General features: G+C 66.2%; 102 protein-coding genes and 2 tRNA genes (2 of these 104 cut by a window edge). 45 read left to right on the top strand and 59 right to left on the bottom strand.

The genetic code is table 11. From position 1 onward, the window contains the following. The 9 genes from nadC to GRI75_RS01200 form a co-directional block, all read right to left on the bottom strand. Positions 1–81: the 5' portion of a carboxylating nicotinate-nucleotide diphosphorylase gene (gene nadC / locus GRI75_RS01160; protein WP_202389518.1), read on the bottom strand. It extends 783 nt beyond the left edge of the window; only the first 81 of its 864 coding nucleotides appear in the window; the start codon lies at positions 79–81; its stop codon lies beyond the left edge, outside the window. 92 nt (positions 82–173) lie between these two features. Further along, complete coding sequence (locus GRI75_RS01165) at positions 174–968, bottom strand: LytR/AlgR family response regulator transcription factor (RefSeq protein ID WP_160745101.1); 795 nt, start codon at positions 966–968, stop codon at positions 174–176. Further along, the gene (locus tag GRI75_RS01170) at positions 965–2,164 is read right to left on the bottom strand and encodes a sensor histidine kinase (protein WP_160745102.1); all 1,200 of its coding nucleotides are present in this window, start codon (positions 2,162–2,164) and stop codon (positions 965–967) included. Before GRI75_RS01170 ends, GRI75_RS01165 begins: the two co-directional genes overlap by 4 nt. A 71-nt stretch (positions 2,165–2,235) precedes the next feature. Next, a complete protein-coding gene (locus tag GRI75_RS01175) occupies positions 2,236–2,928 on the bottom strand; it encodes a DsbA family protein (protein WP_160745103.1) in 693 nt (230 codons plus the stop codon). A gap of 9 nt (positions 2,929–2,937) precedes the next feature. Further along, on the bottom strand, positions 2,938–4,293 hold the full coding sequence (locus GRI75_RS01180; protein WP_160745104.1) for a M48 family metalloprotease: 1,356 nt from the start codon (positions 4,291–4,293) through the stop codon (positions 2,938–2,940). Between the two features lie 73 nt (positions 4,294–4,366). Continuing rightward, positions 4,367–5,467: an App1 family protein gene (locus GRI75_RS01185; RefSeq protein WP_160745105.1), complete on the bottom strand. Its 1,101-nt coding sequence runs from the start codon at positions 5,465–5,467 to the stop codon at positions 4,367–4,369. Between the two features lie 61 nt (positions 5,468–5,528). Next, a complete protein-coding gene (locus GRI75_RS01190; protein ID WP_160745106.1) occupies positions 5,529–7,079 on the bottom strand; it encodes a PAS domain-containing protein in 1,551 nt (516 codons plus the stop codon). 124 nt (positions 7,080–7,203) lie between these two features. After that, positions 7,204–7,698, bottom strand: a complete 495-nt coding sequence (locus GRI75_RS01195; protein WP_160745107.1) for an MmcB family DNA repair protein — start codon at positions 7,696–7,698, stop codon at positions 7,204–7,206. 60 nt (positions 7,699–7,758) lie between these two features. Continuing rightward, entirely contained in the window at positions 7,759–8,559 is an 801-nt protein-coding gene (locus GRI75_RS01200) for a hypothetical protein (protein ID WP_160745108.1), read from the bottom strand. 150 nt (positions 8,560–8,709) lie between these two features. Here GRI75_RS01200 and GRI75_RS01205 point away from each other — a divergent pair, with 150 nt between their 5' ends. The 4 genes from GRI75_RS01205 to GRI75_RS01220 all read left to right on the top strand — a co-directional run bounded on the left by GRI75_RS01205 (position 8,710) and on the right by GRI75_RS01220 (position 11,695). Then, positions 8,710–9,102 carry a DUF6152 family protein gene (locus tag GRI75_RS01205; RefSeq protein WP_160745109.1) on the top strand — a complete coding sequence of 131 codons (393 nt, stop codon included), beginning with the start codon at positions 8,710–8,712 and terminating at the stop codon, positions 9,100–9,102. A gap of 73 nt (positions 9,103–9,175) precedes the next feature. Continuing rightward, positions 9,176–9,252: transfer RNA gene (locus tag GRI75_RS01210), tRNA-Arg, on the top strand. 682 nt (positions 9,253–9,934) lie between these two features. Beyond that, positions 9,935–11,080: a DegT/DnrJ/EryC1/StrS family aminotransferase gene (locus tag GRI75_RS01215; RefSeq protein WP_160745110.1), complete on the top strand. Its 1,146-nt coding sequence runs from the start codon at positions 9,935–9,937 to the stop codon at positions 11,078–11,080. An 18-nt stretch (positions 11,081–11,098) separates the two neighbouring features. Then, on the top strand, positions 11,099–11,695 hold the full coding sequence (locus tag GRI75_RS01220; RefSeq protein WP_328597901.1) for a sugar transferase: 597 nt from the start codon (positions 11,099–11,101) through the stop codon (positions 11,693–11,695). On the opposite strand, the gene GRI75_RS01225 is transcribed toward GRI75_RS01220, so the two are convergent. Further along, positions 11,630–12,268 (bottom strand): GNAT family N-acetyltransferase, encoded by a 639-nt coding sequence (locus GRI75_RS01225; protein ID WP_160745112.1) that lies wholly within the window; start codon positions 12,266–12,268, stop codon positions 11,630–11,632. The genes GRI75_RS01220 and GRI75_RS01225 overlap by 66 nt on opposite strands. Positions 12,269–12,781: 513 nt before the next feature. On the opposite strand from GRI75_RS01225, the gene GRI75_RS01230 reads away from it, so the two are divergent. The 11 genes from GRI75_RS01230 (at position 12,782) to GRI75_RS01280 (ending at position 25,413) form a co-directional block, all read left to right on the top strand. Beyond that, entirely contained in the window at positions 12,782–14,101 is a 1,320-nt protein-coding gene (locus GRI75_RS01230; RefSeq protein ID WP_160745113.1) for a nucleotide sugar dehydrogenase, read from the top strand. Next, on the top strand, positions 14,102–15,055 hold the full coding sequence (locus GRI75_RS01235) for a Gfo/Idh/MocA family protein (RefSeq protein ID WP_235911104.1): 954 nt from the start codon (positions 14,102–14,104) through the stop codon (positions 15,053–15,055). It begins immediately after the preceding gene. Beyond that, positions 15,052–15,633, top strand: coding sequence for an acyltransferase (locus GRI75_RS01240; RefSeq protein WP_160745114.1), 582 nt, complete (start codon positions 15,052–15,054; stop codon positions 15,631–15,633). Before GRI75_RS01235 ends, GRI75_RS01240 begins: the two co-directional genes overlap by 4 nt. A 5-nt stretch (positions 15,634–15,638) precedes the next feature. Next, positions 15,639–16,766: a DegT/DnrJ/EryC1/StrS family aminotransferase gene (locus GRI75_RS01245; protein WP_160745115.1), complete on the top strand. Its 1,128-nt coding sequence runs from the start codon at positions 15,639–15,641 to the stop codon at positions 16,764–16,766. A gap of 110 nt (positions 16,767–16,876) precedes the next feature. Beyond that, positions 16,877–18,256, top strand: coding sequence for an oligosaccharide flippase family protein (locus GRI75_RS01250; protein ID WP_160745116.1), 1,380 nt, complete (start codon positions 16,877–16,879; stop codon positions 18,254–18,256). Between the two features lie 78 nt (positions 18,257–18,334). Then, positions 18,335–18,991, top strand: coding sequence for a class I SAM-dependent methyltransferase (locus GRI75_RS01255; RefSeq protein ID WP_160745117.1), 657 nt, complete (start codon positions 18,335–18,337; stop codon positions 18,989–18,991). A gap of 326 nt (positions 18,992–19,317) precedes the next feature. Next, complete coding sequence (locus tag GRI75_RS01260; protein WP_160745118.1) at positions 19,318–20,553, top strand: glycosyltransferase family 4 protein; 1,236 nt, start codon at positions 19,318–19,320, stop codon at positions 20,551–20,553. Positions 20,554–20,734: 181 nt separating this feature from the next. Beyond that, positions 20,735–21,937 carry an O-antigen ligase family protein gene (locus tag GRI75_RS01265; protein ID WP_160745119.1) on the top strand — a complete coding sequence of 401 codons (1,203 nt, stop codon included), beginning with the start codon at positions 20,735–20,737 and terminating at the stop codon, positions 21,935–21,937. A gap of 10 nt (positions 21,938–21,947) precedes the next feature. Further along, complete coding sequence (locus GRI75_RS01270; protein ID WP_160745120.1) at positions 21,948–23,072, top strand: glycosyltransferase; 1,125 nt, start codon at positions 21,948–21,950, stop codon at positions 23,070–23,072. Beyond that, positions 23,069–24,151: a non-hydrolyzing UDP-N-acetylglucosamine 2-epimerase gene (gene wecB / locus GRI75_RS01275; protein WP_160745121.1), complete on the top strand. Its 1,083-nt coding sequence runs from the start codon at positions 23,069–23,071 to the stop codon at positions 24,149–24,151. Before GRI75_RS01270 ends, wecB begins: the two co-directional genes overlap by 4 nt. Further along, the gene (locus GRI75_RS01280) at positions 24,148–25,413 is read left to right on the top strand and encodes a glycosyltransferase family 4 protein (protein WP_202389520.1); all 1,266 of its coding nucleotides are present in this window, start codon (positions 24,148–24,150) and stop codon (positions 25,411–25,413) included. Before wecB ends, GRI75_RS01280 begins: the two co-directional genes overlap by 4 nt. A 100-nt stretch (positions 25,414–25,513) precedes the next feature. Here the strand turns inward: GRI75_RS01280 and GRI75_RS01285 are convergent, their stop codons facing one another. The 5 genes from GRI75_RS01285 to GRI75_RS01305 form a co-directional block, all read right to left on the bottom strand. Continuing rightward, complete coding sequence (locus GRI75_RS01285) at positions 25,514–27,229, bottom strand: right-handed parallel beta-helix repeat-containing protein (RefSeq protein ID WP_160745122.1); 1,716 nt, start codon at positions 27,227–27,229, stop codon at positions 25,514–25,516. Positions 27,230–27,584: 355 nt separating this feature from the next. Beyond that, complete coding sequence (locus tag GRI75_RS01290; protein ID WP_160745123.1) at positions 27,585–28,775, bottom strand: hypothetical protein; 1,191 nt, start codon at positions 28,773–28,775, stop codon at positions 27,585–27,587. Positions 28,776–28,846: 71 nt separating this feature from the next. Then, on the bottom strand, positions 28,847–31,063 hold the full coding sequence (locus GRI75_RS01295; RefSeq protein WP_160745124.1) for a GumC family protein: 2,217 nt from the start codon (positions 31,061–31,063) through the stop codon (positions 28,847–28,849). Between the two features lie 24 nt (positions 31,064–31,087). Beyond that, entirely contained in the window at positions 31,088–31,807 is a 720-nt protein-coding gene (locus GRI75_RS01300) for a polysaccharide biosynthesis/export family protein (protein WP_328597902.1), read from the bottom strand. An 80-nt stretch (positions 31,808–31,887) separates the two neighbouring features. Next, a complete protein-coding gene (locus tag GRI75_RS01305) occupies positions 31,888–33,357 on the bottom strand; it encodes an O-antigen ligase family protein (RefSeq protein ID WP_160745125.1) in 1,470 nt (489 codons plus the stop codon). 38 nt (positions 33,358–33,395) lie between these two features. Between GRI75_RS01305 and GRI75_RS01310 the strand changes: the two genes are divergently transcribed. From GRI75_RS01310 to GRI75_RS01320, 3 genes are all read left to right on the top strand, one after another. Next, on the top strand, positions 33,396–33,809 hold the full coding sequence (locus tag GRI75_RS01310) for a hypothetical protein (RefSeq protein WP_160745126.1): 414 nt from the start codon (positions 33,396–33,398) through the stop codon (positions 33,807–33,809). A 491-nt stretch (positions 33,810–34,300) separates the two neighbouring features. Further along, positions 34,301–36,220, top strand: a complete 1,920-nt coding sequence (locus tag GRI75_RS01315; RefSeq protein WP_235911106.1) for a polysaccharide biosynthesis protein — start codon at positions 34,301–34,303, stop codon at positions 36,218–36,220. A 215-nt stretch (positions 36,221–36,435) separates the two neighbouring features. After that, on the top strand, positions 36,436–38,823 hold the full coding sequence (locus GRI75_RS01320; RefSeq protein ID WP_160745128.1) for a TonB-dependent receptor: 2,388 nt from the start codon (positions 36,436–36,438) through the stop codon (positions 38,821–38,823). Positions 38,824–38,832: 9 nt separating this feature from the next. On the opposite strand, the gene GRI75_RS01325 is transcribed toward GRI75_RS01320, so the two are convergent. The 5 genes from GRI75_RS01325 to GRI75_RS01345 are packed head-to-tail and all read right to left on the bottom strand — an operon-like array spanning position 38,833 to position 43,665. Beyond that, positions 38,833–39,822 carry a Gfo/Idh/MocA family protein gene (locus GRI75_RS01325; protein WP_160745129.1) on the bottom strand — a complete coding sequence of 330 codons (990 nt, stop codon included), beginning with the start codon at positions 39,820–39,822 and terminating at the stop codon, positions 38,833–38,835. Then, a complete protein-coding gene (locus GRI75_RS01330) occupies positions 39,819–40,787 on the bottom strand; it encodes an MDR/zinc-dependent alcohol dehydrogenase-like family protein (RefSeq protein ID WP_202389521.1) in 969 nt (322 codons plus the stop codon). The genes GRI75_RS01325 and GRI75_RS01330 overlap by 4 nt, the downstream gene beginning before the upstream one ends. A 5-nt stretch (positions 40,788–40,792) precedes the next feature. Further along, positions 40,793–41,899, bottom strand: coding sequence for an inositol-3-phosphate synthase (locus GRI75_RS01335; RefSeq protein ID WP_160745130.1), 1,107 nt, complete (start codon positions 41,897–41,899; stop codon positions 40,793–40,795). Positions 41,900–41,923: 24 nt separating this feature from the next. Then, positions 41,924–42,844 (bottom strand): glycoside hydrolase 5 family protein, encoded by a 921-nt coding sequence (locus tag GRI75_RS01340; RefSeq protein WP_160745131.1) that lies wholly within the window; start codon positions 42,842–42,844, stop codon positions 41,924–41,926. Beyond that, positions 42,841–43,665 carry a TIGR04290 family methyltransferase gene (locus GRI75_RS01345; RefSeq protein WP_160745132.1) on the bottom strand — a complete coding sequence of 275 codons (825 nt, stop codon included), beginning with the start codon at positions 43,663–43,665 and terminating at the stop codon, positions 42,841–42,843. The genes GRI75_RS01340 and GRI75_RS01345 overlap by 4 nt, the downstream gene beginning before the upstream one ends. Positions 43,666–44,041: 376 nt before the next feature. Between GRI75_RS01345 and GRI75_RS01350 the strand changes: the two genes are divergently transcribed. The 8 genes from GRI75_RS01350 (at position 44,042) to GRI75_RS01385 (ending at position 52,130) form a co-directional block, all read left to right on the top strand. Beyond that, on the top strand, positions 44,042–45,157 hold the full coding sequence (locus tag GRI75_RS01350; protein ID WP_160745133.1) for an NAD-dependent epimerase/dehydratase family protein: 1,116 nt from the start codon (positions 44,042–44,044) through the stop codon (positions 45,155–45,157). Further along, on the top strand, positions 45,154–46,236 hold the full coding sequence (locus tag GRI75_RS01355; protein ID WP_160745134.1) for an NAD-dependent epimerase/dehydratase family protein: 1,083 nt from the start codon (positions 45,154–45,156) through the stop codon (positions 46,234–46,236). The genes GRI75_RS01350 and GRI75_RS01355 overlap by 4 nt, the downstream gene beginning before the upstream one ends. Further along, a complete protein-coding gene (locus tag GRI75_RS01360; RefSeq protein WP_160745135.1) occupies positions 46,233–47,342 on the top strand; it encodes a glycosyltransferase family 4 protein in 1,110 nt (369 codons plus the stop codon). Before GRI75_RS01355 ends, GRI75_RS01360 begins: the two co-directional genes overlap by 4 nt. Then, positions 47,339–48,451: a CgeB family protein gene (locus tag GRI75_RS01365; protein WP_160745136.1), complete on the top strand. Its 1,113-nt coding sequence runs from the start codon at positions 47,339–47,341 to the stop codon at positions 48,449–48,451. Before GRI75_RS01360 ends, GRI75_RS01365 begins: the two co-directional genes overlap by 4 nt. Next, positions 48,448–49,539 (top strand): CgeB family protein, encoded by a 1,092-nt coding sequence (locus tag GRI75_RS01370; protein ID WP_160745137.1) that lies wholly within the window; start codon positions 48,448–48,450, stop codon positions 49,537–49,539. Before GRI75_RS01365 ends, GRI75_RS01370 begins: the two co-directional genes overlap by 4 nt. Continuing rightward, a complete protein-coding gene (locus GRI75_RS01375; protein WP_160745138.1) occupies positions 49,536–50,624 on the top strand; it encodes a CgeB family protein in 1,089 nt (362 codons plus the stop codon). The genes GRI75_RS01370 and GRI75_RS01375 overlap by 4 nt, the downstream gene beginning before the upstream one ends. After that, on the top strand, positions 50,621–51,658 hold the full coding sequence (locus GRI75_RS01380) for a UDP-glucuronic acid decarboxylase family protein (RefSeq protein WP_160745139.1): 1,038 nt from the start codon (positions 50,621–50,623) through the stop codon (positions 51,656–51,658). The genes GRI75_RS01375 and GRI75_RS01380 overlap by 4 nt, the downstream gene beginning before the upstream one ends. A 139-nt stretch (positions 51,659–51,797) precedes the next feature. Continuing rightward, on the top strand, positions 51,798–52,130 hold the full coding sequence (locus GRI75_RS01385; protein ID WP_160745140.1) for a CC_3452 family protein: 333 nt from the start codon (positions 51,798–51,800) through the stop codon (positions 52,128–52,130). A gap of 10 nt (positions 52,131–52,140) precedes the next feature. Here the strand turns inward: GRI75_RS01385 and GRI75_RS01390 are convergent, their stop codons facing one another. From GRI75_RS01390 to GRI75_RS01410, 5 genes are all read right to left on the bottom strand, one after another. Then, entirely contained in the window at positions 52,141–52,752 is a 612-nt protein-coding gene (locus GRI75_RS01390; RefSeq protein ID WP_160745141.1) for a TetR/AcrR family transcriptional regulator, read from the bottom strand. 164 nt (positions 52,753–52,916) lie between these two features. Next, positions 52,917–53,001: transfer RNA gene (locus GRI75_RS01395), tRNA-Leu, on the bottom strand. Positions 53,002–53,069: 68 nt separating this feature from the next. Further along, positions 53,070–53,597 carry a hypothetical protein gene (locus tag GRI75_RS01400; RefSeq protein WP_160745142.1) on the bottom strand — a complete coding sequence of 176 codons (528 nt, stop codon included), beginning with the start codon at positions 53,595–53,597 and terminating at the stop codon, positions 53,070–53,072. Positions 53,598–53,827: 230 nt separating this feature from the next. Next, positions 53,828–54,370, bottom strand: coding sequence for a VOC family protein (locus tag GRI75_RS01405; RefSeq protein ID WP_160745143.1), 543 nt, complete (start codon positions 54,368–54,370; stop codon positions 53,828–53,830). An 81-nt stretch (positions 54,371–54,451) separates the two neighbouring features. Then, on the bottom strand, positions 54,452–55,576 hold the full coding sequence (locus tag GRI75_RS01410; protein ID WP_160745144.1) for a CaiB/BaiF CoA transferase family protein: 1,125 nt from the start codon (positions 55,574–55,576) through the stop codon (positions 54,452–54,454). Positions 55,577–55,730: 154 nt separating this feature from the next. On the opposite strand from GRI75_RS01410, the gene GRI75_RS01415 reads away from it, so the two are divergent. From GRI75_RS01415 to GRI75_RS01440, 6 genes are all read left to right on the top strand, one after another. Continuing rightward, positions 55,731–56,516 (top strand): citryl-CoA lyase, encoded by a 786-nt coding sequence (locus tag GRI75_RS01415; protein ID WP_160745145.1) that lies wholly within the window; start codon positions 55,731–55,733, stop codon positions 56,514–56,516. Positions 56,517–56,590: 74 nt separating this feature from the next. Beyond that, positions 56,591–58,255 (top strand): GMC family oxidoreductase, encoded by a 1,665-nt coding sequence (locus tag GRI75_RS01420; protein ID WP_160745146.1) that lies wholly within the window; start codon positions 56,591–56,593, stop codon positions 58,253–58,255. 11 nt (positions 58,256–58,266) lie between these two features. After that, on the top strand, positions 58,267–59,169 hold the full coding sequence (locus GRI75_RS01425; protein WP_160745147.1) for an MBL fold metallo-hydrolase: 903 nt from the start codon (positions 58,267–58,269) through the stop codon (positions 59,167–59,169). Next, positions 59,166–60,347 (top strand): cytochrome P450, encoded by a 1,182-nt coding sequence (locus GRI75_RS14720; protein WP_160745148.1) that lies wholly within the window; start codon positions 59,166–59,168, stop codon positions 60,345–60,347. Before GRI75_RS01425 ends, GRI75_RS14720 begins: the two co-directional genes overlap by 4 nt. 111 nt (positions 60,348–60,458) lie before the next feature. After that, the gene (locus GRI75_RS01435) at positions 60,459–61,268 is read left to right on the top strand and encodes an N-acyl homoserine lactonase family protein (RefSeq protein ID WP_160745149.1); all 810 of its coding nucleotides are present in this window, start codon (positions 60,459–60,461) and stop codon (positions 61,266–61,268) included. After that, entirely contained in the window at positions 61,265–62,152 is an 888-nt protein-coding gene (locus GRI75_RS01440) for an NAD(P)-dependent oxidoreductase (protein WP_160745150.1), read from the top strand. Before GRI75_RS01435 ends, GRI75_RS01440 begins: the two co-directional genes overlap by 4 nt. Here the strand turns inward: GRI75_RS01440 and GRI75_RS01445 are convergent. Beyond that, complete coding sequence (locus GRI75_RS01445) at positions 62,149–62,400, bottom strand: hypothetical protein (RefSeq protein WP_160745151.1); 252 nt, start codon at positions 62,398–62,400, stop codon at positions 62,149–62,151. The genes GRI75_RS01440 and GRI75_RS01445 overlap by 4 nt on opposite strands. Before the next feature lie 121 nt (positions 62,401–62,521). Between GRI75_RS01445 and GRI75_RS01450 the strand changes: the two genes are divergently transcribed. Beyond that, positions 62,522–63,187: a protein-L-isoaspartate(D-aspartate) O-methyltransferase gene (locus GRI75_RS01450; protein ID WP_202389523.1), complete on the top strand. Its 666-nt coding sequence runs from the start codon at positions 62,522–62,524 to the stop codon at positions 63,185–63,187. 13 nt (positions 63,188–63,200) lie between these two features. Here GRI75_RS01450 and GRI75_RS01455 read toward each other — a convergent pair whose 3' ends face one another. From GRI75_RS01455 to GRI75_RS01500, 10 genes are all read right to left on the bottom strand, one after another. Continuing rightward, the gene (locus tag GRI75_RS01455) at positions 63,201–63,419 is read right to left on the bottom strand and encodes a hypothetical protein (RefSeq protein ID WP_160745153.1); all 219 of its coding nucleotides are present in this window, start codon (positions 63,417–63,419) and stop codon (positions 63,201–63,203) included. A gap of 63 nt (positions 63,420–63,482) precedes the next feature. Further along, a complete protein-coding gene (locus tag GRI75_RS01460; protein WP_160745154.1) occupies positions 63,483–64,268 on the bottom strand; it encodes an SDR family NAD(P)-dependent oxidoreductase in 786 nt (261 codons plus the stop codon). Continuing rightward, positions 64,265–64,480 carry a hypothetical protein gene (locus tag GRI75_RS01465; protein ID WP_160745155.1) on the bottom strand — a complete coding sequence of 72 codons (216 nt, stop codon included), beginning with the start codon at positions 64,478–64,480 and terminating at the stop codon, positions 64,265–64,267. Before GRI75_RS01465 ends, GRI75_RS01460 begins: the two co-directional genes overlap by 4 nt. A gap of 214 nt (positions 64,481–64,694) precedes the next feature. Further along, entirely contained in the window at positions 64,695–66,257 is a 1,563-nt protein-coding gene (locus GRI75_RS01470) for a phytoene desaturase family protein (RefSeq protein WP_160745156.1), read from the bottom strand. Between the two features lie 128 nt (positions 66,258–66,385). Continuing rightward, positions 66,386–67,528 (bottom strand): serine hydrolase domain-containing protein, encoded by a 1,143-nt coding sequence (locus tag GRI75_RS01475; RefSeq protein ID WP_160745157.1) that lies wholly within the window; start codon positions 67,526–67,528, stop codon positions 66,386–66,388. A gap of 139 nt (positions 67,529–67,667) precedes the next feature. After that, positions 67,668–68,417, bottom strand: a complete 750-nt coding sequence (locus tag GRI75_RS01480; RefSeq protein ID WP_160745158.1) for an SDR family NAD(P)-dependent oxidoreductase — start codon at positions 68,415–68,417, stop codon at positions 67,668–67,670. Further along, positions 68,418–68,831 carry a nuclear transport factor 2 family protein gene (locus GRI75_RS01485; protein ID WP_160745159.1) on the bottom strand — a complete coding sequence of 138 codons (414 nt, stop codon included), beginning with the start codon at positions 68,829–68,831 and terminating at the stop codon, positions 68,418–68,420. After that, positions 68,828–69,304 (bottom strand): nuclear transport factor 2 family protein, encoded by a 477-nt coding sequence (locus GRI75_RS01490; protein WP_160745160.1) that lies wholly within the window; start codon positions 69,302–69,304, stop codon positions 68,828–68,830. Before GRI75_RS01490 ends, GRI75_RS01485 begins: the two co-directional genes overlap by 4 nt. Then, positions 69,304–69,702, bottom strand: a complete 399-nt coding sequence (locus tag GRI75_RS01495) for a carboxymuconolactone decarboxylase family protein (protein WP_160745161.1) — start codon at positions 69,700–69,702, stop codon at positions 69,304–69,306. The genes GRI75_RS01490 and GRI75_RS01495 overlap by 1 nt, the downstream gene beginning before the upstream one ends. Positions 69,703–69,851: 149 nt before the next feature. Further along, on the bottom strand, positions 69,852–71,084 hold the full coding sequence (locus GRI75_RS01500) for a serine hydrolase domain-containing protein (protein ID WP_160745162.1): 1,233 nt from the start codon (positions 71,082–71,084) through the stop codon (positions 69,852–69,854). A 133-nt stretch (positions 71,085–71,217) separates the two neighbouring features. On the opposite strand from GRI75_RS01500, the gene GRI75_RS01505 reads away from it, so the two are divergent. Continuing rightward, a complete protein-coding gene (locus tag GRI75_RS01505; protein WP_160745163.1) occupies positions 71,218–72,426 on the top strand; it encodes an FAD-dependent oxidoreductase in 1,209 nt (402 codons plus the stop codon). Between the two features lie 192 nt (positions 72,427–72,618). Here GRI75_RS01505 and GRI75_RS01510 read toward each other — a convergent pair whose 3' ends face one another. Further along, a complete protein-coding gene (locus GRI75_RS01510; RefSeq protein WP_160745164.1) occupies positions 72,619–73,431 on the bottom strand; it encodes a CmcJ/NvfI family oxidoreductase in 813 nt (270 codons plus the stop codon). A 103-nt stretch (positions 73,432–73,534) separates the two neighbouring features. Here GRI75_RS01510 and GRI75_RS01515 point away from each other — a divergent pair, with 103 nt between their 5' ends. Then, a complete protein-coding gene (locus GRI75_RS01515; protein WP_160745165.1) occupies positions 73,535–74,848 on the top strand; it encodes an MFS transporter in 1,314 nt (437 codons plus the stop codon). Here GRI75_RS01515 and GRI75_RS01520 read toward each other — a convergent pair. Then, the gene (locus GRI75_RS01520) at positions 74,845–76,101 is read right to left on the bottom strand and encodes an MFS transporter (protein WP_160745166.1); all 1,257 of its coding nucleotides are present in this window, start codon (positions 76,099–76,101) and stop codon (positions 74,845–74,847) included. The two genes, GRI75_RS01515 and GRI75_RS01520, sit on opposite strands and share 4 nt — an antisense overlap. 332 nt (positions 76,102–76,433) lie before the next feature. Here GRI75_RS01520 and GRI75_RS01525 point away from each other — a divergent pair, with 332 nt between their 5' ends. Further along, positions 76,434–79,052 carry a TonB-dependent receptor gene (locus tag GRI75_RS01525; protein ID WP_160745167.1) on the top strand — a complete coding sequence of 873 codons (2,619 nt, stop codon included), beginning with the start codon at positions 76,434–76,436 and terminating at the stop codon, positions 79,050–79,052. Positions 79,053–79,346: 294 nt separating this feature from the next. On the opposite strand, the gene GRI75_RS01530 is transcribed toward GRI75_RS01525, so the two are convergent. Both GRI75_RS01530 and GRI75_RS01535 read right to left on the bottom strand, forming a co-directional pair. Continuing rightward, complete coding sequence (locus tag GRI75_RS01530; protein WP_160745168.1) at positions 79,347–79,628, bottom strand: integration host factor subunit beta; 282 nt, start codon at positions 79,626–79,628, stop codon at positions 79,347–79,349. 190 nt (positions 79,629–79,818) lie between these two features. After that, positions 79,819–80,157, bottom strand: coding sequence for a GntR family transcriptional regulator (locus tag GRI75_RS01535; RefSeq protein ID WP_160745169.1), 339 nt, complete (start codon positions 80,155–80,157; stop codon positions 79,819–79,821). 164 nt (positions 80,158–80,321) lie between these two features. Between GRI75_RS01535 and GRI75_RS01540 the strand changes: the two genes are divergently transcribed. After that, positions 80,322–81,983, top strand: coding sequence for a peptide MFS transporter (locus tag GRI75_RS01540; RefSeq protein ID WP_160745170.1), 1,662 nt, complete (start codon positions 80,322–80,324; stop codon positions 81,981–81,983). Positions 81,984–82,156: 173 nt separating this feature from the next. Beyond that, the gene (locus GRI75_RS01545; protein ID WP_160745171.1) at positions 82,157–83,941 is read left to right on the top strand and encodes a DEAD/DEAH box helicase; all 1,785 of its coding nucleotides are present in this window, start codon (positions 82,157–82,159) and stop codon (positions 83,939–83,941) included. A gap of 312 nt (positions 83,942–84,253) precedes the next feature. On the opposite strand, the gene dxs is transcribed toward GRI75_RS01545, so the two are convergent. The 6 genes from dxs to rpe all read right to left on the bottom strand — a co-directional run bounded on the left by dxs (position 84,254) and on the right by rpe (position 91,865). Continuing rightward, positions 84,254–86,176 (bottom strand): 1-deoxy-D-xylulose-5-phosphate synthase, encoded by a 1,923-nt coding sequence (gene dxs / locus GRI75_RS01550; RefSeq protein WP_160745172.1) that lies wholly within the window; start codon positions 86,174–86,176, stop codon positions 84,254–84,256. An 86-nt stretch (positions 86,177–86,262) separates the two neighbouring features. After that, positions 86,263–86,727 carry a Fur family transcriptional regulator gene (locus GRI75_RS01555; RefSeq protein WP_160745173.1) on the bottom strand — a complete coding sequence of 155 codons (465 nt, stop codon included), beginning with the start codon at positions 86,725–86,727 and terminating at the stop codon, positions 86,263–86,265. Positions 86,728–86,762: 35 nt separating this feature from the next. Then, complete coding sequence (gene msrA, locus GRI75_RS01560; RefSeq protein ID WP_160745174.1) at positions 86,763–87,437, bottom strand: peptide-methionine (S)-S-oxide reductase MsrA; 675 nt, start codon at positions 87,435–87,437, stop codon at positions 86,763–86,765. A gap of 260 nt (positions 87,438–87,697) precedes the next feature. Next, positions 87,698–89,320: a bifunctional phosphoribosylaminoimidazolecarboxamide formyltransferase/IMP cyclohydrolase gene (gene purH / locus GRI75_RS01565; RefSeq protein WP_160745175.1), complete on the bottom strand. Its 1,623-nt coding sequence runs from the start codon at positions 89,318–89,320 to the stop codon at positions 87,698–87,700. 8 nt (positions 89,321–89,328) lie between these two features. Continuing rightward, entirely contained in the window at positions 89,329–91,131 is a 1,803-nt protein-coding gene (locus tag GRI75_RS01570; RefSeq protein WP_160745507.1) for a heparinase II/III family protein, read from the bottom strand. A gap of 68 nt (positions 91,132–91,199) precedes the next feature. Beyond that, positions 91,200–91,865, bottom strand: coding sequence for a ribulose-phosphate 3-epimerase (gene rpe, locus GRI75_RS01575; RefSeq protein WP_160745176.1), 666 nt, complete (start codon positions 91,863–91,865; stop codon positions 91,200–91,202). 250 nt (positions 91,866–92,115) lie between these two features. Between rpe and GRI75_RS01580 the strand changes: the two genes are divergently transcribed. Beyond that, the gene (locus GRI75_RS01580) at positions 92,116–92,619 is read left to right on the top strand and encodes a DUF2141 domain-containing protein (RefSeq protein WP_160745177.1); all 504 of its coding nucleotides are present in this window, start codon (positions 92,116–92,118) and stop codon (positions 92,617–92,619) included. On the opposite strand, the gene GRI75_RS01585 is transcribed toward GRI75_RS01580, so the two are convergent. From GRI75_RS01585 to GRI75_RS01595, 3 genes are read right to left on the bottom strand one after another with little or no spacing between them, the layout of a single operon-like run. Then, on the bottom strand, positions 92,616–93,371 hold the full coding sequence (locus GRI75_RS01585; RefSeq protein ID WP_160745178.1) for a nucleotidyltransferase family protein: 756 nt from the start codon (positions 93,369–93,371) through the stop codon (positions 92,616–92,618). The genes GRI75_RS01580 and GRI75_RS01585 overlap by 4 nt on opposite strands. After that, positions 93,368–94,264, bottom strand: coding sequence for a hypothetical protein (locus tag GRI75_RS01590; RefSeq protein WP_328597903.1), 897 nt, complete (start codon positions 94,262–94,264; stop codon positions 93,368–93,370). The genes GRI75_RS01585 and GRI75_RS01590 overlap by 4 nt, the downstream gene beginning before the upstream one ends. Continuing rightward, positions 94,261–95,277: a diacylglycerol/lipid kinase family protein gene (locus GRI75_RS01595; protein ID WP_160745179.1), complete on the bottom strand. Its 1,017-nt coding sequence runs from the start codon at positions 95,275–95,277 to the stop codon at positions 94,261–94,263. The genes GRI75_RS01590 and GRI75_RS01595 overlap by 4 nt, the downstream gene beginning before the upstream one ends. A gap of 132 nt (positions 95,278–95,409) precedes the next feature. Between GRI75_RS01595 and GRI75_RS01600 the strand changes: the two genes are divergently transcribed. Both GRI75_RS01600 and GRI75_RS01605 read left to right on the top strand, forming a co-directional pair. After that, entirely contained in the window at positions 95,410–96,534 is a 1,125-nt protein-coding gene (locus GRI75_RS01600) for a CDP-alcohol phosphatidyltransferase family protein (RefSeq protein WP_160745180.1), read from the top strand. A 1-nt stretch (position 96,535) separates the two neighbouring features. Then, a complete protein-coding gene (locus GRI75_RS01605; protein ID WP_160745181.1) occupies positions 96,536–96,964 on the top strand; it encodes an HIT family protein in 429 nt (142 codons plus the stop codon). 12 nt (positions 96,965–96,976) lie between these two features. Here GRI75_RS01605 and GRI75_RS01610 read toward each other — a convergent pair whose 3' ends face one another. After that, the gene (locus GRI75_RS01610; RefSeq protein WP_160745182.1) at positions 96,977–97,723 is read right to left on the bottom strand and encodes a phosphocholine cytidylyltransferase family protein; all 747 of its coding nucleotides are present in this window, start codon (positions 97,721–97,723) and stop codon (positions 96,977–96,979) included. Next, positions 97,638–98,852 (bottom strand): glycosyltransferase, encoded by a 1,215-nt coding sequence (locus GRI75_RS01615; protein ID WP_160745183.1) that lies wholly within the window; start codon positions 98,850–98,852, stop codon positions 97,638–97,640. The genes GRI75_RS01610 and GRI75_RS01615 overlap by 86 nt, the downstream gene beginning before the upstream one ends. Positions 98,853–98,973: 121 nt before the next feature. Here GRI75_RS01615 and GRI75_RS01620 point away from each other — a divergent pair, with 121 nt between their 5' ends. The 3 genes from GRI75_RS01620 (at position 98,974) to GRI75_RS01630 (ending at position 102,266) form a co-directional block, all read left to right on the top strand. Beyond that, positions 98,974–100,311, top strand: coding sequence for a lipopolysaccharide biosynthesis protein (locus GRI75_RS01620; protein WP_160745184.1), 1,338 nt, complete (start codon positions 98,974–98,976; stop codon positions 100,309–100,311). Positions 100,312–100,339: 28 nt separating this feature from the next. Beyond that, the gene (locus GRI75_RS01625) at positions 100,340–101,533 is read left to right on the top strand and encodes a M20 metallopeptidase family protein (protein WP_160745185.1); all 1,194 of its coding nucleotides are present in this window, start codon (positions 100,340–100,342) and stop codon (positions 101,531–101,533) included. A gap of 109 nt (positions 101,534–101,642) precedes the next feature. Then, positions 101,643–102,266, top strand: coding sequence for a PilZ domain-containing protein (locus GRI75_RS01630; protein ID WP_160745186.1), 624 nt, complete (start codon positions 101,643–101,645; stop codon positions 102,264–102,266). Between the two features lie 19 nt (positions 102,267–102,285). Here GRI75_RS01630 and msrB read toward each other — a convergent pair whose 3' ends face one another. Genes msrB through GRI75_RS01645 form a run of 3 tightly spaced genes read right to left on the bottom strand, consistent with a single transcriptional unit; the run spans position 102,286 to position 105,064 of the window. Next, positions 102,286–102,792 carry a peptide-methionine (R)-S-oxide reductase MsrB gene (msrB, locus tag GRI75_RS01635; protein WP_160745187.1) on the bottom strand — a complete coding sequence of 169 codons (507 nt, stop codon included), beginning with the start codon at positions 102,790–102,792 and terminating at the stop codon, positions 102,286–102,288. Positions 102,793–102,803: 11 nt separating this feature from the next. Further along, positions 102,804–104,072 (bottom strand): ABC transporter permease, encoded by a 1,269-nt coding sequence (locus GRI75_RS01640; RefSeq protein ID WP_160745188.1) that lies wholly within the window; start codon positions 104,070–104,072, stop codon positions 102,804–102,806. Continuing rightward, a complete protein-coding gene (locus tag GRI75_RS01645; RefSeq protein WP_160745509.1) occupies positions 104,069–105,064 on the bottom strand; it encodes an ABC transporter ATP-binding protein in 996 nt (331 codons plus the stop codon). Before GRI75_RS01645 ends, GRI75_RS01640 begins: the two co-directional genes overlap by 4 nt. A 45-nt stretch (positions 105,065–105,109) precedes the next feature. Here GRI75_RS01645 and queG point away from each other — a divergent pair, with 45 nt between their 5' ends. Then, on the top strand, positions 105,110–106,162 hold the full coding sequence (gene queG / locus GRI75_RS01650) for a tRNA epoxyqueuosine(34) reductase QueG (RefSeq protein WP_202389524.1): 1,053 nt from the start codon (positions 105,110–105,112) through the stop codon (positions 106,160–106,162). A gap of 452 nt (positions 106,163–106,614) precedes the next feature. Here queG and GRI75_RS01655 read toward each other — a convergent pair whose 3' ends face one another. The 5 genes from GRI75_RS01655 to lptE form a co-directional block, all read right to left on the bottom strand. Next, positions 106,615–107,841 (bottom strand): NAD(P)/FAD-dependent oxidoreductase, encoded by a 1,227-nt coding sequence (locus GRI75_RS01655; protein ID WP_160745189.1) that lies wholly within the window; start codon positions 107,839–107,841, stop codon positions 106,615–106,617. A 68-nt stretch (positions 107,842–107,909) separates the two neighbouring features. Further along, positions 107,910–112,631 (bottom strand): NAD-glutamate dehydrogenase, encoded by a 4,722-nt coding sequence (locus tag GRI75_RS01660; RefSeq protein WP_160745190.1) that lies wholly within the window; start codon positions 112,629–112,631, stop codon positions 107,910–107,912. 124 nt (positions 112,632–112,755) lie between these two features. Then, positions 112,756–113,496 carry an alpha/beta fold hydrolase gene (locus GRI75_RS01665; RefSeq protein ID WP_160745191.1) on the bottom strand — a complete coding sequence of 247 codons (741 nt, stop codon included), beginning with the start codon at positions 113,494–113,496 and terminating at the stop codon, positions 112,756–112,758. A gap of 49 nt (positions 113,497–113,545) precedes the next feature. Then, complete coding sequence (gene holA / locus GRI75_RS01670; protein WP_160745192.1) at positions 113,546–114,601, bottom strand: DNA polymerase III subunit delta; 1,056 nt, start codon at positions 114,599–114,601, stop codon at positions 113,546–113,548. Continuing rightward, positions 114,598–115,083 carry the 3' portion of an LPS assembly lipoprotein LptE gene (lptE, locus tag GRI75_RS01675; RefSeq protein ID WP_160745193.1) on the bottom strand. 9 nt of this gene lie beyond the right edge of the window, so 486 of the gene's 495 nt are visible here — the last part of the coding sequence; the start codon falls outside the window, past its right edge; the stop codon is at positions 114,598–114,600. Before lptE ends, holA begins: the two co-directional genes overlap by 4 nt.

Genomic DNA, 115,083 nt, shown 5'->3' on the forward strand with positions numbered 1-115,083 from the left:
TAGCCCGACGCCGAGATCCTCGTCCAGCGTCTCGCGGACGAAGCGGTTGAGATCGAAAGCGGAGAGGGTGAAGTCCGTCATATTCCTCATCATCCCGGCGTATGCCGGGATCGCTGGCGGCCGAGCGCTCGACCTAAAGACCAGCGGTCCCGGGTCAAGCCCGGGACGACGGATCAGTGGACGAAGCGCGCAACCACGTCGCGGTAGGAGCGGCTGACTTTCACCTCGGCGCCGGAATCGAGCACCAGGAAGCATTCGCCGTTGGTATGCGGCTTGACCTGGCGGACCTGGTCGAGGTTGACGATCGTCGAGCGGTGGACGCGCTGGAACACGCGCGGGTCGAGCCGGCGCTCGAGATCTTTCATCGTCTCGCGCAGGATCAGCGAGTTGTCGCCGGTGTAGATGCACATGTAGTCGCCGGCGGCCTCGATGTGCTCGATCGTGTCGACGTCGACGCGGAAGATCTGTCCGCGGTCCTTGACGTTGATCAGCTTCTCGTAGCGGCCGGTGCTTTCCTCCTCGCCCGGCATGTTCTCCATCGCGTCGGGCGCGACTTCGGCGAGCACGTCCTTGAGCTTCTCGGCCTCCTCGGCGGAGCGCTTCTCGGCCAGGCGGGTGCGCACGCGGTCGAGCGTGTCGGCCAGCTTGTCCTCGTCCACCGGCTTCATCAGGTAGTTGATCGCATTGGCCTCGAAGGCGCGGATCGCGTGCTCCTCGTAAGCGGTCACGAACACGAACAGCGGCGGATCGATCTCCATGACGCCCTTGACGACGGAGAACCCGTCAAAGCCGGGCATCTGCACGTCCAGGAACACCAGGTCGGGCTTCTCGGTCTTGATCTTGCGGATCGCCTCGCGCCCATTGGCGCAAGTCTCGATCACCTCGACATCGGGGAATTTGTCGAGCCGCAGTTGGAGACCCTGAATGGCGAGCTTCTCGTCATCGACGATGATCGTTCGGATTTTCATGCATCAAGTCCCATGGGCCGCGGTTCGGGCGCGGAGATAACGGTTGGGCGGGCGGACGGTTTCTCGGCTTCGGACGCGGGCTCGGGAGCGGCCAGCCGCTCCTGCGGCACTTCGATCACGACGGTGAAGCCGCCTTCCGGCGGCGTGCGGATGTCGAACAGATGATCCTCGCCGTAAGCCTGAGCCAGCCGATCCCGGATGTTGGCCAGCCCCACGCCGGTCGAAGCGGTGTTGTCGGCCCCCATCATCGCTGCCGGCAATGTCGCGCGTTGCGCCTTTCCCTGCAATCCCGGGCCGGTGTCGGATACGGTCAGCCGAAGGCGCTGGCCGACCAGTTGCGCGGAAAGGCTGATCCGGGCCCCTTCCTCCTGCGGCGAGACGGCGTACTTGACCGCGTTTTCGACCAGCGGCTGGAGCAGGAACGAAGGGATCAGCGCATCGGCGGCGGCCGGATCGATGTTGAACACCGTGCGCAGCCGCTCCTCGAACCGCATCCGTTCGATGTCGAGGTAGAGCTTCAGGGTCTCCACCTCCTGCGCCACGGTCACTTTGCCGCCGGGCTGGCTCACCAGGGTGTGCCGCAGGAAGCCCGAAAGGCGGGTGAGCATGGCGTTGGCCGGTTCGGTCTGTTTCAGCAGCACGAGCGTGCTGATCGAATTCAGCGTGTTGAACAGGAAGTGCGGATTGAGTTGGTAGCGCAGCATGGCGAGTTGGGCGCTGGTCGCCTGCGCCTCCAGCCGCTCAAGCCGGTCGGCCTGCTGCTCGACCTGGAGGTAGTAGTTGATGGCGTAGTACAGCGCCGACCAAGCGGCGAGCAGCGGCATGTCCATGTAGAACACGCTGAGGATCGTCTGCGCCAGGCCCGCTTCGCTGGCCGAGCGGGTCAGCGTCAGGGTCCAGCCGTTGATCGTCGCGGAAATCGCCACCGCGATCGCCAGCGCCAGGGCGCTGAGGCCCCAGGTGACCAGGGGGCGCCGGTTGATCAACTGGCCGTAGACAACCGAGAGGATCAGGCTGATCGAGAAGCCGGTGATCGTGGCGATCACCGTCAGCACGATCTGCTCGGGCTTGCCGTTGGCGATGTTGGTCATCGCCCGCAGCAGCGCGGAGCCGCCCCAGCCGATGAACTGCAGGTTCCAGAAAGCGCGGTTCTTGTCGGCGAAGAAAGGCGTCGGGCGGAACGGCAACATCGCCATGCTCGCTGTTGCGACCGTATTCCCCTTGGGGACTTCTTCCGGCCGGCGCCGGAACCGGGAAGTGAGCGCCTTCAGGATCGCCGCGCCTCCTCGATCGCCTCGCCCAATGCCGTGCTGCCGACCGCCCCGTCGATGATCCTGTCGCCGACGACCCAGCCGGGCGTGCCGCTGATGCCCAGGCGGTTGGCCAGTTCCATGTTGGTTTGCAGGAAGGAGTCGAGTGCTCCGCTGGCGATCGTCGCCTCAGCCGCCGCCAGGTCGAGCCCGGCTTCCTTCGCCGCCTGTTCGATGGTTTCGGCGCTCGGCGGGCCGAGGCGGAACATGGCTTCGTGGAAGGCGGCGTACTTACCCTGCTGCGCCGCCGCCAGGCTCATGCGGGCAGCATCGGCGCTCTGCGGGCTGAGGATCGGGTATTCGCGGATCACCACCCGCAAGTCCGGGTTGGTGGCGATCAACTTTTGCACGTCGGCGACGCTCTGGCGGCAGTAGCCGCAGGCATAGTCGCTGAATTCGATCAGCGTCACCTTCCCTTGCGGGTTGCCCAGGACGGCGCCGGGGAAAGGTCGTTCCAGCTCGTTCCTGACCGGCTCTAGCCGCGCCAGGCGCTGCTGGGCTTGCAGCCGCTCCATCGCCTCGGGCAGGACTTCGGGGTTGGCCAGGATGTATTCCCGCGTCGCGCTGCCGCCGAGGCCGGTAAAGTCCCACGCCGCAGCACCGGCGAAACCGCCGGCGAGGGCAAGCACGATCGTGATCAGCCAGCGCATGGACAGGGCTTACTTGCGGTCTCTCTCGCGTTCAAGCTGCGCGCGCGCCTGCATGGCGATGTCCTGGGCGCGGAGCCAGTCCGGCGTACCGCGCGGGAGGGCCGCTTCAGCCGCTTCGGCGCTGCGCAGCGCTTCCGCGGGCCGGCCGCTCATGATTTGCTGTTCGGCGCTGGCGAGGCGGGCCCGGGGCATGTCGCCCTTCGAGGCGTAGACGGTGCCGAGCTGGTACCAGGCGAACGGGTTCTCCCGGTCGCGGGCGACAGCCGCGCGCAGCACCTGCTCGGCTTCCTCGAGGTGCGCCTTGTCCTCGGTCGCGACCAGCGCGTGGCCGAAGGTGCCCGCGATCAGCGGGTCGTTGCCGGTGAGGGTGGTGGCGGTGCGCAAGTGTTCCAGCGCATCGTCCGGGCGCCCGGATTCGAGCAGGACCTGGCCTTTCAGCTCAAGGAAATAGGGGTCCTGCGGATCGATTGCCAGCAGCGCGTCGGTCTCCTTCAGCGCTTCCGCGATCTTCGCCTGCTTGTGGTAGGCGTAGGCGCGCGCGTAGCGGGCAGGTTCGCCGGTCATGTGCTCGGGGAAGCGGCGCAAGGTCTCCTCCGGCTTGGCCAGGTAGCCGTAGAGCTTGCCCTTGATCCGCTGGAAACGCCGCTCGACATCCGGGTCCGGCGCTTTGTCCCAAGCGGGATCCCGCACGTAATCCTCGCGCAATGTCGCGATCCGGTCGCCGGAGAGCGGGTGCGTCCGGGCATAGGCCGCGTCGTCGTCCTGGCTGTAGCCGTAGCGGAATTCCAGGTTCTGCAGTTTCTTGAAGAACTCCAGGCTTCCTTTCCCGGAAATCCCGGCCTTGGCGAGATAGCTTGCGCCGGCCGCGTCGGCGCTCGATTCCTGCGCCCGGGTGAAGGACAGGAACGAGCCGAGCGCCGCCTGCTGGCCCATCGCCATCACGCCCATGGCGGCATCGCCCGCACCGGCGAGCGCCGCGGCGACCCCTACGAGCATCGACAGGATGGTGATGTTGGTCGCCTTCCCGATGCCCTCGCCATAGCGGATGATGTGCCCGCCGGTGATGTGGCCCAGCTCGTGCGCCAGAACGCCCTGCACCTGGTTCGCATCGTCGGCCGAATTGATCAGCCCCGAATGGACGTAGATTCGCTGCCCGCCGGCCACGAAAGCGTTGAGCGAGGGATCGTTGACCAGCACCACCTCGACCGCCCCTCGGCGCAAGCCGGCGGCTTCCGCCAGCGGGTCGACCATGTCCTGCAGCAGGGCCTCCGTCTCCGCATCGCGCAGGATGCTTTGCGCAGAAGCGGGCTGCGCGACGAAGGCGGCGGCTGCCAGGCAGGCGATCAGGCGGGCGATTAGGCGCATGGGCTTGCTTGGTAGCCTGCCAGGGGCTGAACCGCCGATGAAGGCCTTGCGCCGCCTCCGCGTCCTGCAGGGATCATGCTTTCGCCTGCTCCACGGTCTGAACGATCTGTTCCGTCTCTCCGCCGGGCGTGAAGCCGATGGCGCGGAGAAACTGCTCGCCGACGGCGTAGCTCTCGCCGAGCCACAGCGGAACGCCGGCCGCTTCGATCTCGGCCCGCGCATGGACTTCCTCCGGCCGCAGCTGCTCCCCCGCGGAAGTGCGGATGAAGACCGCCGCCACGCGGCCGCGATGGTGACGCACGGCCTCCGCATAGGCCGGCAGGTCGCCCTGGGTGTCGTCGCCGATCAGCGCGAAGCGCAAGTCCGGGTACATCGTCAGGACCTCTTCGATCGCGGCGAGCTTGTGCGCGCCGTGGCTTGAGGAGCCGAGGGTCGCCCGGTCGAAGCCCCAGTCGCGCAGCATCAGCGGGCCGAGCGGCAGGTTCTTGCTGCGCATGAACGCCACGAGATAGGAGAACAGGTTCCAGGGGGAGGAGGAGACGTAGAAGAACGGCCGGTGCGTTGCCGGAACGCGCATGCCGGGGCGGCGCTCCCCTGCAGGCAGGAGCTGTCCGCCTCCCAGCGCGCCGTAGAACGCGTCGGCTCCGGGAGCGGCGATGCGATCCTCGGGCAGTTCGGCCAGGATGCGGCGCCAGTTGCGGGCGATCGCGCGGAACCCGCCGGTGATGCCGGTCTCGATGATCGTGTCGTCGATGTCGGAGATCACCGCCAGGCGCGCGTTGCTGCCGGGCGCGAGCACATGGCCTTCGACGCACTGCGGCCCCTCCCGGTTGGCCCAGCGCAGCGCGACGACTTCCCAAGCGGGCTCTGGCGGAAGGTCCCATCCGGGGTCGAGGGGAAGGTCGAAGCGGACGTAGCCTTCGGCGTCGGTGTGTTGCTCGTGGCGTAGGAGCAGTCCGTCAGGCCCGCTGACTTCCAGCGTGACCAGCACGTCCATCGCCTCCCGCGAGGCGAACTGCGTCAGCATCGTGCGGGTCGCCTGCCAGCGCCCGCCTTTCTCGAAGCCGGGCTTGGTCGCGCGCAGCGCGCGGGCGCCGATCACCAGCCGATGGCGGCTGCGATAACCGAAATAGGGTTGGATGCGCACCGGCGGGCCAAGCAGCAGACGTTCCATGCCGCCTCGCTACACCGGGAGCGGCAGCTTGCCCAGCAAGTGTGATCGCGGATCGGCGGGCCTAGCTGGCCAGCTTCTTCGCGGCTCTTTCCAGCAGGGCGGGGTCTTCCGGCACCTCACCCAGGATCGCGATCTCGCCGCCCTGATCGCGGCGGATCATCATGAGCGCGAACTCGCTGCCGTAAGGCTCGACTTCGTCGATGGCGATCGCCGGCATTTCGCGCAGCTTGGCGGCGAGGACTTCGCGCGCGTTCTGCGCCTGACCTGCCGCCTTGCCGCTTTCCTCGCGCCGCAGTGCGCGTTCGGCCTTCACCACGCCCTTCAGCCCACCCGGCGCGCTGCGCAGGAACTCTCCGAGCGAGCCCTGCGGCAACGCCAGCCGGCGGGCGTGGGCCAGCGCCGCGGCGTATTCGGTGATGCGGGTCTTGTCGTAGTTCGCGCCGAAAACCAGCTTCACCACCGGCGTCATCGGCGCGCGCGCCTGCACCGAAAGACCGGCATCGGCCAGCAGCTCGGCGAAGTCCTCCGGCCGTTCGGCGGCGGCGAGCGAGAAATCGTAGGCCCGGCCGATCGCTTCGTAGAGCGTGCTGCGGGTACGGTCCTCGCACGTCAGTGCGGCGTCCGCCAGTTCCCGCGCCGAGGCGAGCCAGTCGCCCAGCTCCATTGCCGCCGGGTCGAGCTCGGACAGTGCCGGGCCCGTTGCCTCCGGTTCGGTAGAGGCTTCGCGGAAGCCGGCGAGATCGAGCATTGCGCCGACGGGATCGTACCCCACGCCGCCATGGGCCTCATCGTCGTCGCTCTCTTCGGCGAAGACCGGAGTGCTCGCCGGCTTGGCGCGCCTGCCGATGGACATCAACGAACCGAACGAAGGGCGCGGGAGGCCGTCGGCTTCCTCCTCCTCTTCGAAGTCGTACTCGTCCGCTTGGTCTACCGTGAGATGCTCCGTGGTGCCCGCACCAGGGCCGTCCGCCCAGTCGGTCATCGGGAGATCGTCTCCCCGCTTCGGTGCAGGTTCCGGCTTTTGCTCCAGCGCCTGGTCGACCTGCAGCAGCAGCTCGTCGGACGTGTGCTGGTCGGCCAGTTCCTTCCAGTTGATCACGCCGAAGATGAAATCGATCGTCTCGTCGTCGCTGGAGAACGGCAGCAGGATGCCCCGATAGAGGATCGTGGTGCCGCGCTGGTTGATGAACTCCGCTTCGAAGCCGATTGGCGCCTGGTTGGCCAGGATCTGCATGTAATGGTCGGTAATGCGGCTCAGGAGCGAGCGCGTGGGCACGTCGGCCAGGGTCCGCAGGTCGACGTTCCCGATGTCGCATTCCACGGCCAGCTTGGCGCCGAGGTAGGGGACGCCCGGATTGTCGATGCCCGATGTGAAGTCGAGCAGCACCGAGTAGGGCCCGAAGTCGGGCAGCTGGTCGGGATCGAAGCCGTCGATTGCGGGGAAATTGCGGCCTTCTAGCAAGCCCGCCCAGTGATTGTAGGCGCGCACTTGCATGCGGCGCTCGTCCTGCCCGATCGCCGCGGGCGGCGATTCGCGGCCGCCGTCGTCCTCTACCGTCTCGTCGCCGAGCGGTGCTTCCTGCCTGTCGAAAGTGCCTCTCAGCGTGTCCATGGCAAGAATGCCCCCGGTTCCTAGATTCGGGAGAACTCTGCCCGCCCGTGGTAAATTAACCGTTAAATGCGCTGCCCGGATTCGGCAGCGGCATGGAGCGCCGTGTAGCCGCCGATTGCAAGTCTCAGCCGGCAGCGCGGCCCCAGCCGCTGCACTCCGGATCGGCCGCGGTGACCAGGCGGCGCAGAGCCGTTCGGGCCAGCCGTTCGACCTCCACCCGGCGTCGCGCCGCGGCGAGCGGGTGGCTCGGCGCCGGGCGGACGATCTCCGCATCGTACTCGTCGGCCACGATCACCCCGCAGCAGTCCGGCCGAAAGTCGAGCCCGTCGAGGCAAGCGCGGTCGAGCTCCGGCGGCAAGCCCCAGTAGAAGCGGTCGCAGAAGTCGAGATAGTCCGGCCATTTCGAATCGCCGAGCAGGTCGCTGCGCGCGGTCTTGATCTCCACGATCACCACCCGGCCTTTCGAATCGACTCCCATCAGGTCGGCGCGGCGACCGTTGCGCAGCGGCATTTCAGCCAGCGCCCAGATCTCATTGCGGGCGAACAGACGGCAGATGCCGCGGGCCACGGCTTGGGCGCGGCGGTCGAAGACTTCGGCAAGAGCGGGAGAATCGGTCATGCCCACCGTTGGAACAGACAGTGAACCTGGTCAAGGGCCGAGCGATCGGCCGTCAGCCGCTCACTCCCCCGGAGGAGGTCCGAAGGGATCGTCTTCGTCATCCAGGCCGAGGTCGACGTTGGCCCCACCTTCCGCGGAGACAAGCCGGTTGTTCTCCTGGCAGACATATTCGCGAATCTCCCAGTCGGCCTGCCGGCGGAAGGCGAGTTGCTGGACCAGGGGCTCCGCGAGGACTTCGGGATCGGTGATCGTCGTTTCGATCCGCAGGATGTCCGGCGTGTCGAGCCAGATGCGCTCGCGGATCGTCATCTTGTCGCTGTGCGGGATGCCCGGTGCGATCTCCGTCACCGGGCTGAAGCCGACCGTGTCGACCAGCAGCGTGTCGCCATCCCAGCGGGCCACCGACGAGCCGTTGAACAGCAGATCGGGATCGCTCGGCAGCGGCCGGCCGTCGGTGTAGATGCGGCGCGCCTGGCTGTAGGTCTCGGCGAAGATCGTCACGCGGCCGGGCGTGAAGAGGAACTCGATCGGGTAAGGCTGGCGCATGATCCCGGGCATTCCCGGCGGAACGCACTCGACTTGCTTCGACTGGTCGACCCCTTCCTCCGCCTGCTTGGCGCGGAACGCGTTGAACTTGTCCTGCGCGGGCGGGGTCAGCTTCGGTTCCGTCGGCCGGCGCCCGCTGTCCCCGAACAGCAGCGACCAGTCGGGGTTCCACACGCCGGTGAAGTCGGGCAAGCGCTCGATCTCGGCATAGCCGTCCGCCCGCGGGATCGCGGCATCCTGCGCGGATGCTCCGCCGCTCATAGCCAGTGCGGCAGCGCCCGCCGCGGCGCGCGCCCAGATTGCCCAACCCTGCATCCATCCCTCCGCCTGTTTGTCTTTTCTGCCCCGGAGATTGCGGTCCAGCCGCGCGCCAAGTCAAGCAGCGGGTTGATTGTGTCCGCGTTTGCAGGAAATATGCCGAGAAGGCCTTGGCGCACGATTTGCGACTGGGCCGGGGAGAGAAGAATGCTGAAGAAATCGACCATTCTTGCACTTGCTGCCGGCGCGATGCTTGCGGGAGGGGCCGGCCTTGCCGTCCCGGCGCTGGCCCATCACTCGACCGCGATGTTCGAATGGGGAACGTCCAGCGAGTTGAAGGGCGTTACCGTCGAGCGGTGGGTCTGGACCAACCCGCACACCTTCCTCTACGTGCGCGACACGGCCGGCAACCGCTGGGCGTTCGAAGGGATGAGCCCAAACCACCTTTCGCGCGCCGGTTGGTCGAAGCGCTCGCTGGCTCCGGGCGAGAAGGTGGACCTGACCTACTACAAGCTGCGTGATGGGCGGAAGGGCGGCTTCAACGTCACCGTGAAGCGCCCCGACGGCTCGGTCCTGTCGCAGCTTCCTTCGCGCGATTGAGCCTTCCCCGCCGCGCCCGCGCCGAATAACGCTTGGCGCGGCGCGCGCGCGTTGCTAACCGCCTGCGCAGCCCGCACCCGTAGCTCAGCTGGATAGAGCGCTGCCCTCCGAAGGCAGAGGCCACAGGTTCGAATCCTGTCGGGTGCACCAGCTTTTCAGGTGTGAGGCTGTATTTGACCGTGTGCAGCGACAAGTGACAACTGCGATACCAACGAGTAGTCGAATGCGATGAGAACCGCCCCGTTGATCGCCATTGCCGCCGTAGCATTGTCGATGGCTACCGATGCGAAGGCGCAACTGATTTTGGAGCGGACGGAGGGCTTACAGCGCTTGTGCGTGTATCGTGCTGACCCGGTTAGCAGCGCCACTCGCACCCGAGTAGTTGGGTTGGGCGATGCCTGCTCCGCCTATCCGCCGTCGGCGGCTATGAATCGCCAGGCTCCCCCGACCGCGCGATTGGTCGCAAGCAAAATTGGCAACGCAGGGCGAGAATGCAGTTACGAACAGCGTGGCGGTACGTGGACCTACCGCGTTGATCGCACGGAGAGCTGTCCTCTGAGCGCTGGTATTCTCCTTAGCGAAATGGCCGCAGAAACCGCTGAGAGATAGGAACGAGGCTTCATCGAGCGCATGCCAGAGCTGCACGGTCCGCGTGGTTGCAGTAGCCTACGACATGTCAGCATGTATGAGACCGGACGGCACGACAGCACGCGCGGATTTTCGCGCGTGCCAAGAAGGCGGCTGCTTTGGACCGTTTGATCGAGCAGCGCCTGCCAATGGGGCCGTACGGTGCTCACGGCCCGGATCACGCCCGAGTGAGGAGAACTTACCAATGCCAGTGCCTTATTTTCGGTTGAAACTGGAGGAAGCCGAGATCGAGGCGGTCGTCGGTGTGCTGCGGTCGGGCTGGCTAACATCCGGAGCCGAATGCGCAGCTCTCGAACGCGAATTCGCCGAAGCACTGGGGGGCGGTGTGCACGCGATTGCCGTCAACTCGAACACGTCCGGGATGCATCTGGCACTTGAGGCGGCGGGGGTAGGTCCGGGTGACGAGGTGATCGTGCCAGACCTGACATTTACGGCCACCGCGGAGGTTGTGCGTTACCTTGGCGCGGAGGTGGTATTCGCCGACGTGCTGCCGGACACTCTTTGCATAGACCCGGGCTGCGTCAGGCGGCTCCTGACGCATCGAACTAAAGCGATCCTCCCCGTTCACTTCGGAGGCTTGGGTGCGGAAATTGGTGCACTTCAGGCGATCGCCTCCGAGTACAATATTGTGATCATCGAAGACGCCGCTCACAGCTTTCCTGCATCCGCCGCCGGCTCGGCCATAGGCAAGCACGGAAGCTTCGCGACGGTTTTCAGCTTCTACGCCAACAAGACAATCACGACGGGCGAAGGCGGCATGATCGTGACCAGCGACGAAGCTGTCGCTCAGCGCTGTCGGGTCATGAGGCTGCATGGCATCGATCGCGATGCTTTCCGTCGCTTCCAGGGCGATTCCTCGACCTGGAATTACGACATTATCGCCCCGGGCTTCAAATACAATCTGCCCGATATCGCCGCTGCTCTTGGCCGGCGCCAACTTGCTCGCGCAGAGGCAATGCGGGAGCGGCGGGCGGCGATCGCCGCCAGGTATCATGAGAAGCTGTCGAGCCTTCCGCTGGAACTTCCGCCGGGAGCTCCGGCTGGTGATAAGCATGCGTGGCATCTCTACCCGGTACGCTTGACTGCGGATACACCGACAAAACGGTCCGATCTCGAAGCTGCGCTTGCTGCGGCCCAGATCGGTTACTCTGTCCACTACACGCCATTGCACCGTATGAGCTACTGGCGCGAACGTTATGGCCTGAGCGACGACCGATTCCCTGTGGCTACCGACTACTTTCGGCGCTGCCTCTCGCTACCGATCTTTTCCGACATGCGGATCGACGAAGCCGATGAGGTGGTATCGGTAATTCGCGACCTGCTGGGCTGACCCGTGACTTCCAAGCGGGTGTTCGACTTCGCTGTCAGCCTGGCTGGGCTGATCGTCCTGTGCCCTCTTCTGATCGCGACCGCCATCGTGATCCGCTTAGAAAGTGCCGGACCTTCCTTCTTCTTCCAGGAGCGGGTCGGCCTTCATGGGCGCCGCTTCCGCCTGATCAAGCTCCGCACGATGCGAGCCGCGGGACCCGGCGAGCATAGGCAAATTACCGTTGGGTCGGATCCGCGAATCACCTGCGTCGGACATGTCCTGCGAAGAACGAAGCTCGATGAATTGCCACAGCTCCTGAATGTTCTCAAAGGCGAGATGTCTCTGGTCGGGCCCCGCCCGGAAGTTCCGCGTTATGTGGCTCTCTATACACCGGAGCAGCAAGCAGTGATGTTGTCCGTGCGGCCCGGACTAACCGACTTCGCCGCGATAGAGTTCTGCAATGAAGGAGAAATCCTAGCGCGATCAGCCGATCCGGAAAAGGCATACGTGCATGAAATAATGCCGAAGAAATACCGGCTTTACGAACGGTACGTCGCAGAGGCATCCATGTTATTGGATCTGAAGCTCATTGCCCGCACGATTATCACGATTGTTCGACGACGAGTAACCCAGTGACTTCCTGAAATAGAGCGAGCCGGAGTCTTCCTTTTCACATACGAAGCCATTCGACTGGTAAAAGGTAACGGCCCGAGTGTTCGCGGCGCGGACCGAGAGTCCGTAGTTTGCGATACCTCTTTGCCGGAGCCGTCCCTCGAGAGCGGCGAGCAGTTTGGCGCCCACCCCCCGACTCTGCGCGGAAGGCGCCGAGGCAATGGACAGCAGGCGATATTTGGCGACAGGCGTCGGCGGTGGAGCGAAGGCCGACTTCAGTTTCGCCCGGATCTTGTCCAGCAGAAAGTACGGGTGAGCCAGCAACCTCGTCACCAAAAATCCGCGATGGGAGCGGATGAACTGGCTCACTCCGCGTGAGACAGCTTCCCCTGAAATGAGGAAGCCAAGGACCCGGTTCCCTTCAACCGCCACAAGGGAAATGTCGGAATTCTCAATGAGCAAGCGGTTGTACTCGGCCAGTTTCCTAAGGCCGAATGTGGATGTGAAGTGCCCGTCGGAATACGCGTCTGCATGTATCTTCGCCACTTCTGCGGAGTAGGAAGCGACGTTGCCCGATGTGATCTCTACGATTTCCATTCTTGCTCCCAATGACAGCAACCGCGGGAGCCTACCGCCAGCCGCCCTATAGAAGGTCGACGGACCAGATCCACGACCGGCTGCCCTGATCGCCATCGCCCAAGGGTAAGTTCTGCTGTCATCGCTGGCAACAGGTCCGTGCTCCGGTCTGCGCTGAAGCCAGCTGCTGGGCAAGCGCGATCGCTGAACACCAGTGTCCTCACAGCGACTGCGCTGCCGCCGTGCCGCAGGTGGATTCCGGCCTATCGAATCCGTCTGACTTACCTTCGCCTCCACGGTATTGCGAAGGCTTCGTAGAGCGACTAAGCGCCCACGCACGATCAGTTTTTCACTAACCCCGATGAGCTTGCAACGTCTGAGCCTAGCAGATTGAGTGATGGTGCGAGCCCAGTGGGAGGCGATCAATCTCGCCGGCCTGAGCCGATCGAGGACCGGAATGCGGGACAGTCGAGGCGTCAGTCTACAGGTTTGAGCATCGATTTGGCGGTTGGGTGTTGAAGGAGCTTCTTACGGATGGAAAATGGCGCAGCTTGCCAGGAACTTCTAGCGCGCCTGGCTGCGCGGAAGGCGGTAATCGGTATCGTCGGCATGGGCTATGTCGGCCAGCCGCTTGCGCTTCGATTCTCGCAAGTCGGGTTCACGGTTCTCGGGTTCGACATCGATTGCCAGAAGGTCAGCGAGCTAAATGGTGGTCGGTCGAGCATCCAGCATGTCGACGACACGGAAGTGGCGGCCGCTATCGAATCAGGGATGTCGGTGACTGACGACTTCTCTCGGATCGGCGAAGTGGATGCGGTAATCCTGTGTGTGCCGACGCCGCTCAACAAATATCGCGAACCCGACCTGAGCTTCGTCATCAACACTTGTGACGCCATCGCACCGTATCTGCGGCGCGGCCAGGTGGTTTCACTCGAAAGCACAACCTATCCGGGCACCACCGACGAAGAGGTGGTGCCGCGGATCACTGCTGGCGGCCTGGTTGTTGGGGAGACGATCTTCGCGGTGTACTCGCCGGAGCGCGAGGATCCCGGCAATGAGAAGTTTACCACCAGTTCCATCCCCAAGGTGGTTGGCGGGCACACGCCCGCCTGTCTCGAGGCAGGCGTCGCGCTCTATTCGCCTGCGATCGACCATGTAGTGCCGGTGAGCTCAACCAAGGCAGCCGAAATGACCAAGCTGCTGGAGAATATCCATCGCGCGGTCAACATCGGCCTGGTCAACGAGATGAAGATCGTTGCAGACAAGATGGGCGTGGACATCTTCGAGGTGATCGATGCCGCTGCCACCAAGCCGTTCGGCTTTACGGCCTATTACCCTGGCCCTGGGCTTGGGGGGCATTGCATCCCTATCGATCCGTTCTACCTGACGTGGAAGGCCCGCGAGTACGGCGTCAACACTCGCTTCATCGAACTGGCGGGCGAAATCAATCGCGCCATGCCGCGCTTTGTGTTCGACAAACTGGTCTCGGCGCTCAACGATCAGGGCAAGGCACTCAAGGGCTCCAAGATTCTGATCTTGGGAATCGCGTACAAGAAGAACGTGGATGACATGCGGGAATCTCCGTCCGTCGAATTAATGGAAGTCGTCCGGGACGGTGGCGGCATCGTCAGCTATTCGGACCCGCATGTCCCGAAATTTCCAAAGATGCGCGAGCACACGTTCGACCTGTCTTCTGTCGATCTTACGCCGGAAACCTTGCGAGGGTACGACGCGGTCGTCTTGACTACCGATCACACGAAGTTCGATTACGCCATGATCCACCAGAATGCTCGGCTGATTGTCGACAGTCGCGGCGCTTTCCGTGATTTCTACCCTGCCGTCGTGCGCGCTTGAATGAAGGACGTTGATGCTATGCGTTTTGCCCTGACCGGTGCGGCCGGATACATCGCGCCCCGGCACATGAAGGCGATCCGCGAGACTGGCAACGAGCTGGTGGTCGCCATGGACGTCAATGACTCGGTCGGCATCCTGGACAGCCATTTCCCCGACGCACGCTTCTTCACCGAATTTGAGCAATTCGATGCGCATGTCGATGTGGAGCGGCGGGCAGGCAGATCTATCGATTACGTATCGATTGCGTCTCCCAACTATCTGCATGATGCGCACATGCGCTTTGCCCTCCGTGCCGGCGCTGATGCCATTTGCGAGAAGCCCCTGGTCCTTCATCACGAAGATATCGATGGCCTCGCCGAAGTAGAGGCTCAGACCGGCCGGCGGGTCAATACGATCCTCCAGCTGCGACTCCATCCCAGCATCATCGCGCTTCGCCAGCAAGTCGGCGCGAACAGCACGAAGCACGACGTAACCCTTACCTATATCACTTCGCGCGGCGACTGGTACTTGCGGAGCTGGAAGGCCCGCACGGATCAGTCAGGTGGGATCGCCACCAACATCGGAGTGCACTTCTTCGACATGCTCCATTTCCTGTTTGGTGAGCTACAGGAAAATGTGGTTCACCTGAACGCGCCTACGAAGGCGGCGGGATACCTCGAGTACACGCGCGCCCGTGTGCGGTGGTTCTTGTCGATCGACGTGAACGACGTTCCGCATGATGCTCGGGAAGCGGGGCAGCGGACCTATCGTTCTATCACTTGCGACGGGAGCGAGATTGAGTTTTCCGGCGGGTTCACGGACCTCCACACCGTAAGCTATCAGGAAATTATCGCAGGCCGAGGCTTCGGGCTGGAGGAGAACCGGACCGCGATCGAGACGGTATGCCGTATCCGCGACGCGGCGGCGGTCGAGCATGGTGAGCGGCATCCGTTCGTTTCGCGTGCATCCCTATGAGCTATTTCGCACATCCGAGCGCCATCATCGATGAGGGGGCGGAAATCGGGGAAGAGAGTCGCGTGTGGCATTTCGCGCACATTTGTGCCGGAGCTCGGATCGGGCGGGGCGTTTCGCTCGGTCAGAACGTGTTCGTGGGCAATCGCGCGATCATCGGCGACCTCTGCAAAGTCCAGAACAACGTTTCGGTGTACGACAACGTGACGCTTGAGAGCGGCGTTTTCTGTGGTCCTTCGATGGTTTTCACCAACGTGTACAACCCGCGCGCACTTGTGGATCGTAAGGACGAGTTCCGAAACACCCTGGTGCGTACGGGGGCGACGCTGGGGGCCAACTGCACGATCGTTTGCGGGGTCACCGTCGGAGCGTTCGCCTTCATCGGTGCCGGCGCGGTGGTCAACGCCGATGTTCCTGACTTCGCGCTTATGGTCGGCGTGCCGGCAAGGCACGTCGGATGGATGAGTGCTTCTGGCGAAAGGCTCAATCTGCCGCTGGATGGTACGGCTGAAGCTCTCTGTCAACACACCGGTGAGCGGTATCGCCTGTCGGGCGGACAGATTACTCGAGAGGCTGTGTAGAATTGGTGTTGTTCTCAGACCTGGCCGCGCAGCAGGAGCGGATTCGCGCTGAACTGACTGCAGGCATCGCGCGCGTCCTCGCGCATGGCCGCTACATCCAAGGACCGGAGGTCACGGAACTCGAGGGTCTGCTGGCCGACTTTGCGGGCGCCGCTCACTGCGTTTCCTGCGCCAATGGGACTGATGCGTTGCAGCTTGCCTTGATGGCACTGAACATCGGGCCGGGGAATGCGGTATTCGTGCCGAGCTTCACCTACACCGCAACCGCCGAAGTCATCCTTCTGTTGGGGGCTCGGCCGATATTCGTCGACTCAGATCCCGATACGTTCAACATCGATTTCGACGATGCCGATGCGGCGATCACCCGTGTTCGAGCGGAAGGTGGCTTGCGTCCAGCAGTGCTGATGACGGTCGATCTGTTCGGCCAGCCTGTAGATTACGCTCGCGCGCGGGCATTGGCGAGCAAGCATGATCTGACTCTGATTTCCGATGCAGCGCAGGGGTTCGGCGCGACCCAAGATGGGCGCCGTGTCGGCTCCAATCTCGCCGACATCACGACCACCAGCTTCTTTCCCGTGAAGCCGCTCGGGTGCTACGGCGATGGCGGAGCGATCTTTACGGACGATGCCAATCTGGCCGGTGTGATTCGTTCGATTTGCCTGCATGGAAAGGGCGAGGACAAGTACGACGTGATCCGGCTTGGCGTGAACAGCCGGCTAGACACCTTGCAAGCTGCGATTCTCCAGCCAAAGCTTGCGATTTTTCCGGACGAGCTGGAGAGGCGTCATCGGGTGGCGGTCAGCTACTCTGAGCGACTGAAGGGTAAGGTCATCACGCCGCACATGCCCTCGGGCGAGGACCGTTACGCGTGGGCGCAGTACACAGTCAGGTTGGAGAACCGTGACTTCGTCCAGGCAGGTCTGAAAGAGGCCGGGGTACCCACAAACGTCTACTATCCGAAGCCGATGCACCTTCAACCGGCCTATGTTCAGTTCGGCGGGGGGATCGGCTCCCTGCCGGTGAGCGAGGAGCTGTCACGAACGGTGCTCAGTCTGCCGATGCATCCTTATCTCACTGATGATGAGATTGACTATGTGGCAGCATCACTCCTCGCGGTAGTTGGCAGCATGTGAAGCGGATGTCCCGTTTCCGAATTCCGGGAGGGAAGTTCGCTCGAAACGTCACGACCATGGCGGGAGCCACGGCGGGGGGGCAGCTTATCACCTTCCTCGCATTGCCGTTCTTGACCCGCTTCTACTCGCCGGGCGAGTTTGGCTCAGCGGCCGTCTTCGCGGGCATCGTGGGGCTGGTGGTGATCGTGGCGACTTTCCGATATGAGCTCGCCATCCCATTGGCTCGGACTGACATGGCTGCGTTTCAGCTCGTGGTCCTGCCGTTCCTCATCCTGAGTATCGTCGCGCCGCTTGCCGGTGTCTTGTGGCTGGTGGCGAGCCGGTGGCTCGATTTTGAGACGGGACTCAGTGCGACGAGTTTCGCCAGCTTGATCGCCGTTGGCATCTTTGCAGCCGGTGCGTACCAGATCCTCAGCTATTGGCTTGTGCGAAGGCAAAAGTTCGGGGTTGTCGCGATCACCCGAGTTCAGCAGGGCCTCGCCGGGAATGGGGCGCAAATTGCGATGGGGCTCGCGGGTCTCGGCACTTTGGGGCTAATCGTCGGGCAGATCATAGGCGTCAGTGCGGGCGTGCGCCGGCTTGCGAGAGATTTCGCGCGCGACTACCGCCGGGCCCGCCAGCGGCTTCGGCCAAGGCGCTTGGCATGGGCGGCCAAGCGCTACCGGCAATTCCCGCTGTTTGATACATGGGCGGGGTTGCTCAGCGTCGCCGGCGCGCAGGCGCCCATTCTTCTCTTCGCAGCCATCTTCACATCTACGCTAGCAGGGTATTACGCGTTAGCTTTTCGCTTTCTTTCGGCACCGCTCGGGCTCGTAGGGAAGGCGATATCGGCGCCGCTCTTGGGCCGTTTGGTAGAGGCGCAGCACCAGCAGGAAGTCGGCCTACTCACGGTAAGACTTCTTCGCGCGCTCGCCATGTTGTCCTTGCCTGCATTCGCGATCGTGGCGGTCCTGGCACGCGATGTCGTGCCGCTTGCGTTCGGAGCGGAATGGGCACCGGCAGCCGTTGTGGTCGCCTGGACCGCAACCTGGGCAGGCTGGCAATTCATCGCATCCCCTCTATCCGTGCTCCTGATTGCCTTGGAAGCGCAGAAGCTGAACTCGTTGCTGCAACTTGGCCTCGTGGTGTTGCGCGTCTCAGGTCTCCTAGCCGGCGCGGCCCTAGGCGAGGCCGAGGGCGCATTGGTCGGGTTTTCTGTCGCAAGCACGTCGGGATATGCTGCCTACGCTGTGGTAACTGCGAGGGCTGCCGGTGTGCCGATCCACCAGGTGATCGCAGCCATCTTTCATCCCGTCGCAATCTATGGCCTTTGCCTCACCTTCTCTTTCGCGCTCCCCATCGAGGCCCCAGTCGGCAGGAACGTGATAGTCGCGTGCGCTCTCTTGTACTGGCTCTGTGCGTGCTGGCTGGCCGTAAGGAAGTTGCTTGTAATGTCGCCAGCCGCCAGTCAAAAATCCGGGACCGAGAGCGGTGACGAACGCTCGCAGTAATCAAATATGGTCAAAGCCTCCCACCATTGCCCAAGCGTCCGAAGTTCATCACCTCTCGGCGCATTAGGAGTTTAGTTCATGTCCACAAGAAAAGTTCTTCAAGGCTATGACCGCGAAGAATCAGTCCCGCGGAGCGAGTATTTCGGCGATTCCTACTTCGAGCTCACCCAGTTGTTCTCATTATCGCACCAGATACATGGCATTCACAAGATGCGCCCTAAGTCGATTCTCGAGATCGGAATTGGTAATGGCATGGTGTCCGATTTCTTCAAGAAGGCGGGCGTCCCTGTCACGACGGCCGATATCAATCCCTCGCTCAATCCGGATCTTCTCGCCCCTCTGCAGGAGCTGCCGCAACTCATGGGCGCGAGGCGAGTGGACGTGGTAGTATGTTGCGAGGTGCTTGAGCACATGCCGCTGGAGGAGTTGCCTCGCAATATCGCAACGCTGCGGTCGCTCGGACGTCGGCTCTTCCTTACGTTGCCAAATTACCGGAAGACTTTTGGCCTTGGGGGTGTGCTGCGGCTGCCCAAGGTACCCCCGAAGCCATGGTCGCTGACCTTCGATCTGCCCGGCAGGAAGGCGCTTGCCGATGCGCACTTCTGGGAGGTCGGGTCTGCTCCTACCTGTTCAAACAGCGCCATCGTGCAGGAATTACGCAAGCACTATAGCGCTGTCAGCGCGGGCCGATTTGCGCTCAACCGCTATCACCGGGTTTACGTGGCCGAAGACTGAAGCCGGCCGGTAGCGGCTTGCCGGAACCAAACTATGCGCGGAACTAACTCCCTCTCGATTACAAGATGGCCGCGCGGCATTTGGGTCCTGAGAACGGGTGGGTTTCGCTATGGTAGGCGCCAACTCTCTTCGAGGACGTGGCGTTGAGTCGCGATCTTCGTGACCTATTGCGCAAGCCGGACTGGGTATACCTTCTAAAGGACGCCGGTTCCTCGGATGTAGCATGGTGGTGAAACGCTTTGACCTCGTAAGCGTCAAACGTCGTGCGCCCGGTCAGGTATATGTACAGAGCGTCCGCGATTGGGACGCTGAACGGACAAGAACCAATGAGTAAGAAGATACTGTTCCTCTCGGCTTTGGACTTCAAAGAGAAGTCTATCCAGGTCATACGGAAGACGCCTGAAGCATTCAGAGATGCCGGCTGGGAGGTGCGGTACATTGTTGCTCGGGACAACCTCCCGCGGGGCAACTACGGCTACGAGGCCGAGATCAACCCGGCAGGGATCCGGGTCGAGAGGTTTGCGTGGCCTCTCGCCAGGCTCCGAAACACTCAAGCCGGGCGTGCGCTCTCCTACGTATGGACCAAGATCGCCAGTCTGGCTGTCGTCCTGCAACTTGCTCTTCGTGGCGCACAGGCCTTGCGGCGCGAAGCCGCTGATGTGATCTATGGCTACGAGGTGCAGGGCGTTCTGGCTGCCAGGTTACTCAAGATGGTTGGTGCGAGCGGTGGCGCCCTGGTCGTCCACCGATTTCAAGGCACCAGCGTCACCGAAATGTTGGAAGGCCGACAGCGAGTTCGGCAACTGGTGAACCTGGACCAGATTCTGGCGCTTCGAAGCGCTTGCGACCTGGTGATCATGACGGATGACGGAACAAAAGGTAACGAGGCACTCAGGAGAGTGGGTTCGAGGGCTGCAAACCTCAGGTTCTGGGTGAATGGAGCGGACGAACCGAAGGAACTTCAACCTACTCAAGAGTTTAGAAGAAGGCTTGGCGTGGGGCCGGATGAACTGGTTCTTGTATCGGTCTCGCGCCTGGCCGGCTGGAAGAGAGTGGACCGGGGACTCGCTATCGCTGAGGAGCTCAAGCGGCTCGGCGTTGCGTTCGTCTACCTGGTCGTGGGGGGAGGGAGCGAGTACGAACGCCTTGAGCGGCTCTCGCGTGATCTGGGCATCGCCGACCAGGTCATATTCACTGGTCCTGTTCCCCAGTCAGACGTCTATGACTACATGAATGCAGCGGATGTGTTCATCTCGACCTATGATATGAGCAACGTCGGAAACCCGCTCCTTGAAGCTATCCGAATGGGCAAGCTGATCGTAACACTCAGAAATGGTGCAACGGGCGACTGGATCACCCACGGGCAAAGCGGCCTCATCTATGATCCGTCGCAAGACATATCCCAGGTCGCGGCCAGTGACATCGCCCGCCTTGTACGAGACGCCGCTTGGGCTGATGAACTAAGGAAGGGGGTGCGAGCAGTCGCTCGTGAGCGCTTGTGGACTTGGCGGGATCGTATGAATGCTGAAGTGAGCGACGTGGAGATGTTACTTGAAAAATAGCATAAGTACCACCGACCGCGCGTTCTTAGTCTCTGGCATCTTGAGCACAGCGGCGTCATACTCCGTCTTATATGTGTTTCACCTGGTGCTTATAGCCCGTCTGGTAAGATCCGCTGTCTCCGGGTTTTCTTCCCCAACAGGCGGTGTCCGACCCGCACTGCGTTGGGACGTCGGGTTCTTTGTGGTTTTTGTTGGCTGGTACGCGGCATCGATCCTGTGGGCAGAAGACAAGATGTATGCGCTTCAGTATTGCGCGTATGTCGTTCTCGCGACCCTCACTGTGCTATACACGACGCAGATTTGTCGATCACCGTCTCGCCTTACTGCAGCATTCAAACTCGTTTTCCTGCTGATCTCCGTGGAGATATTCCTTTCCGCGCTCGAGGGTTTGGGGCTCATTAGGCTGCCTTTCTCTCCCTATTCGCAATATTACGCGTATTTCGGCCGCGAACCCGAAGACCTCTCCGGATTCGGTGTCTGGGCATCGGAATACATCGCTTCGCTACCAACCGGCTTCTTCAGCAATCCGAACAACCTTGCTGCATTCCTGGCGCTGGCGTTGCCGTTCTTCGCCCTTCATCAGAAGTGGCTTGTCCGCATCGTGGCTACTTCAGCCATCTTGTACATCGTGTACATGTGCGGCGCTCGCTCCGTGCTTGTTGCATGTGGTTTGACCCTCACGATCTGTGTTTTCGTCTGGGGCGGCATCGCCGGGCGCTTCGGTGGCTTGATGACCGCGTCATTGGTGGTGACGATAGTGGGTGCCGGGACGCTGGATCTCGTGAGTGGAAGCTCCAATACGCGCATCTTGGAACTCGAGGGCCTCGGCGGCGCGATCGGCGACTTCTGGGCCAGCCTGCGTGGTGATGCAGTGCTAGTAGACAGTTCCACAGGTGCCCGCGCTCAGCTCATACGGAACGGTCTCGATGCATTGTACGATTCAGGGGGCCTGGGTGTCGGGGCAGGTGGGAGTTGGGTGATCCAAGAAAAGTCTCTGTTTCAGGTGCGGGAAATTACCTCCATGCACAACTTCTGGATCGAGCTGCTGGTGGAAGGTGGGGTTCTCTTCGCGCTGCTTTTCGCGGCCTGGTATGCACGGTTCCTGGTGCAGCTATGGAAGGTGGCCAAATCGTCACGGAGCCCCGAACGCCGGTATCTGGCCAAGTCCCTCTTTGCCGGGTTTGCCGGGTTCATAATCGGGGCTATCGGGCCATCCACCGTGATCTATATGCTTCCTATGTGGATGCTGGTTGGCATCGGTCTTTCTGTGATCATGCTTGACAGCGGAGAAAGCGAAATCGCCGACTCTGCAAAAAGTTCGCACCGGCGACCTGTGGAGCGCTTAGCCATGGCCGGGCGCACTGCGCTGCCGCGGTTCAACTGAAGGTCAGTCCATGAAAGTCCTGCTGCTGGCGAATGGCGCCAGCATCCACGCGGCACGATGGGTCAACGGGTTGGCCGAGGCCGGCTTGGAGATAGTCCTTGTCACCCAGGATCGAGATGTGCTGCCGCTTGACGGTTCGGTTGTCGTTCATCAGCTGCCGTTCTCAGGCTCGCTTGGCTATTTCCGTAACGGCAGCGCGTTGAGGCGAATATGGTGCCAAGAGGCTCCGTCACTTGTGCACGCGCATTATGCGTCCGGCTACGGTACCACCGCCCGGTTGGGCGGCTGCGGCCCCCTGCTGCTTTCGGTCTGGGGAAGCGATGTGTACCGGTTCCCGAACAGATCGCCGCTGCACCGTTGGTGGCTGCAGGGGAATCTTGCTGCTGCCGACCGGGTGGCGAGCACAAGTAGAGCCATGGCCGAGCAGGTGCGCCGCCTAACTCCTGGTATCGGCCAGGTTGAAGTCACTCCCTTCGGGATCGATCTCGAACTCTTTGCCCCTGCCGCCGGCCCACCGACGATTGCAGACGATGCCCCGATTGTCATCGGAACGGTCAAGACGCTCAGGCCGGTCTACGGCATCGACCTGCTCGTCGAGAGCTTTGTCCGCCTGAGGATGGTGCTGGCGCAGGAGGCTCCTTCCGTGGCCGATAGGCTTAGGCTGCGGATTGTCGGAGACGGCCCTGAACGAGAGTCCCTTAGCACCCTCGCAGCGGAGAGAGGCATAGCGCGGGTCACGGACTTCGTCCCCAAAGTACCCCACTCCAAGGTGGCGGCGGAACTCTCGAAGCTGGACGTCTATGTTGCTCTCAGCCGTCACGAAAGTTTCGGCGTGGCGGTGTTGGAAGCGAGTGCGAGTGGACTGCCGGTCATAGTCTCTGACGCCGGCGGTTTGCCCGAGGTCGTGAGGCACGCCAAAACCGGTTTCGTCGTCCCGAGAGAGTGCCCGCCAGCGGCCGCCGACGCGCTGAAGCGCCTCGTGCTCGATGCCGAACTTCGGCGCACGCTCGGTAGTGCCGGCCGCACGCATGTTTGCCGGCATTATGGGTGGCGTGAAAGCGTCCGTCGGATGATAGGGATCTACCAAGACATGGAATCCCGGCCTTTAGGCAACACGTTAGCGAGGAAGCCGTGACACGCATACTTACCGTCGTTGGAGCGAGGCCCCAGTTCATCAAGGCGGCGGTCGTGTCTCATCAAATCGCCAAAAACCCCGGAGTGTCGGAGTGCCTCGTCCATACCGGTCAGCACCATGATGCGAATATGTCTGACGTGTTCTTCGAAGACCTGGCTATCCCTCCACCCGCGCATCATCTCGGGATTGCGGGGTTGTCTCACGGGGCGATGACCGGACGCATGCTGGAGGGGCTGGAAGGAATCATCAAGGCCGAGGCTCCGGACTGGGTGCTGGTCTATGGCGATACGAATTCCACCGTGGCGGGGGCGCTCGCCTCGGCAAAGCTCGGTGTTCCCGTCGCCCACATCGAAGCGGGGCTCCGCTCGTTCAACCGGATGATGCCCGAAGAGATCAATAGAGTTCTGACGGATCATTGCTCGGACCTTCTATTCACGCCGACCGACGAGGGCACCGCCAATCTGCTGAGAGAAGGTTTGCCCCCGGAGCGGATAGTGCAGGCCGGGGACGTGATGTTTGACGCAGCGCTGCACTTCGGAAAGTTAGCCGCCGAGCGTAACCTGTCGGCCGCCGCTCGGGGCTTGTGCTCAGGTGATTACGTGCTCGCGACTGTGCACCGACAGGAGAACACGGACGATATCCGCGCGCTAAAGAAGATCCTCGAGGGACTCAGCGAGGTGGCAATGCAATTGCCCGTTATCCTGCCGCTCCACCCGCGCACGCGAGCACGCATTTCGGCAGAGGGACTGGAGCCTCTCACAACCAAGCTGACGGTGCTGGATCCGCTGGGATACCTGGAGATGATCGCGCTCGAGAGCGGCGCTGCGGTCATCGCCACGGATTCCGGGGGAGTCCAGAAGGAGGCATTCTTCCAACGCGTCCCATGCGTCACGTTGCGAACGGAGACCGAGTGGACCGAACTGGTGGTTGCAGGTTGGAATCGGCTCGCGCCAATGGACACCAGCGAGCAGATCGCAGCCACGATCCTGAATGCGCGAGGGACGCGTGGCGCAGATGTGGCGCCGTACGGCGACGGCGCATCGGCAAGGAAGATCATCGCCAGATTGATCGATCAGTGAGCTCAATCTGGATCATCAATCAATACGCGTCGACCCCCGCGACCGGCATGGGTGGGCGTCACTGGCACCTGGCGCGTGAATTGGCCGAACGCGGCCATCAAGTGCACATGATCGCTGCTAGGTGGCATCATCTGCTGCGCGATCAGGAGGCATCCGCTAACGCTCCTGCGATTGAACGGCTGGACGGCGTCAACTTCGTTCGCATTCCAACTCCGCGTTACGCCCATGCACATGATCGGCTTCGCTTTCTCAACTGGGTTCTATTCGCGTGGCGCATCGCGAACTTGCCCCGCCAACTCTCGGATCGCCCTGACGCAATCTTCTACTCGTCGCCATCGTTGATCGGCACCTTGGGCGCCGAGCGCCTTGCGCGCCGGCTCGGCACCCGTCTGACACTGGAGGTTCGCGACATCTGGCCATTAACGCTCGTTGAGCTTGGCGGGATTTCACCCGCTCATCCGCTCATTCGCCTGATGCAGAGCATTGAGGACAGGGCCTACAAGCGCGCTGATGCGGTCGTATCGAACCTCCCCGGTGCGGGGGCGCACATGGTCGCACGAGGCATGGACCCTACCAAGTTCCACTGGATTCCCAACGGGTTCTCACTCGGCGGTGCGGCGAACCCAGTTTCGCTCCCGGCGGAAGTTCAAGGGCAGCTTCCGAAAGGCAAGTTTGTCGTCGGCTATGCTGGAACCTTAGGGTTGGCGAACGCGCTCGACAACCTGCTGGCGGCGGCCGAAAGGCTTCGTGAGCGTGACGACATTGCCTTCGTTCTGGTCGGCGACGGCCGGGAGAAGGCGCGATTGCAGGCTGAGGTCCGAACCCGGGGCCTGCACAACGTGACCTTCTTGGATCCTGTTCCGGCTGGCATGGTTCAGTCACTGCTCGCTGAGTTCGGTGCCTGCTTTATCGGATGGAACGAGACGCCCTTGTATCGCTTCGGTATCGCGGCGAACAAGATTTTCGATTATCTCTATTCGGGCAGGCCCATCATTCACAGCTATTCCGGAGCCTACGATCCGGTCGCCGAGTATGATGCCGGATTGACGGTTGAGGCTGAGCGCCCCGATGCACTGGCGGAGGCCATCCTGGAATTGCGGATGATGCCTCCGGAGAAGCGTCAGCAGCTTGGAAGCAATGGCCGAAGAGCAGTGATGGAGCGCCACGAGTACGGTATGCTGGCAGGTCGGCTTGAAGAGGTGCTATTCGGCCGATCCCCCGTTGCGGCGCAGGGTTCCGGGTTTGCTGTCCCAGCGCAATAATCACATCGCGCCGGGCGCGCGACTGGCAGGCGTGAGACGCATTCCCGCGCCGCGTACTGTCGACCCACATCCCATGTCTGACGTTAGCCGTCGCAGCTAATTACCTTCTGGAACTTGGAAGAGCCGGTTTCTGGGAACCACGGCTGATGAAGCCCGCGCCGTCCCAGTCTCGCCAGGATGTCCCGTTGACCCAGTTCCCCTTCACGGTCTCATGGGCTGTACGGCGGACTCGAATGGGGTCATGAGCCTCGCGCCAAGCCGCGGGGGGAACCGATAGGTCGTTACCGGTAGCAACCAGAGTGTGGCCGTCCGCTAGAGTGCTCTCGTAGACGAACACGCCCGCGGAAGCTCCCGCGGCCCGTATCTCCAGCCGGTTGTTAGCAAATGTCTTCTTACGATTGGTGTTGCCACGAATGACGAACGGTATCCCGGTGCATTCTTCGCACGTGACCTCATTTCCAGTGATCGCCACGTCGTACCATTTGCCGAAGTTGCGAGATGGGCCGCTGGCGGTGTTCACAACGTGAGTCACTTTGCCCAGGTCGAAGACATTGTCGGCTATCATGAACTTCCCATAGCTGAGGCCGCGGCCCATCAAATACAGCGCAGCTGCGCTCCCATCCGTCAGGCGGAAGTTCGATATCGTGTTCCCCGAGATTACGAAGGACGTAGGAGCGGCTCGCGTCCCTTGGCCGGTCAGGTGCCCAACCGCGATTCCGAACATCGTGCTGTCTCGGAACCTTCCATCCCAGAGCATATCTTTCACGATGTTGCCGGTAATCGACCAGGTGCCACTGACGCCTTCGACGAAGATGCCGAAGATGCCGTTGCGGGCGCAGGTATTCCCCGAAACCACCCCATCGTGGCCGCTATGGAAGTCTAGCCCCTTGCGATAGTTGTCGCTCGCGTTGTTGCCGATCAGCGAGGTGTTTACCGGGAGCCCGGAGGACCAGCCCGCGAACCCGTAACCTGTACCAGGATCTGAAGCGTGGCCGTTCCAGCGCAGGTCACACCCCTGGACCAACCCGTTCCTCGTGAAGCCGAAGACGGCGCCAGCAACCCGGTTGTGGTGAAGATGACAATTAATGACCTTCGGGCTCTGACAATTAGGAGTCGGACCGCTCACCAGGAGCCCCACAACAATGCCGCACCGATTGAAGCCGGTTATCTCCATGCTTTCGACAGTGAGTTTATCCGCATTGTTAGCGTGAATGCCAGACACCAACCCGGCATAGCTTCCGCCGGAGTTGAACCGGCCTGTGAACTCGATCTTTCCGTTCCGGATCGTGACATTGTCCTGGCCATCAATAAAGAAGACGGCTTCATATTGGCCGCTCGCCTCCTTCCAATCGGCAATGATCGTACTGCCGTTGAGATCGATGGTCGCTCCGTCGAGAGGAGCGCCGAGAGTTCCCTTGATGTGATAAGTTGCGCCCCTGCGAGCGGTAACGTGATGGCTGGCCGCGAGCGCGCCCTTCCATGCGGCAGTATCGTCTGCCCCTGGCTTGCCTGCGCCGAACCAATCGACGGCTACTGGACCCGTGAACTGACGGATCCATGCACCGGCGGTAGACGCCACATCGTCCGCTTTGATGTAGATGCCTCCGAGAGGATCCCGGTCGATCGCGGCGGAAAAGTCGCCGGTCTGGAACTCGAACACTCCATCGCGTCCATCTTCACTGAGGAACGCAACATTCGTTCGTGTGGGATCGAGCGCCGTCAGTGCGGCTCGGCTAGTGACTGTGCACGATAGGCAGGAGCTGACGGCGCTGCTTTCCACGCTCAGCATGGCAGCGGCCGCGGCAAGGCGGCTCATTGCAGTGCGTCGGTTCATTGTGCCTTGAGTCATCTGTAGGCTCGCTTCACAGCCTCTTTGGTTGGGCACCACACCGTAGAAGAGGGCACCTGAACAAGATCGGTGGGCTTGGTCGCCGCTCGTTCATCATCATTGGTATCGCCCCCCTCAGCGGCGGTGGTCCTCTGGCCCAGGTCAGCCAACTGGCGGTGTGCTGCGCACGCGTTCTCGGGATGTGGACCTCTGGCACGTGTGGCAGGTGTCGGTTCTCCGCAACGGTTGCTCCCGCTTCTCGAAACTTGCCCCGATGAGTGGAAGGAGGTCGATTGGTTCTGACGAGCCGACGGACCGCATAGCCTGCCGCTAGCTTACGAGGCTATTCTCGAGCAATCACCACATCATCGATGTACCGGGATCCGGTCGCCCCAGCTTCCGGACCTACGGTATTGACGACCAGCCACTGGAATGCGCAGCTTTGAGGCACCGTGAACCGGTCACTCACTCGGCGCATGTCAGTGCCGGAAGCAGGAGTCAGTGTCACCAGCTTGAGTCCGTTCGCCTCGGCGCAGCGGACCTGCAGGTCTACGTACTGATTGGAAGCGGTTGGGACACTGCTGAAGTCGGCCGACAGACTGTAGCTACCCGGAGAGAGCTCGACGAGCTGGCGGGCCGCCTCGCCGGCGCTGCCGGCAGCGGCGAACACACCTAATGCTTTACCGCCGTCCGGCTGCCGTTCAGACGCCGCCCAGAGTTCCGGTTCCTGGGCAAGGTCCCAGCCGAACGGTGGAATATTTGTGCTCTCTTCGAAGCTTCCGTTACGGACAAACTCTCGGCTGGAGTTCGCTCCGAGATCGAAGTCGTCGTGGAGCTGGCGAACCAAGCGATATTCACCCGCCGATGCAAACCGTTGCATGAGGAACTGTATCAGTTCCATCTCTGCAGGAATCTTGGGATCCAGGGTGCGCTGATACAGCGACACTAGAAGCTCGTTCGGCAGCGGCGCTCTGAGCAGATGCCTTGCGAATGGGAAAGCCCAGTGCGGCTTTGCGCGCATGCGCGTGACAAGTGCCTCAGCGATCCGCTCGTCGGATGCAGCGGCGGCCAGCAACGGGAACAGATCACGTTGTCCGCGCAACGATGTCCGTAGCGCGATGTCGAACTGTCGGATCACTTCCGGTATGTTACCGCGACGCAAATGGTGTTCAGCCAACCACAGCTGCGTCGCCTGATCCCTACGCGACAGTCGTTCGGCAAGCTTCATATGTGTGAGAGCGCTTACCTGGCCTTCATCCGAACCATCGGCTCCATAGACGAGGCCCAGCGCGCGGACTGCAGCAGGGATAAGCGGGCTGCGGCGTAGCGCATCATGGGCCAAGGCCATGGCTGGCTCAAGGGCTTCCGGAGCGTGCGTCTGCCTTGCCAGCGTCGCAGCCAGCCTGGCGCGGGCTTCAGCATCGCCTGGTGCCACCGCCAGCGCCAAAGTGGGACGGGTGCTTCGGTACTCACCCGCGATGGAGACCTGTAAGACTATCGCGAACGCCACGGCGGTAGCGAAGGCGCCGGTCAATAGCGAGCCAACCCGTCGGATTGCGAACCTTCGCTTGCCCGTTCGAGTGGCTCGCTTAAGCATGTTGCGTCTTAAGCAGCTTCTGACTCGGCTCGCCGGCCGTCCCCGTATCCATAGCCATAATCGTAGCCATAGCCGTAGTGAGCTTTCTGTGCCTGGAACTTGGTCAGAAGGCCCCCGAGGACTCGCGAATGAGAATCGCGTAAGCGGCCGACTGCGATCTGCGCCAGGGACGTGCGGGTCTCGTGCGACTCGACCACATAAACGACGCCCTCTACCCTACTGCCGATAAGCGGGGTGTCCGCGAGCCCCATGACGGGCGGAGCATCGATGATGACGTACTCGAACCTGCTCGAAAGTTCCCGCAACAGCAGAGCCATACGATCGCCCGTGAGCAGTTCGGCGGCGTTGGGCGGCATAGGGCCGGCCAACAGAAGTGTCGGCTCGTCCGGTCGCGCGTGAAGCATCGAATCCAAGTGGTCATCGCCAGCAAGATAGTGGCTGAGCCCACGTTCGTTCGCCAAGTCGAACATCTGATGCAGCGAAGGGGAGCGCATATCGCCATCCACAAGAACCACACCACCCGACGTGCGTGAGAGTTGCCGCGCCAGTGCGTAGGCTGTCGTGCTTTTCCCTTCGCCAGGCCTGGTGCTCGTGATCGCGAGTGAGCGCGGAATCCCATGCTCAGTTGTGAAGGCCAGGCGCGTAAGCGTCGAAAGGTATGCCTCCACGAGCGGGGTCTTCGGGTCGTTGAGTTCTTCCGCCGGGTCGTCGCTTTCAGCGCTCGGAATAGTGCCAAGCAGTGGAAGCCCGAGCAGTGAGCCCAGTTCGCGTGGATCGGAGATCGTGTCGTCGATGACTTCAAGGGCGATAGCGAGCGCCACACCGATGGTCCCGCCGATTATGATCGAGAGAAGGATGTTCAGAACGAGATTGGGGCTCGAGGGCCTCTCAGGGAGCTTCGCAGGGTCGACGATTGAGATGTTATTGACGCCGACGCCTCCCGCCACTCCGACTTCCTTGTAGCGCTGCAGAAGCGCGTCATAAAGCTGCCGGTTTGTGTCCACCTCGCGCTGGAAGATATTGTACTGGATGGTACGGCCACGCAGATCGAGCAAATCGGCTTCGAGCGAGTTGACGCGGGTGCGCAGCATGCGCTCGCGATCCACGGCGGAAGCGAATGCATTTTCAGAGGATGCACGCACACGCGCTTCCTCTCGCGCGATGGCGCGATCAGTCTCAGCGATCTGATCTGCGAGAGCCCGCGCCGCGGGGTATTCGGGTTCAAACTGAGACGTCAGTTGCGCATAGTCGCTGGCTAGCGATGCGCGCCTTGTGCGCAGTTGTGTGATGACTGGGTTGCTGAGCGCTTCTGGTGATGCTCCCCGTGACTCACGCAGCCGTGACTCAGCCGCAATGCGGTCGCCCGTCGCCTCGTTGAGTTCGCGATTGAGTGCGCTGAGATCTTCAGCGACTATGGGGCGCTCCGTTGCGGCCAACGAATCCGACCCCGTCGTCGTCGACGTAGGGATGTTGATGATCCGCTGATTCCCGGCGTAGCTTACCAGCGCCCGCTCGGAGTCTTGCAGCCGGTCGCGAAGTTGGTTCAGACGCTCCTCAAGGAATGTTCGTGCGTACGATGTCGCCTCGAACCGTCGTTCGAGCGACGTCTCGATGTAAGCGTTCCCCCATGCGTTGACGATCTGCATCGACATGGCTGGGCTAGGGCTCGTGAACTTGACGGTAACCAGGCGAGAGAGCCGCTCAGGCTCGATCGAAACATTGTCGAGCAAGAGATCAGCTGCGGCCTTGATGCGCTCCTGCCGCTGCGAGGCGTCAGCCGCGGACGGCGAGGTGCGCAAGCTTGCGGCATGCTCGTCACTGCCGAACATCTCGAAGAAGGCTGCATTTTCGTGCAGACGAAGCTGAGCGGCAACCCGCTCCGCCAGCGATTGAGATTCAAGCAGTCCCCACTGGGTCTGATAAAACTCCTGGTCGACTCCGGCCGCCTCGGGCTCCGCTCCCTCGATGCCAACAAACCCGGCGCTTTCCCGGCGAATCTCAAGGGTCGACGATGCCGTATACTGAGGCGTCATGAGAAGGGTGACGACAAGGCCGATAATAACGGCGATGACCACCGCGCCGACGAGCAGCCACTTTCGCCGTCTGACGATGTCGAGATAGTATAAGATCCAGGGCCGCTGGCTGGGCGGACGCGATTCGCCCGCATCCCGGTCTGGGGGGAAGGCCTCGTCGGCAATGGCTGATTGGAAAGCGAGATTATTCATTATGTCGAAGGATCCAGCAAGCGTTCAGTTTCTTATCAACGCAACCAGGGGAGCCATAAGCAAGCTGGAGGCTTGTATTACTTGCGGGAAGATCCTCCGCGCAGCAGATTCCCCGACCACAACCACATCATTCGTATAGACCGGCGGGTCTTTGTAAGCTCCCAGGCGAATTGCGCGCAAATCATATAGTGCCGCCATCTGCTGGCCCTCAACGGTGCGAAACACCACCACGTGACTGGTCTCAGCGAAGTCCGCGGTGCCTGAGGCGCGGGCGATGGCCCGCATCAATGTCATGTTACCCAAGACAGGGTAGACACCGGGCTGGTCAACGGCGCCATCAACGGTCAGCACCTGGCTGACCGTCTCCGACACCCCAATCGTTACGCGCGGTTCACGGAGGTAGTTCGAGCGAAGTCTTTCCTCAACGAGCAGCGCAAGTTCGGCTGGCGATTTGCCGTTCGCATGGATTGTGCCGGCGAGCGGGACCGCGATATCGCCCGAAGCATCTACACGCACCTCGCGACTGAGTTCGGGCAGCCCGAAAACCTCCACGATCAGGGAATCGCCGGGTCCGATCAGGTGCGGCCTCAGGCCCGCGGCGAAATCCGCATCCGTCGGCGGTGCAAAGGCATCTGTCGAGACGATCGCAACCTCTCCGGTGTCGATCAATTTCGGCCCGGAGCATCCGCTCACGGCAAGTATTGGCAGCAGCAGCAAATGAGAAGTCGTATTCTTTCTAAGCACGCGTCACCCGGCTTCCTTGCCCTGCCGTCATCCGGCGTGTCCTCCTAGTGAGGATGGACCGTTCGGTAAAGCTGGTTCTCTTACATTCTCGAGGCTTGTCTGCGGTGCCCCTGCTGGCCCGGATCATAAGCCGAAAGCCAGCCGCATGCGACGGCAAAGATCGCGGACATTAGAGGCGTTCTCAAGGGATAGTCCACCAGGCTGCTCACAAGCATGCTGATTACAATCAGCAATCCAAGCCGGCCGTAGGCAAGCGCACGGCTTCCCTCGCTGGCGCGAAGCACGGTGATTGCGCGGATGCCTACCCACAGCAGCAAGCTCACGAGCACCAGCGTGACCGGCAGGCCGCCTGAGATCACCAGTTCGACGAGATCATTATGGGCATGGTTGAGATAGAGCGGGCGCAGCAGTTCCAAAGGTTCGTAGAAACGGAACAAGGCTTCGAAGCTGCCGAAACCGGCACCCACCGGGAAAAAATCTCGCGCCATGTCGAGCAATGTGGGCAGGTACTGAAGACGCGACTCTTCGCTGAAGGAGATACCCGTGAGGCGCTGCACCGCGACGTCGCGCGACAGCGCGATGGTCGCGCCGATGACGCATAGCGCAATGGCTAGAATACCCGGAATGAGCAGCCGGTTCCAGCGTCCGAGCGACCGCTTCGGCAGAAGCCGCTTCCAGAGCAGTAGCGAAAACACAAGACCAAAGGTGCCCACTATGAGGCCTGCACGTGAGCCCGTCACGATCAGCATGGGCAAGAAGAAAACCGCGAGGCTTACCGCGATCCACCGCTTCACCGCGGCTTGCTTCGGTTCAGTGGGAACCGAGGCCCATACCGCCAACATCGGCCAGGTAATGGCGATCAGGACCGCCTGGTGGTTGCGGTTGGCCAGGAAGCCGACAGCTGACCCCTGATTGGTTACATCGAAGAAGTAGAGCGGGCTCGATTGACCGCCCGCCAACTGGGCAAGCGCGAGCAATGCGCTCAGCGCCGTAGCGCCGATCAGCAGGGGAAGAACCTTCCAGGTGTTTTCGACCGGCACGGAGGCGAGGCCGACGAGGACGGCAAACGGCGTCACCAGCCCGACAAGGCTGGCGAGCGTCCGGTCCGGAGTAAGGCTGATCGGTCGCCACGGCTGCTCTATCCCGACGATTCCCGCGATTTCCGTGAATGAGCCGTGACCCGGGAGGTTCGACCAGATCGATGGCGGCAGGGGAACGAGTTGAATGATCATTGTGGCGGCGAGCGCCCCGAGCAGCAGCATCGGAACCTTGATCGCAGCCCATCGCATGGGGCCGGGCGTCATCAGGAAGGTGCCGGCGCATATCACAGCTAGCGGTTGCAGGACCAAGAGGCTCGCGACGTCATTTCGAGACGCACCGCCGAAGAGGAAGCAAGCGCCCAGAAGCGCAAGCAGCATGCCGAAGCGGACTGTTTCGAACGGACGATTTTCGCGCTGCGCCGCCATGACCCTCATTTGCCAAATCTGGTGCGGCCCTATAGGTGGGCCGTGGCGTCCGTGTAAAGCGGCGCGCGAGAGTTGGATCAGCATGCCCCCCGAGTTCGGTGCGGCGAAATGAGGCTGCAAGAATGTCACCAGCATCGGCAACGCTGATCGCACTGCTCATGTATGCTGCGGGCTTTATCCCGATCATCTTGATGGCGGTCTGGCCCAGCTCCACACGGGTGCTTCGTCCGCTTGTCGGATGCCTGGTGCTAGTGTTCGCCGCCAGCCAGACTGGGATATTCCAAGGCAGCCTAACGTCTACGGACGCGCTCCCGAAGATACAGCCTGATACATCCGAGCGCCGCTGCCAGCAGGTGTTCGATCTTCTGATCGACAACGGCATCGTCCTTGACGAACCTGATCCAGGCGCGCTTGTCGTCTTGGGGGCAGCATGGGATCAACTACCCCCTGCGGTCCAGGATGCGGTGAGGGCTTGCGCCGCGAGCCGAAACCCGCCACCGGGCGATGCGGATGTGGTGGAGGTAATCCGCCGCTGATGATCTGTCCTGGAGTGTGCACGCAGCTACGATCATCCGGAAAGCGTCCTGCGTGTTGCTTGGTTGTGAATCATCCATTCTTGCAGTGAGGATCTTGTGGATACGCTTGTAGTCATGATCTCAGTGGCGGGAGGTGGGTTCCTGTTCGGAGGGCTTGCGCTGGCCTGGCCGCTCTATTTCCGTCCCAAGATGCGGAGGCGCTACGAGCGTGAGCACCATCGCAGGAAGGGGAATGTGCCCCGTCGCCGTTCCTGACGTCGTGAGGTAACGTACCTTTTATGTCAGGAGCTTCCCGGCTCGGCTTCTTACGGTCTTTGCTTCGATCGTTGGGGCTCATCGCCATGGAGCGGGGTTGCGCATGCTTCAACAAATCGGCTTCTTGTCGTCTGAATGCGCCCGAACGGATTTGCGATTGGCGACCGTCCTGCGCCGCATCAGCGAAAAACCACAAGCCCGATAATTAAGCGAAAGTTTGGTGCGGGATGATGCAGATGAAACAGCGGCTGGGGACACTGGTCGTACGATCGTTGAACGAACTGTTGCAGATCGAACGCAGCCAGAAGCGGATGCTGGTCATCGGGCTCGATGCCGCAATCTGTGTGACTTCGGTTTTCATCGCGTTCTCGCTCAGGGTCGGGGCCCTGGACTTTCCCCTTGGGCCGCCACTAATTTTCTCGGCAGTGTCTGTCCTGCTGTTTGTACCGGTATTCTACGGCACCGGCGCGTACTCAACCATATTTCGATTTTCGGGATCTCGCACGATCCTGCAACTCGCTAAAGCAATTGCCATATATTCGCTTCCGCTGATGGCAGTCTTCCTGTTTTGGGGGGCGCAAGGCACGCCCCGCACGATTGCCATCCTGCAGCCCATGATTTTCTTCGGCCTCGCTGCTACGAGCCGCATCCTGGCGCGCTACGTTCTCATGGATCTCGTGGCCAGTCAGCGAGCGATCATCAACATAAACCGGGTGCTGATCTACGGTGCCGGCAGCTCGGGGCGGCAACTTCTGCTCTCGCTTCGAGTCGACCCAAGCGTAGTGCCAGTTGCTTTCGTCGACGACGATGATCGTCTTGACCAGCAGCGGCTGGAGGGTGTTCCGGTCTACCACAGCGCGCGCCTGGCTGAAGTCATCGCCAAACAGGACATTCGTACTGTCCTCCTGGCGCTGCCGCGAATTACGCGCAGACGCCGCAGCCAGATCGTGAGCGAGCTTCGGCGTTTTCATGTTCACGTCCAAACGCTTCCAAATATCCAAGAGCTAATGGATGGTAAGGTTTCGATCAGCGACCTGCGTGAAATCCAGATCGAAGATCTGCTCGGGCGCGACCCCGTTTCTCCGAATTCATTGCTGCTGGGTCGAACGATCGTTGGCAAAAGCGTGATTGTCACAGGGGCCGGTGGATCGATCGGCAGCGAACTTTGTCGACAGATCCTGTCGAACGGAGTTCGGCGTCTCGTGCTGTTCGACGTCTCTGAGTTCGCGCTCTATCAGATCGATCGTGAGATAGCGGACAGGTGCAAAGAGTACGGTTATCCGCAGGTGGAAGTGATTCCCGCGCTGGGCTCGGTGACGGATCGGGAGCGGCTCCGCTTCATCTTCGAAAAGTGGCAGCCGGCGACGGTCTATCATGCTGCGGCTTACAAGCACGTGCCTTTGGTCGAAGCGAACCCCGTAGAAGCGATCCGCAACAATATCATCGGAACCGAGGAAGTCGCGCAGGCGGCGGAGGCTGCCGGCGTTAGCGACTTCATCCTAATCAGCACCGACAAGGCGGTGCGCCCGACAAACGTGATGGGCGCCACCAAGCGCGCGGCCGAGCAAGTCGTGCAGTCTTTTGCCGCTCGGAATAGTGCGACTCGCTATTCGATGGTGCGCTTCGGAAACGTGCTGGGATCCAGTGGCTCGGTGGTGCCGTTGTTCCGGCGCCAAATCGAGAATGGGGGGCCGGTGACCCTCACGCATCGGGATGTAACACGCTACTTCATGACCATTCCGGAAGCTGCGCAGCTCGTTCTGCAAGCTGGTGGGCTGGCCCGGGGTGGCGAGGTTTTCGTGCTCGAGATGGGGGACGCAGTGCGCATTGCGGATCTCGCGAAGGCAATGATTGAGCTTTCCGGATTAACAATACGTGATGAGCACAACCGGGACGGCGACGTAGAGATCGTTGAGGTGGGGCTGCGTCCTGGGGAGAAGCTGTACGAGGAACTTCTGATCGGCAACACTCCGCAGCGAACCAAGCACGAGCGCATCCTCATGGCACATGAGGCCTTCTTGCCCTGGCCCGACTTGAGCGAGCACCTTGAAGCTCTACGTCAGGTTAGAGATCGAGATGAGGCAGTTCGGCTGCTGCAATGTCTGGTCCCCGAGTTTGATCATCGGCGCGACGAAAGAAGCGCCATGAGCGCTTAAGGGTTCCTCCGCCACTCCCTGACGGCGTAAGTGGCTCGGGCGAAAGCTAGCGCGCTACCAAACCGTTCGAGTACACCGGTTCTTTCCCTATCGGATACGCCAACCCTGCGCTCATCAACCCAACCATCGTTTGGATTCCCGCTTGCGTGGACCGAGGGTTCACGGTTACGTGCGCGCTGGATCGTAACGATCGTTAGATAGCTTGGGAGGTGGAGATGACGCGCATCCGCGTGAGCGCCGTTCGGCAGTCGCTGTACGTCACGGGCGCTTGCCTGGCCGCACTGGGGGCGACCGTCCCGGCGCTGGCTCAGGATGCAACGACCGCAGGTAGCGCCGGCGGCGGCGAGATCGTGGTCACCGCGCAGTTTCGCGAGCAGAACCTGCAGGACACCCCCATCGCCATCACCGCGATTACGGCGGAGACGCTTGAAGCGCGCGGGCAGACCAGCGTCACCGATCTCGGTGACTACGCTCCCAACGTGGCTCTCGAGCCGGCCAGCGGCCTCCAGGGCAACTCGATTGCCGCGTTCATCCGCGGGATCGGCCAGGCCGACGCGAGCTTTGCGCTCGAACCGGGCGTCGGCGTCTACATCGACGACATCTACTATGGCACGACCTTCGGTGCCGTGATGGACCTCACCGACCTGGAGCGCGTCGAGGTCCTGCGCGGCCCGCAGGGTACGCTCGCCGGCAAGAACTCGGTCGGCGGAGCGATCAAGCTCTACACGAAGGAACCCGACGCGAACGGCGGCGGCTTCGTGGAGGCGAATTACGGCAGCTTCGACCGGCTCGACCTGCGCGCCAGCGCCGGCTTCTCTCTGACCGACGAGCTCTTCGCGCGCGTATCCGGCGTTTCGAAGACGTCCGACGGGTACATGAAGCGGCTCGACTACGGCTGCGTCAATCCCGGATCCGGCATCCCGATGACGAGCGCGGGCGACGAGGATTGCGTGCTCGGCACCGAAGGCGGGCGCGACCTGCAGGCGGTGCGGCTGGCGCTGCGCTATGCTCCGATCGAGACGCCGCTGGAGATCAACCTGCGCGCCGATTACGCGTCCGACAATTCGCAGATCGTGCCGACCAAGCTGCTCTATGCCGCCAATCCTTCGGTGCGCAGCTACGATGCGGCGAACCCGTTCGGCGGCGTGCCGTTCGACAGCCGCTTCATCACCGGCCCGGAAAGCTACACGACTTACGCCGACTATCGGACCGGCGGAAACTACACGACCGTGTTCGGCATCCCGACGCAAGTCCAGCCCGGTGGCTTCGCGGTCGAGCCCAAGGCGACGGCGAAAAGCTGGGGCGTCAGCGGCAAGATCGATTACGAGCTCACTCCGGACCTCAGCGTCACTTCGATCACGGGCTACCGCGTGGCCGACGGCTCCAGCGGCATCGATGTCGACGGTTCGCCGCTGGCCATCCTGCTGCAGGACTTCACCTACCGGCACGAGCAGTTCACGCAGGAGCTGCGCCTGTCCGGCCAGTTCGCCGACGGGCTGATCGACGCGACGGTCGGCGGATTCTACTACGATGCCAAAGACCGCATCTACGGCCGCGTCCACATCCCCACGCTGCTGTTCGACTTCTACCAGGACGACAATGTCGACAATCGCAGCATCTCCGCTTTCGGCCACGCCGAAGTCCACCTGACCGAGCAACTCAACCTGATCGGCGGCCTGCGCTACACCGACGACAAGAAGACCTACCACTACTCGCGCCTGAACCTCGACGGCACCGAGCCCAGCCCGATGTTCTTCGCGCCAAACTTCCTCGTCGCCGGCCTCAATGGGCTGGAGGGGACTTTCAGCGGCGATCGGGTGGATTACCGCCTGGGCGTCAACTACGCGCCGACCAGCGACCTGATGCTCTATGCGCAGGTCTCGACCGGCTTCAAGGGCGGCGGCATCAACCCGCGGCCGTCGGCGGCAGACCAGGTGCAGACCTTCGGCCCAGAGACGCTCACGACTTACGAGGCGGGCTTCAAGTCCGACTGGCTCGACCGCCGCGTCCGCTTGAACGGCGCGGTGTTCCTGAACAAGTACCAGGATATCCAGCTGGTCCGCTACCAGTGCCCGGAAAGCACGGTGATCTCCTGCTCGGTGCCGTCGAACGCCGGCGATGCCGAGATCTTCGGCTTCGAAGTCGAGACGTTCGTCGAGCCGGTCGACGGCTTCACCATCGACGGTTCGCTCGGTTACCTGGATTTCGACTACACCGAGATCACCAATCCGGCGACGATGGTGACGCTCGATATGATCGCGCCGTTCATCAGCAAGTGGCAGGCTTCGGCCGGCATGCAGTATGTGGCCGAGTTGGCCGGAGGCGCGGCCGTGACCCCGCGGGTCGACTGGTCATACCGTTCCGACTTCTTCTACAACTCGATCAACAATGCCTACAACGAGATCGAGGGCTACCACCTGGTCAACGCGCGCCTGACGTTCGACAGCGCGGACCGCGACTGGTCGCTGAGCGCGGCAGTGACGAACCTGTTCGACGAGTTCTACTATACCGGCAAGGCCGAGAACATCGGCAGCTTCGGCGTGGTCACCGGCAATCCGGGCCGTCCGCGCGAGTGGTCGGTGTCGCTGCGCCGCAACTTCTGATTGCGGGGTTCAGCCGCCCTCGTAGATGCGGTCGAGCACGCGGGAGACTTGCGCCAGGTGCAGGGCTTCCGCGTCGAACGAGCGGTCCTGCGCCAGCCGTTCGGCCCAGGCCGCGGCGGCGCGGCCGCCCCAGTCGTCGGGCGGGGCGGCGATGCGCTCGGTAGAGGTGCCGCGGTGGCGATGGGCTTCGAAGTCGTAGAAGCTGCCGGCGACATTGCGGATCGACACGCTGCCTGCGGTCCCGTGGAAGTCCGCTTCGATGGCGGCATCGCGGCCGGCGTGGAGGTGCCAGGAACAGGCCAGCCGCACGGCCGTGCCGCCGGCGAGGTCCAGCGTGGCGAGCGCGTAGTCCTCGACTTCGTTCGAGCCTGCGGATAGCGGCTGGCCACCGGCGAACAGGCGGGACTGGACCCGCTCGACTTCCGGAAAGCCGAGCAGCCAAAGCGCCAGGTCGACGAGGTGGACGCCGAGGTCGATGACGCAGCCGCCACCAGACAGAGTGCGGTCATAGAACCACGGCTTGTCCGGGCCGTAGGCATTGTGGAACGCCAGGTCGACGGCGAAGATCTGACCTAGCTCGTCGCCGCGGATCGGGCCGGCGATCGCTTCGACGACGGCGGTGCGGCGATAGGACAAATCCACAGCCAGCAGCCGGTCGGCTTGCCGCGCGGCTTCGATCACGCCGCGCGCCTCGGCCTCGTTGCGGCCGAGCGGCTTCTGGCAGAACACGGCGACGCCGCGGTCCAGCGCGGCGATCGCCTGCTCGGCGTGGAGCGCACTCGGGGTGGCGATCACCAGGCCGTCGAGGCCATGATCGAGCAGGCCTTCCAGCGAGGGCAGCACCGCAGCGCCCGGCGCGAGGTCCGCCGCCTGCGCCGCACAGTCCGGGTCGGGATCGGATACGGCGACGGCCTCAACCGCTCCGCCGGCCACGATGGCCTGCATCCTGTGGCGGCCGATCCAGCCGGTGCCGAGGAATCCGACGCGAGGCCTGCTCATGCGAACGTCACCAGCGCCTTGACGAACCCGCCCGGCTTGTCGCGCGTGGCGTCGAGCGCCTCGCTGAGTTGATCCAACGTATAGGTTCCGGTGTAAAGCGGCGCCGGGTCGAGCCGTCCGGTCGCGACGGCTTCCACCGCCTCGCGCACGCCCTGAAGCTGCACCGCGGGATCGCGCTCATGCGCGTTGATCACGTCGATCCCCTTCCAGTTCCAGGCCTGCATGTTCACCTGGCGGGGCCCGTCCTGGTGGTAGCCGGCGACCACCAGCTTGCCGCCGAAGCCGACGAGTTCGGAGGCGAGATCGAGCGGCCATTGCTTGCCGACGCACTCGATCACCCGCTCGCACAGCGCCTCGCCGGTCAACTCCTTCACGCGCTCGATGATCGCCCAGTGATCGTCCATCGGGATCGTCTCGGCCGCGCCGTAGCGGCGGGCAAGGCCGAGCGATTCAGGCCGGCGGGAGATGGCGATGACCCGCGCTCCGGCATCGCTGGCCAGCTTCGTCAGCACGGCCCCGAGAAAGCCGATGCCGACGATCGCCACCGTCTGGCCGGCGCGAATGTCGCTACGGCGAAAGATGTTGAACGCGCAGCCCAGCGGTTCGCCCGGAAAAGGCCGGCCGTCCAGCTCCGGGGGCAGCTTCACCACCATCGATGCCTTGGCAATGTCGGCTTCGGCGTAGGAGCGGAAGCTCAGCGCGGCTACCCGGTCGCCGGGCTGCAGCCCTTCGACACCCGGGCCGACCGCGTCGATCTTGCCCCAGCCTTCGTGGCCGAGATCACCCGGCGGGGTGGGGAACTGCATCCACTCCGGCCCTTCCCAAGGCGTCAGGTTCGACGCGCAGACGCCGCAGCCTTCCAGGCGCACGCGCACTTCGCCCTCGGCGGGCTCGGGCAGGTCCACGGTCTGCACGGCGAATTGGCGCGGGCCGGTGATCACGGCCGCTTTCATCTGTTCTGTCATCTCGTTCAGTCGGCAGCGATGAAGTCTTCGAGCGCGGCCCATGCGGCGTCGTCGGGAATCTGCTCAGGAGGGTGTTTGCAGAAGTACGACGCAGCCGGGTTGACCGGGCCGGCAAGCCCGCGGTCCTGGGCCAGCTTGGCGCAGCGGATCATATCGATCGCCACGCCGGCCGAGTTCGGGCTGTCCTCCACCGAGAGGCGCAGTTCCAGGTTCATCGGCACGCCGCCGAACAACTGCCCTTCCATGCGCAGGAAGCAGACTTTGTTGTCGTTCTGCCAGGCGACATAGTCGGACGGACCGACATGGATGTTCTCGTCACAGATCCGCGATGCCGCGACCGACTGCACTGCTTCGGTCTTGGAGACTTTCTTGGAAGCGAGCCGCGTCCGCTCGAGCATATTGAGGAAGTCGGTGTTGCCGCCGGTGTTGAGCTGGTAGGTCCGGTCCAGCTTCACACCGCGCTTGCGGAACAAGTCGGTCAGCACGCGGTGGACGATCGTGGCGCCGAGCTGAGCCTTGATGTCGTCGCCGATGATCGGCACGCCGGCCTTGCGGAAGCGATCGGCCCACAGCGGATCGCTGGCGATGAACACCGGGATGTTGTTGACGAAGGCCACGCCGGCTTCGAGCGCGCACTCGGCGTAGAACTCGCTCGCTTCCTGCGATCCCACCGGCAGATAGTTCATGAGCACGTCGGTTTCGGATTCGCGCAGTGCCGCGACGACGTCGGCCTTGTCCGGCTGGGGCTCGTCGGCAACGCGGAAGGTGCGGTCGTCGGGGAAGGCGGCCATGTGCTCGGCCACGCCGTCGAGGATCCGGCCCATGCGCACTGTGGCGCCGGTGCTTTCCACATTGTCGCAGAACACCGTGGTGCAGTTGGGCTTGGCGAAGATCGCCTCGGCCACGTCCCGCCCGACTTTGCGCTTGTCGACGTCCCAGGCGGCGACGACGTGGATGTCGCCCGGTTCGTAACCGCCGAGGTCGTAATGCATCAGCCCGGTCGTGTCGTTGGCTCCGCTGCGGTAATGCGCGAGGCCCTGGACCAGCGAGCTGGCGCAGTTGCCGACGCCGACCAGCGCCACGTTGATGCCGTGGGGGTTGGGTGACAGCATGTCAGGCTCCTTCCTGCGCTAGGCTCATGCGCGGATTTCCTTCTTCACGGGGCTCGCCGGAGCGTAACGGTCGATCATCCAGGCGCAGAAATCGGCGAACGCCTGCGGGTCCTTCGCGCAGCTCGTGTGGTGCGCCTCGACCCCGAGATGTTCGGGCGTGAAGCAGAAGGTGACCAGCACCTCCAGATCCGCGAGCGCTTCCATCTGCCGGTCGAACCAGTCGAGCGCGCCGGGGCGGAAGCTGTCGGCCCAGGAAAGGCCGGTGCGCAGCTTCTTCACCCCGAGGTCCTTCATCCAGCGGACCGCATCGTCGAGCCGCGGATCCTCGAAATGGAACCACTGCATCAGGCCCATCCGGTCGGCATAGCGGGCATAGTGCTCGAGCGCCGGCTTGGGCGTGCCGTCGGCGCGGATCAGGCCCATGTAGAAATGGCGGTAGTAACTCGATCCCTCGGCCTCGCGGTGGCGGGTCTCGGCGCCCCATTCCTGTGGCAGGTCGAACAGCGAATACCAGTAGACGTTCGGCACGCGGTCCAGCAGCAGCTCGGCGGTCTTGTCGATGCCGAACACCTGGACTTCCTCCGCGCCGAAGCTGCCGACGCCGACTTCGGTGGCCCAGATGGGCTTGTCGGGAACGACCGCCTCGATCTCGGCGATCTTGTCCGGCCAGGCGTGGATCGGCCACAGGTTCCAGTCGAGCGGGAAGCCATGCACCGCTACCACGTCGACATGGTCGAGCGCGCCGTGCCCGCGCATCCGCTGCACCCAGTGCGCATCGATCGGCGACATTCCGCCGAGCACGCGGGTCACGTCGGGGTTCATTTCCGCGATCGCACTCCCGGCGCGGATCACGGTGTCGGCATAGATGGACCAGTCCGGGTCAAGCTCCGGGTTCCAGTGAGACTTGTTGTTCGGCTCGTTCCAGATCATCGCGGCTTCGATCACGCCGCACCCCCTTTCGCTGGATAGACGGCCGCTGGCCCATACTTCCCGTAAGGCACGGGCGCGACGCGGCAGAGATAGACTTCGGGTTCGGGATTGGCCTCGATGGTGAAGCCGGCGGCGCGCAGCATCGCCTGGCTGCAGGCCGCGTTAGGCGCCCACCAGTTTGTCCAGTCGTGCGCGAACTCGCGCTCGATGAAGTGCATCTTGGGGTAGGCCGGGTTGTCGAAGTAGTCGGGCGGCTGGGTCGTACCCGGCTTGTGGAACGGGTGATCCTCGGGGACCTGCAGCACCGCGTCCGTGCCCTGCTGCATCGTCTGAAACAGCATCGTGTCGCCCGCGACATGCTCGCGGATCAGGTCCAGCGCCAGCAGCGGGTGGCGCAAGTGGTAGAGCACCCCCATGAAGATCACGAGGTCGAATGTCTCCCCGAGCGCGCCGACGTCGTAGACCGAAAGGTTGCGGTACTCGATGTCCGGAAAGCCGAGCGTGCGGGAGGCGAGCCGCGCCTGATCGAGATAGCGGTCGTCGCTGTCGATGCCGAGCACGCGCTCCGCGCCGCGCTTCTTCATCTCGATGGAATAGAAGCCCGCGTTGCAGCCGATGTCGAGCACCGACTTGCCCGTGAGGTCCTCCGGCAGGGCATCGGCGAAGCGGCGGAACTTGAAGTTCGGGTAATCGCCCAGGAAATGCTCGGGCGCGGTCATGATCCCGTGGCCGAGATCGATGTTTTGGAACCACGGGCCGAGCGCTTCCACTTGCGCGCGCAAGTGGGTCGCTTCGTCCCGGCGGATGTCTGTCGCTGTCGCGCGGCTGGCGCTCATGTTGCCCCCTCGTTCGAAGCCTTGGTTCGTTCGCCCCGTCCAGCGATACGGCGGTTCATGGCCGGACCGGCTGGGGCCGCGGCATTGCGGATCGGCAAGATCGTGGCGGCTGCGATGATCGTCGTCCCCTGTTGCTGCACAGCGTTCGCCGCCGGAGCACCGGGGCAGCTTCTACAAAGCATGGGAACAACAAATGTTCCGATATCTTCTTGGACACACGGGGGCTGCGGGAACTTAGAGGAAGAAGAAGCATTTCCGGCAATGAACCAACCCAGACGATTCCACTAACATAAGTTACATCCGCAGGCGTTCGGCCTCGCCGCAGTAATCCAAGTGTCCACGGGCCGCCATCTCGTTAGCAATCACAGGGGAATTAATGACGGAGACAGTCCTTGTCACAGGCGGAGCGGGATTTATTGGCAGAACGGTCTGCGATGAACTACTTCGCCGGGGCAACCGAGTTCGCGTGCTCGACAGCCTGATCGAGCAGGTTCATGGGCATGCCGGGGTGCCCGACACTCTTTCATCCGAAGTCGAATTCATTCGCGCCGACGCCCGCGACGGCGACCGGGTCTCTGAAGCGCTGCGCGGCGTGGACAGCGTCGTGCACCTGGCGGCCGAAGTCGGCGTCGGCCAGTCAATGTACGAAGTGGAGCGATACACCTCCACCAACGATGTCGGCACGGCCGTGCTGTTCGAGCGCCTGATCGACAATCCCGTGCGGCGGGTGGTCACCGCTTCGTCGATGAGCATCTATGGCGAAGGCCTCTACCGCACCGAGGATGGTGCGATGGTGGAGGACGCAGCTCGCAGCACCTTGCGCGACGGCCAGGCCCAGTGGGACCCGGTCGACGACGAAGGCCGTCCGCTCGTGCCGGTCGCGACGCCCGAATGGAAGCGGCCGAGCCTCTCTTCGATCTATGCGCTGAACAAGTATGTCCAGGAGCGCATCACCCATATCATGGGCCGGCCTTACGGGATCGAGAGCGTCTGCCTGCGCCTGTTCAACGTCTATGGTCCCGGTCAGGCGCTGTCCAATCCCTACACCGGCGTGCTGGCGATCTTCGCCTCGCGCCTGATGAACGGCCAGCCGCCGATGATCTTCGAAGACGGGGAGCAGCGCCGCGACTTCGTGCACGTGCGCGACGTGGCGCGGGCGTTCGCGGACGCGCTGATCAAGCCCGAAGCCGTGGGCGGCACGTTCAACATCGGGTCCGGCCAGGATCGTTCGGTCCGCGAAGTGGCCGCGGAGCTCGCCCGGGCGATGGGGCGCAACAGCATCGAGGCGGAGATCGTCGGCAAGGCGCGTACGGGCGACATCCGCCACTGCTTCTGCGACCCCACCCTCGCGCGCGAGACGCTCGGCTTCGAAGCGCGCGAGGACTTCGCGGAACGGCTCGCCGAACTGGCCGAGTGGGTCTCCGGCCAGACGGCCGAGGACCGCGTCACCCATGCACGCAGCGAGCTCGAAGCCCGCGGGCTGGTCGCATGATCGAAGGCCGCCCCAAGACGATCCTGGTGACCGGCGGGGCCGGCTTCGTCGGCTCCAACCTGGCAGACCGCCTGGCGGCGCAGGGCCACCGGGTGCGGGTGCTGGATGCGCTCAGCCGCCCGGGCGTCGAAGCGAACCTGGAATGGCTGACCGGCCGCCATGGCGACTTGATCGAGCCGGTCATCGCCAATGTGCGCGACGCCGGCCGGGTGAGCGACGCCGTCGGAGGCGTGGATGCCGTGTTCCACTTCGCCGCACAGGTGGCGGTGACGACCAGCATGGTCGATCCGCGCGACGACTTGGAGATCAACATCGGCGGCACGTTCAACGTGCTCGAAGCCGTGCGCGCGCAGTGCCCGTCCGCGCCGGTGATCTTCGCCTCGACCAACAAGGTCTACGGCGATCTCGCCGAGGTGGGCATGCGCTCCAGCCAGAACGGCTATGTTCCGGCGGACGGAGAGCTGGCGCGGCGAGGCGTGTCGGAGCGCCAGCCGCTGGACTTCCACACGCCTTACGGCTGCTCCAAGGGCGCGGCCGACCAGTACGTGCTCGATTACGCCCGCAGCTACGGCATGCGCGCGGCGGTATTCCGGATGAGCTGCATCTACGGCCAGCGGCAGCAGGGCACCGAGGACCAGGGCTGGGTCGCCCACTTCCTGATCCGCGCCCTGCAGGGGGAGCCGATCACCTTGTTCGGCGACGGCGAGCAGGTGCGGGACATCTGCGACGTGGCCGACACCTGCGACGCCTATCTGGCCGCCCTTGCGCAGATCGACAGCATCTCGGGCCGCGCGTTCAACTGGGGCGGCGGGCCGGCCAACGCCGTGAGCTTGCTGAACCTGCTGGAGGAAGTCGGCGTCATCCTCGGCCGCGCGCCGCGGATCACGTTCGCCGATTGGCGCCCCGGGGACCAGCGCTGGTTCGTCGCCGACACGCGCGCCGCCGATGCCGCGCTGGGCCTGGCTCCGCGCAAGCCGTGGCGCCAAGGCGTGCGCGACCTGCTCGACTGGCTGGCGGCGGAGCGTGGCCTCGCAGCCTCGCCTGCGGCCACGCAGCCGATCCGGGCGGCGGCCGTATGATGGCCGGCGGCCGGCTCAACATCCTGATGACGGCCGATGCGGTCGGCGGGGTCTGGCAATATGCCACGGACCTCTCAGCCGGGCTAACGGCCGCGGGGCACCGGGTGACGCTTGCCGTGCTCGGCCCGGCGCCATCCGCATCGCTGCGGGCCAGGGCAGAGGAAATCCCCGGCGTGCGGCTTGTCGAAACCGGCCTGCCGCTCGACTGGCTTTCCGCGGGCCCTGAGCCGGTAAGCCGGGCCGCGGAAGCCATCGCCGCCCTCGCCGCCGAGGAGCGAGCCGACCTCGTGCACTGCAACTCCCCCGCGCTTGCCGGAGCCGCACGGTTCCCGGCTCCCGTGATCGCGGTATCGCACGGCTGCGTCGCCACCTGGTGGCAGGCCGCCCGTGCGGAGCCGCTTGCGCCGGATTTCCACTGGCACCGCGACATGACGCGCAGCGGGCTGCTGGCCGCCGAAACGGTGGTGGCACCCAGCGCCAGCCACGCGCGGATCGTGCAGCGGGTCTACGGCCTGCCCGAGTGCCCTCTCGTGGTCCACAACGGCCGACCCGAGGCCGAGCCATCGGCGACCGAAGGCGTGACCCTTCGCAGCGCTCTCACCGTCGGCCGGCTGTGGGACGACGTGAAAGGCGCGCGGCTGCTGGACGATGTTGCCGCGCGCCTCGACATTCCGTTCCTCGCCGCTGGCGCGCTGCGCGGCCCGCATGGGGAGGAGTTCATGCCCCGGCACCTGCGCGCGCTGGGGCAACTCGACGGCAACGAGCTGCCCGCGCTGCTCGGGCTGCGCCCGGTGTTCGTTTCCGCGGCGACATTCGAGCCGTTCGGGCTGGCAGTGCTGGAGGCGGCTTCCGCCGGATGTGCCTTGGTCCTGTCCGACATTCCCACGTTCCGTGAACTGTGGGACGGTGCGGCGATCTTCGTCCCGCCGAGCGACGCGGCGGGCTTCGCCGAGGCGATCGGCTCGATCGTCGACGATCCGCCGCGCCGCCGGGCGCTTGGCGAGGCAGCGGCACAGCGCGCCTCCCGCTTTACTCCCGGCGCCACGGCGCGGGGCATGGCGGCGATCTACCGCAGCGTGCTGCAGCCGACGGAGGCCGCGGCATGAGGATCGCCTACTTCACCCACTCGCTCGCCTCGTGCTGGAATCACGGCAACGCCCACTTCTTGCGCGGCGTGCTCGACGAGCTGATCGTCCGCGGCCACGAGGTCACGGCGTTCGAGCCTGCCGGTGCCTGGAGCCTCGAGAACTTGCTTGCGGATCACGGTGAGCGAGGCCTCGACGCCTATCGCTCCAAATACCCACGGCTGTCCTCCCAAACCTTCGGCGCGGATGCCGATCTGGCGGAGCTGGTGGACGGCGCCGACCTCGTCATCGTTCACGAGTGGAACGAGCCGGCGCTGATCGCCCGTCTCGGCGCCCTGCGCAAGGCCGGCGCACCCTTCCAGCTCCTGTTCCACGACACCCATCACCGCGCGGTGAGCGCCCCGAAGGAGATGGAGGCCTTCGACCTCTCCGGTTACGATGGCGTGCTCGCGTTCGGCGAGACGCTGTCCCAGGTCTACCGCCAGCGTGGCTGGGCCGATCGGGTCTGGACCTGGCACGAGGCGGCCGATCTCAGGCGCTTCCACCCACCCGCGCAGGAAGGCCCGCGCGAAGGGCTGGTGTGGATCGGCAACTGGGGCGACGGGGAGCGCAGCGAAGAGCTCGAACGCTTCCTGCTGGCTCCGGCGAAGGCGGCCGGCCTGCCGCTCGACATCTACGGCGTGCGCTATTCCGAAGAGGCGCTGGCGACGCTGGAGCGATACGGCGCCGGCTATAACGGCTGGGCTCCCAACGCAGGCGCGCCAGAAATTTTCGCGCGCCACCTCGCGACCGTGCACGTCCCGCGCCGCTACTACGCGACGATCCTGCCCGGCATTCCCACGATCCGCGTGTTCGAGGCGCTCGCCTGCGGCATCCCGCTCGTCTCCGCCCCGTGGGACGATGCCGAGGGCCTGTTCCGGCCGGGGACCGACTACCTCGTGGGACGAGACGGCGTCGAGATGGAGCGCCACTTGCGCGCCCTCGCCGCCGACCCGGAACTGCGCGCGGAACTGGCGGCCAATGGCCTCGAGACGATCCGCGCCCGCCACACTTGCGCCCACCGCGCCGACGAGCTGCTCGCCATCGTCGAGGAGCTGACTCCCGCAATTCCGGCAAGGAAAATCGCGTGAAGATTGCGTTCTACGGATCGAGCCTGCTGTCGTCCTACTGGAACGGCGCCGCCACTTACTATCGCGGCATCCTGCGCGCGCTGGCGGAGCGCGGGCACGAGATCACTTTCTACGAACCCGACGCCTTCGACCGGCAGCAACACCGCGACATCGACCCGCCGCCATGGGCGCGCTCGGTCGTCTATCCGGCCACGGAGAGCGCGATGCACGATGTGCTGGCGGAAGCCGGGCGTGCCGATGTCGTCGTCAAGGCCAACGGCGTGGGCGTGTTCGACCGCGAACTGCTCGAAGGCGTGCTCCGCGAAGCACGCCCGGACGCGCTGACGATCTACTGGGACGTCGATGCGGCGGCAACGCTCGACGAGATGCGCGCCGATCCGTCGCACCCGGTGCGCCGCGCCCTGCCGGATCTCGACCTCGTGTTCACATACGGTGGCGGTCCGCCGGTGGTGGAGGCCTATCGCGGCTTCGGCGCGCGCGAATGCGTGCCGATCTACAACGCGCTCGATCCGGAGACCCACCATCCGGTTGCCGCCGACCCGGCCTTCGCCTGCGATCTCGGCTTCCTCGCCAACCGCCTGCCCGACCGGGAGGCGCGGGTGGAGGAGTTCTTCCTCCGCGCCGCCGAGCTGCTGCCGGACAAGCGCTTCATGATCGGCGGCAACGGCTGGCACGACAAGCCGATGCCGCAGAACGTGCGCCCGATCGGCCATGTCGGCACGGCGCAGCACAATGCCTTCAACTGCACCCCGCTGGCGGTGCTGAACGTGGCCCGGGATTCGATGGCCGAAGTCGGGTTCTCGCCGGCGACGCGCGTCTTCGAGGCTGCCGGCGCGGGCGCATGCCTGATCACCGACGCCTGGGAAGGGATCGAGATGTTCCTCGAACCTGGCCAGGAGGTGCTGGTCGCCCGCGACGGGCAGGACGTCGCCGAGCAACTCGCCGCGCTCACGCCGGAACGTGCCGAGGCCATCGGGCAGGCGGCGCTGCGCCGGGTCCTTGCGGAACACACTTACGAGCTCCGTGCCGCCGAGGTCGATGCGACCCTGCGCGAGACCAAGGCACGCCTGCGGGAGGTCGCGGCATGAAGCTCGTCGTGCTCGGCCTTAGCCTGTCCTCCTCGTGGGGCAACGGCCACGCCACGACCTTCCGTGCGCTGCTGTCCGCCTTCGCCGAGCGCGGCCACGAGATCCTGTTCCTCGAGCGGGACAAGCCCTGGTATGCCGACCACCGCGACCTGCCGGACCCCGACTTCTGCGAGCTGCTCTACTACGACAGCGTGCCGGAGCTGGAGCGCTGGCGCGGGGAGATCGAGCGGGCCGACGCGGTCATGGTCGGGTCCTACGTTCCCGAAGGCGTCGCGGTCGGCCGCTGGGTACAGCGCCATGCCGGCGGCACGACCTGCTTCTACGACATCGATACGCCGGTCACGCTGGCGCGGCTGGAGCGCGGCGACGACGAATACCTGATCCCTGAACTCATCCCCGGCTACGACATCTACTTTTCGTTCACCGGCGGGCCGACGCTCGATCGGCTGGAGCGCCAGTTCGGCTCGCCGTGCGCGCGTCCGCTCTACTGCTCGGTCGACACCGACCGCTATCGGCCGCTCGACGTGCCGAAGCGCTGGGACTTGTCCTATCTCGGCACTTATAGCGACGACCGGCAGCCGACGCTGGAAAAGCTGCTGATCGAGCCGGCGCGGGCCCGGCCGGACCTGCGCTTCGTCGTGGCCGGTCCGCAGTATCCGGCCGGCATCGACTGGCCGGCCAACGTCGAGCGGATCGAGCACCTGCCGCCCGCCGATCATCCTGAATTCTACGCCGCCTCCCGCTTCACCCTGAACGTCACGCGGGCGGACATGATCGCCGCCGGCTGGTCGCCGTCCGTGCGCCTGTTCGAGGCGGGAGCGTGCGGCACGCCGATCGTGTCCGACCGCTGGGCGGGCATCGAGGAGATCTTCGAACCGGGGCGCGAGATCGTCCTCGCCGACACCACGCAGGACGTGATCGACGCGCTGGCCGGGCCGGCGGAAGCGATCGGCAATGCCGCCCGGCAGGCGGTGCTTGCCGGACACAGCGCCCGCAAGCGGGCCGAACAATTCGAAGGCGATCTGATGGCGGGCGCAGCCCGGCGCAGGTCGCAAATGCAGAGCAGGAGAGCAGTGGCATCATGAAAACGAACAAGGAACTGACGCTCGTCGCCGGTGGCGCGGGCTTCATCGGCTCGCACCTCTGCCGCTTCCTGCTCGACCGCGGGGAGCAGGTCGTCTGCCTCGACAACCTGCAGACTTCGCGGGAAGCGAACATCCTGTCGCTCGAAGGGGAGAGCGGCTTCGAGTTCGTGGAGGCGGATATCGTCGATCCGCTGCCGGCATCGATCCTTCGCCACGCGGGCCGCTTCACGCGCATCTACAACCTTGCCTGCGCGGCTTCGCCGGAGCTCTACCAGGCCGATCCCGAGCACACGATGCTAACCAACGTGCTCGGCACGGACCGGCTGCTGCGCCTTGCGGAGCAGTCCGGCGCCCGCTTCCTGCTGACGTCCACCAGCGAGGTCTACGGCGATCCGGAGATGCACCCGCAGCGGGAAAGTTATCGCGGAAACGTCAGCTGCACCGGGCCGCGGGCCTGCTACGACGAAGGCAAGCGGGCGGCCGAGGCGCTGACGTTCGACTTCCTGCGGACCAGCCGGGTCGACGTGCGCGTGGCGCGGATCTTCAACACGTACGGCCCGCAGATGCGGCTGGATGACGGTCGGGTGATCTCCAACCTGATCTGCCAGGCGCTCTCCGGCGAGCCGCTGACGATCTACGGCGACGGAACGCAGACGCGCAGCTTCTGCTATGTCGGCGACACGGTCCGCGGCCTCTGGCGGCTGATGGAAAGCGACCTGCCTGAACCGCAGCCGATCAACATCGGCAACCCGCAGGAACTGACGATCAACGAACTGGTGGAGACGCTGAGGGAGATGGCCGGCCGCCCGATCGAGGTCTGCCACCGGCCGCTGCCGACCGACGATCCGCGCCGCCGGCGCCCGGACATCACCCTCGCGCATGAACTGCTCGGCTGGAAACCGACCACGCCGCTCCGCGAAGGGCTGCGCACGACGCTCACATGGTTCGGATCGGAACTGCAGCGCAACCGCGTTTCGCCGCTGGCGGAAAGCGAGCTTGAGCCTGCACGCCTGATGGTTGCCGGGAAGGCCTAGTCGGGGCCGAGAGGTAATGGTGTCCTGAGCGGAACCCGTCGTACGGGTGCGCCGCGGAGCATGATGGCTCGGCAGGGCTGCCAGGTCATACACCGAACAGTGAATTGAGCGGCACCCGCTTGCGGAGCAGTCTTCCTGCATGAAGAAGACTGTCCAGTTCGTTGCGCTCGCCGCCTCTCTGCTCCTGCCGGCTGGAGGCGCAAGTATGGCCGCTGCGGCTTCGCGGGAGCGCGAGGTCTTGGTTACGGCGATCGTCGGGTCGAAGCATCCTGCGCGTCCTCGCGTCGTGGTGGAAGACGTAGTCTGGACGTGCACCGGCAACGCCTGCACCGCCCGCATCCGCGATGATCCGGCCACGCGTCAGAGAGCCTGCTACCGCCTCGCCCGCATGATGGGAGGGGTGACGTCCTTCGATGGGCCTGCCGGGGCGATGCCGGCGGAGGAGCTGGACCGGTGCAACCGGCGGAAGTGACGGCCCTGCGTCAGGCGGCGAGAGTGCGCACGTCCTTCTCGGCCGGCTGCCTCTCCACCGGGCCGTGCAGGAGAGCGATCGCGGCTTCGCCGCCAGCGAGAGCATAGTCGCGGCGCCGGTGAATGAGCGTCTCGACGATCGCACCGTCCAGGATGATCAGGAGCGCCCGCGCGAGCGGCTCGCTGTCGCTGCGGCCCTCTTCCTCGAGCATCGATCGCAGCCATGTTTCGAACTCGGCCTTGTGCAGACGCGCTACCGCCGCCGCCGGATGACCGGGAAGATGGGCGAGCTCGCAGGCGGCGCGGATGAAGCCACAGCCGCGCCAGTTCGGGTCGGCCGAAGCCTCGGCCAGCTTGCGGTACATGCGCCGCATCCGTTCGGCGACGGTGCCGGTCGTGCCGGCCCAGTTCCGGTACCGCTCGAGCACCGGGCCACGCCGCGCCTGAAGGTATTCACCCAGCAGGTCGTCCTTGGAGCGGAAGTGGTAGTAGACGGTCTTCTTCGTCACGCCGGCGCGGGCGGCGATCCGGTCCAGACTGACGCTCGCCAGGCCCTCGGCATAGAAGAGGTCGTCGGCGGCCTGCAGGATCTGAGCTCGGGTAAGGGCAGCGTCTGCGGCCATGAGTTCGTCCTTTCGCGGTAGCTGCATTCTCGTGCGCCGTGCGCCGGTTCAAGTAAACTCACCGATGAGTGTAGCTGCATCGCCACCGGGCCTGCTCGAGGGCACGGGGTCGGCGAGGAGCGCGGCGCAGCCTGGTATCGGCTTCGAGGCCGGCGACGACAGCGTGGTGCGGGCGGTGGGACTCGAACCCACACGGGCAAAGCCCAGGGGATTTTAAGTCCCCGGCGTCTACCATTCCGCCACGCCCGCGCCGCGGCTTGCGTAGCGGCTTGCCGCCCGTCTCGCCAGTGGCGTTCGCGCGGCGGCCTTTGCCGGTGTCAGTAGAGGCAGATCAGGAAGACCGGATCGCCGTTGCCGAGGTTCTCGTCGGCCTTGACCAGTTGCAGCGCCGGGCCGCGGGCATCGTCCGGGATCCACAAGTCGCCGACGCTCAGCTTGCCTCCGGAAAGGCGCCCGCCGCCTTCCTTGTTGCTGAATGTGATCGCGCAGACCGGGTCGCGGTCCTTGCCGCACACGGAGGAATTGAAGGCCTTGTCGAACGCCTTGCGCAAATCTGACGGATATTCCTGATCGGCAGGCCGTATGAGTCCGTTGAACCGGTAATCGAGTTGCTGGATCCGCTCGCCTTCGGCCGAACGCTTGGCGATCACGTAACTGACCGGCTTGTCCAGCATCGTCAGCCCGGCCGGCGTGTGCACGGTCTGGCCGGCTTCCAGCCAGGCGACCGTCTCCCCCAGAGCTGCCTCGACTTCGTCGGACATCCCGGCGGGGCAATCGTTTGCCTGGGCGATCGTCGGCGCGATCGACGCGGCGGCGGCGAGCATGGTAATCGAGCGGCGCATCATTCCTCTCCCCAGAGAAAATTGCTCAAGTCTCTAGGAACATAGTGCCACAGAAACGCCTGCTTGGGAACGGCGATGGCGAGCAGGATCCGGCGCTCGAGACGTGCACGCCCGCGCGCCGGTCGCGCGTCGGGGCGGCGCGCGCAAGCATGGCCTGGAACAGCCTCCCTCACGGCCGGAGCGGGTCGGCTCCGGATCCGCGAGCGCAGTTCAGCCTGTTTTCCCTCGCCGCGTCAGGCGGCTTCTTCGTGCCGGAAGGTGTTGTTGGTGGTGTGGTCGCCCGCCAGCCAGCGCTTGAGCTCGGAATGGGCCCGGGCCTTGCGCTCCTCCGCACCGATCGCGGCGCGCGGATCGTCGCAGCAGAACTCGACGATCATGCCGTTGGGGTCGGTGACATAGACCGACCTGCAGTAGCCGTGCTCGAGAGCGAACGTGTTCGGGGGCGCAATGCCGGCGGCGGCGATGCGCTGCTCGATGCCCCTCTGGGTCTCCTGGTCGACGTTCAGCGCGATGTGGCGGAACGGGGAAGGCGGAAGCGGCGGATCGAACTCCGCCTGGTCCTCCGGGTCGGCGAACTGGAAGAAGGCCAGGCTGCTCCCGTCCGCAAGGTCGAAGAACACGTGGCAATAAGTCCGGTCCTTGCCGAACAGGTGATCGGTCTCGCACCAGGTCGCGCTCAGCGGCAGGCCGATCACGTCTTCGTAGAAGGCGCGGGTGGCTTCGAGATCCTTGGTCACATAGGCGGTGTGGTGCAGGCGGCTCGGCAGCTTGGTCATCGTCTCTCTCCCACGCGCCGTATCTTGCGATCGGCGCCTCGGGCGGAAGATAACACGCGCGCGGCGCGGTGCAAATCGCCTCTACTTGCGGCCCAGGACCGTCTCGTTGTCCGCGCCCAGCTCGGGTGGAGCGGTCACCTCGCGCTCGATCTCCCCGTCGAAGCGCAGCGGGGTGCGGATCGTGCGGAACGTGCCGCGCGGCCCGTCCGCCTCCGCCAAAATGCCGTGGTGCTGCCCCAGCGGGCCTTCGAGCACTTCCTTCGAATCGAGCACCGGCGAATGCGGCACTTCGAGCGCGGCGAGCCGCTCTTCCCAGTGCGCGCGCGGCTGCGATTTGAACCGCGGCGCCAAGAAGGCGATCACCTTCTCGTAGTTGGCGATGCGGGCGGGGCGGCTGGCGAACTCCGGCCGTTCGAGCATGTCCGGCACTTCCATCGCCCGCGCGAGGTTCTCCCAAAACTTCGGCGGGCTCGACATGTGCAGGGCGATCCACCCGCCGTCAGCGCATTCGAAGACGTAGCTCTGGGAGACGTGGGGCCGCGAATAAGGCCCCATGATCTCGTCGACCGCGAGGTAATGGGTGAAGTCGTCGAGGTTGAAGTGGCTCATCGCCTCGAACATCGACGTTTCCACGTGGCGGCCCTTGCCGGTCTTCTCGCGCTCATACAGCGCCGCCAGCACGCCATAGGCGGCGTAGAACCCCGTCACCGCATCGCCGATCGCGGGGCCGACCACGCGCGGGTGCTCCGGGTTGACCAGCAGGCGCAAGTATCCCGTGGCGGCCTGCGCCACGGTATCGAACGCGGGGCGGTCGCGGTGCGGGCCGTCACTGCCGAAGCCGGAAATGTCGGCATAGACCAGGCGCGGGTTCAGCGCCTGGAGCCGCTTGGCATCGACATTCATGCGCTCGGCCACGCCGGGGCGGAAGTTCTGGATCAGCACGTCGGCACTCGCCACCAGTTCGTCGAAAATGGCGAGGTCCTGCGGGTCCTTGGTGTTGAGCTCGACCGACTTCTTGTTGCGGTTGTAGGTCTGGAAGTGCGGTGAATAGAGGTCGCCGTCGAACGCGCGATAGGGATCGCCGGTGCCCGGCTGTTCGACCTTGATCACCTCCGCCCCAAGGTCCGCCAGCAGCATCGCCGCCGCGGGCCCGGTGATGAAAGTGCCCAGGTCGAGCACGCGAATGCCTTGCAGCGGCTTTGCCACCAGCTTCTTCTCCAAGTCCGTTCGTGCCGAGCTTGTCGAAGCACGAGATCACGCGGGTTCCGCCAATTCGTCCTTCGACAGGCTCAGGACGAACGGGTTAAGTGTTGACCAGGTCATAACGGCCGCTCGATAGCGGCCGCAAGGAGAGACATTCATGCGCATCGGCAAGCAGGACGCGCCGTACACCGCCATCTGCACTTCGGACGCGGACAGCATCACCGTGCGCGGGCACGACCTGGTGAACGATCTGATGGGGCGCATCGACTTCACCAGCTACTTCTGGCTGCTGGTGACCGGCCGGATGCCGAATGAGGATCAGAGCTATCTCACCAACGCCGTGCTGGTGGCACTGGCCGAGCATGGGCTCGTGCCGAGCGTCGTCGCCGCGCGGATGACTTACGCCGCTGCGCCGGAGGCGCTGCAGGGCGCCGTCGCCGCCGGGCTGCTCGGCTGCGGCTCGGTCGTGCTGGGGAGCGCCGAAATCGCCGGACGGTTCTACGCCGAGTGCGTGGCGGACCTGCGCGCGAGCGGCGACCCCATCGAAATCGTCGCGAAGCGCAACGTCGAGCGCTGGCGCGAGCATACCAAGGCGGTACCCGGCTTCGGCCATCCACAGCACGCCGGCGGCGATCCGCGAGCAAACCGCCTGCTCGAAATGGCCGACGAGCGCGGCGTCTCGGGCGAGCACGTGGCGATGATGCGCGCGCTCAAGGCTGTGCTGCCGGAGACCATCGGCCGCGATCTGCCGATCAACGTCAACGCCGCGATCCCTTCGATCATGCTCGATGTCGGCTTTCCGCTCGCGGCGCTGAAAGGCATCGGCCTCCTGTGCCGCACCGCCGGCCTTATCGGACACCTGACGGAAGAGGCCGAGCGCCCGATCGGGTTCATCCTCTCCGGCAACGCGGCCGAGGCGATCGAATACGACGGGCCCGGCTGAGCGTCTTTCGCTCAGGCGCAGCGAATACTTGCCAAGCTAAGCTCTCCCCCGCACACTGTGCGCGGGAGAGATCAATGGAAGCAGCGGAATTCGACTACGTCGTGGTGGGTTGCGGCTCGGCCGGCGCGGCGCTGGCGGCGCGGCTGGGGGAGGCGGCGGACCGCACGACCTGCGTGATCGAGGCTGGCGGGCACGACACGCACCCGTTCATCGACATACCGAGCTTCGTCGCTGCCGCGATCGGGCGCGAGGAAACCAACTGGCGGTTCGAGACGGTGCCGCAGCCGGGCATGGCCGGGCGGCGCATCCCGGTGCCGCGCGGTCGCGTGGTCGGCGGCTCGGGCGCGATCAACGGCATGGTCTATTTCCGCGGGCATCCCACGGACTACGACGACTGGTCCGATGCCGGCTGCACCGGCTGGTCCTACGCCGAAGTGCTGCCCTACTTCACCCGCACCGAGAACAACGAGGACTTCCCTGAGAGCGTGTTCCACGGGAAAGGCGGGCCGATAAACGTAAAGCTGGTGCCGAACCCAAACCGGCTCAACTACGCGTTCATGGATGCGCTGGGCGAGCTGCAGTTCCCCGCCTGCGCCGACTTCAACGGCGCAAACTCCGAAGGCTACGGCCGCCGCCAGGGGCTGATCCGCGACGGGCGGCGGGAGACCACTGCGAAGTCCATGCTCCGGCCGGCCCTGGCGCGGGGCAACATCCACCTGCAAACCGGCGCCCAGGTCGCACGCGTGCTGGTGGACGGCGGACGCGCCTGCGGCGTCGAGCTGAGCGACGGCAGGACGATCAGGGCCCGGCGCGAGATCGTGCTTTCCGCGGGCGCGGTGCAGACGCCGCAGATCCTGATGCTGTCCGGCATCGGCCCGGCGGCGCACCTGAAGGACCTCGGGATCGAGGTGGTCCGCGATGCGCCTGGCGTCGGCGCCAACTATCACGACCATGTCGCCAGCCCGATCCACATGGAGACGGCGGATACGACCAGCTACGGCCTCTCCTGGCGGGCCTTGCCGCGCGATGCGCTGCACCTGCTGCAGTACCTAGCCACGCGCACCGGGCCGCTCGCCGGCAACGTGTTCGAAAGTGTCGCTTTCCTGCGCACCGATCCGTCGCTGGAGAAGCCCGACGTGCAGTTCGTGTTCCAGCCTGCCAAGCGGCTGACGAACCCGAAGATCCCGTTCCCGCTCGGCCACGGCTACGCGATCAGCCCGGTAGCGCTCTATCCCAAGAGCCGCGGCACCGTGCGCCTCGCCAGCGCCGATCCCGCGGCCGCGCCGCTGATCGACCCGCGCCTGTTGGAGCAGCCGGAGGACATCGCACCGCTGATCCGCGCGCTCAAGATCGCCCGCAGCGCTTTCGCGACGAGGGCTTTCGCAGAGTACCGCGGCGTCGAAGTCGCTCCCGGCCCGGAAGTGCAGAGCGACGATCAGTGGGAAGCGTATATCCGCCAGACCGGCTACACCGTGCACCACCCGGTCGGCACCTGCCGGATGGGTTCGGATGCGCAGGCCGTCGTCGATCCGCAGCTGCGCTTCAACGGCATCGAAGGTCTGCGGATCGCCGACGCTTCGGTCATGCCCAGCGTGATCGGCGGCAACACCAACGCGCCGTGCGTGATGATCGGGGAGCGGGCGGCGGACTTCATCCTCGGCAAGCCAGCGCTGCCTGCCGCGGAGCTGCCGCCGGAAAGCGTCGCACGATATAAGCCGACTGCGAGGGCAGCGGCCTGAGGGAGAGGGAATTGGCGAAGGAACACGTTAAAAGCTGGACGATCGGCGACGTCACCGTCAGCCGTATCGTCGAGATCTGGGACTTCCAGGACGACATCCGCATGACGATGCCGGAGGCGACCGAGGAGGAAGTCCTCGCGCTCGACTGGCTGCACCCGCACTATGCCACGCCGGACGGCCGGCAGCGGATGAACTTCCAGGGCTTCGTGGTGCAGGCACCGGGGCGCACGATCGTGGTAGACAGCTGCATCGGAGCCGGCCGCGACCGCGAGTTCGACGTGTTCTGCGACTTGCCGGAAGGCTTCCTGCAGGATCTCGAGAGCCTCGGCATCAGCCGGGAAGACGTCGACACCGTGATGTGTACCCACCTGCACTTCGACCATGTCGGCTGGAACACCTACAAGGATCCGGCGACGGGCGAATACCTGCCGACTTTCCCCAACGCCCGCTATCTGTTCGGAGAGACCGAGTTCGAGGCCTGGAAGCACATCCGGAACGACGGGCACCACAACCCTAACCACATGATCGAGTGCGTCGATCCGATCGTCGCGGCGGGCATGGCCGACTTCATCGACGTCGGCCACGAAATAGCGAGCGGTGAGGATTGGGGCATCCACTGCGAGCCGAGCCACGGGCACACGCCGGGACACGTCCACGTACGTATCAGCTCGAACGGGCAGGATGCGGTCATCACCGGCGACCTGATGCACCACCCGATGCAGTGCGCGATGCCGGCGCGAACCGCGACGTTCGACATGGACAAGGAAGCCGGCCGGCAGACCCGCGTCGGCTTCGTCGAGAAATACGCCGACAGCGGCGTGCTGGTGATCGGCGCGCACTTCGCCGAGCCCACCGCGGGACACATCGTCACCGGCGATGACGGGCAGACCTGGTTCAAGGGGCTCGGCCTGTGAGCCAGACGATCCCAGATTATCCGATCGACATCTTCACGCCCGATGCGGTGCGCAACGCGCGCGAGGTGGACGACGCGCTGCGCGAGTTCGCGCCCGCCGTGCGCCTGCACGACGGCACCGTGATGATCGCGCGGCACGAGCATGTGACGAAGGGGCTGCTCGACTGGAAGAGCTTCTCCAGCGCCTCGCGCCCGTGGCACGATCCCAACTCGCCGCGACCGGAAATCCTCCTAACCGACGATCCGCCCCGGCATACGCAAGTGCGCAAGGTCGTCGCCGACGCGCTCAGTCCGCGCGCGCTGGAGCGGGTGAAGGGTATCTTCGAGGCGGCCGCCCGGGAGTTCGTCGCCGAACTGCGCGAGCGCGAGGGCGAGACCGTCGATGCCGTGGGCGAGATCACCCAGGCCTACATCTTCCGCGTTCTGCCCGATATTCTCGGCCTGCCGCAGGAAGGCCGGCACCACATGCACGGCTTCTCGCAGATGGTCTGGGCCACGATGGGCCCGCCGGGGGAGCTGTTCGACGAAGCCATGCAGCACGATTACTCCGCCGTGCTCGCATGGCTGGAGCAGACCTGCGAGCGCGATGCGCTGGACCCGGAAGGCATCGGCGCCGAGTTCTTCCGGGCGGCCGACCGAGGGCAGGTGACGCTCGCCGAAGCCAAGCTGCTGCTGCAGACCGTGCTCAGCGCGGGGGCGGACACGACCTACCTGACGATGGCCAACGCGATCCGCGCCTGGGCGCTGTTCCCGCGGGAGTATGCCGCGCTGCGGGCCGAGCCGAAGAAGCTGCGCAACGCCTTCGACGAATCGCTGCGGTGGGACTCGCCCAGCCGCATGGCCGGGCGCATCGCCACGGTGGACGTGGAGATCGACGGCCTGGTGGTGCCCGCCGGCACCCGCTGCGGCCTGATGTTCGCCGCCGCCAACCGCGACCCGCGCTTCTGGGACGCACCGGAGGAGTACCGCATCGATCGCGACACCAAGCATTCGCTCGGCTGGGGCTACGGCGTCCACGGCTGCGTCGGACGGGTGCTGGCGCAGATGGAGGCGCAGGCGCTGCTCGGCACGCTCGTGCGCGAGGTCGAGAGCTTCGCGCTCGCCGGCCCGTACGAACCGTGGATGACAACCGTCGGCCACGGCCCGATGCGCCAGCCGGTCACACTGAACTTCGCTTGAGCCGGGCATGAGCGTCGCCCGGAGATCCGTTCGTCCTGAGCTTGTCGAAGGACGAGGGCAGCGCGGCGTTCATGGTTCGACAGGCTCACCACGAACGGGAGAGGTAGTGGCTTGACCGCACCCGTCACCCGCATCGACGCGATCCGCTACGCGCGGCACGAGCGGACCGCCGCCAGCAACTTCACGCAGGCGGTGGACGATCACGACATGGCGATGCCGCTCGACTACTTCGTCTGGGCGATCCACCGCGACGGCCACCCGCCGGTGATCGTCGACACCGGGTTCGGCGAGAAGGCGGCGGCTGCGCGGAGGCGGGTGATTACCCGCCCGGTGATCGAGGGCCTGCGCGACGCGGGGATCGACAACCTTTCGGTCGAGCACGTGATCCTCACGCACCTGCATTACGATCACGCCGGCTCGCTGGGCGTGTTCCCCAACGCGCGGTTCCATGTGCAGGATGCGGAGCTGGCGTTCGCCACCAGCCGGCATGTCTGCAACAGCGAGGTCCGCGCGCCGTTCGACGGCGAGCCGATCGCCCAGCTCGTGCGCAAGCTCTACGCCGATCATGTCGTGTTCCACGATGGCGACTCCGCCTTCGCTCCCGGGATCGACCTGCGCCTTTGCGGCGGGCACACGGCCGGGCTGCAGGTGGTGGTCTGCGACACCGCGCGCGGCCCGGTGGTGCTGGCCAGCGATGCGGCGCACCTTTACGCCAACATCACCCGCGAGCTGCCCTTCCCGATCTTCATCGACGAGGCGGGATACCGCGAGGCGCAGCAGCGGGCGCTTGCGCTGGCCGGCGGCTCGCTCGATCACCTGATCCCCGGCCACGATCCGCTGGTGCTCGCCTGCTTCCCTTGCGAGAACGACATAGCGCGGGTCGATCTGCCGCCACACACGCCGATTTCGGAGACGCAATGACCACAGTGGGATTTCTGGGCCTCGGCCGAATGGGCGCGGGAATGGCCGCGCGCCTCATCGGGCAATGCGAGCGGCTGCTGGTGCACGACATCGACAGTGCCGCGGTCGCCGCTCTGGTGGCACAAGGCGCGGAAGCTGCCGGCTCGGCCGGGTCGCTTGGCCAGAGCTGCGACATCGTCTTCACCAGCCTGCCGACCCCGGCAATCGTGCGTGAGGCGATACTTGGAGCGGACGGGATCACCGCCGGCGGCAGCCCGCGCATGATCTGCGACCTTTCGACTTCCGGCCCCAAGCTGGCGGCCGAGTTGTCGGGGGCGCTCACGGGCAAGGGCATCGCCAGCTTCGACGCGCCGGTTTCCGGCGGCATCGCCCGTGCGCACGACGGCACGCTGTCACTGATGGTCGGCGGCCCGGAGCCCGTATACGAATTGCTGCGCCCGCTGCTGGAGCGCTTCGGCAAGCCGTTCTACATGGGCGCGACGCCCGGTGCCGGGCAGACCATGAAGCTGGTCAACAACCTGCTCGGTGCCGTGGCCATTGGGGTCACCGCGGAAGGCATGGCCTTCGGGATCAAGGCGGGCCTGGACCCGGCGCGGATGATCGAAGTGCTCAACCAGTCGACCGGCGTGAACTCCGCCACCCGCGACAAGTGGCCTAAGTCCGTCCTCCCGCGCACGTTCGACTTCGGCTTCGCCGCGGCGCTCAGCCTCAAGGACACGAACCTGCTGATGGAGGAAGCCGCTGCCGCCGGCGTCCCGCTGCCGCTGGGCGAGATCGTGCGGGACTACCTCGAACGCACTCTCGCGCGCGAAGGGCCGGAAGCCGATTTCACCGCGATCGCGAAAGTCGTCGAGGAAGCGGCGGGGCTGGACCCGGAGCGTTAGGCTCCGGCGCTGGCCGCCTTGGGAGGCGTCTCGAAGCTCTTGCGCTTAGCCTGTTCGGCTTCGCGTCGGTCGCTCCACTTCTTGTAGGCGTAGCCGCCCGCGCCGAGCACGAGCATCGCCGGAAGGCTCATGCGCCGGATCAGCGGCACGGCCGCCGCGCCGAGCAGCGCGCCGCCTGTTCCGCCGACATTGCGGGAGTGCTGGGCCACTTTGGCGCCTGCGATGGCGCCGATAATCTTGCCGATCATGGTTATCTCCTTCTTCGGCTGCACAACCCTTGCGGAAGAGCTCAGTTCCACCGCGGTCGCAGGAACAAAGCTCCGGCGGGTTCGCTCTCCAGAAGAGAGAGCGAGTCCTACCATGAAGCCGATGACCGAGCATCACCTGGCGATCCTGCGCCGTCACATGGTCGAGATCGTCGACATGCATTTCGACTTGGCGGCCGACGAGATCGGCAGGGATCGGCTCGATCCCGAGCTGCGCCGGGCGCTGATGGACGTTCCGCGCCACCTGTTCGTACCCCAGGCGCTGGCCGCCGTCGCCTATCAGGACACGCCGCTGCCGATCGGCTTTGATAAGACCATCTCGCAGCCGTTCATCGGTGCGCTCATGCTGGACCTGCTGGGCGTGGCGCCGGGCATGCGCGTGCTGGAGGTCGGCACCGGCTACGGATACCAGGCGGCGGTCATGGCCGAGATGGGCGCCGAAGTGTTCAGCGTAGAAGTGGTGGAGGAATTCTCCGAAGCCGCACAGGCGCGGTTCGAGGCTCTCGGCTACGACGTGAAAATCCGCGTCGGCGACGGCACGCGCGGCTGGGCGGAGCACGCGCCGTTCGACGCCATCCTGATCACCGCCGCCGCGGCCGAGGTGCCGTTCGACCTGCTCGACCAGCTGGAGGTCCGCGGGAAAATGGTCATTCCCCTCGGGGCCGGCGAGGTGCAGCAGCTGAGCGTCGCCGAGAAGCAGGGCAACGGCACAGTCGAAGTCCGCGAACTGATGCCGGTGCGCTTCACCCGCCTGGAGACCGCGGGCTGAGCAGAGCCCCGCCTCAGTCTGCTTGCGAGCCTTGCCGCTCTTGCGCCCCTTGGTCGCTGAGCCGCATGAACGCATAACCCCCGGCCGCTAGCGCCAGCAGTGCCGGCAGCCTCATCCTCCGCGCCAGCGGAACCGCCAGCGCGCCGAGCACGGCCCCGGTGGTACTGTCCATGCCCCTGGTGGCTTTCGCTGCCTGTGCGCCGGCCACGGCTCCGATAATCTTCCCGATCATGCGGTGTCTCCTTCTCTTCGGAGAGGATAACCGGGATCCGGCGGTCCCGGTTCCGCGCGCCGCCTATAAGTCGTTACGGATCGTCGCGAGGGCGCCGCCGTCGATCTCCCACTTGGCGCCGTTGACGTAGCTCGCCTCGTCCGAAAGCAGGAAGCTGACCACGTTGCCGACTTCGTCCGGCTGGCCGACGCGGTCGAGCGTGGCCACTTCGCCGAGCTTCTTCATGCCGGCTTCGACGTCGTCGAACATCTGTTCGAGCATGCCGACCAGCAGCGGGGTCTCGATCACGCCCGGCATCACGCAGTTTACCCGCACACCCTTCTGCGCCACTTCGCTCGCTGCGGTGCGGGTCAGCCCGACCGCGCCGTGCTTGGCGGCGTTGTAGGCGCAGGCCCCGGCAAGGCCGCGCTCGGAGCCGATCGAAGCGGTGTTGACCACCGCGCCGGTCCCGCGTCGGACCATGTCCGGCAGCACGTAGCGCAGGCCCAGGAACATCCCGCGCAAGTTGACGTGCAGCACGCGGTCGAATTCCTCGATCTTGTAGAGGTGCGTCGGGGCGAGCTCGCCTTCGATCCCGGCGTTGTTGAAGAAGCCGTCGACATGGCCGAGCTTGTCGAGCGCCGCCTCGGCATAGCCGATCACCTGGGCTTCGTCGGCGCAGTCAGCCTCGTGGCCGATCGCATCGAAGCCGGAGTCGCGCAGGGTGCGGACCCGCTCCTCCAGCTTCCTGCCGTCGATATCGACCAGCATCACCCTGGCCCCTTCGCGGGCGAGAATTGCGCTGGTGGCGAAACCGATCGCCCCGGCAGCGCCGGTCACCAGCATCGTCTTGTCTTCGTGACGTTTCATTTCTTGGCTCCCTTGCGGAATGGCAGCGTCAGCAGGAACAGCGCGGTTCGCGGTGTAAGCAGTTTCAGGAAAGCCCGGGCATTCTCCGGCGTCAGCGTCGCGCTCATCGGCATCGTGCCGAACACTTTGCCCTTGAGCACCAGGTCGCTGCCCTGGCGTTCGACTTTGCTGACCTGCATCAGCTCGCTCTTGTCGGCGGAGTAGATCTTCATCAGCGCGCTTCCCCCTGGTCACGCGGGGTTTGGTTTGCGGCCCAGCGCTCCATCTGCGGCGACGGCTCAGTGCGGCTCGATGGATCCTGAAACGAGTTCAGGATGACGATGGAATGGAAAGGTGGGTTCAACAGGGCCCCCTTTTCGTCACCCCGGACTTGTTCCGGGGCCCATTTCTCCGCCGGCACGGATGGGTCAGTGAGGCGAAACGGCATCACGACACTCCAATTCGGTCGAACTCGATTCCCAGGTCCTCGGCCATGACCATAGCGGTGGCGCGGCCGGCGCCGAAGACGCCGCCACCGGGGTGCTGGAACGGGCCGACGAGGTAGAGCCGCTCCACGCCCGGCACGCGGTACTGGCCCAGCTCCGGCGTCGGCCGGTGCGATCCGGACTGGTAGGTCGTGGTGGCGATGCCGTGCAGGTCGCCGCGGTAGAAGCTGGGGCTGGTGCGCTCCATGTCGACCGGGCTGTCGCAGTGATAGTCGAGGATCGTCTCGGGCAGGCCGTCGATGAAGTCGCCCATTCGCGCGATCATCTTGTCGGCGAACTCCCGCTTGCTCTCGTCCCAGCTGCGGCCATCGGTGCGCTCGTAAGGCACGTAGTCCCAGGCGTGGAAGATCGCCTTGCCTTCCGGCGCGCGGGAGGGATCGTGCTGGGTCAGCTGGCCGACGCCGACCAGCGGCGTGGGGGAGAAGTTGCCGTAGCGCAGTTCGTCGAAGGCGCGGCGCATGTCGCGGTATTCGGCCGGCATCAGCTCGTACATCACCGCCGCGAGATCGCCGGCCTTGAACTTCAGCGGCGCGTCGAGCGCGGCGTGGACGGTGAAGCAGGCGGCATCCGTAATATGCGTGCGGCGCGCGTTCTTCGCGACGCTGGCGGGAAGCGAGGGCACCATGTCGGGCAGAACGTGCGGGTGGATCGCGCCGATCACGCCGTCGCTGCAGGTCAGCCGCTCGCCGCTGTCGAGCACGACGCCGGTGGCGCGCGTGCCGTCGGTCACCACTTCCCGAACATGGCAGTTGCTGCGCACCGCGCCGCCGTGATCCTCGATGCAGGCGATCAGCGCGGCCGTCAGGCTGCCGGAGCCGCCGACTGGCACACCGAAGCCGAACTTCTCCAGGAAGCCGAGGAACACGTATGCGCCGATCCCGGTCGCCTTCTCGTCCGGGCTGACGAGGTTCTCGCCCGCCACGCGGCCGAAGTGGGCCTTGACCTTGTCGTGCTCGAACAGCTCTTCCATCAGGTCGAAGGTGCTGACCTGGGTCGTACGCCAGATCTCGCGCCCTTCGGCGCTCTGGTCCATCATCGCCGTCTGTGCGCCCAGCGGCATCGGCGGCGAATAGAGCCCGGCCTGGATCATCGGCAGCCACTCCGCCGCCTGGCGAGACATCTCGAGGAAGGTCTCGGCGTCCTTCGCGCTGAACCTAGCGATCGCCTCGGCGGACTTGGCGGCGTCGCGGTAGAGCGGCAGCGTCGCGCCGTCTTCCCACACGCTCATCATCGGCACTTCGGGGAACAGGTAGCGCAGGCCGTACTTCGACTTGAGCGCCAGCTCGTCGTTCAGCAGCAGCGGATTGCCCTGAATGAAGATGTGGCTCATCGAATGCTGGTCGTGCTTGAAGCCGGGCCGGGTCAGCTCGCGCGTGACGACCCCGCCGCCGAACCACTCGTTCCGCTCGAGCACGAGCACCTTCTTCCCCGCGACCGCGAGATAGGCCGCGGCGACGAGCCCGTTGTGGCCGGAGCCGATGGCGATGATGTCCGCGTCAGCCACTATTCTCTCCCTTGTTCGTCACCCTGAACTTGTTTCAGGGCCCATTTCTCCGCCCGCACGGACCGCGCGGTGAGGCGCGATGGATCCTGAAACAAGTTCAGGATGACGGGAGGAGGGAATGGAATTGTTCAAACCATCGCGCTCAGCGCGAGGTCGCTGAGCTTCTGGCAGCGCTCGATATTGGCGGCCTGGGTCATGACCCCGGCGCTGCACAGCGCGAAGCTGACGTCGCGCGCCGGATCGACCCAGAACATCGTGCTGCCGGCGCCGTAGTTGCCGTGGGTCTCCGGGCTGGCGAGCGTGCCGAACAGGTGGTGGAACACCCCGGTCCCGCGTACCTGGAAGCCGATCCCCTGGTTCGCAGGCGGAACGATCCAGCCGGCGTTCTCGGCCACGCGCTTGTAGAGCTGGTTCGGCATGTCCCCGGTGTGCACCTGCCGCGCCAGCTGCAGCGTCGCGGGGGAGAGGATGCGCACCCCGTCGAGCTCCCCGCCGCGGCGGAGCATCTCGGCGAAGCGGTAGAGGTCGCCGCTGGTGGAGGCGCAGCCGACATGCGGGGCTTCGACCTCGGGGTCCTCGAACAGCGCGTGATCGCCGGGGATGTTTCGGCTGAGGTGCTGGATCGGCACCGTCCCGCGCATGTCCGGCTTCACGTGTCGGTCTTTCAGGTCCGGCCGCAGCCCCATGGAAGTGCTGTCCATCCGCAGCGGCGCGAACAGGTCCTCGTGCAGCAGCGTGCGGTAGTCCCGGCCATGCGGATCGGTGCGCACGAGCGCGGTGCCCATCAGCACGTGATTGACCAGCGGTGAGTAATCGCAGCGGGTGCCGGGCGGCACCTCGCCGTGGACATTCTCGATCGAAGCTTCGAACAGCTCGTCCAGCCGGTCGAGGTACATCCCCGGCTTCGGGGTCCAGACGCCCGGCATGCCCGCCGTGTGGGTGAGCAGGTGGTAGAACGTCGCGTCCTCGCGCGGCTGGCCGGTGAATTCCGGCAGCACGTCCTTCACTTTGGTGGTCAGCGCAAAGCGGCCTTCCTCGATCGCCTTGAGGATCAGGACGTTGGTGAAAGCCTTGGTGACCGAGAAGATCGAGAACACGTTGTCGAGCCGGAGCGGCCGCGCCCCGGCCGCGTCCTCGGCGCCGAGCGCTTCCTCGAACACCACTCTGCCGCTCCGCCCGACGGTCAGCACCGCGCCGAAATAGTCGCCCCGCGCGATGTCGGCGAGGATCACCTCGCGAAGGCGGTCGATCCGTTCTTGCCAGACGTTCATCCCCCTATCTCTCCCTCAATCGTCATCCCGGACTTGATCCGGGATCCATCCAGCCTCCGGAACCGCAGATCCCAGTTGCGCGATGGGCCCTGAAACAAGTTCAGGGTGACGGTAACCGAGGGGGAGAGATGCATTATCCTCACCCCGCCGCGATGATGCCGCCGTCGATGGCCAGCATGGCCCCGGTGATGAACGCCGCCTCGGCCGACAGCAGGAAGGCCGCCGCCCTAGCCACGTCGTCCGGGGTCCCGTTGCGCCGCAGCGGGATTTGCTTCGCCCGTTCCGCGTACTGCTCCGGCGTGACGAAGCCTTCGGTCGCCGGGGTCGGCACGCTGCCTGGGGCGATGGCGTTGACGCGCACGCCGCGAGGGCCGAGCTCGCCGGCGAGGACTTTCGTCAGCCCGGCGATGCCCGCCTTGATCGTGGTGTACGCGCCGGTGTTCGGCCGCCCGCGATAGGCGACCGGCGAGCTGTAGTTGAGGATGTTGCCCGGCGCATTCTCGTCGCGGTGCGCTAGGAACGCCTGCACGCCCCAGAACACGCTCTTGAGCCCGGCCGAGAGCATTCGGTCGAGCGTTTCCTCGGTGACCTGTTCGATCGGTTCGTAGACCAGTACGGAGGCATTGTTGATCACCGCGCGCAGCGGCCCGGCGTCGCGCCTGAACGCCTCCGCCACGTCGAAGAACGCCTGCCGCCGGCCGAGATCGGCGCCGTATGCATGGGCCTGGCCGCGGCTCTCGCGGATGGCCGCCGCCACGGCCTGTGCGGAGGCCTCGTCGATGTCCGCCACACCGACGATCGCCCCCTCGGACGCGAGGTGCTTCGCAATCCCCTCGCCAAGCCCTCGCCCGGCGCCGGAGATCAGGATCGGCTGTCCTGTGAAGCGCACTCAGTCCATCCCGAACAGCTTGGCGGTGTAATGGCTGTCCATGTACTCGCGCATGGCGTCGATCTTGCCGTTCGAGACCTCGAACACCCAGCAGTAGTCGTTGTCGTAGACCTTCCCGTCCATCGTCTTGCCGGTGGAGTTGGACTCCACGCAGACGAACGGCCCGGCGGAGAACATGTTCTGTACGTGGACCTTGGGGTCCCCCGGCTCGAACATCCCGCGCACCGGGGCGAGGAACTTGTCGATGATGTCCATGCCGACGTGCTTGCCGGCTCCGGCGATGTCCTTGACCTTGGGCTCCCACACCGAATGCTCGTGGTAGAACGTGCGCAGGCGCTCGAGGTCGCCAGAGGAGAGGACCTCGAAGAAGTCGAGCACGAGCTGCTCGTTGGCGTTCGCCGCGGTTACCGTCATTTCAATCCTCTCGCTTCGTCGCTGGGGGCAGGAATGTTCGGCATGGCCCCGCCCTGGTGCAGGGCGACCTGGCCATAGCGGGACATGAACTGCCAGCCTTCGCCGGTCTTGACGTAATGATCCTCGAACCCGCCGACGTAGATGCCGCCGGCTTCCTGCGGCGGCTCGGTCGAGGCGTGGCTCGACAGCATCGTCAGGTAGTTCGTCCCGCGCGCCTCGATCTCGGAGATCACCTCGACCAGCACGTTGGTGACGATGTGGCGCACCAGGATCGGCGGCCGGTCGCGGAAGATCGCCTGCACCCTGTCACGCCCGAAGAACGGGAAGTCCGGCTGGAACGGCCGCGCGAACGTGCAGTCCTCCGTGAACAGCGCGGCCAGCGCCTCATGGTCGCCGTTGTCGGCATATTTGGCGAACAGCAGCGGCAGCCGGGCACACTCGGCCTCGATCCGCAGGCGTTTCTCGTCCTTCATCAGCCGAGCTCTTCCGCGCCTTCGGCGTCGATCTCGGCGAAAGCCTCGTTGGCCAGGCGGAAGCTGTCGACCGCCGCCGGAATGCCGCCGTAGATGCCGACCTGCAGCAGAACCTCGCGGATTTCCTCCCGGCTAAGGCCGTTGTTGAGCGCGCCGCGGACATGGGCCTTCAGCTCGTGCCCACGGTTGAGCACCGCGATCATCGCCAGGTTGATCAGGCTCCGGTCGCGCCGCGGCAGCCCCTCGCGGCCCCAGTTCCAGCCCCAGCAGTAGGTCGTGACCAGTTCCTGCAGCGGATCGTTGAACGGCCCGGATTTCGCCAGCGCACGGTCGACATAAGCATCGCCGAGCACCTCCCGGCGGATCTGCATGCCTTTGTCGTAGAGGTCTTGGTCCATCTTACGTTCTTTCTAGTTTTGCTTCGTCATCCTGAACTCGTTTCAGGATCCATTCCGCCGCATGCACCGTGGGCGCGGGATGGCGGAATGGATCCCGGAGCAAGTCCGGGATGACGAGGGAAAGGGGCAGGAGGCGGCAGCGGGAGAGCTCACCCAACAACCTCATAAACCGCGTCGATCAGCCGGCGCGCGCGCGGGCCGTTGGTGCCGACGGCGTGCATCTGGTTGCAGCAGTAGGAGAAGCCGAGTTTTGCATCGGGATCGCCGAAGCCGATCGAGCCGCCGAGGCCGTGATGGCCGAAGCTGCGCATGTTCGGCCCCATGTAGACGGCCTCCGGCGTGTTGAGCAGCACGCCCATCGCCTGGTGATATGGCCGTTCCTGGAGCAGCTCGGTCTGGTTGTGCTGCTCTGTGATCATCGCCTCGAGCTGTTCCTTCGAGAGCAGGGACACGCCGTCCACCTCGCCCACTGTCGCGCCGTAGATGCGGGCGACGCCGCGGGCATTGCCGTGGCCGGAGCCGCTGGCGATCTCGGCCTCACGCCACTTGGGGGCGTTCATCGTGTCGTACCACGGCTCGCGCGGGTTCTGCAGGAAAGCGAAGCTGCGCAGCACCGCGCCGTCCTGCCAGCCTTCGGGCGTGTCCGGCTTTTCCGGCACGGACTGGTCCTTTGCCGCGAACAGCCGCGCGCCGGTGTTGGGCAGGACTTCGGCAACGTGCGCCTGCTGGTTCTCGTCCATCTCGCCGATGTAGTATTCGGCCGTAAGCGGCCGGGCCACGTTCTCCCGCAGGAACGGGCCAACGGTCGTGCCGGTCACCCGGCGCATGATCTCGCCGAGCAGGAAGCCCTGGTTGTGGACGTGGTAGGCGGCGCGGGTGCCCGGCTCCCACAGAGGCTCCTGCACCTCCAGCGCGCGGATATAGGCATCGAAGTCGAAGAAGCCGCCGGGGTACATCGTGTCCGTGGTCAGCACCGGAATCGCGGCGGTGTGATCGAGCACCATGCGCACGCGGATGTCCTGCTTCCCATTCTGCGCGAACTCTGGCCAGTAGTGCGCGATCCGCTCGTCCGGGTCGACCAGCCCGCGATCGATCAGCATATTGAAGCAAATGCCGGTCACGCCTTTGGCGACGCTCATCATGCAGACGGTGGCGTGCTCGTCCCAAGCCAGGCTGCGGTCGGCGCGGGCCCAGCCGCCCCACAAGTCGACGACGGTTTCGCCGTCGAGCACCACGGAGACGCCGGCGCCCAGCTCCTCTTCCTGGCGGAAGTTCTCGACGAAGGCGTCCACGACCGGGCGGAACCGTTCGTCGAACCGGCCGCGCAACGGATATTCGCCGCCGCGGGCGGAGATCGTCTCGTTCAGTTCGGCTTGTGGCAATCCACTCTCCCTGTGTTCCGCCGAGCCTTTGCGACTCTAACGAGCGTTAGTGCTAGGGGAGAGCAGGCCAGCGGGAAAGGGGCTTTGCGCGGGACCGCCGATTGCGCCATGCTGGCCGCCGGGAGAGACGGCAATGCACGACGCGATCGTGGTCGGCGGCGGGCCGACCGGCTTCATCACCGCGCTCGGCCTGGCCCAGGCCGGGGCCGACGTGCTGCTGATCGAGGCCGAGGACGCGGTGATCGATAGCCCGCGCGCCGCCGTCTATCACTGGTCCACGCTCGATGGGCTGGAGCGGCTCGGCATTCGCGACGAGGCGGAGCGGATCGGCTTTTCCAAGCGCGATTACCTCTGGCTGGTCAGGAAGACCGGGGAACGGATCGAATACGATCTCTCGGTGCTCGATGGGCGGACCGCCTTTCCGTACAACATCCACCTCGGGCAGGATCGGCTGGCGGAGATCGCCCGCGACCGCCTCTCCAGCATGGGCAATGCCGAGATCCGCTTCGGCACGAGGCTCACGGGGCTGACGCAGGACGAGGATCGCGTCCGGACCGAGGTCGAAGGGCCGGGCGGGGCGGAGATCCTCGAAACCCGCTATCTCGTCGGGGCGGACGGCGCCGGCAGCACGGTGCGCAAGGCGCTCGGACTGGCCTTCGACGGGTTCACCTGGCCCGAGCGGTTCGTCGCCACCAACGTCCATCACGGCTTCGACGCTGCGGGTTACGGCCTCACGACGATGGTGATCGACGAGCAGTGGGGCGCGGTGATCGTGAAGATCTCGCGGGACGGGCTGTGGCGCTGCACTTACATGGAAAACGCCGCGTTGCCGGAGGAGACGTACCTGGAACGGGTGCCGGATGCCTACGAGCATCTGCTCCCGGCGGAAGGCGGCTACAGGCTCGACCGGGCGGCGCCATATCGGATGCACCAGCGCTGCGCCGAGACCTTCCGCAAGGGCCGCGTCATGCTGGTCGGCGATGCGGCCCACGTCACCAACCCGACGGGCGGCCTTGGGCTGACGGGCGGGCTGTTCGACGCTTTCGCGCTCTGGCCGACGCTCGCCGCCGTGCTGCTCGAAGGCGCCGACCCGGCGCTGCTCGACCGCTGGGCAGATGACCGGTGGAGGATCTTCGTCGAGAAGACCAGCCCGCAGGCGATCGCCAACAAGCGCCTGGTGTTCCACGCCTGCGGCGGCGAGGCGGAGCTCGACACGGCGCTCGGCGGACTGCGGGCGATGGCTGTGGATGCGGACGTGCGGCTGCAGCGGCTGATGTTTGTGAAGAGCCTGGAGACGTCCGGACCCTCGGAGGCGAAGGGGCCCTCATCCAACTTCGCCTAAGCCCCTGCGGGGCCAAGGCTCCGTATCCTTCTCCCACCAGTGGGAGAAGGAACCAAGCGGCGATGCCCCTCTATCCCCTAGCAGAAGGGTAGAAGGTCGCGTCCCGATCCTCCTTCTCCCACTCGTGGGAGAAGGATAGCGGAGCTTGCCAGCTTGCTGGCTAGCGATGCTTGGATGAGGGCCCGCTAAGCCTCACTCCAGATAAGCGATAGTCCGCACCTCGATGCTCTGCCGCGGTGGGGCATTGGGCGGGGTCGCGGGGTCCTCGAACGCGCTGTGGGCGGTGTGCTGGACAGCGCCTGGGTCGCTGTCGAACAGCTTGAAGGCGAGCGCTTCCCAGGGCTGCATGCGGGGCACCCAGTACCAGCGGTGGCCGGGATCGTAGGCCAGGTTGAAGCCCCATAGGGAGCGCCGCCCGAAATCGCCGAGGCCGCCGACGACTTCGCTGTCGAACAGGTCCTCGCGCCTGACCGTGCTCGCGTCGCAGACAGCGAAAGGGGCACTCTCGACCACCTTGATGGGGCGCCAGACGTTGATCAGCATGTGCCTCCCCGCCAGCCGCCGTTCGGCCTCTTCGGCCGGCAGCAGGTCGCGGGTGAAATCGGCCACTGTGCGCGCGCCGTAATCGACGTGCGCGCCGTACGCCGGCTGGTTGTGGCCGTGGGATCCGGTGGCGTTGGTGCGGACCATGGGGCCGAAGCTGACCACTTTCGCGGCGCCGGTCAGCCGCTGCACCAGCGCTTCGGTCTGCCGGCAATAGCGGGCGAGCGCGTCCTGGTCGGTGAATTCGGTCACGTCGGTCGGCTCGTCCACCAGCACGAAGCCGTTGCGGTCGAACGACAAGTCGCGCGCGATCGGGCGCACGTCGTGGATCGTCACCGGGTGCTCGTCGACCGGCCAGTAGCTCTTGTCCCGCTCGCCGGGATGGAACGTCGCCTTCTCGCCGCGGACGACGTACTTCATCGTCGTCTCGACGTCGCGCGTGCCGCTCTCCAGATCCTGCATCGGTCCTCTCCGTCCGCGGGCCCGCCGATATTCTTTGACCGGGTCCCGCCCACACCATAGCTTGCTCACGAAGCCGCCGTCGAGCGGCAAGGGAGAGGGACGGATGAACTCAGGCGCGCTCGATCCGCGGCAGGTGCTCGGCCTGCGGCGGATGATCCTACCGCAGTATCTCGTGATCTTCCTCTGCGTGCTGATCAACATGATCGACGGGTACGACATCCTCGCGCTGGCCCAGGCGGGCACGGCGCTGAAGCGGGAATGGGGGCTGTCGGACGCGGAACTCGGCACGCTGCTGTCGATGAACCTCGTCGGCATGGCGGTGGGGGCGCTGTCGGTCTCGCCCGTCGCCGACCAGTGGGGCCGCCGCCCGGCGATCCTCACGTGTCTACTGTTCATGAGCGTCGGCATGGCGATCTCCGCCGTCTCCAGCGGCTTCGCCAGCATGGCGGCGGGGCGGCTGGTGACCGGCGTCGGCATCGGCGGGATGACCAGCACCGCGGGCATGCTGGCGCTCGAATACGCCAGCTTCAAGCGGCGCGAATTCGCCGCCAGCACCGTCGCGGCGGCCTATCCCGTGGGCACGATCATCGGCGCGGCGGTCGCGGTCCAGGTGCTGGACAGCTACGGCTGGCGCGGCATCTTCTGGGTTGGCGCGGCGCTTTCCGCGGTGCTGTTCCCGATCGCCTACCTGTGGCTGGCGGAATCGCTCGACTACCTGCTCTCGCGCCAGCCGAAGGACGCGATCCCGCGCACCAACAGGATGCTGCGGCGGATGGAGATTCCGGAGATCACGACGCTTCCGCCCAAGCCGGAAGGGGCCCGCGACACGGTTCTCTCGGAAATCCGGCTGCCGTTCCACGTACGGGAACTGCTCAAGCTGTTCCTGGCCCACGCGCTGAACATGTTCGCCTGGTACTTCATCATCAACTGGTTCTCGCCGCTGGTCTCCGAAGCGGCCGGATCGGACACCGCCGGCCCGGCGATCTTCCAGTGGGTCAGCGTCGGCGGGATCGTCGGCGGGATGACCACCGGCTACCTGTGCGGCGTGATCGGCGTGAAGCGGATGATGTGGTTCACGATGCTGGGCCTGGCCGCCCTGATCGCGCTGTTCGGGCAGTTCGTGGACAACGAACAGGCGCTCTGGGTGATCGGTCCGCTGGTCGGCGCCGCGCTGTTCGGATCGGCCACCGCGAACTGGCTGACGATCGCCTATGCCTTCCCGCCGCAACTGCGCGCAACCGGCCTTGGCTTCGCGACCACGGCCGGGCGGGTGGGCTCGATCGGCGGGCCGATCGCCGGCGGGTGGCTGCTCGACCAGGGGCTGACGGTCGCTGCGGTCTGCGCGGCGATGGCCGTGCCGGCGGTGCTCTCAGCGATCGTCTTCAGCCGGGCACGGCGGATCGAGCCGGGCCGCTAGGCCGGCAAAGCCGCAGCCTGCCTTCGTGCGAGAATGCGCGGGTTGGTCTCGGTTACCCCGAAGGCGGTCACGCCGGCGGCCAGTGCCAGCCCGATCTGCACGTAGAGCGGTACGGCCAGCCCGAACCAGTCCGCCAGCCGCCCGGCGATCGGCGGGCCGAAGACCCCGCCGGTCAGCTCGCCGACGGCGACCACCAGGCCCATCGCGGTCGCCGCCCGGGCGCGGCCGAGGGTCTCTGCGGGGATCACGCCCATGAACAGCGGGAACGTGCCCAAGCCCATCCAGCTCAGGAACATCAGCGCGGTCAGCACCACCACAGGTCCGTCGAACCACAGCAGCGCCGCCGGAGCGAGCGCCATCAGGAAGGCGAAGGCGATCAGTGGCCCCTTGCGGCCGACTTTGTCCGACAACCAGGTCACCAGCACCCCGCCCAGGGCCGGGCAGAAGCCGACCGCGGTCATGATGTTGGCCCGCGTCACTGGATCGTAGCCCAGCGGGCCTTCGATGTAGAGCTGCATGAAGATCGATCCGATCACCACGGTGCCGACCGCGAAGCAGCTGATCAGCGAGCAGACCCAGATGTTGCGCTCTCGCAGCATGGCCCAGGGCGTAAGCGACGGCGCGGCTTCTCGCTCGTCGGCCGGAACCCGCTCCGGCTCGCGGATGAAGCGCCAGATCAGCAGCGCCAGGATCAGCCCGGGTATTCCGGAGACGAAGAACGCCACGCGCCAGTCGAACGCTTCGGCGATGCGTATCAGCACGAAGGGCGCGAGCGCCGTGCCGAGGATCGAGCCGAAGGCGTTCTGCACGATCCCGGCGTTCAGGCCGCGGCGGCTCTCCGCCGATGCGGCGACCAGGATGGCCAGGCAGATCGGCAGGAACGGACCTTCCGCCGCGCCCATCACGATGCGCGTGGCCAGCAGCGTGCCGAAGCTCCACGACAGCCCCGAAAGCACCGAGCAGAACGAGAACAACACCAGCGCGCCGAGCAGGAACGGCTTCCTGCGCCCGATCGAATCCGACCAGCGGCCGACGAAGTAGGCGCCGAGCGCCCAGGTGGCCGACAGTCCCGACCCAAGCCAGCCGACCTCTTCGTTGCTCAGCGCCAGATCCCGCTGCACCTGGGGCGAAAGGAAGGTCATCGCCATGCGATCGAAATAGGCGAACCCGTATGCCAGCCCGAGCAGCAGCAGGACCCTCAGCTCGTATCCGCCGGTCCGCGCGCCTGCGCCGCCGCCTTGGTTGCCCGTCATATGCTCGCGTCCTCCCCGCCGTACAGGCCGCAGCGTGGGGCCATCAGCCGACGATGGCAATACTTGAACCGCGCAACTAATCGAAAGTCTGGGACTACTACGGTGTTGCTTCTTTGCGACAACAAGCCGGCAAAGATACGATCCAATCGCAGCCCAACTTGCGCCGGTTGCCCTACTTGTTACCACTGTGCCTGGGAGAGGGTGCAGCGGCGCAAAGCCGCGCAAACCCCTGCAGATTTCCGCAATGCTTGGTCCCGGCTAGTCCGGGACCGGATGTTGTGCACGTGCAACCGAGCGGGCCCGTAAGATGGCTCGCGAAAGGGAGGATGCTGATGACCAAGAGGAAGCTCGGAGTCGTGTCGTCGTTCGCCGTGATGGCAGCGCTGACAAGCCCCGTATACGCCCAGGAGCAAACCGATCCGCCGACCGGGACGGTCGAGGATCAGGCTGCGGAAGCATCGGGCGGTCAGCGGGTCGGCGAAATCGTCGTCACCGCGGAATTCCGCGAAGCCCGCCTGCAGGACACGCCGATCGCGATCACCGCGGTCAATGCCGAGATGCTCGAAGCCCGCGGCCAGACGGACATCGCGCAAGTTGCGGCGCAGGCGCCGAACGTTTCGCTGCGGCCGCAGCCGCAGAACGGCGGCTCGGGCCTGATCGCCTTCATCCGCGGCGTCGGGCAGGTGGACTTCAACTACGCGCTCGATCCGGGTGTCGGCGTCTATATCGACGACGTCTACATTCCCACACTGTCGAGCTCGCTGCTCGAGCTGATCGATCTCGAGCGGATCGAGATCCTGCGCGGCCCGCAAGGCACGCTCGCGGGCAAGAACTCGATCGGCGGCGCCATCAAGCTGTTCAGCGCCAAGCCGCAGGGTGACGGTTCGGGCGCGCTCCGGGTCGAATATGGATCTTACGACCTGGTCCAGATCCGCGGCATGGCCGACTTCGGGATCAGCGACGACCTCGCCGTCCGCATTTCCGGCATGAGCCGCAGCCGTGACGGCTACGTCGACATGCTCGATTACGCCACGACCCACCCGAACGACACCGTGCCGGCCAACAACGCGCGTGGCCGCGGCAACCCGGATTACGAATCGATGGGCGGTGAAAGCCTAGTCGCCGGTCGTGTCGCGCTGCGTTGGGAAGCGTCCGACCGGATCGAGATCAATCTCTCGGGCGACTACACCCGCGAGGACTCCGAAGCCGTGCCGACGGTCCTGATTGCCGCCGGCGCGCCGACCCCGCCCGGCGTGTCGTCCGAACTGTTCGATCCGTTCTCGACCAACCCCTCTGTGTCGGTGGGCTCCAATGGCCAGCAGATCCCGTGGCTGCGCGGGACGGACGGCAATCCGGTCCGGCTGAATTGCCGCTTCGTGCCGGCCGGCCCTTACAGCTGCGACACGGCGAACCTCCGCAGCATGGGGTACGATCCACGCTTCGTGAGCTACTCGAACTTCATGGACGCCATGGAGCCGAACCCGCAGGCGCCGTTCAAGCCCTATTTCGCCCTGCCGATCACCGAGTTCGAAGGCTACGGCATCCACGGCAACGTGACGTTCGACGTCAGCGAGAACATGCAGCTGGTCTATATCGGCTCGTACCGCGCGTATGAATCGAAGTGGGGCCAGGATCAGGACGCGACCCCGATCCCGGTCGCACAGCTCGACAACCAGCTGAACCACTCGGCCTGGAGCTCGGAGCTGCGCCTGAACTTCGATGCCCTGGACGGCCTGCTGGAAGGCACCGTCGGCGGTTACTACCTCGACCAGGACGGCGAATACACGGCCCGCGTGGACCTGAACTACGTCGGCCACACGATCGACTTCATTCACGGTCCGGACACGACGCCCAGCACGACCAAGGCGGTCTTCGGCACGGTCACCCTGCGGCCGACCGAGGCGCTGGGTCTGACCGCCGGCGTCCGCTACACCAAGGACAAGAAGGTCTACACCTACTACCGGTCCAATCCCGACGGCACGCTGCCCAATCCGGCGCTGTGCTTCTCGAACCCGGGCGGCTTCATCGGGTTCAATCCCGACGGGACTCCCATCGGCCCTCCGGGCGCGGTTCCGAGCTCGCTCGACAGCTCGCCCAACTGCATTCTCGCCGGCCTGTTCGGGATCGACGGCGAATTCAAGGGCGACCGCTGGGACTATCGTTTCGTGGCGGATTACCGCTTCTCGGACGCGTTCCTCGCCTACGCTTCGCTGTCGACCGGGTTCAAGGGCGGCGGCGTGAACCCGCGGCCGTTCGTGGCCGACCAGGCCCTGCCGTTCAACCCCGAGACGCTGACGACCTACGAAGTGGGCTTCAAGTCGGACTTCCTCGATCGCCGCATCCGCGTGAACGGGGCAGCCTTCCTCAACAAGTACGACGACATCATCCTCGGCAAGCTGGTGTGCCCCGAATCCAGCCTGCCCTCGCCGTGCCTGCGGCCGGAGAACATCGGTTCGGCGGACGTGAAGGGCCTGGAGCTCGAAACCACGATCTTCCCGGTCGATGGCCTCTCGATCGACGGCAGCGTCGCCTACCTGGACTTCGAGTACACGAGCCCGTCCGAAAACGGCTTCCTGGAAGGAACGATCATCCCGGCCGACGGCATCACGCCGTACACGCCGGAACTGACCTACTCCTTCGGGATCCAGTACGATTACGAGATGGAAGCCGGCACGGTCAGCGCCCGGTTCGACGGATCGTACCAGGACGAACTCTATACCAATGCCGAGAACACCTCCTGGGCCCTGGTCGAGGACCGCTTCCTGGGCAATGCCCGGCTGAGCTACCTCACCGGCGACGAGGCCTGGAAGGTCTCGCTGGAAGTACAGAACGTGTTCGACAAGTACTACTTCCTGACGAAGAGCGACACGACGGCGAACGCGCTGGGTGTCGTGACCGGTGTGCCGGGCCTGCCGCGCACCTGGTCGCTCAGCGTCGAGCGGCGCTTCTAGGCGCCGGGCGGAGAGGGTGCGGGTTCCACGGAGCTCGCGCCCTCTCTCGCGAACTTGGGTTGGGACCGGCTGGGCCGGCGAGCTCTCCGGGTCCAGATCCTTCCCTGCAAGGGGAGGTGGCAGCCCGCAGGGCTGACGGAGGGGTGCCACCTTATCGGCCGGCCGTTACACCCCTCCACCACCCGCTTCGCGGGCGGTCCCCCTCCCCTTTGCAGGGGAGGATCCGTCGATCCACTGATGGCGGGGCCCCAACGCTGGCAAGGACAAGTGCTTCAGGCGCAGGGCGCCAACGGCTCACTCGGTGTTGAGGCGCTCGCGCATTTCCTTGCCCGGCTTGAAGTAGGGCACCCGCTTCGCCGGGACTTCGACGGCTTCGCCGGTGCGGGGGTTGCGGCCGGTGCGGGCTTCCCGCTCACGGGTGGAGAAGGCGCCGAAGCCGCGCAGCTCCACGCGTCCGCCCTCCGCCAGCCGCTTGGCGATCTCGTCGAAGAATATGCTTACGACCTGTTCGATTTCTTCAGGACGCAAGTCCGAATTATCTGCCGCCAAGGCCTGCAGAAGCTCCGATCTAATCATCTGTACCCTTCCCCCGGCCGCCTTGCGCAAAAAGCGCAGGCCGATCGCGGCTGCGCGTGTTTGTAACGGCCCCTGTGGACCGGCGGCGGAAATGGCGACCCGAAAGCGCCTGATTGCCAGAGTCGGAGCGCCAGCGCAATCGACTCGATGAACAAATGTTAGGCGGGCGGACCCGTCCGGCGGAACAGGATCACGCTTCGTCGAGCAAGTCTTCCGGTGCCAGGCCCAGCAGATCCATCCGGGCGCGGATGCCGGGCCACTCTTCCTGTACGAAGCGCTGCCGTTCGCTTTCGCGCAGCCGCTCCGCAGCCCCGGCGGCCACGAACATGCCGACTCCGCGCTGCACGCGGACGAGCCCGTCCGCCTGGAACTGCTGATAGGCCTTGGCCACCGTCAGCGGATTGGCGCCCTGCTCCGCCGCGAACGCCCGTACCGACGGCAGCATGTCCCCTTCGGCATAGCGGCCCTCGATGATCGCGGCGGCGATCAGTTCGCGCAGGCGCAGATAGACGGGGCGGTTGTCGGCCATTGGTGATGCAGTGCCATAATACAGCGGCGCGGGTCAAGCAGGGCGGCGGTTTCGCCTGAAACGAAACGTGCTTGGCAAGAGCGATTTAGCCGCTAGTTTGGCCGTTTCGCCTCTCGGCGGAAGCTATACCGAAAAGAATACAGGCAAACTCGGGGAAGCGCTGCATGAAAGACATGGGTCTGTGGAACGAAGGCGATTGGATCGCCGCCATCGCGGTGGTGGTCCTCGGCGCCTTCCTGGTCGCTGGCGGTATGATCGCGGCATCGCGCAAGCCGGAGCCGCTGGGCCACCCCAAGGGCCTCTACATGCTGTTTTTCGCCGAGATGTGGGAGCGCTTCTCCTACTACGGCATGCGGGCCATCCTGATCTTCTACCTGACCCAGCACTGGCTGTTCAGCGACGCCAAGTCGAACCTCATCTACGGCGCCTACACCAGCCTGGTCTACATCACCCCGGTGCTCGGCGGCTATCTGGCCGACCGCTACCTGGGCCAGCGCCGCGCCGTGCTGTTCGGCGGCGTCCTGCTGGCGCTCGGCCACGGGTTCATGGCGGTGGAGGGCGTCGGCGGGCAGGATGACCCAACGATCAACGTGTTCTGGCTGGCGCTCGCCCTGATCATCGTCGGCTCGGGCTTCCTCAAGGCCAACATCTCGGTGATGGTCGGACAGCTCTACCGGCTCACCGACCTGCGCCGCGATGCGGCCTATACGATCTTCTACATGGGCATCAACGTGGGCGCCGCGCTCGGCACGATCCTGGTCGCATACCTCGGCCAGACGATCGGCTGGAGCTATGGCTTCGGGCTTGCCGGGATCGGCATGATCGCCGGCCTGATCGTCTTCGTGCTCGGGAAGAAGGTCCTGCTGGGTGCTGGCGAGGCTCCGGCCCCGCTCGCCCGGGCGAAGGAATTCACCCTTTACGGCATCGGCCTGGCCGCCGTGGCCGTCATGTGGGTGCTCGTGCAGTACCAGAACATCATGGGTGTCCTGGTCGGTGTCTCCGGCGTCGCGCTGCTGCTCTATGTCCTCTACGAGAGCTTCAAGCTGCCCAAGGAACCGCGCGAGCGCATGTTCGCAATCCTGTTCCTGATCGCGCTCAATCCCCTGTTCTGGGGCCTGTTCGAGCAGGCCGGCGGCTCGATGAACCTGTTCACCGATCGGTTCGTGGAGCGCGGCGGGGTGCCCGCCGGCATCTTCCAGTCAATCAACCCGATCTACATCATCCTGCTCGCGCCGCTTTTCGCCGGCCTGTGGCAGATGCTGGCCAAGCGGGGGCTCGAACCGTCGGCTCCGGCGAAGTTCGGTCTGGCGCTCGCGCAGATGGGCCTCGCCAACCTCGTGCTCGTCTGGGGCGCGGAAGCTTACGGCATCGCCGCGATGACGCCCGTGTTCCTGGTCTTCATGTACTACCTGTTCGCCACCACCGCGGAGCTGTGCCTCTCGCCCGTCGGCCTTTCCGCGATGAACCGGCTGGCGCCGAGCTTCATGGCCTCGCTGATCATGGGCGCCTGGTTCTACATGACCGCGGTCGGCAACTTCGTCGCCGGCAAGATCGGCGAAGCCACCGGTGGTCACGACGGCGAGATGAGCAAGCAGGGCCTGCTGGACATCTACGAGCTGTTCGGCTGGGTCTCGATCGGCGTCGCCGTCGCGGTCCTGGCGTTCAGCCCGATCGTGAAGCGCTGGATGCATCTCGACACGCTGCGCGACGCGAACCCTGACGATGACCTCGAGGGCCGGTCGCAGGCTGGGTTCGAGGCACAGGAAGCAGGAATGCACCCGGCCACGAACCCGCCGGGCCCGGGGGACGAGCCCGGCCGGCGATGACGGTGGCGCACCCGGTTCTGCGATCGGGTGAAGCCAAACGGAGCAAAAGGGTCTAAGGGGCGGCCTTCTGTCGCGGTGATTCGTCGATTCGACGCATCTGCGCTGCTGCAGGCCTCCCTGTGATCGATCCCGGTCCCCACACCGCTTCGGCGGCCCTTTTGCGATTCGAGCCTATGTCCTTTTCAACACTCGCTCCGTTCCTCACCGCCGCCCTTGCCGAGCGCGGCTACGCGGAGCCGACGCCCGTGCAGGCCGCCGTGCTCGAGCCCGAGGCCGTGGGCCGCGACCTGATCGTCTCGGCGCAGACCGGATCGGGCAAGACCGTCGCCTTCGGCCTCGCCATGGCGCAGGATCTGCTGGGCGAAGCCGGTACGCTGGAACCGTCGGATTCGCCGCAGGCACTGGTGATCGCACCGACCCGTGAGCTTGCCCTTCAGGTCAGCCGTGAACTGACCTGGCTCTACGCCCAGGCCGGCGCGCGCATCGTCAGCTGCGTCGGCGGCATGGATCCTTCGAAGGAGCGCCGCAGCCTGGCACGCGGCGTGCACATCGTGGTCGGCACGCCCGGGCGCCTGCGCGACCATCTCGAACGCGGCGCGCTCGATCTCTCGGGCCTCAAGGTCGTCGTGCTCGACGAAGCCGACGAGATGCTCGACATGGGCTTCCGCGAGGACCTCGAGGAAATCCTCGACGCCACCGGCGAAGCGCGCCGGACCCTCCTGTTCTCCGCCACGATGCCGCGCCCGATCGTCAGCCTGGCCAAGCGCTACCAGCGCGACGCGCTGCGCATCGAAACCGTCGGCCAGGATCGCGGCCATGGCGACATCGCCTACCAGGCGATGACAGTGTCCCCGTCCGAAGTCGAAAACGCGGTGGTCAACCTGCTGCGCTTCCACGAAGCGGAGACCGCAATTCTGTTCTGCGCCACGCGCGACAACGTCCGCCACCTCCACGCGACTTTGCACGAGCGCGGCTTCGCGGTCGTCGCATTGTCGGGCGAACACTCCCAGTCGGAACGCAACAGCGCCTTGCAGGCCCTGCGCGATCGCCGTGCACGGGTGTGCGTGGCGACCGACGTCGCCGCGCGCGGCATCGACTTGCCGAGCGTCAGCCTCGTGGTTCACGTCGAGATCCCGCGCGATGCCGAGACTATGCAGCACCGCTCTGGCCGCACCGGCCGCGCGGGCAAGAAGGGCACGGCCGTTCTCGTGGTGCCTTATCCGCGCCGCCGGCGGGTCGAGGGCATGCTCCGCGACGCCAAGATCAACGCGGAGTGGATTGCCGCGCCGACCCCGGAAACGATCCGTGCGCAGGACCGCGAGCGGCTGCTCGCCGCTCTGCTCCAGCCGATCGAGTTCGACGACGAAGACCGCGCGCTGGCACAGAAGCTGATGAGCGAGCGCAGTGCCGAGGACATCGCCGCGGCCCTGGTCCACGTGCACCGCGCGGCGATGCCGCAGCCGGAAGAGCTGATCCCCAACACGCCCGAAGCCCGCGCCGCCGACAAGGAGCAGCGCCAGCGGCCCGGGTTCGAGGACACGGTGTGGTTCCGCCTCGGCGTGGGCCGCCGTCAGAACGCCGATCCGCGCTGGATCCTGCCGCTGCTGTGCCGCCGCGGCCACATCACCCGCAACGAGATCGGCGCGATCCGCATCGGCGCCGACGAGACTTTCGTGGAGATCCCCCGCACTCTTGCCGCCAAGTTCAACGCGGCGGTCGAGCGCACGGCTGCTTCGGAAGATCCGGAAGACACTGTCGCGATCGAGCAGTCGGACAGCGGCCCGCGCGAGCAGGCGCGGGAGAACCGCAGGTCCTCAGGGCCGGGACGCGGACCGAAAGTCACGGTCAAACCGCACCGCAAGGGCGCGCCGAACAGCCGTCCGCGGCCGTCCGGCGACGGATCCGGCAAGCCGTTCAAGGCGAAGTTCAAGCCGAAGCCGAAGGGCCCGCGCAGTTGATGCGATTTGAAAAATCTCCCCCTGCAAGGGGAGGTGGCAGCCCGTAGGGCTGACGGAGGGGTGTCACCGCTAGCGTTGACACCCCTCCACCACCGCCTTCGGCGGCGGTCCCCCTCCCCCTCCGGGGGAGGATTTCTCTGGTCGAGACGAGCCCTTGAAAATCCTCTCCCTCTGGGGGAGGGGAACCGCCGAAGGCGGTGGAGAGGGCTGGCCTGGACGGCCGGTTGAGCCAGGCCGAGCCCCCTCCGTCCGCGCTTCGCGCTGCCACCGCCCCCCAAAGGGGGTGGATTATGGGGCGCTTCGAAAAGACGGCTAAGCGCGGATCTCTTCGACCCCTGCACTGTTGTGCCGCAGCGCCGACAGCACAGTGTCCACGATGTGCGGGGCGTTCAGGCGCGCCTCGTCGTACTGCTTCTCGGGTGCGTCGTGGTCCTGGAACAGATCCGGCAGGCGCATGGTGCGGATCTTGAGCCCGCCGTCGGTCAGCCCTTCGTCGCTCGCCAGCGTGAGCACGTGCGCGCCGAGGCCGCCGATCGCGCCTTCCTCCACCGTCACGAGCACTTCGTGCGTGGTCATCAGCTTGCGGATCAGTTCGCTGTCGAGCGGCTTGGCGAAGCGCAAGTCGGCAACCGTGGTCGAAAGGCCTTTCGCCTCGAGCTGGTCAGCCGCCTTGAGGGCTTCGCCCAGGCGCGTGCCGAGCGAGAGGATCGCCACCTTGTTGCCCTGGCGGACGATGCGGCCCTTGCCGATCTCGAGTCGCTCGGGAACCTCAGGCAGCGGCACGCCGACTCCGGCCCCGCGCGGATAGCGGAAGGCGATCGGCCCTTCGTCGTGCAGGGCGGCGGTGTAGGTCATGTGAACCAGCTCGGCTTCGTCCGCCGCGGCCATGACCACGAAGTTGGGCAGGGTGGCGAGGTAGGTCACGTCGAAGCTGCCGGCGTGGGTCGCCCCGTCGGCGCCGACGAGCCCGGCGCGGTCGATCGCGAAGCGGACCGGCAGGTTCTGGATCGCAACATCGTGCACCACCTGGTCGAACGCGCGCTGCAGGAACGTGGAATAGATCGCACAGAACGGCCGCATGCCCTGGGCCGCGAGGCCGGCGGCGAACGTCACCCCATGCTGCTCCGCGATGCCGACGTCGAACGCACGGTCGGGGTGCGCCTTGGCGAACCGGTCGACGCCGGTGCCGCTCGGCATCGCGGCGGTGATGGCGCAGATGCGCTCGTCCGTGTCAGCGAGCTTCGCCAGGGTGTCGCCGAACACGTTCTGGTACGCGGGCGGTCCGCCGGCGCTCTTCTTCTGCTCGCCGGTGATGACGTCGAAGGTCTGCACGCCGTGGTACTTGTCGGCGCTGTTCTCGGCCGGGGCGTAGCCTTTGCCCTTCTTGGTGACGACGTGGACCAGGATCGGGCCCTGCTCGCTGTCGCGCACGTTCTCCAGCACCGGGATCAGGTGGTCCAGGTTATGCCCGTCGATCGGGCCGACGTAGTAGAAGCCGAGCTCTTCGAACAGCGTCCCGCCGGTGACCATGCCGCGGGTGAACTCCTCAGCCTTCTCGAGGCTCAAATGCACCCGGCGGGAGAACTTGCGCGTCAGGCGGCTGGCGAGGTTCCTGAGGCCCAGGTACTCGCTGCTCGAGACCATCCGCGCCAGATAGGCGGAAAGCCCGCCGACCGGCGGGGCGATCGACATGTCGTTGTCGTTGAGAATCACGATCAGCCGGTTGCCGGCCTGTTCGGCGTTGTTCATCGCCTCGTAGGCCATGCCGGCGCTCATCGCACCGTCGCCGATCACCGCGATGGCCTTACCCGGCTGTCCCTGGAGCTTGTTGGCCACAGCGAAGCCGAGCGCGGCGCTGATCGAGGTCGAGGAGTGCGCCGCGCCGAACGGATCGTACTCGCTCTCGCTCCGCTTGGTGAAGCCGCTGAGGCCGCCGGCCTGGCGCAGCGTGCGGATCCGGTCGCGCCGGCCGGTGATGATCTTGTGCGGATAGGCTTGGTGGCCGACGTCCCACACCACGCGGTCGCGCGGCGTGTCGAAGACATAGTGCAGCGCCACCGTCAGCTCGACGACGCCGAGGCCGGACCCGAGATGGCCGCCGGTGCTGCCGACGGCGTCGATCATCTCCTTGCGCAGTTCGTCGGACAGCTGGCGCAGCTGGCCCGGCTGGAGCTTACGCAGATCGGCGGGGATATCGACCGTATCGAGCAACGGGGTATGGGGGCGCGACGTCATGTCAGTGGCTTACACTTGCAAGGCTGGTGTGTCGATGAACGGTGGGTGACGTTGTTCTGAGCAATTGGTGAGCAGGCTCAGCCCGCTCAGCCGGCGCACTCGTTGCACAGGCCGCGCAGCTCGACCACCGGGCGCACGTCGGCGAACCCGTTGCGGCGTCCGGCCTCGCGCAGGGCGCTCGTCAAGGCATCGTCGTCGAGGTGAGTCGCCTGGCCGCAATCGTCGCAGATCAGGAAGATGCAGTCGTGCTGGCAGCCGGGATGAGTGTTCGCCAGATAGGCGTTGGCGCTCTCGATCCGATTGGCAAGATTGGTCCGCACGAACAGGTCGAGGATGCGGTAGACGCTGTTCGCCGCCACCCGCTTGCCGCGCCGCCTGCCGAGTTCCTCGGCGACATCGTAGGCCGAAGCGGGGCGCTCCTGGTCGGCCAGGGCTTCGAACACGTCGGCGCGCATCTGCGTCCATTGCTCGCCGGCGGCGGTGAGCACGCTTTCGGCTTCGGAAACGAGCTTCTGGCCCGAGTGTTCGTGATGGTGATGATGCGCCGCCATGGCGCCGATATAGGGATCTTGGGACCCGTCGGCAATCAGCCGGTCTGGAAGCTGGCGCGGTAGAGCGAGGGATAAAGCTTCTTCAGCCCGGCGACCTTCGGCGCGTCCCAGCGCTTGATGTAGCCGTGGTTGGGGTTCTTCTTCGCGAAATCCTGGTGATAGGCTTCAGCCGGATAGAAAGTCTTCGCGGCCTCGATCCCGGTGACGATCGGCCTGTCCCACACGCCGCTCGCCTTCATCTTGGCAAGGTAAGCGCTGGCGACCGCGCGCTGCTCGGCGGACAGGGGGATCAGCGCGGCATTGTATTGCGGCCCCACGTCGGGACCCTGGCGGTTCTTGAGCGTGGGGTCTGCGACCACCGAGAAGAACACCCGCAGAAGCTGGTCGTAACGCACGACGGCAGGGTCGTAGACCACTTTGACCGCTTCGACGTGGTCGGTGATGCCGGAGGAGACCAGATCGTACTTCGCCTGGCCCTTGGTCCCGCCGTGGTAACCGGCAACGGCGCTCTTCACGCCCTTCATGTGGCTGAACACCGCCTCGACGCCCCAGAAGCAGCCCCCGGCGAAGATCGCTGTCTTCAGGCCGGGGCCTTCCTTGGCGACGCGCTCCGCCGCGGGCGCCCGGTAAATGCTTTCGGCGGCAATGGCCGGGCTCTGGCAGGCGCTTGCGGCCAGTGCCGCGGCGGCGAGCAGGAGTTTGAGTCTCATGGACCCGTTATAACACCTGCGGGACGATTTGCGCACCCAGGGCCAGCGCGGTGATCCCGAAGCCCAGGAAGAAGGCGCGGTAGAGATCCGGTTTGAACAGGCCCATTGTTACGATCTTTCTGGTCGTGGCGGTTTGTACGCTCCCGGTTAGCGAGCGGCGGGTTGCGATATGTTGAAGTGCCCGTTCATCCAAGCGTCAGCCACGATGAACCGCGCCGCGCATGAGACGAGAAGATTGCAGGGGCGATTTCCGCGGTGGTTTAGTGGCGGAAGTGGCGCATTCCGGTGAACACCATCGCCAGGCCGGCCGCGTCCGCTGCGGCGATGACCTCCTCGTCGCGCATCGAGCCGCCGGGCTGGATCACCGCCGTAGCCCCGGCTTCGGCGGCGGCCAGCAGGCCGTCCGCAAATGGGAAGAACGCGTCGGAGGCAACGGCGCTGCCGACCGTCAGGGGCTGGGCCCAGCCATACGTCTCGGCCGCCTCGCGCGCCTTGATGGCTGCGATCCGCGCGCTGTCGCGGCGGTTCATCTGCCCGGCGCCGATTCCGGCGGTGGCGCCGTCCTTGGCGTAGACGATGGCGTTCGACTTCACGTGGCGGGCCACGGTCCAGGCAAACAGGCAGTCCTTCAGTTCCTGCTCGGTCGGCTTGCGCTTGGTCACGACTTTCAGGTCGGCCGGTTCGATCGCCCCGGCATCGCGCGATTGCAGCAGCATCCCGCCGGCGATCGTCTTCATCGTGAAGCCAGCGCGGCGCGGATCGGGCAGGTCGCCGAGCAGCAGCAGGCGGAGGTTCTTCTTGGCGGCGAACGCCTGCCGCGCGGCCTCGTCCGCGCCGGGGGCGATCACCACCTCGGTAAAGATCTCGCAGATCGCTTCCGCGGTCGGCCCGTCGAGCGGCCGGTTGAGCGCCACGATCCCACCGAAGGCCGACACGCTGTCGCACTGAAGGGCCGCGTCCCACGCTTCGCGCAACGTGGCGGCTTGGGCCACGCCGCACGGATTGGCGTGCTTGACGATAACCACCGCCGGATCGCCGCCCCTGAACTCGGCGGCGAGCTCGAGCGCGGCGTCGGCGTCGTTGTAGTTGTTGTAGCTGAGCGCCTTGCCCTGGACCTGCTCCGCCTGGGCGATACCGGACGTTCCGACTGCCTGGGGTACATAGATCGCCGCGTTCTGGTGCGGGTTCTCGCCGTAACGGAGCACGTCCGAGCGACGGAACGCAAGCGGCAGAGTCTCGGCGAATGGGGTCGCCTTCAGCGCTTCGGCGCCGATCGGGTTGCTGAACGCGTCCCCGAAGGCGAACCAGTTGGCGATCGCCGAATCGTACGCCGCGGTGCGGGCAAAGGCCTTGGCCGCCATGCGGATGCGGAATGCTTCCGTCGTGCCGCCGTTGTGGGCCGCGAGTTCCTCGTAGAGCTCGTCATAGTCCGCCGGATCGGTGACGATGGTGACGTAGCGGTGGTTCTTGGCCGCCGAGCGCACCATGCTGGGGCCGCCGATGTCGATGTTCTCGATGATCTCCTCGCGTTCCGCGCCGCGCATCACCGTGTCCTCGAACGGGTAGAGGTTGACCACGACCAGGTCGATCGCGCCGATCTCGTGAGCTTCCATCGCGGCCGCGTGCTCGGGATCGTCACGCACCGCCAGCAGGCCGCCGTGGACCCGCGGGTGCAACGTCTTGACCCGGCCGTCCATCATCTCCGGGAAGCCGGTCAGCTCGGATACGTCGAGCACGTCCAGCCCGGCTTCGCGCAGCGCGCGCGCGGTTCCGCCGGTGGAGACGAGCTCCACGCCGGCCTTGGCCAGCTTGCCGCCCAGATCGGCCAGCCCGGTCTTGTCGGACACCGACAGCAGCGCCCGCCTGATGGTCACATCGCTCATTGTAGAATTCAGCCTATCTTCTTGAGCAGCCAGGAGAAGCTTCCCCCGCCGCGGGATTCCATGCCTTCGATCACCAGTTGCTGCACCGGTTGCGGCCTGCCGTCGCCATCGACCCACAGGCTCTCCTCTATGCCGACGTCGCCGGACAGGGAAAGGAACTGCCAATAGCTGCCGTCGGGCATCGACAGGTGCACGCCACGCTTGTTCTCGGTCAGTGCGGTATCGATGCGCGGCCCGAGATGGAAGCGGATCGCGCAGGGGATCTTGCCGCGCTTGCCCTTGCGCCCGGATGGGACCAGCAAGTCCTCGCCGCGCAACTCGCTGCCGTCGTCGCGCAGGACCAGGATGCGGCGGTGGATCAGGCCGAAGCGCGTGGCATAGCCGTCGTGGCTTGCTTCGAGGCGGGTGGCGGTGCCCTGGCCACTTTCGACCAGCCGCCGGTCGACCTCGACCTCGCCCACGCCGCTGCCGAGCTTGCCGTTGATCAGCACCGCGGTCGAATTGGCGTCGCCCAGCACCAGCGTCGAATGGGCCGCGGTTGCGCGCAGGCCCTGCTCGATGCGCAGCGGCACCTGCCCGCCGGCGGAAGCGGCCCCTCCGCAGTTGACGACGATCCGTTGGTTCCCGTGGGAAAACTCGAACGCCAGGGTAGAGGCGCAGCCATGCCGGGAATGGCGTGCCAGCGGCGGCGGGGCGGCGTCGAACTGGAGCACCGCTCGGCCGGCGGAAACGCGCTGGTAGCCCCATTGCCGCGCGTCCCGCAGCGGGCGGGCGCGCACGCCGCTTGCCTTGATCAGCGCCGAAAGCTTCTCGCCCGAAACCGCGCCGGACCCCTGCCAGCTGCCGAGCGCGCCATCGGCATGGATGAGGCCGAGGAGCGGCGGGACGAGCATGCGCTGCATCGTCGCGATCGCCTGCGGGGGCTCACGCCGGAGCGCGCGGTAGCAGGCGCCGAGCTGGGTCAGCAGCGCGATGGCGTCCATCTGGTCGATCGGGCTGCGCGAGAGCACGCCGCCATCGTCACCGACCAGCTCGCCCAGAGCGCGGACCAGCCCTGCTTCGCCGAACAGCCGGCGCGGCTTGCCTTCCGGCAGCAGCAGCCCAGCGGCGACGATGGCGCACCAGCCGGAGACTTCGGCCAGGCGATCCTCCGCCTTACCGACATTGCGGTCGAGCCAGCGGGCCGTTTCGACGAGCGCCGCCAGGGTGCGGCTGCGCAAGCTCTTGTCGCTGCCCGACAGCAGCAGCGGTGCATGGACCAGCCAGCTCAGCACGCGCTGCCCGGCATGCCCGACCTTCCAGGCCGGTCCTTTGCCGGGATGAGGGTTGGCCTCCAGCCAGGCGGCGAGCACGCGCTCGGCCGTGTGCGTGCATTGCTGGCGCGGGGCGCAAGCGTCGAGATCGGCCAACCAGGTGAAAGCATGGATCGTCCGCTCGAACGGCGGCGTCATTCGCGCGACCGGCGAGAAGTCCATCTGCGCGATCGGCGCCTTGACGCCGTTGATCAGGAAGTGCCCCGCACGCAGCGCCGTCCCGCCGACCCGGTCGCCCGGCAAGGGGTTCTCGACCGTGGCGAGCAGCCGCGGCGAGGGGCGCCTGCGAAACGGGGCGACGAGCGCCGGCCCGGGCACTCCGAGGCGGTAGGCCAGCCGCACCAGCCGCTCTCCCGCCGTCGTCTCCGGCGGCGAGAAGTCGCTCAGCACGAGTGCCCGGCCCGGCTCGATCAGCTTGCCGGCGGACTTGTCCTCGTCGGGTCGTGCAGAGCCGGAGGCCAGCGGTTCCTCCGCGTTCTGCCGGAGCGGGATCGCCATGGCGCTGCCGTGGTCTTCCTCGTGCGGCGTACCCTCCAGCGCGAGCCGCGAAGGAAGGACCGCGCCGCTCACGCAGGCCGGGCCTTGAGCGCGGCGATGTTCGCCGCATAGGCCGCCGGCCCGCCCCTGAACGTGGCCGATCCGGCCACGAGCACGTCCGCCCCGGCTTCCACGCACTGCCGTGCCTGTTCGGCATTGATCCCGCCGTCAACTTCGAGCCGGATATCGCGGCCCGCCTTGTCGATCATCTTGCGGACGGCCTCGATCTTCTTGAGCTGGCTGGGGATGAAGCTCTGGCCGCCGAACCCGGGATTGACGCTCATCACCAGCACCAGGTCGATCTCGTCGATCAGGTAGTCGAGCATCTTGGCCGGCGTTCCGGGGTTGAGCGAGACGCCGGCTTGCTTGCCGAGCGCCTTGATTGCCTGGATCGTGCGGTGGATGTGCGGTCCGGCCTCCGGATGCACGGTGATGATGTCGGCCCCGGCTTCGGCGAACTGCTCCAGCCACTGGTCCACCGGGCTGACCATCAGGTGCACGTCGAACGGCTTGGCCGTGTGCGGGCGCAAGGCCTTCACCACTGCCGGGCCGATCGTCAGGTTGGGCACGTAGTGCCCATCCATCACGTCGATATGGATCCAGTCGGCGCCCGCCGCGTCGATCGCGCGCACCTCTTCGCCGAGCCGGGCGAAGTCGGCCGAGAGGATCGAGGGCGAGATGAGCGGTTCGGGCATCGCAGCACTTTTGCCCTAGGCCCCCGTGCAGGGGCGGACAAGCGCGCGCGCAGGGATTTTCCACACTGCCCGCGCGCGGGACAGGCGCGCACCCGCCGACCGATCTTGACCCGGGGCTTACGGAAGGGTTCACTAGACATTCAGCGCAATTTTATAACAAGCGCCGCAACAGGCGGGCCCCCTTCTTCGAAGCGAACAACGGGCGTACAAACGCCGGAGGCCTGCTGGCAGAAAGACGGAGCATCCACGAATGACCCATCGAAACGCCTTTCGCAGCGCAGCGGCCGCTCTGGGCCTGGCCGCGCTGGCCGGAGCCGGGCTCACCGCGTCCGCACACGCACAGTACCGCAACAAGATCGGCAACGATCTATCGCGCTGTTCCGGCTCCGGCCCGGCGGTCAAGGTCAACATCAGCGGCATCACCCCGGCCCGGGGGACACTGCGCGTCCAGCTCTATCGCGGCACCGCCGCCGACTGGCTGGAGAAAGGCCGCTGGATCAACCGGATCGAAGTGCCCGCCCGCGGCGGGTCGGCCACGGTGTGCATGCCGGTGCCGCAGGCCGGCACTTACGGCATAGCCGTGCGCCACGACGTCAACGGGAATGGCGACAGCGATCTGCGCAGCGATGGCGGCGGCATGTCGAACAACCCGTCGATCAACATCTTCAACCTCGGCAAGCCGAGCTACAAGAAGACCGCCTTCGAAGTCGGCAACGGGGTCAAGACGATCTCGATCGCGATGAAGTACTTCTAGGCTTCGCGGCCGGCGAGCTTCCGCACCAGCGCCAGGTCTGCCGGCGTATCGACGTCGACGGCCGCGCGTCCGTCGCTCGCCGGCACGAGCGCCGCGGTTATGCCGAGGTTGCCGCCCAGCCTGGCGATCGCCTCCGCCAGCGTCAGCTTGCCGCGCCAGTAGCTCCACAGCGTTCCGATCCCGAGCCGCCGCGCGATCCGCCAGGGCCGCTTGCGGTCGGCCTCGACCTGCTTCCAGGCGGCGATCGCCTGGCTCCCGCCGGGGGTCGCCAGCAGGAACAGGTTGCAGCCGGACCACTGCCCGTCGGCGAAGCTCAGCCAGGTGCGGCGGGTGCCGGGCGCGGCCCGCTCGACCAGGTCGCGGCGGGCGAGCATAAGCGAGACATCGGTCCTCGCCGGCGTCCCGGCGATCATGTTGCGAAGCCATGCCGCATCGAGCAGCGCATGGTCGGCAGTGGTCACCAGCAGCGGCGCGCCGAACCGCTCGAAGGCTAGCGCGACGCTTTCGCTCGGGCCTTGCGCGGTGGGCAGGAGAATGGCGCCGAGCCGCCGCGCTTCGGCTTCTACCGCCGGATGGTTGGCAGAGACGGCGATCCGCGCAGCACCCGCTGCTTCAAGCGCCCGCACGACTCGCTCGAGCAGCGTTTGGCCTGAGACCGTGGCCAGGGCCTTGTGCGGCACGCCTTCAGCGTCCGCGACCGGATCGGCTGCTTCGGGCCGCGAACCGGCGAGCACGAGCGCGGTGAGGCTCATCGCGCCGCCTTGCGCTCGCGCCAGACGCGCCACAGCACGCCCGGGGCGGCCAGCACGGGGTGTTTCTCGCGCCACGGCGTCAGTTCTACGCGCACGCCGGTGTGACGCTCCACTTTCCACGCGGCGTAGCGCGCCGCACCCTCGAAAGTGCCCGCCGCCCGGACCAGGCGCGCGGTGTTGAGCAGCTTGCCGACCCGTCGACGCCGTCGCCACCAAGCCAGGATCCGCCGCCGCTCCGCCGCCGGCATACGCGGGGCCAGGGCCGCCCCGTCTTCGCCGAAGGGCACGCCCGCCGAACCCAGCGCGGCGCGCAGCAGGCCGGCGAAATGCTCGCGGTTCACGTCGAGGATCGCGTTCTCGCGCCCCGCCTTCTCCACTCGCAACTCGGCCCGATAGGTCGCGCGGAACAGCGCCCGCCAGAACTCCTCAGCAGGGCCTCTCTCCGGGCCGAGCGCCACGGCGAGCCGCGCGGCGGTACGCGCCGCCGAGGCGACCGCCTCGCTCACGGCTCCGCGCGAGGCCTCGTCGCGAGCCCAGACCAGTGCGCTCGGCTGTACGAAACGCGCCCAGATCGTCGTGTCGAGCGTGTCTCCGGCGGCGGCTTCGGCGAACTTGGCCAGCGTCATCGTCGCGATCTTCGCCCGCAGCGTTTCGCCGTTCGCCTGCCACTCGCGGTACGATACGCGCGGCCACATGCCTTTCTCCGGAGTTCCCGGCAGGAGCAGGTAGTAGTCCAGCACGCCTTCGAGCGAGCCGGTGCGCAAGTTGGAGCCGTAGAACAGCACCGCCAGGGCGCCGGCTTCCTCGCCCAGCAAACGAGCCTGCGCGGCCACGGCCGGATGGACTTCGCGCGCCAGCATGGCCGCGATGCGCTGCTCGAGCGGCGCGCTCACGGTGCGACGAGGCGGAGTTCGGGGCCCTGGAACACCCAATAGTCGCCGGGCGGGAAGGCCTCCCCGTCGAGGATGAAGCGATCCTCGATCGCGAAGCGGAAGCTCCCAGGCGAAAGCCAATGGAAGCCGAGTTTCTCGGGATCGGACGGAGTGCGGCCCACGGCGATCAGCGGCACGCGCAGCAGGCTCTTGCGGCGTGCGCGGTCGAGCACGGCCAGCTTGAGCCCCTCGCGGGCGCTGCCGAAGGGCTTCATGCCCATCGGGAAGTTCTCCAGCGTCGAGGCCAGCAGGAGATAGCGCTCGGTTTCCTCCCCGGCGATGGGCTGGCCCTGTTCGTCGGCCAGGCGCATCGGCGTGGACCGGCGCCAGATGTTGCGCCGCCCGGCGAAAACGGCCTGACCGAGCGTCCATAGCGCCGTCACCGCCACGGCCAGCGCGTTGAACGCGCCGAGGCGGTGGGCAGACTGGCCCAGGCTGGTGGCCCGGGTGAACAGGCCCGCGCCCAGCAGGAACCCATGAACCCGCGCCTCCGGGTGGGTAGCGTCCGCCACCACCAGCGAGCGGCGCGTGGCAAAGCTGCCGGCCCGGGCATGTTCGATGGCGTGCGCCAGGTTCCAATCGCCCGGCAGGCCCAGATCGGCCGCCAGAGCGTTCGTCTTGCCCTTCGGCAGGACGATCAGCGGCGGCCAATTGTCGCCGAAGATCGCCGCCCCGCTGGTGAGCACGTCGCGCACGGTCCCGTCCCCGCCGTCGACGGCGAGGAAGTCGATCCCCTGCCGGGCGAAACGGTCGAGGACGCCGGCAAGCTCCTTGCGCTTGTGGGTGGTCTCGACGATCACTTCCGCCGCCGCGGGATCTTCGGCCTCGCGGCCCTTGTTGCGGTGGCTGCGGGGATTGCGCACCATGCCGACCAGCGGCACTTCGCCGGGCCGGCCTTCGCCCCGTGGGCGCCACGGTACGGAGCCTTGCCGCGCCTCCGGCAGTTCGTGGAAGGTCTTGATGGCGCCGGTCATTCGATCCCGCTCTAAGGCCTGCACCGGTCCACGGCAACGGTCTGGGCAGAACCGTCCTCAGCCTGCGAGCGGCCCGGCCGGGCGCCTCGCCCGTTGCAGAAGATCGCAACCCCGCTTAAGCGCATCGCCCGCATGGCCATAAACGCTTCCGCTCCTGCCGTCGAAATCGTCGGCGCCAATCCCACGCGCCTGTGGGGGCTCGACACCGCCGAACGCACGCGACGAATCGCCGCCAAGGCCGGTCTCGGCGGGACGGGCGCACCGGTGGTGCTGGTCAACGCCGATCACGCATTCGATCCCGCCTGGCTGCGCCACGTTGCCGGTCAGCCGGGGCTGGTGGTGACGCTCGGCGGCGTGCCGGTTCTCGCCCACGCGTGCAGCGAGCACCAGGCGGCGCTGCTGCGCACCGCGATGCGCGACGGCCGGCTCCCGGACGAGGCGGAAGCCTTCGCCTTCACCGCCTACGAAGACGGCGCGGAGATCGAGAACAAGGAACTGCGGAAGCGGGAGCGCCCGTTCCTGATGGAACTGCACCCCGGCACCGTCCGGCAGATCGAACGGGCGAGCTACTTCGGCGCCTACAAAGGCGTGACCGACATCCTGACCAAGTATCTCTGGCCGGAATGGGCGCTGTGGCTGACGCGCCTGGCCGCCTGGCTGGGGGTCACTCCCAATACGGTGACGGCGATCGGCGCCGCGTTCTGCGTCGCCGCCACGTTCGCCTTCGCCGCCGGCGCTTACTGGCTCGGGCTGGTGCTGGGGCTGGTGTTCATGGTGCTCGACACGGTGGACGGCAAGCTGGCCCGCTGCACGATCACCTCCAGCTGGTGGGGCAACGTGTTCGACCACGGGATGGATCTGGTGCATCCGCCGTTCTGGTGGTGGTTCTGGGCCACGGGCTTGGTCCACTGGGGGCTGGCCTTGCCGGACACCATGTTCTGGTGGGTGCAGGGCGCGATCATCGGCGGATATGTCGTCCAGCGGCTCATCGAGGGGCTGTTCATGCGGCGCTTCGGCGGCATGCACATCCACGTCTGGCAGCGGTTCGACAGCCGGTTCCGCCTGATCACGGCCCGGCGCAATCCGAACATGGTGATCCTGTTCGTGTCACTGCTCTTCGGCCGGCCGGACATCGGAATCATTGCCGTTGCCGTATGGACGGTGGTCAGTTGCGTGGTGCACCTGGTGCGCCTCGTCCAGGCGCTCCAGCTCGCGCGCCAGGGCGGGCCCATCCGGTCCTGGCTGGCGGAGGCTTGAGATGAACGAGACCATGCGCAAGTTCGGCTATCCGGCGACGCTGGTCAAAGCCTTCGAGCACTGGACCGTGCTGCTGCGCCCGGCGCAGCCGACGCTCGGCAGCCTCGTGCTCGCCGCGAACAGCAACGCCACCGCCTTCGGCGACCTGCCGGCCGCGGCTCACGCCGAGCTCAAGCAGGTCACTTCGGCGATCGAGGCGGCGCTCGGCCGGTTCACCGGCTATGCCAGGATCAATTACCTGATGCTGATGATGGTGGACCCGCACGTCCACTTCCACGTGATCCCGCGATACGAAGGCACACGCAGCTTCGGCGGGCAGGATTTCCCCGACGCCGGCTGGCCCGCCGTGCCCCAGCTCGGCCAGGCCGTGACGCTCGAGGCGCCGCTGCGGGACTCCATCCGCGACGAAGTGGCCGGCCTCTTCGGCTGACGCCCGCGGCGCTCAGCGCCTGCGCGATGCCCAATCGTCGGTCAGCATGCTCGCGGCTTCGATGTCGTTGAGATAGTCGACCTCGGCCCAGCGCATGCCGGCAATCGACACGGTTCCGACTTTGGCGCTGTCGGCGATCATGTCGATCACCTTCAGGTACCAGTGCTGGACGCCTTCCGGCCGCCGCATCGCCGTACGCACGGTTTCGCGGAACAGCGCCGCGCCTTCGCCGCGAAACGCCAGGAAGCCGATCGATTCCGCGTTGGCGACGTCTTCGGCCAGAGTCTTGCCGATGCGGCGCAGGCGCTCCCCTTCGCGCTGAACCTTCATGTCGTCACTGTCGTACTGCGGCTTCACGTCGACCGTGACGGCGATCGGCCACTTCGAACCTTGCTGGACCCGCTCGACGATGTCCTGGCCGACCAGCGTGTCGCCGTTGAGGATCAGGAAATCGCCCTGCATCTGCTCGCGCACGATCCAGCACGAACCGAGGTTGTCGGCCACTTTGTAGAACGGGTTGAAGTGGGTGACGATCTCGACTCGCGGATCGTCTATCGCCGCCAGGTGCTCGTCGACCATGTCGGTCATGAATCCGGTGACCACGTCGATGCGCTTGACGCCGCAGCGGGCCAGCATCTCGATCTGCCAGCCGATCAGCGATCGGCCGGAGAACTCAATCAGGCACTTGGGCCGTTCGGCGGTGAGCGGCAGCAGGCGCGAGCCCTGTCCGGCGCTGAGGAGAATGGCGTGTTCGATCATGATCGGGCGGGGTGCTTCCAGAACTGTGCCGGTGGAGCAAGTGGGCGAAGATCGCCGCATGCTCGTCGCACGCGGCGTCGATCCCATAGGGCAGCGCGGCCGCGTTGGGAACCTCCGGAAGCCGGCCGTCGAGCGCCTGTTCGAGTGCGCCTGCGAATGCCGACTCGTCGCCGAGCGGCACGGGCGGGAGCGCGCCCACATGGTGCATCAGCTCGGCCAGGGCCGGCGAGCTGGCGGTCGTGATCACCGGGCATCCGCAGGCCATCGCCTCGAGCACGGTCCCCGGCAGGTCTTCCCAGCGGGAAGACAGCGCCATGACCGCCGCGGACAAGTACTCCGGCACCGGATCGGCCACGAACCCCGCGAACTCCACCCGGTCGGCAATGCCGAGTTCCGCCGCCAGCCGCCGCAGTTCCCCTTCATCCGGGCCGTTGCCGCACAGGCGGACGGTCCAGTCGCGGTGCCGCAAGCGGGCCGCCGCGCGCAGCAGCAGGGCCTGGTTCTTCTGGCGCGAGAGACGACCGACGCACAGGATCACCGGAGGATGCGCCGGCGCTCTCCGCGCGGCATTGGCGAGCATCCGATCGCTCACGTAAGGGTTGTGCACGAAGCACGCCCGGTCCGGCAGTTCCGCGCCGAACGCGCCGATCCGCTCCACGCCCGACGGCGACAGGACCAGGATGCGCTCCGCCCGCGCGAGCGCCCGCCGGTACATGAACTTGCGCAAACGGCGCTTGCCGGCGGGTAGCCCGGCCTTGAGCAAGGGATTCGTGATCTTCGGCGCGAAAGGGCCGCCGAACCGAGCGAGCATGGCCGCCAGCGCGGCGGCAACGTTCGTGTGGTTGCCGGGGGAATGGAGCAGGCGCGGCTGGTGCGTGCGGAGGTACCGCGCGACCGATGGGATCGCCGCGATCATGCGGGTGCCGCGTGCCCGCTTACCGGCTGTTCCAAGCGGATGAACCGAGACTTCCGGGTCGAGCAGCGGGCGGATCGGCCCCTCGTCGCGCAGCACGACTATCTCCACCGAGAGGCCGCGGCGCTGCAGGCCGTTCGCCAGCAGGCAAGCGACGCGCTCGACCCCGCCCGCACCGAAGTGGTCGAGCAGGATGGCAATGTCTGGTCGGCTCATCGGCGGAATGTCCCTCGCAAGCCCTGTACTAGCCGATTGGCGGCGGGCGGGGAATGGCCGCACCCGGTGCAAGGCGTCTCTCGCGCTTGCAATCGCCTTGCGCGCCGTTCACATGCGGCCGATGCCCACGCCCGAAGCGCTTGGATCGCGCTCCTTCCTCAAACGCATGCTGGGCAACACCGCCTGGCTGCTGGGGGGCAAAGGCTTCGGCGCGGTGTGCAGCCTCGTCTACCTCGCCATTCTCGCGCGTTCGCTGGGCCTGAAGGACTTCGGCCACTTCGCCCTGATCTTCGGCGCCGCCCAGGCACTGATCGCGGTGGCCGAGTTCCAGACCTGGCGCGTGGTGGTGCGGTACGGCGCGGCGCACGTCCACGCGAAGGACTGGGCCGCGTTCGGCCGCCTCGGCATGATCGCGGGCGTGCTCGATCTGGTCGGGGCGCTGATCGGCGTCGGCATAGCCTGGCTGGCCTACTTCCATTTCCACGACGCGTTCGACCTCAACCTCGAGTACCGCGACGGCGCCTTCCTGTTTACCTGCGCGATGCTGTTCGCGCTGGTTTCCGCGCCGACCGGGATCGTGCGCGCGCTCGATCGCTTCGACATGGGGGTCTATGTCGAAGCGGTGGTGCCGGCCGGCCGCCTGATCGCGGCGGTGGCAATCTGGCTGACGGGCCCGAGCGTGTTCCGCTTCCTGATCGCCTGGGCCCTGATCGATTTGCTGGAAGCAGCGCTTTATTGGGTGATGGCCCGCCGGCTGTGTCCCGAAGCGGTGCGCCTGCGGCACTTGCGGGACTGGCGCAAAGCCAAGGAGGACAACCCCGGCATCGTCCGCTTCTTCCTGATCACGTATGCCAGCTCCACGGTGGAGGCGGCGACCAAGCAGGGCCCGCTGCTCGCGGTCGGTTATCTGGTCGGCACCCGCGCCGCCGGCCTGTTCCGCCTGGCCCACCAGCTCAGCCAGGGGCTGGGCAAGCTTTCGACCCTGCTGATGCGCGCCGCCTATGCCGAGATCAACCGCGCCAGGATCGCCGCCGAGCCGGGGGAGTTCCGCAAGCTGATCCGGCACACGTCGCTGATCGCCGCCGGCGGCGGGGCGGTGGTGGTGGTGGTCGCGGCGCTGATCGGTGGGCCCTTGCTGGGCCTGATCGGCGGCGAGGATTTCCGCGCCGGTTACGCCATCCTCATCCCGCTGACGGTCGCGGCCTGCTTCGAGTTGGCCAGCGTGGCGTTCGAGCCGGTCCTGCATTCGACCGGCCGCGCGCGGCAGGCGCTGGCGGCCCGCTTCGTCGGGTTGCTCGCGATCCTGGCCGGGATAGCCTGGTTCGGCGGCGACGAAACCGGCGTCGAGGTGGCGCTGGCGGTCGCGATCGGCGGAGCGGTGACATACTGCGTGTTCGCCTGGCTGGCGCTCCGCTCGCTGCGAAAGCTGGAACAGCAATCCCATCCAGCGGCTGGATAGACGTGGCCGGCACGGCTATCGTCGGGCCATGCTGACCGAAGCCCTGCTGAACGACGCGCGCGGCATAGCCGACCGCATCACCGCCCTCCGCCGCGCGATCCATGCCGAACCCGAACTGGGGCTGGAGACGCCGAAGACGCTCGCCAAAGTGCGCGCCGAACTGGCGGATCTGCCGCTCGAATGGCGGGAAGGCCCGTCCTGCACCGGCGCGGTCGCCGTGCTGGGCGCGGGCAAGCCGGGCCGCAGCGTGCTGCTGCGCGGCGACATGGACGCGCTGCCGATGGCCGAGCACACGGGCCTGCCGTTCGCATCGACGATCCCCGGCCGAATGCATGCCTGCGGCCACGATACCCACACGGCGATGCTGGCCGGCGCCGCGCGCATCCTTGCGACCCGCGCGGGCGAGCTTGCCGGCGAAGTGCGCTTCATGTTCCAGCCGGGCGAGGAAGGCTTCCACGGTGCCCGCTTCATGCTCCGGGACGGGCTGCTCGATCCGCTGCCCGACGCGGCCTTCGCGCTGCACATCATGCCCAACGCTCCGCACGGCACGATCGGCAGCCGCGCAGGAGCCTTGCTGGCCGCCGCCGACATGATCGACATCGCGGTCACCGGGCGGGGCGGCCATGCCTCGATGCCGCACGACACGCGCGATCCGGTGCCGGTCGCCTGCGAGATCGTCATGGCCCTGCAGGCGATGGTCACGCGCCGTTTCGACGCCGCGGAAGCGGTCGTGGTGACGATCTCGCAGATGGATGCCGGCAGCGCGCACAACATCATCCCCGACCGGGCGGTGCTCCGGGGCACGATGCGGACGCTCTCGCCCGCCAGGCGCCAGGACGTCCAGCAGGCGATCCGGCAAGTGGCGGTGAACATCGCCGCGGCACACGATTGCACCGCCGAGGTGACCATCACCGAAGGCTTTCCGCCGACGATCAACGATCCGCGCGCGGTGGCCCTGTGCGAAGCGGTCGCCACGGCGCTGCCCGGCGGCGAATTCATGCACCTGGCCGCGCCGATCATGGGCGCGGAGGACTTCTCCTACGTGCTGGAGAAAGTGCCCGGGGCGATGGCGTTCCTGGGCGTGGCCGAAGAGGGAGCCGACTGGCGCCAGTGCTGCGGCATCCATTCGAGCCGGATGCTGGTGGACGAGACGGTCCTGCCGCGCGGGGCCGCATTCCTGGCCGGGTGCGCCGCCCGGTTCCTGGATGGCGGCTGGGGCTGACCGATGTTAGGGTAAATTCCCCGGTCACCGTTAGGACTTCCTCAAGGGTTCAGTGAGCAAAGCAGGCGGGGGAAGCCGGCGTGCGGACGCGCGGAATGGGAAGTGCTCGATGTCGCAGTCTGCGGAGGAAGACCTGAGTTCGCTAGGCCGGCCCTTGTCGACGGAGGATGCCGAGCAGCGCTCCGCCACCCGCTATACCCCGCTGATCAGAACCGCGAAGATCCGCTGTGCCCGCGGCGAGTTCCTGTGCGTGGTGAGCGACGTTTCGACCACGGGCGTCAGCCTGCGGCTGTTCCACCCGCTGCCGGCGGACTCGGCGCTCGACCTGGAGATGCCCAACGGCGAGAGCCTGCCGATCGAGCCGGTGTGGAAGGAAGAAGGCCGCGCCGGCTTCCGGTTCGCGGCGGAGGTCGACCTGCATCGCCTCCTGCAAGGCCACGGCAAATGGCCCAAGCGCCCGATCCGGCTCAACCTGGAAATGCCGGCACGCCTGGCCGGCCTTACCGGGCGCTACGAGGCGACGATCCGCAATATCTCGCTCCAGGGTGCGCAGATCGAATGTGACGCCCACCTGGCCATCGACCAGCGCCTGCGCCTGTCGAGCGACAGCCTGCCGGAGATCGTGACGAAGGTCCGCTGGCGCGACGGCAAGCTCTACGGGCTGATCTTCGACGATACCTTCCAGTTCGCCGACCTGGCCCGCATCGCGGCCGAAGTGCAGGGCATCGGCTAGTCTCGCCCCATCCCGCCGCTCAGGCGGGGCGGAACTTCATCGCATCGCCGTTCATGCAATAGCGCAGGCCGGTGGGCTTGGGCCCGTCCTTGAACACGTGGCCCAGGTGCCCGCCGCAGTCGGCGCAGTGCACTTCGGTGCGCGGATAGCCGACCTTGAAGTCGGTCGAGGTGCCGACCGCGCCGGCAAGCGGGCGGTAGAAGCTGGGCCAGCCGGTGCGGCTGTCGAACTTCGTTTCCGAGGAGAACAGCGCGTTGCCGCAGCCGGCGCAGACGAACGTGCCCTTGCGCTTTTCCTTGTCCAGCGGCGAGGTGAACGGCCGCTCCGTACCTTCCTCACGCAAGATGCGGTACTGCGCCGGCGTCAGCCGCTTGCGCCATTCGGCATCGCTGTAGGTGACCTTGAACGTCTTCGCCTCGGCCGCGGAACTGCCGCAGGCGGCGAGGAACGAGGCAGCGGCGCCGGCGCCCATCCAGCTGAGCGCGGTGCGCCGGTCGGCAACGGATATCGCGTGAAGTTCCTTCATGACACCTGATCCTATGCCCTGCGCGCCGAACCGTTCCTGAACAGCGCCGTCAGTCCCTTGCGCCGCGCCTTCTGGGGTCCGGACTTCATCACCCTGCGGCGGAACAGCCCGGCGCCGGTGCGCACGGCGATTCCCACCCATAGTGCCTGCCAGGCGAGTGCGGCGAGATGGGGCAGCACCGCCTCGTCCTGCGCCGCCCTGGCGAGCATGGCGAACGGCGAGCTCAGCGGGAAGGCGATTGCGGCAAGCTCGACCGGCTCTCCGGGCTGCGCCATGGCGTAGCTGGCGAAGAAGAACAGCAGCACTTGCGCCATGGTGACCGGCATCGACAGCGTCTGCACCTCGCGCACGGTGGTCGCGAGCGAGCCGATGGCCAGGAAGAGCGAGCCGAGCAGAAGGTAGCCCATCGCGAAATAGGCGACCGCCAGCGCCAGGAACGCGGGCCAGCCGACGCCGGGGTCAGGCAGGCTCGACGGGTCGGCAAAGCCCCCCAGCAGGCTGCCCGACAGCGCGAACACTCCGCCGATGACCGAGGCCCAGACGGTGATCCCGACCAGCGAGACCCCGAGCATCGCGAACAGCTTGCCCAGGAACACGGCATCCATGGGGATCGCCGCGGCCAGGATCTCGATCACCTTGTTGGCTTTCTCCTCCACCAGGTTGGACAGCACCATCCCGGCGAGCAGCATGATCAGCAGGAACAGCAGCAGTTGCCCGGCCTGGGCGGTCGCGAGGCGGGCTCGCTTCTCGCTGGCGCCGCTGGTCGCGACTTCGGCGGTGGCGACTTCGGGGAACACCGCCGGCGCGTTGCCGAGCGCCGTCGCCGCCAGCAGGGCGACATCGCCCCTGAGCCATCCGATGCGCCCCGCCGGAGCGGTCAGCGTCGGCCGTTCGGGGGTGCCGGTGATCACCCCGGCGACATTGCCTTCGCTGCCCGTAAGCGCTGCACGGGCGTCGTAAGTCTCGCCGGGCTTCAGTCGCTCGAGCACGCGCAGTTGCGGCAGGCCGCCGCCCAGTACTGGCTTGAGCGCGCCGTGGGCGGCGATCATCGCGTCGACATCCGCCGCACTCATGGCAATGCCGATTTCCGGCTCGCCCGAACTCTTGTCGATCACGCTGCCGACGCCGCCGGCCAGTGCGCCGACCAGCAGCGGAAACAGCGGCCCCAGCAGGAAGAAGAAGAACACCCGGCTGAACAGGACCGCGGTGAAATCGCGCCGCGCCACCACGAAGGCGGCCTGCAGCAACGAGAGGCGGGACTTGGGCGTAGGCTCGCTCATGTCCGCGCCTCGGCGGGTGTTTCCTCGGCCAGGGCCCGGGCCGCCGCTTCGCCGGCGATGGCCACGAAGGCGTCGTGCAGCCCCGCGCGCTCGATCGACAGGGACAGGATGCCCGCGTCGCCTTCGATCAGCGCCCGCAGCAGCGGTTCGACCCCGCTCTCCGGCAAGGGGAAGCTCCAGAAGTTGCCCTCGGCACGCGATCCGGGCGGCAGCGCGGCTTGCCAGGGTCCGTCGGCATGCCGCGTCTCCAGCCGCACTTGCGCGGGGATGCGGTCGCGCGCGGCGTCGACCGACCCGGCATATGGCACTTTGCCCCCGGCGATGATGGCCACGCCTTCGCACAGGCGTTCGGCATGGGCGATCACATGGGTCGAGAAGATCACCGTCGTGCCCTTGTCCGCAAGCGAACGGATCAGCCGCTCCAGCTTGCCCTGGTTGATCGCGTCGAGGCCCGAGAACGGCTCGTCCAGCACCACCAGCTTCGGTTCGTGCACCAGCGTGCCGAGCAGCTGCACGGTCTGCGCCATGCCTTTGGAGAGCTGGCGCACCTGCCGCTCCGCCGCATGGCCGAGGCCGTGGCGTTCCAGCAGCTCGCGGCCGCGCTCCCGCCCGACCTTCAGGGGCAGCCCGCGCAGCGCGCCCATGAACGCGATCGCCTCGTAAGCCTTCATCGACGGGTAGAGTCCGCGCTCCTCGGGCAAGTAGCCGATCAGCCGGGCGATATCCTGCGGTCGTTCGTGCCCGAGCACGCGGCGGGTGCCGGAATCGGGCTCGATGATCCCCAGGATCATGCGCAGCGCGGTGGTCTTGCCGGCGCCGTTGGGGCCGAGAATGCCGTAGATCGCCCCTTCCGGCACCGCCAGGTCGACCCCGTCCACCGCCAGCGTCCCGTCGAACCGCTTGACCAGGCCGCGCGCCTCGATCGCCAGCGGACCCTCCGGCGCACGGCTGTCGTTGCGGCTGTAGGGAGCTTGGCCTAGCGCTGCGTTCATCATGCGCGGGGTACACGGCGCGGACAAACAGGAGCAAGCGCCATCTTGGCAGACGCGGCGGACATCCACGAACTCAAGGCGCGCCTTGCCGACAAGGCGCGGGAGCTCGGATTCGCCGCCGTCGGCTTCGCCCCGGCGGCGGACAATCCGCTCCAGGGCCAGCGGCTGAAGGAGTGGCTTGCCGCGGGTCACCACGGCGAGATGGAGTGGATGGAAGCCCGCGCCGACGTGCGCCAGGGGCCGCAGAGCATGTGGCCGGGGGCACGCAGCGTCATCGCGCTGGGCATGAGTTACGCGCCGGACCACGATCCGCTGGCGCTTGAAGGGCATCCCGAGAAGGCGCGGATCTCCGTCTATGCCCAGGGGCGGGACTATCACGACACGGTCAAGAAGGCGCTCAAGGCGCTCGCCCGCTGGCTGGTGGAGCAGGCGCCGGAAGCCCAGCTCAAGGTCTTCGTCGACACCGCGCCGGTGATGGAGAAGCCGCTTGGGCAGGCGGCCGGGATTGGCTGGCAAGGCAAGCACACCAACCTGGTCAGCCGCGAGCATGGCAGTTGGCTGTTCCTCGGCGCGATCTACACCACGCTGCCCTTCCAGCCCGATGCGCCGCATGGCGAGCGCTGCGGATCGTGCCGCGCCTGCCAGGATGCCTGCCCGACGGACGCCTTCCCGGCGCCGTTCCGGCTCGATGCGCGGCGCTGCATTTCCTACCTCACGATCGAGCACAAGGGCCCGATCCCGGAGGAGTTCCGCGAGGCGATCGGCAACCGCATCTACGGCTGCGACGACTGCCTGGCCGTGTGCCCGTGGAACAAGTTCGCCGACAGCGCCGCGCGCCACCGCGCCTTCCTTCCGCGCGAAGAGCTGGTTGCGCCGGACCTAGCGGACCTGATTTCGCTCGACGACGCGGCCTTCCGGCAGAAGTTCTCCGGCTCCCCGATCAAGCGCATCGGCCGCGACCGCTTCGTGCGCAATTGCCTGATCGCCGCCGGCAACAGCGGCGATGCGGCGCTTGTCGGCCCGGTGCAGGCACTCAGCAACGATCCCGACCCAGTCGTCGCCGAAGCCGCCCGCTGGGCGCTCGATCGGCTAGTCTAGCCCCCTCCTCTTCAGAGGAGGGGGTTGGGGGTGGTGGAGGCGCAGTGCAGCGTCGTGCCAACCTCATCACCACCCCGCTGCGACTAGGTTCGCCTGCGGCTCACCAAGTCTCGCAGCCCCTCCTCTGAAGAGGAGGGGCGATAGAATATCACACCAAGACGCGAAGCCACGAAGATGCAGCCCTTCGGGTCTTCGTGCCTTCGTGTGAGCCAAACCTCGGAGCAATCCAAAGCGCTCGCAGAGGCGCAGAGTTTATTCACGCAAAGGCACGAAGGCGCAAAGGCGCGAAGAGGGTATGCGCCCGCAGGGCCCTCGCACTTTGAATGTTGATCAGGCGCCGAGATAGGATCGGCTTCGCCGCAGGATCCTTCGCGCCTTTGCGCCTTTGCGTGAGAAAACCTTCTCTGCGCCTCCGCGCCTCTGCGAGCGCATCAAAACAGCAACGCAGCCGCTTAGAGCAGCTCCTTGAGCTGTACCTCCGTATTATGCAGCAGAACGGGGTCGACGCTCGCCCGCATCTCCACCAGCTTGCGGCCTTGCGCGTAGTCCTTGGTCCGGTTGACGCAGTCGAGCGCGATCACGCGGCCTTCGCGCAAGTAGATCACCGAGAAACTCCGCTCGGCGGGGTCGCCGCGCAGGACTGTGGAGTCGTAGCCGAAGCTGAGGCCGGCGGTCTGCAGCCGCAAGTCGTACTGGTTGGACCAGAACCACGGCAGCGCGTCGTACGGCACTTTGTCGCCGCAGATCGCCTTGGCCGCGGTCGACGCCATATCGTGCGCGTTCTGCACGCTTTCGAGGCGGATCACCGCGCCGCCGGCATAGCGGTTGGCGTGGGCGGCGCAGTCGCCGATCGCGTAGATGTCCGGCAGGCTGGTGCGGCAGTACTGGTCGACGTCCAGCCCGTTCGCGCCGGCCGCACCGGCGGCGATCAGCGGGCCGACGGCGGGCACGATGCCGATGCCGACGACGACCATGTCGCAGTCGATCGTTTCGCCGCTGGTCAGGGTGACGCCGGTCACGCGGTCGCCGTCGCCCTCCAGGCTCGCCACTTCGGCTTCCAGGCGCAAGTCGACGCCCTGGCGCCGATGCTCTTCCTCGTAGAACCGCGACAGGTCCTCTCCGGCGACGCGGGACAGCACCCGCTCCTGCGCTTCCAGCAGGGTCACCGAGCAGCCGTGCTTTCGCAGCACGGCGGCCGCTTCCAGCCCGATGTAGCCGCCGCCGATCACCACCACGCGGGTGTCGCCGGCTTCGAGCTCGGCCCGCAGGCGGTCCACGTCCGCCTTGTCGCGCACCGCATGGATGCCGCCGAGGTCCGCGCCGGGGCACGAGAGCCGCCGGGGATCGCCGCCGGCGGCCCAGATCAGGGTCTCGTACCCGATGGTCTCGCCGCCCGCGATCGCGAGTTCCTTGGCCGCGGGATCGACTTTCGTGACTGCGCTGCCGAGCCGGAGGCCGATGTCCTTGTCGGCCCAGAACTGTTCCGGGCGGATCAGCATGCGCTCGAACGGTTTCTCGCCGGAGAGATACTCCTTCGACAGCGGCGGGCGCTCGTACGGCGGCTCGGCATCCCGGCCGACCATCAGGATCGAGCCCGTGTATCCGTGCTGCCGGAGGGCGATGGCCGCCTGCGCACCGCCGTGGCCGGTGCCGACGATCACGAGATCGGCTTGCGTCATCCTGCCGCGCTTGGCGAAATCCCGCGCAAGGTCAAGGCATGATCGAGGTTCGGTGCCGCTCCTCCGCCCTACCGCTGCAGCACGTTGCGTGCCTGGCTGGCGATTTGCGCGAGGATCGCCGGGGTCACCGGCGTGGCCTCCTGCGCCCTGGCGACGAGGCCGCGGAACTGGCGGATCGCAGCCGCATTGCCGTCCGTCCAGCCGTCGATCACCCCCGGCAGATCCTCCTGCGCCGGTTTGCGCCGCGACAGCGAACGCAGGAAGTTGAACCGCATCTGCTGGAAGTCCCGCGCCAGACCGGCGACCAGCAGGCGCTCCCACGGGTCCGACGGGTTCATCACCGCCGCCTTCGACTGTGCCCAGTCCAGCCCCATGCGGGCGCCGAGATCGACGAACGCGCGCGCCACCGTCACGGGCGCGATGCCGCTGTCCCGGGCGAGCCGGGCGATACCGATCGCGCCGTCCATCGCGAACAGCCGTGCGACCATCTGCGCGGTCCTTTCCGGGGCGCCGGCTTCGGTCAGCTCGACGGCGATCCGCCGCGCATGGCTGCGCGCTTCCTCTTCGAGCAGGTTCTCGACGTTCTTGCCGAGCTCTGCGACGCCCGGCGAGAGCTCGGCGATGAGCTGCGAGGGCGGGACGAGGCACCCGCCGGCGCGCAGCAGGTCGGCCATGTGGCTGCGCAGCGCCAGCGCGGTCTGGTCGAACAGCAGCAGGCGTGCGTGCTCGGGCATTTTCGTGCCGTCGAGCGCTGCCCAGATGTCCTCCAGGCCGAGCAGGGCGCTGGCGGAAACGAAGGCCGAGCAGACCTGGTCCAGGCTCGCCCCTTCCTCCTCGGCCAACTCGAACGGATGGACCATGCCCATGCGGTTGACGATCCCGTTGGCGACGACCGTGGCGACGAGTTCCTTGCGCAGCGGGTGGTCGAGAATGCGCTTGGCGAAGCCGCGGCGCATCGCTTCGGGGAAATCGCCGAGCAGCAGCGGCTCGAACGCCGGATCGCGCTCCAGCCCGCTCGCCTCCATGGCATCCTGCAAGGCCAGCTTGGCGTTGGACAGCAGCACTGCCAGCTCGGGCCGGGTCAGTCCCTTGCCCTCTGCCGCGCGGCGCGCCAGGACTTCGCTGTCGGCCAGGCCTTCGGTCCGCCGGTCGAGCTCTCCGGTGGCCTCCAGCGTCTCGATCAGGCGAACCTGCGAGGCGACCGCCGTAGCGCCGCCGATCTGCGCGATCGAGAGGGCAAGCGCCTGCAGCCGGTTGTCCTCCAGCACCAGCTCGGCGACGTCGTCGGTCATCTCCACCAGCAGGGCATTGCGCCGGTCTCCGGTGAGCTTGCCGGTCCGCTGCGCGGCTTCCAGCGCGATCTTGATGTTGACTTCGTTGTCCGAGCAATCGACGCCGGCGGAATTGTCGATGAAGTCGGTGTTGATCCGCCCGCCGTAGAGGGCGAACTCGATCCGCCCAGCCTGGGTCACGCCGAGATTGGCGCCTTCGCCGATCACCTTCGCACGCATTTCCTCGCCCGTGACGCGCAGCGCATCGTTGACCGGATCGCCGACCTGAACATCGTTTTCCGTGCTGGCACGCACATACGTGCCGATGCCGCCGAACCAGAACAGGTCCACCGGGCTCTTGAGGATCGCGTTGATCAGGCTTTCCGGATCGAACTCGCGAGTCTCGGTGCCGAGCGCTTCGGCGGCCTCCTTGGAGATTTCGATCCGCTTCATGGTGCGCGGGAAGACGCCGCCGCCCTTGCTGATCAGCTTCTCGTTGTAGTCGGCCCAGCTCGATCGCGGCAGGCCGAACAGCCGCTTGCGCTCCTTCCAGCTCGCCGCCGGGTCGGGATCGGGATCGATGAAGATGTGCCGGTGATCGAACGCGGCCACCAGCCGGATCGCCTTGGACAGCAGCATGCCGTTGCCGAACACGTCGCCCGACATGTCGCCGCAGCCGGCGACGCGCACGGTATCCTTCTGGACGTCGATCCCCATCTCCAGGAAGTGCCGCTGGACCGAAAGCCAGGCGCCGCGCGCGGTGATGCCCATCGCCTTGTGGTCGTAACCGTTGGACCCGCCGCTGGCGAAAGCGTCGCCGAGCCAGAAATCGCGCGACAAGGCCAGGGCATTGGCCACGTCGGAGAAACTCGCCGTGCCCTTGTCGGCGGCGACCACGAAGTACGGGTCGGCCCCGTCATGCACCACCACGCACTCGGGATGGACCACCCGGTCGTCCACGATGTTGTCGGTCAACGACAGCAGGCTGCGGATGAACACTTCGTAGCTCGCCCTGCCCTCGGCGAACCAGGCGTCGCGGTTCTCGTGCGGATCGGGCAACTGCTTGGGATAGAAGCCGCCCTTTGCGCCGGTCGGCACGATCACCGCGTTCTTGACCCGCTGGGCCTTCATCAGGCCGAGGATCTCGGTGCGGAAGTCGTCGCGCCGGTCCGACCAGCGGATGCCGCCGCGGGCGACCGGGCCGGCGCGCAAGTGTATGCCCTCGACCCGGCGAGAATAGACGAAGATCTCCCGCCACGGCACCGGCTTGGGCAGGTTGGGCACGAGGGCGGAGTCGAACTTGAAGGCGAGCGCCTCGCGCGCGGCCGGCGCGAAAGCATTGGTCCGCAGGATCGCGCCGATGGTTGCCCAGTAGAGCCGCAGCAGGCGGTCGTCGTTGATCGCGGCGACTTGCAGCAACCCGGTGCGGATCGCCTCGTCCGCTTCGGCGCGGGCTTTCTCCCGGTCGCCGGAGAACTCCGGATCGTGCTGCACGCGCAGAAGCTGGGTCAGGGCGCGGGTTACGGCGGGGGCAGCGCGCAGGGCATCGACCACGGTGTAGATGGTGAAGGCCATGCCGCCCTGGCGCAGATAGCGGTAGAACGCGCGCAGCCAGTTGGCCTCGCCCGCGGCAAGGCCGGTGCCGATCACCAGGCGGTTGAACACGTCGTCCTCGGCCAGCCCGTTGAGAACTTCCGCGATCGCCGCCTCGACCGCCGCGGCGCGCTCAAGCACGGCGGTGGAATCGTCGCTGCGGTGCAGGGCAAGCTCGAAATCGTGGATCGTCGCCCGGTCCTCCCCGGCCAGCTCGGTCGGCACTTCGGCGAGCACCCGGAAGCCGAAGTTCTCCAGCGCCGGAACGGCGTCGGACAGCGGCATCGATCCCCCGCGCTGGTAGATCTTCAGCCGCAACTGCCCGGCGGCATCGCCGTCCTTCCGGTAGAGCCGCGCGTCGCGGCCGAGCGGGTGGGCGGGGCCGCCCATGGACAGGCGGTGCAGGCGGCCGATGTCGCGGGCCGCCTCGGCCGCGCCGTAGGCCGTGCGGTAGCCTTGCGGGAACGCTTCGGCATAGCGGGCGGAGAGCGCGGCGGCGCGCCCCGGCTCTTCGCTCGCGGCCAGTTCGCTTTCCACGGCTTCGCTCCAGCCGCGCAGCATGTGCTGCAGGCGCCGGTCGATCGCCGCCGCATCGGGCGTGTTCTCGTGCTGGCGGAAGTCAAGCACGTAGCGCAGCAGCGCCAGGTTGCCGCCTTCGACCATCAGGCTCCAGTCGAGCGTGTCGGCTTGGGTCTCCTCCTCGAGCAGCGCCTGGATCTGCAGGCGCACGGTCGTGGAGAGCAGGTCACGCGGCAGCCAGACGAAGGCGAACAAGTGCCGGCCGAGCGGAGCGGCGACGAGCTCGGCACGTGGGCGCGGGCGGTCGCTGAGGGCGATGACCGCCGTCGTGACTCGGGCGAGGTCTTCGTCCGAGAACCCGATCACCAGGTCGTGCGGCAGGGTCGTCAGCGCGTGGACCAGCGACTTGGCGTCGTGGCTGCCGGGCGCGAAATCGAAGCGCTCCATCGCCGCGGCCAATTGCCGGCGGAGCACCGGGACCTCGTCGGGCGGGGTCGCGAACGCCGCGCTGGTCCAGATCCCGGCATGGATCGAGAGCGCCTCGACCCCGCCGTTCTCCATGACCGGCACGATGAACAGGTCCAGCGGCACCCGCCGATGGACCCGGGACTGGCGATTGGCCTTGATGATCAGCGGCGCCCGGCCTCTGCCGTCGTCGTCGCTCTTACGGTCGAACCAGGCGAAGGCGCGCTGATAGCTGTCCTCGGCCAGCAGGTCGCGATTGCTCTTGCGGCAGATGCCGAGGGTCCTGGCGCGGCTGCCGTCGCGCCTGCGGGTGACGTGGCCGAGAAGGGTCAGCATGTCGCCTGCCAGCCAGCGCAGCAGCGCCGCGCCTTCGTCATCTGCCAGCCCCTCGGCGTCGGCATTCATCAGCTCGACCATCTTCGGCCAGTCGGTCACCGCCGCGCGCACGTCGCGGAGCGTCACGGATAGCGCCTTCTCCAGCGCGCGCCGCTCCTTGGCATCGGCCCGCGCGGTCTCGATGTAGATCATCGACTCGCACCTGGCCTCGCCATCGCCGTCTTGGGGCAGGGCCGAAAGCTTGCCGCCGGAATCGCGGCGGACCGGCACGATCGGGTGGACCATCACGTCGATGGCGAGTCCATGCTCGGCGATCGCCGCGGCGACCGAATCGACCAGGAACGGCATGTCGGTGTTCACCACCGCGATGCGCATGAAGCGCCGGCCCGCAGAGGCCGTGCGCATCAGGATGGCCGGCTCGCCGTCCTTCCGCACGAGCGCGGCCTCGAGCAGGAATTCAGCCGCCTCGGTCAGGTGATCTTCGGGCAGCGGGGTCTCGCCGGGCAGGAGCGAATCCGCCATCCGCTCGCGCAATTGCCGGGCCAGCGCCTTGTCGGACCTCGAGAGCTTCGTCCCCGTCTCTTCGTCCGCCATCTCTGCCGCCATTCTCGCCTGCCCTTTCGTTACAGTTGAAACGACACCTTTTCGCGCGCCTGCACCTTTCGGGCCGCGGGAACAAGGGGGATGACGCGCTCAGTCCCCGTCGGCCGAAGCGATGCGGGGGCGATGGTCACGAAGCGCCGCACAGGGATTCGACCGTTCGCAGAAGCAATGCGATCTCCTGCTCGCGCGAAAGCCGGTGATCCCCGCCTTTGACCAGCGTGACCTGCACGTCCTGCGAACGCAGGGCCTCCGCTAGCCGCAGCGAGATCTCCGCCGGCACGTCGCCATCCTCCTGCCCGTGCAGCAGCCGCACCGGGCAGTCGATGGGGATCGCCTCGCCGAGCTGGCGCAGCGCCTGCCCGTCCGCCCAGAAGCCCGGGTGCACCGGGGTCGGCTCCGGGCCGTAAGCACTGTCCAGCAGCAGCGTCTCGCCCCCGGCAAGCCGTGCCTTCTGGCCTTCGTCGTAGCCCCAATCAGTGAAGTCCGGAGCCGCCGCGATGCCCACGAGGCCCGCGACCCGCGCGCCCAGTTCGCGCGCGACGAGCAGCATCAGCCAGCCGCCCATCGAGGAGCCGACCAGTACGACGGGGCCGGTGGTGAGCGCTCCGATCAGCGCGACGGCCTCCTCGCGCCAGCGGCTCAGGGTGCCATCGGCGAAGTCGCCGGGGCTCTCGCCGCAGCCGGAATAGTCGAACAGCAGGCACGAACGGCCATTCGCGGCGGCCCATTCGATCAGAGCGGCGGCCTTGCTGCCGGACATGTCGGACTTGTATCCGGGCAGAAACACCACCGCCGGACCCGCGCCGCCGATGCCGCGGAAAGCGATCCTGCGGCCGTCGGAGAGCGTGTGAAACCCGGTTTCGATCACCGCGCCCACATGGCCTTTCGCGCTCTTGGCGGCAAGGCTCGCGATCTGCTCAGCGGCTGGCCCGGGAGCCGATGGCGTTACGGGCGATCTGGGCGAGTTCCTGGGCCAGCAGCGTCTCCGCCGCCTGGCTGTTCGACAGCAGGTTGCGGTGGGTCTCGGCCAGACGGCGGACAAGCCGGTCGAGCCGGCGTCCGCGCCAGTGGGCGAGCTGGACCTTGAGATCGCCGGCGTCGCGCCAGAACACCCGGTGCGCTTTGCGCTCCGCTTCGACGAAACCGCCCACGTCCCCGCGCGGGCCGAGCCGCGCCGCCAGCTGCGCCAGTTGCGCCGCGCGCCGCTCGAATGCCAGCAGCAGGCCGACGGGGTTGAGCGAAAGCTCGCGCATCCGCCGCAGCTCTCCTGGCACTTTGGCCGCGTCACCGGAGAGCACCGCATTGACCAGCGGCATGAAGCCTTCCTCCTCGGTCGCGGCGCCGATCTGGTCGAGCGCGTCGGCATCCACCGTGACCGGCGACTGCGGCGAAGCGTCGCAGTAGAGCGCGAGCTTCTCGACCTCCGAGCGCGCCAGCCGCAGGTCGAGGCCGGAGCCGCGTGCGATCCGCTCGTGCATGTCGGCCGGCATGCGCAGGCCCGCCGCATCGGCCAGACGGCGCACTTCGGCGGTCAGGTCGCGAACGTCGGGCGGATAGAACATCGCCACCAGCGCATCGCCGCGCTTTTCCAGCAGCTTGGCCGTGCGCGCCTTGTCGGTCGCCGAGGAGGCGACGATCAGGACCGGGCAGGCGCCCTGGCCTTCTCCGGAGTCGATCGTGTCGAGCAGCGTCTTGACCGCATCGTGCGCGTCGTCGCCCGAGGCGCGGACATAGATGTGCCGGGCGTCCCCGAACAGCGAGCTGGAACGGGCCTCGTCCCCGAGCCGGACGGGGTCGGAGCGCAGCTCGCCCCCGGAAAGCTCGACCCGCTCGCCCGGATCGGGCAGCAGGCCGACGATCGTGGCGGCGGCGGCGGAGCAGCCGGCTTCGTCCGGGCCGCAGAAGAAGAACACGCGGCAGTCGCGGGCGGCGCGCGGGGCGCTCTGGCGGAAGTCCCGCTGCGTGGCCTTCACGGCTGCCCGCGAAGCGTCAGCGCGAGCCGGGAGACGATCCGGTCGGCGACATCCCTGGCCAGGTTCTCCAGCGCCGTCTCCTCGGCGGCGATGGTCGCGTATTCGCTCGAGACCACGTCGATGCCGGCGTCGGAGCCGGACGTGGCGTCGAGCAGGATCTCGCCGCTGGCAAGGTCGACCAGCTGGTAACGCGCCCGCAGCGTGCGGCGTTCGCGGCCGACGGTGTCGTCGGTCAGCAGGCCCAGGCCTTCGAGCTTGTCGTCGAGCAAGACGTCGAGCCGATAGCGCGCCGGCGCGCTGCCGCCGGACTGGGCCAGCCGGTCGCGCAGCGCGTTGCGCATCAGCCAGCCCGCGCGGCCCTCTATCGGCGGAACCTCGACCGCCGCCAGCCCTTGCGCCACCGCGCCGCTGCCGCCGCCGGCGTACATCGGCTGGAGCCCGCAGGCGGACAGCGTCAGCAGCGCCAGCAGCGAGAGCGCGAG

This window comes from Croceibacterium soli (assembly GCF_009828065.1).
Lineage (GTDB): Bacteria > Pseudomonadota > Alphaproteobacteria > Sphingomonadales > Sphingomonadaceae > Croceibacterium_B > Croceibacterium_B soli.

Coding starts and splice junctions, on each gene's coding strand:
- GRI75_RS01380 (WP_160745139.1), top strand. CDS start 50,621: ATGAAAACGAACAAGGAACTGACGCTCGTCGCCGGTGGCGCGGGCTTC.
- msrB (WP_160745187.1), bottom strand. CDS start 102,792: ATGAAGGAACTTCACGCGATATCCGTTGCCGACCGGCGCACCGCGCTC.
- GRI75_RS01615 (WP_160745183.1), bottom strand. CDS start 98,852: ATGAGCCGACCAGACATTGCCATCCTGCTCGACCACTTCGGTGCGGGC.
- GRI75_RS01240 (WP_160745114.1), top strand. CDS start 15,052: ATGAGCTATTTCGCACATCCGAGCGCCATCATCGATGAGGGGGCGGAA.
- GRI75_RS01190 (WP_160745106.1), bottom strand. CDS start 7,079: ATGGACACGCTGAGAGGCACTTTCGACAGGCAGGAAGCACCGCTCGGC.
- GRI75_RS01320 (WP_160745128.1), top strand. CDS start 36,436: ATGACGCGCATCCGCGTGAGCGCCGTTCGGCAGTCGCTGTACGTCACG.
- GRI75_RS01525 (WP_160745167.1), top strand. CDS start 76,434: ATGACCAAGAGGAAGCTCGGAGTCGTGTCGTCGTTCGCCGTGATGGCA.
- GRI75_RS01385 (WP_160745140.1), top strand. CDS start 51,798: ATGAAGAAGACTGTCCAGTTCGTTGCGCTCGCCGCCTCTCTGCTCCTG.
- GRI75_RS01535 (WP_160745169.1), bottom strand. CDS start 80,157: ATGGCCGACAACCGCCCCGTCTATCTGCGCCTGCGCGAACTGATCGCC.
- GRI75_RS01225 (WP_160745112.1), bottom strand. CDS start 12,268: ATGGAAATCGTAGAGATCACATCGGGCAACGTCGCTTCCTACTCCGCA.
- dxs (WP_160745172.1), bottom strand. CDS start 86,176: ATGACGTCGCGCCCCCATACCCCGTTGCTCGATACGGTCGATATCCCC.
- GRI75_RS01595 (WP_160745179.1), bottom strand. CDS start 95,277: ATGACCGGCGCCATCAAGACCTTCCACGAACTGCCGGAGGCGCGGCAA.
- GRI75_RS01490 (WP_160745160.1), bottom strand. CDS start 69,304: ATGAAGGACGAGAAACGCCTGCGGATCGAGGCCGAGTGTGCCCGGCTG.
- GRI75_RS01605 (WP_160745181.1), top strand. CDS start 96,536: ATGAACGAGACCATGCGCAAGTTCGGCTATCCGGCGACGCTGGTCAAA.
- msrA (WP_160745174.1), bottom strand. CDS start 87,437: ATGAGACTCAAACTCCTGCTCGCCGCCGCGGCACTGGCCGCAAGCGCC.
- GRI75_RS01180 (WP_160745104.1), bottom strand. CDS start 4,293: ATGCGCCTAATCGCCCGCCTGATCGCCTGCCTGGCAGCCGCCGCCTTC.
- GRI75_RS01520 (WP_160745166.1), bottom strand. CDS start 76,101: ATGACGGGCAACCAAGGCGGCGGCGCAGGCGCGCGGACCGGCGGATAC.
- GRI75_RS01465 (WP_160745155.1), bottom strand. CDS start 64,480: ATGAAGATCTACTCCGCCGACAAGAGCGAGCTGATGCAGGTCAGCAAA.
- GRI75_RS01460 (WP_160745154.1), bottom strand. CDS start 64,268: ATGAAACGTCACGAAGACAAGACGATGCTGGTGACCGGCGCTGCCGGG.
- GRI75_RS01170 (WP_160745102.1), bottom strand. CDS start 2,164: ATGGCGATGTTGCCGTTCCGCCCGACGCCTTTCTTCGCCGACAAGAAC.
- GRI75_RS01365 (WP_160745136.1), top strand. CDS start 47,339: ATGAGGATCGCCTACTTCACCCACTCGCTCGCCTCGTGCTGGAATCAC.
- GRI75_RS01345 (WP_160745132.1), bottom strand. CDS start 43,665: ATGAGCGCCAGCCGCGCGACAGCGACAGACATCCGCCGGGACGAAGCG.
- GRI75_RS01215 (WP_160745110.1), top strand. CDS start 9,935: ATGCCAGTGCCTTATTTTCGGTTGAAACTGGAGGAAGCCGAGATCGAG.
- GRI75_RS01255 (WP_160745117.1), top strand. CDS start 18,335: ATGTCCACAAGAAAAGTTCTTCAAGGCTATGACCGCGAAGAATCAGTC.
- GRI75_RS01640 (WP_160745188.1), bottom strand. CDS start 104,072: ATGAGCGAGCCTACGCCCAAGTCCCGCCTCTCGTTGCTGCAGGCCGCC.
- GRI75_RS01440 (WP_160745150.1), top strand. CDS start 61,265: ATGACCACAGTGGGATTTCTGGGCCTCGGCCGAATGGGCGCGGGAATG.
- GRI75_RS01315 (WP_235911106.1), top strand. CDS start 34,301: ATGAAACAGCGGCTGGGGACACTGGTCGTACGATCGTTGAACGAACTG.
- GRI75_RS01450 (WP_202389523.1), top strand. CDS start 62,522: ATGACCGAGCATCACCTGGCGATCCTGCGCCGTCACATGGTCGAGATC.
- GRI75_RS01610 (WP_160745182.1), bottom strand. CDS start 97,723: ATGATCGAACACGCCATTCTCCTCAGCGCCGGACAGGGCTCGCGCCTG.
- GRI75_RS01570 (WP_160745507.1), bottom strand. CDS start 91,131: ATGGCGATCCCGCTCCGGCAGAACGCGGAGGAACCGCTGGCCTCCGGC.
- GRI75_RS01475 (WP_160745157.1), bottom strand. CDS start 67,528: ATGAACGTCTGGCAAGAACGGATCGACCGCCTTCGCGAGGTGATCCTC.
- GRI75_RS01195 (WP_160745107.1), bottom strand. CDS start 7,698: ATGACCGATTCTCCCGCTCTTGCCGAAGTCTTCGACCGCCGCGCCCAA.
- GRI75_RS01420 (WP_160745146.1), top strand. CDS start 56,591: ATGGAAGCAGCGGAATTCGACTACGTCGTGGTGGGTTGCGGCTCGGCC.
- GRI75_RS01505 (WP_160745163.1), top strand. CDS start 71,218: ATGCACGACGCGATCGTGGTCGGCGGCGGGCCGACCGGCTTCATCACC.
- GRI75_RS01400 (WP_160745142.1), bottom strand. CDS start 53,597: ATGATGCGCCGCTCGATTACCATGCTCGCCGCCGCCGCGTCGATCGCG.
- GRI75_RS01445 (WP_160745151.1), bottom strand. CDS start 62,400: ATGATCGGCAAGATTATCGGCGCCATCGCAGGCGCCAAAGTGGCCCAG.
- GRI75_RS01205 (WP_160745109.1), top strand. CDS start 8,710: ATGCTGAAGAAATCGACCATTCTTGCACTTGCTGCCGGCGCGATGCTT.
- GRI75_RS01260 (WP_160745118.1), top strand. CDS start 19,318: ATGAGTAAGAAGATACTGTTCCTCTCGGCTTTGGACTTCAAAGAGAAG.
- GRI75_RS01330 (WP_202389521.1), bottom strand. CDS start 40,787: ATGACAGAACAGATGAAAGCGGCCGTGATCACCGGCCCGCGCCAATTC.
- GRI75_RS01305 (WP_160745125.1), bottom strand. CDS start 33,357: ATGCTGATCCAACTCTCGCGCGCCGCTTTACACGGACGCCACGGCCCA.
- GRI75_RS01655 (WP_160745189.1), bottom strand. CDS start 107,841: ATGACGCAAGCCGATCTCGTGATCGTCGGCACCGGCCACGGCGGTGCG.
- GRI75_RS01185 (WP_160745105.1), bottom strand. CDS start 5,467: ATGGAACGTCTGCTGCTTGGCCCGCCGGTGCGCATCCAACCCTATTTC.
- GRI75_RS01325 (WP_160745129.1), bottom strand. CDS start 39,822: ATGAGCAGGCCTCGCGTCGGATTCCTCGGCACCGGCTGGATCGGCCGC.
- GRI75_RS01620 (WP_160745184.1), top strand. CDS start 98,974: ATGCCCACGCCCGAAGCGCTTGGATCGCGCTCCTTCCTCAAACGCATG.
- GRI75_RS01375 (WP_160745138.1), top strand. CDS start 49,536: ATGAAGCTCGTCGTGCTCGGCCTTAGCCTGTCCTCCTCGTGGGGCAAC.
- GRI75_RS01350 (WP_160745133.1), top strand. CDS start 44,042: ATGACGGAGACAGTCCTTGTCACAGGCGGAGCGGGATTTATTGGCAGA.
- GRI75_RS01165 (WP_160745101.1), bottom strand. CDS start 968: ATGAAAATCCGAACGATCATCGTCGATGACGAGAAGCTCGCCATTCAG.
- GRI75_RS01600 (WP_160745180.1), top strand. CDS start 95,410: ATGGCCATAAACGCTTCCGCTCCTGCCGTCGAAATCGTCGGCGCCAAT.
- rpe (WP_160745176.1), bottom strand. CDS start 91,865: ATGCCCGAACCGCTCATCTCGCCCTCGATCCTCTCGGCCGACTTCGCC.
- GRI75_RS01295 (WP_160745124.1), bottom strand. CDS start 31,063: ATGAATAATCTCGCTTTCCAATCAGCCATTGCCGACGAGGCCTTCCCC.
- GRI75_RS01360 (WP_160745135.1), top strand. CDS start 46,233: ATGATGGCCGGCGGCCGGCTCAACATCCTGATGACGGCCGATGCGGTC.
- GRI75_RS01270 (WP_160745120.1), top strand. CDS start 21,948: ATGAAAGTCCTGCTGCTGGCGAATGGCGCCAGCATCCACGCGGCACGA.
- GRI75_RS01230 (WP_160745113.1), top strand. CDS start 12,782: ATGGAAAATGGCGCAGCTTGCCAGGAACTTCTAGCGCGCCTGGCTGCG.
- GRI75_RS01630 (WP_160745186.1), top strand. CDS start 101,643: ATGTCGCAGTCTGCGGAGGAAGACCTGAGTTCGCTAGGCCGGCCCTTG.
- GRI75_RS01390 (WP_160745141.1), bottom strand. CDS start 52,752: ATGGCCGCAGACGCTGCCCTTACCCGAGCTCAGATCCTGCAGGCCGCC.
- GRI75_RS01405 (WP_160745143.1), bottom strand. CDS start 54,370: ATGACCAAGCTGCCGAGCCGCCTGCACCACACCGCCTATGTGACCAAG.
- GRI75_RS01585 (WP_160745178.1), bottom strand. CDS start 93,371: ATGAGCCTCACCGCGCTCGTGCTCGCCGGTTCGCGGCCCGAAGCAGCC.
- GRI75_RS01355 (WP_160745134.1), top strand. CDS start 45,154: ATGATCGAAGGCCGCCCCAAGACGATCCTGGTGACCGGCGGGGCCGGC.
- GRI75_RS01515 (WP_160745165.1), top strand. CDS start 73,535: ATGAACTCAGGCGCGCTCGATCCGCGGCAGGTGCTCGGCCTGCGGCGG.
- GRI75_RS01285 (WP_160745122.1), bottom strand. CDS start 27,229: ATGAGCCGCCTTGCCGCGGCCGCTGCCATGCTGAGCGTGGAAAGCAGC.
- GRI75_RS01580 (WP_160745177.1), top strand. CDS start 92,116: ATGACCCATCGAAACGCCTTTCGCAGCGCAGCGGCCGCTCTGGGCCTG.
- GRI75_RS01625 (WP_160745185.1), top strand. CDS start 100,340: ATGCTGACCGAAGCCCTGCTGAACGACGCGCGCGGCATAGCCGACCGC.
- GRI75_RS01235 (WP_235911104.1), top strand. CDS start 14,102: ATGAAGGACGTTGATGCTATGCGTTTTGCCCTGACCGGTGCGGCCGGA.
- GRI75_RS01510 (WP_160745164.1), bottom strand. CDS start 73,431: ATGCAGGATCTGGAGAGCGGCACGCGCGACGTCGAGACGACGATGAAG.
- GRI75_RS01415 (WP_160745145.1), top strand. CDS start 55,731: ATGCGCATCGGCAAGCAGGACGCGCCGTACACCGCCATCTGCACTTCG.
- GRI75_RS01485 (WP_160745159.1), bottom strand. CDS start 68,831: ATGACGGTAACCGCGGCGAACGCCAACGAGCAGCTCGTGCTCGACTTC.
- GRI75_RS01175 (WP_160745103.1), bottom strand. CDS start 2,928: ATGCGCTGGCTGATCACGATCGTGCTTGCCCTCGCCGGCGGTTTCGCC.
- GRI75_RS01555 (WP_160745173.1), bottom strand. CDS start 86,727: ATGGCGGCGCATCATCACCATCACGAACACTCGGGCCAGAAGCTCGTT.
- GRI75_RS01530 (WP_160745168.1), bottom strand. CDS start 79,628: ATGATTAGATCGGAGCTTCTGCAGGCCTTGGCGGCAGATAATTCGGAC.
- GRI75_RS01545 (WP_160745171.1), top strand. CDS start 82,157: ATGTCCTTTTCAACACTCGCTCCGTTCCTCACCGCCGCCCTTGCCGAG.
- GRI75_RS01645 (WP_160745509.1), bottom strand. CDS start 105,064: ATGAACGCAGCGCTAGGCCAAGCTCCCTACAGCCGCAACGACAGCCGT.
- GRI75_RS01335 (WP_160745130.1), bottom strand. CDS start 41,899: ATGCTGTCACCCAACCCCCACGGCATCAACGTGGCGCTGGTCGGCGTC.
- GRI75_RS01200 (WP_160745108.1), bottom strand. CDS start 8,559: ATGCAGGGTTGGGCAATCTGGGCGCGCGCCGCGGCGGGCGCTGCCGCA.
- GRI75_RS01310 (WP_160745126.1), top strand. CDS start 33,396: ATGTCACCAGCATCGGCAACGCTGATCGCACTGCTCATGTATGCTGCG.
- GRI75_RS01540 (WP_160745170.1), top strand. CDS start 80,322: ATGAAAGACATGGGTCTGTGGAACGAAGGCGATTGGATCGCCGCCATC.
- purH (WP_160745175.1), bottom strand. CDS start 89,320: ATGAGCGATGTGACCATCAGGCGGGCGCTGCTGTCGGTGTCCGACAAG.
- GRI75_RS01660 (WP_160745190.1), bottom strand. CDS start 112,631: ATGGCGGCAGAGATGGCGGACGAAGAGACGGGGACGAAGCTCTCGAGG.
- GRI75_RS01495 (WP_160745161.1), bottom strand. CDS start 69,702: ATGGACCAAGACCTCTACGACAAAGGCATGCAGATCCGCCGGGAGGTG.
- GRI75_RS01455 (WP_160745153.1), bottom strand. CDS start 63,419: ATGATCGGGAAGATTATCGGAGCCGTGGCCGGCGCACAGGCAGCGAAA.